Here is a 112,249-nt window from a genome sequence, read left to right as displayed (position 1 = left end):
CGGTGCCGGTGTCGGGTTCGTACAGGCCGGACAGGATCTTGGCCAGGGTGGTCTTGCCCGAGCCGTTCTCCCCGACGAACGCGATCACCTCACCCTGCTTGATCTCCACCGACACCCCGCGCAGCGCCGGCGACTCGGCGCCCGGATAGGTGAAGGTGACGTCGTCAGCGGTGATGCGCTCGAAGGTGTCGGGGGCAGGTAGCGGCCTGGGGCCGGTCAGGCGTCGCTCCGCGTCGGCGCAGAAGTCGAGGAAGTCGGTGAAGTAGAGGCCCTGCTCGTAGAGGCGGTTGGTGGCGTACATGAGGCTGAGCAGCGACGACTGACCCGAGCGGATGGCGAGGACCGCGGTGCCGGCCACCGCGAGCGGGATGGCGGCGACGGTCAGCAGCACACCGAGCGCCACGTAGACCAGGCCCGTGCCGAGGCCGCCGAGCGCCTCGCCGACGAGCCTGGCCGTCATCTGCCGCCGGGCCAGGCGCAGCATGACCTCCTGCTCGGCGCGGGCGACGGTGTCGTAGACCCGGAGCAGGAAGCCGCGCATGGTGAACGAGCGCACCTCGGCCGCGTTGTCGCGCTCGGCGAGCAGGCCCGCGAGGATCCACTTGCGGCGGCGGGCGGGGATCAGGGAGTACATCGTCGAGTAGCGCATCCGCGCGCTGCGCACCGCGGCCCAGGCGTCGGGCAGCACGGCCAGCAGCAGGAGCGGGAGCAGCACCGGATGCAGCACGCCCAGCACGCCGGCCGCCGCGGCGATGCCGACGGCCGCGGTCACCACGCCGACGGCCGAGCCCACCACCGGGTCTGCCACGGACACGCCGCGGCTGCCCGCGCGTTCGAGCGCGTCGTGGAAGTCGGGGTCGTCGTAGGCGACCAGCTCCACCCGGCTGGTCAGGCTGTAGAGGCGTTCCTCGGTGTGGCGGGTGATCTGCGGGGTGAGGCGGGACTGCGCCCAGCCCGCGCCCGCCTGCGTCGCCGTGCGCAGCACCGCCGCGCCCGCGACCAGCGCCAGGCTGGGCAGCGCGGCCACGACGCGGTCGGGGGTCGGGCCCTCGCTGAACAGCGCGGTCAGCACTCCCGTGGTGGCCAGCAGGCCGAACGCGGTGAACACCCCGCCGAGCAGGTTGAGCGCGACCGTGGCCAGGGTGTCGCGCGGGCTCGCGGCCCAGGCCATCCGCAGCGCCTGGCCGACGAGCGAAGGGAGCCTGCCCGCGATGGTCAGGAAGCCGACCTCGGCCATCTTGTCGGTGTGGGCGTTCCAGCCGGTGAGAGCGATCTCGCCGAACTCGAGCGGCTCCTCGTTCTGCATGCATCGAGTCTGCACGCGGCCACCGACAGTTCCGCAAGACACGGTGCCCACCCGCTGCGGCCATATCACCGTGATAGGGGCAAGCTGACAGCTCTTCGGGAGGACGGAGCGCGCATACCGTTCACAGCACCCCCCACTCCCCCAGGAGGATCCGTGTCACGACCTCTCCGCCTCATGCTGAGCGCCCTGCTGACGCTGGCGTTCCTGCTGGTCACCGCGCCCGCGCAGGCCAGTGCGCTGGTGACGGTGCTCAGGTACGACGCCGGCCGGGCCGCCGAGTTCAGCGCCACCGTGGACCAGGCCGCGCAGGTGTGGAACGCCAGTGTCGCCAACGTCCGGCTGGTCAGGGGCACGCCCGCGCACTTCGTCGTGCTCGCCGACAACGGCTGGCCCAGGGCCCTGCCCACCAGCCTGGGGCGCGGCACGATCTGGATGGGCCGGCAGGCCGTCGACCAGGGCTACAACCGGGTGCGGATCGCCACCCACGAGATCGGCCACATCCTGGGCCTGCCCGACCGGCGCACCGGGCGCTGCACCGACCTGATGTCCGGCTCCAGCGCGCCCGTGAGCTGTACCAACGCCAACCCCAGCGCCGCCGAGCGGGCCGAGGTCGATCGCAACTTCGCCGGTGGGACGCCGCTGGTCGAGTTCGGCCGGGTGCACACGGACCGGTGACCTACGTGAGTCCGTACCCCTGCGCGAACAGCGGTGTCTGGCCGTCCCCCGCGTTGATCGGCTGCTGGGAGAAGGACCTCATCCAGGTCATGGGCAGCCGGCCGGTCGGCGGGACGACCCCGAAGAGCACGTCGGCGACGCCCTGTCCCTCGGTGCCGGGCAGCCAGGCGGCCACGGCGGCGTTCCAGCCGGGCAGCTCGGCGGCGATGTCGAGGGGGCGGCCGGAGACGAGCACCACGACGACGGGCACGCCCGAGGCACGCAGGGTGGCGATGGTGCTCAGGTCCGCGGCGTCCAGGGCGAGCCCGCCGGGCCGGTCGCCCCGGGTCTCGGCGTACGGGGTCTCGCCGACGACGGCGACGGCCACCCGGTAGGAGCCGTCGATGCCGCTGCCGTCACTGCTGTAGGTGACGGTGGCGGCGGACCCGACGGTGTTCCTGATGCCCTGCAGGATCGTGGTGCCGGGGGTGACGGCGCCGGACAAGCCCTGCCAGGTGATCGTCCAGCCGCCGCTCTGGTTGCCGATGTCGTCCGCGTTCTTCCCCGCCACGAAGATCCTGCCGCCGGTCCTGGCGAGGGGCAGCACGCCGCCGGCGTTCTTCAGCACGACCTGCGATTTGGCCACCGCCTCGCGGGCCAGGGCCCGGTGCGCGGCGCTGCCCACGCTCGCCGTGTACGAGCGGTCGGTCAGGGGCCGCTCGAACAGGCCGAGCTCGAACTTCTTGGTCAGCACGCGCCGCACCGCGTCGTCCACCCGCGCCGTGCTCACCCGCCCGGCCCGCACTTCCGCGCGGAGCAGGTCGATGAACCTGCGCCATTCGACCGGCACCATCACCATGTCGACGCCGGCGTTGACGGCGGTGCGCACGTCGAGCGCGGAGGTGCCACGGAGGCCGTCGATCTGGTCGATGCCGTTCCAGTCGGAGACGACGAACCCGCCGAAGCCCAGCTCCTCCTTGAGCACCGTGGTGATCAGGTAGCGGTGTCCGTGCAGCTTGACGCCGTTCCATCGGCTGAACGAGATCATCACCGAGCCGACCCCGCGCCGTACGGCGGCCTCGAACGGCGGCAGGTGGACGGCCCGCAGGTCGGCCTCGGACAGCCGGGTGTCGCCCTGGTCGGCGCCGCCCGCGGTGCCGCCGTCGCCGACGTAGTGCTTGGCGGTGGCCAGCACGGAGGCGGGGCCGTCCAGCGTCTCGCCCTGCAGCCCGGTCACGATGGAGGCCATCGACGCGGGCAGGTCGGGGGTCTCGCCGAACGACTCGTACGTACGCCCCCACCGGTCGTCGCGCGCCACGCACAGACAGGGCGCGAAGTTCCAGTCGATCCCGGTGCCGGACACCTCCTCGGCCACGGCCCGCCCGATCCGCTCGGCCAGGCCGGGGTCACGGGTGGCGCCGAGGCCGATGTTGTGCGGGAAGATCGTGGCCCCGGCCACGTTGTTGTGGCCGTGCACGGCGTCCACGCCGTACACGAGCGGGATGCCGAGCGGCGTCGCCAGGGCGGCCTTCTGGTAGCCGTCGTACATGTCCGCCCAGCCGGCCGCCGTATTGACCTGCGGCGCGGAGCCGCCGCCCGACAGGACCGAGCCGAGCCGGTACGCGGTGACGTCGGCGGCGCTGACCGAGGCGCGCTCGCCCTGGGTCATCTGGCCCAGTTTCTCCTCCAGCGACATCCGGGACACGAGGTCGGCGACCCGGACGGGCACCGGAAGGGCGGGGTCCTGGTAGGGGAAGGCCGCCGTGGCGGTCGCCGGCGGCATGACCAGGCCGGCCGCGACGAGCACGAGCACCGCGGCCCCGCTCCTCCATCTGCTGCTTCGGTTGCTCATTGCAGGCTGCTCCGGCCGGCTCGAAGGGTTGTCGGAAGCGTCCCCACAGGCACTGTAGGCTCCAGGGCCCGAGTCTCCCGGCCCGGCCCGCCGCACCGGCCGGAGCGGTGACGGCACCAGCGGAAACGGGCCGGGAGGCGGTGAAAGTTTCACCGCCGCTTGACCGGCCCGCGCGTCCCTTCCGCGGCCCGCTGTTGCACGGGCCTTTAAGCGGCCAAGGGGTTAGGTGAACCCGCCTCCGGCTAGGTCGCCAGCGTCACCTCGATCCCGCGTGGAGAAGGAGTGCCGCATGGCGTACGGATCCCTGGCCGGTTTCGGCGGCGGTGTGGCCGTGGCCGCGCTCGCGGGCGGGCACCCCTGGCTGGTCGCCGGCTGTCTGTCACTCGTGCTGGCCGGGGCCTTCGCGGTGCGCGCCGGGTTCCGGCGCGGCCGGGGCCCGATGTGCCGCTGACCCCGCGCTTCCCGGCCGCGACAAACGGACAGCACACCGAAACCGGCAGGACGACGGAACGGACTGGACATGGCCGCACCACGAAAGCTCACCGCCCGGTACGCCGGATCGGGAAAGCTCCTCGTCCTCGGCGCGCTCGCGGTCGCGGCGCTCGCCGGCTGGGGCGTCACCCGTCTGGCCATCCTGACGGGGACGGTCGGCGACCGCCCGTACGAGCTGCCGCTGGTCTGGCTGACCGCCTCGCTGCTGCTGTGGTGGCTGCCGCTGGCCTGGCTGGAGCGGCCGGTCACGGTCCCGCCGGGCGCGCGGAAGCGGATCGACGCCCTGCGGGTGACCGTGCAGGTCCCCGTCTACAACGAGGACCCGGAGGCGCTGCGCGCGTGCCTGCGCTCGGTGCTGACGCAGAGCCGGCCGGTGAACCGGGTGCGGGTGGTGGACGACGGCTCGGCTCTGGCGGGCGAACCCGTCTCCTACGACGACGTACGCCGCGACTTCGAGTGCGAGGCCATGCTCCGCGGCATCGAGACGACCTGGGACCGTACCGCCAACCGGGGCAAGCGCTTCGCCCAGATGCACGTGCTGGCCGAGGACGACGGCGACGTCTTCGTCACCCTCGACAGTGACTCCGTGCTCGACCGGCACGCCGTCAGGGAGGGTCTGGCCCCGTTCGCCGATCCTCGGGTGCGCTCGGTGGCCGGGCAGGTGCTGGTGCTGAACCGCGCCGCCGGCCTGCTCGCCCGGCTGACCGGGGTGCTGTACCTGCCCTTCACCCGTGGCCTGCGCAGCGCCCAGTCGGTGCTGCGCCGGGTGACGATGAACTCGGGCGCGCTGGCCTTCTACCGGGCGGACGTCGTCCGCGCCTGCGCCGGCGCGTACGAGAACGAGTGTTTCCGCGGGCGTCCGATGCAGATGAACGACGACTCCATGCTCACCTTCTACGCCTCGTTGTCCGGGCGCACGGTGCACCAGCCGTCGTCGATGGTGTTCACGCTGGCCCCCGAGCGTTTCGGCCACTACGCCAAGCAGCAGCTGCGCTGGATGCGCGGCACCGCCGTGCGGCACCTGTGGTGGCTGCGTTACCAGCCGCTGACCGGGCCGGTCTTCTGGACCACGGTCGCGGAGTACCTGCATCTGCTGCTCGCCCTGGCCGTCCCGGTCGTGCTGGTCGCCGACCCGGCGTACCGGGGGCGGCTGGGAGAGCTGGCCCTGGCGGCGGCGCAGGTCGGGGTGGCGATGAACTACCTGATGGCGCTGCGGCTGTTCACCGTGCACCGCTCCGACGAGAGCGCGGGCGCGCGGCTGCTCGCTTTCGCGCTGGCCCCGCTGGCCGCCGTCTGGCGGTCGCTGGTGCTGCGCCCGATGTACGTCTACGCGCTGCTGACCTGCCGGCGGGTCAACCGCTGGGGCACCCGCGGCTCGGTCGAGGTGTCGCTCAGCACGGCGGCGTAAGTCAACCCCTTTCCTGACAAGATCGCGCGTTGTATGTTCGAGCCGAAAGAAAGTTTCGGCCATGGAGGCACTGTGGGCAAGAAGTTTCAGATTCTGGCGTTACCGCTGGCTGTCGCGGCCCTGACGGCCGTGGCCGGGCCGGCCCAGGCCGCCGACGGGTACGACCGCTGCCAGGAGGGCTACTACTGCATGTTCTCCGGGCTCGACGGCACCGGGGACATCATCCAGATCCAGGGGAACACGCCCGACCTTGCCGCGCTCGGCATGGCCGACCGGGGCAAGTCCGACTGGAACCGTACGGGCTCCTGGATCCACCTCTACTCCGAGGCCGCCTACGGCGGCTGCACGGCGGTGACCAGCCCGCGCGGCAAGGGCAACTTCTACGTCGACTTCCGCGACTTCTGGAACTCCGTCCGCTTCGACGGCCAGAACGGCCCGTCCTGCGGGATCACCCTCAAGGGCTCGGTGCCCGACTCCCACGGCTGACCCGGCTCTCCCCGGCTGACCGTCTGCTCCGCCTGACCGGGGTCACCCGGCGGCCGGCCTCCACGGAGGCCCGGCCGCCGGTTCGGGTTTTCGCTCACTGATTCGGATTCTCATTGACTCGATGGGAAATTGTCGAACATAGTGACGTGAAACCGAGGAGTTGTAGCCATGTCATCACCGCACATCGCCGTCTACGGCGCCACCGGCCACACCGGGCGCCTGGTGGCGGCCGACCTGCGCGCCCGGGGCCGGGACGTCATCCTGGCCGGCCGCGACGCCGGCGCTCTCAAGGCCCTGTCCGACGAGCTCGGCGGGGCGCCCGTCCACCAGGCCGCGCTCGACGACCCCGCCGCCTTACGTGAGCTGGCCGGCCGGGCGGCGGTGCTGATCCACTGCGCGGGCCCGTTCACGCACACCGGCAAACCGGTCGCCACGGCCGCCGCCGAGGCCGGCTGCCACTACGTGGATCACGCCCTGGAACAGCACCACACGAAGTGGATGTTCGACACCATGACGGAGCCGGCGCGGGCGGCGGGCGTCACCATGGTCACGGCGATGAGCTTCTACGGCGGGCTGGGCGACCTGCTGGCCGGGGCCGTGGCCGCCGGGATGGCCGGGATCGAGCGGGTGGTGACCGCGTACGCGGTGAGCGGCTGGCGGCTGACCACGGGCGCCAGGGCGACGGCCGAGCTGCTGTTCGCCGACACCCAGCGGATCACCTTCGCCGACGGGGTCCAGCGGGTCGGCTACGTCGAGCCGCGCAACGCCGTCTTCCCGTTCCCGCCGCCGCTGGGGCCGCGCACGATGATCGCCCCCGTGCCGTTCTCCGAGGTCGTCACCGTGCCGAGGCACGTGCGGACGGCGCGGGTGGAGGCGCAGCTGACGGCGGCCACGTTCGAGGAGGAGCAGGCGTTCACCAGCGAACACGTGGACGCGGCCACCCGGGCGGGCTCCGATTTCACGGTCGCCGTGCAGGTGATCACCGAGGGCGGCGGCCGGGCGGGGCAGGCGCGCGGGCGGGACCTGTGGCGCATGAGCGCCCTGACCTCGGTCGAGGCCGCCGTCCGGCTGGCCGACGGCCTGGGCCCGGATCAGCCGGGCGTGTACTCCCCGGCCGAGGCGTTCCCCGCCGAGCCGTTCCTGCGCGACCTGGAGCGCCTCGGCCTGTTCACGTTGAGCCTTGAGGAGCGCCGATGAACCCGGTCCTGCCGAGCCTCCCCCGGCCGGCCACCCCGAGCCTTGGGGAGCGGCGATGATCCTGGTCACGGGAGCGGCCGGCGGGCCGCAGGGCTCGACCGGGCGGCACGTCGTGGACCTGCTGCTGCGCCGCGGCGAGGCCGTGCGCGCCTTCGTCCACACCGACGACCACCGGGCGCGGGAGCTGCGCGAGCTCGGCGCCGAGGTGGTGACAGGCGACCTGTGCGAGATCGCGTCGGTGCGCCCGGCCATGCGCGGGGTCAGGCGGGCGTTCTTCACCTACCCGGTGACGGCGGGCCTGCTGGAGGCCACCGGCGCGTTCGCGGCGGCGGCCAGGGAGGAGGGGGTCGAGCGGGTCGTCGAGGTCTCCCAGCTCGACGCCTCCCCCGAGGCGGGCACGCCCAGGATGCGCCGCCACTGGGTGTCGGAGCAGGTCTTCGACTGGGCCGGGGTGGGCGCGGTGCACCTCCGGGCCGCGGTGTTCTTCGAGAACCTCGCCGTCGTGGCCGCCGCGGCGGGCCGGCTGGCGCTCCCCCTCGGCCCTCCCGAGACGCTGATCCCGCTGGTCGCGGGCGAGGACGTGGCCAGGGTCGGCGCGGGGCTGCTGCTCGATCCCGCCCCCGCCGATCCGGTGTGCCTGGTGACGGGGCAGATGGCCACGGCCGGCGAGGCTGCGGACGCGCTCGGGGTGACGTACGAGGACGTGCCGCCCGAGGAGTGGGAGGCGTGGGCGGCGGACGTGTACCGCGACGAGGTCACCGTCGAGCACCTGACCCACCTGTGGGCGCTCTTCCGCTTCATCGGCGCCGCCGACCACCCGCTCTACCGCGTCACCGCGAGCATCGAACGGCACGGCGGCCGGCCCCCGACGACGATCCAGGAGTTCGCGAAATAGACGAAAGACCCCCGGCCGGAGCGGCCGGGGGTCCTCTGTGTCACTGCTGGGCAGAACGTCAGCCGGTGAAGCCGACGGCCGTCCAGTCGTAGTACTTGTAACCGCGGGCGCCCCAGTTCGCCAGCGTCTTCTTCGTCGCGAAGATCTCAGGCCGCTGGTACAGCGGGATGGTGTGCACCCGGTCCCAGATCAGCTTGTCGGCCTCGTTGGCCTTCTGGATCGCCGCGGCCGGGTCCATCTCGTCCACGGCCGCCTGGATGGCGGCGTCGACCTCGGGGTCGCTCATCTTCGGGAAGTTGCTCTCCGAGCCGGTCTTGTAGATCTGCGGCAGCGAGCCCAGCGGCAGCGGCGTGCCGATCCAGGAGAACGGCACCAGGTCGAAGTCGCCCTTGATGATGAAGTCGTTGAAGAACTTGTCCACGGGGACCGGGCGGATCGTGACCTTGATCCCGGCCTCCTTGAGCATGGCCTGGGTGAGCTCACCCTCCGTCTGCGAGACGGGCGTCGCCGTCGGGATGACGAAGGTCAGCGCGAGCTCCTTGCCGTCCTTCTTGCGGTACTCGCCCTCCTGCTTCCAGCCGGCCGCGTCGAGCAGCTGCTTGGCCTTGTCCAGGTTGTACTTGCCCAGGTCGCCGGAGTTGTCGACGTAACCCTTGTGGTTGTTCATGAAGACGTGGTTGCCGAGCGTCTGCAGCGGCCACTCCATGTCCTTCAGGTCCGACTGCGTGATCACGTCACGGTTGATCGCGTACTGGACGGCCTGGCGGACTTCCTTCGTCTTCAGGAACTCGCTCTGGTTGTTGACCGTGATGTGGCGCCAGTTCGGGCTGAGCGACTTGCGGATCTCGGCGCCCGGCACCTCCTTGGCCCGCTTCAGGTCGGCCGGGGCGCCGGACTGGATCTCCGCGGCGTCCAGCTCGCCGTTGGCGAACGCGTTCACCTCGGCGGCCGGGTCGGGGATGGCCCGGTAGATCAGCTTGTCGAGCTTGGCCTTCTGACCCCACCAGTTGTCGTCGCGCACCAGGGTGAGCGTCTTGGTGCCCTCGTCGAGGGACTCCACCTTGAAGGGACCGGCCGTGACCGGGATCTTCTGCAGGTAGTCCTTCTCGTACTTCTCCGGCGTGTCGATGTGCTCGGCCGGGAAGAGGTGCGAGGTGCCGCGGTTGAACAGGCCCTGCCACTCCGAGTACGGCTTCTTGAAGGTGATGACGGCGATGTTGTCCGAGTCACCCTTGGCGACGGACTCGATCTTGTCCCAGCCGTCCGTGGAGGCCGGCTTGAACTTCTTGTTCTCGCCGCTGTTGGCCTTCCACGCCGCCTCGAGGTCCTTCCAGGTGATCGGCGTGCCGTCCGACCACTTGGCCTTCTCGTTGAGCGTGTACGTGACGACCTGCTTGCCCGAGGACATGTCGTTCTTGACGTCGCTGACGTAGTCCTTGTTGGGGGTGAACGTGGCGTTCTCGTCCGCCATCATCAGCTGCGGCATGATCGGGTCCAGCATCGTCGCCGTGTCGGCCTGGTTGCCGTCGACGTGGTTGCCGTTCCACTGCGTGGGCCACTGCCCGATCGCCAGGGTGAGCGTGCCGCCGTCCTTGACCTGCTCGTACGGGACGGAGTTGATGCTGATGATCGGGGTCTCCGTCATCTGCTGCTGAGCCTGCTGGGACTGCTCGGCGTTCGGCTGCTTGTTCTCGGTGCCGCCGCCACCGCCACAGGCCGCGACGGCCATGGCCAGGACCGCCAGCCCAGCGGCCGCACGGTAATGAACCTTCACTCTTCCTCCTGATTTTCCGAGGCCGTGATGACCTCGATCTCCTCCGCGTAATGGCAGGCGGCGCCGTGGTCCACGGCACGCGTCAGCCGGGCAACCGAGGGCTCTTCGTCCACACACCGCCGCCGCTCGGCCTCGCTCAGCCGGGCGAACTTGGGGCAGCGGGTGCGGAACCTGCAGCCCGACGGCGGGTCCGCCGGGCTGGGCAGGTCGCCTTCGAGCAGGATCCGCTTGCGGGTGCGTTCCATCTCGGGGTCGGGCAGCGGGATCGCCGACAGCAGCGCCTGCGTGTACGGGTGCGCCGGACGGTCGTAGACGTTCTCGACCGCCCCGATCTCGGCGATCCGGCCCAGGTACATGACCGCCACCCGGTCGGCGAGATGCCGGACCACCGCCAGGTCGTGCGCCACGAACAGGTAGGACAGGCCCAGCCTGTTCTTCAGCTCCTCCAGCAGGTTGATCACGCCCGCCTGGATGGATACGTCGAGTGCCGAGACCGGCTCGTCCAGCACCAGCAGCTTCGGCTCCAGCGCGAGCGCGCGGGCGATGCCGATGCGCTGGCGCTGGCCGCCGGAGAACTGCTGCGGGTAGCGTTCCGCGTGCTCGGGCGCCAGCCCGACGAGCCGCAGCAGCTCGGCGACCTTGCCCCGCACGTCGTCCTTGACGCCGTGCGCGCGCAGCGGCTCGGCGATGATGTCGCCGATCGGCATGCGCGGGTCGAGCGCGGCCATCGGGTCCTGGAAGACGATCTGCAGGTCGCCGCGGAGCGCCTTGCGCGCCGCCTTGTCCAGCTCGGCGCTGTTCCTGCCGAGCACGACCACCCGGCCGCCCTGCGGCGGCTGGAGCTGCATGATCTGCTGCAGCGTGGTGGTCTTGCCGCAGCCGGACTCGCCGACCAGGGCCAGCGTCTCGCCCTCGGCGATGTCGAGGCTGATGCCGTCGACGGCGTACACCGTGCCGACGCGGCGCTTGAAGACCGCACCCTTCATCAGCGGGTAGTGCCTGATCAGCTCGTCGAGCTCCAGCACGGTCGGCCGCTCGGCGCGCGGCACGCGGACCACCTCGTTCGGCGGGATGACCGGCACCGGGAACACGTCGGTTCCGGTCAGGTTCTTGTGCTCGATCTCGTGCGCGCGGATGCAGGCCACGTGCCGCCCGCCGCCGAAGGGCGTCAGCGGCGGCTCCTCGTCGTCGCACATGTCCACCTTCATCGGGCAGCGCGGCGCGAACGGGCAGCCGGGCGGCAGCGCCGCCGGCGACGGCGGGTTGCCGTCGATGGGCACCAGCGGCCCCTCCTCGCCGTCGACCCTGGGGATCGAGGCGAGCAGTCCCATCGTGTACGGCATCCGCGGCCGGTAGTAGATGTCCTCGACGGGGCCCTGCTCGACCGGCCGCCCCGCGTACATGACGAGCACCCGGTCGGCCATGCCGGCGATGACGCCCAGGTCGTGGGTGATCATCACGATGCCCGCGCCGGTCTCCTGCTGCGCGGTCTTGAGCACCTCCAGCACCTGGGCCTGGATGGTGACGTCGAGCGCGGTGGTCGGCTCGTCGCAGATCAGCAGGTCGGGGTCGTTGGCGATGGCCATGGCGATCATCGCGCGCTGCCGCATGCCGCCGGAGAACTCGTGCGGGAACGCCTTGGCCCGCAGGTTCGGGTTGGGGATGCCGACCAGGTCGAGAAGTTCGACGGCCCGCTTGGCGGCCTTGTCCTTGCCCACCTTCTGGTGCACGCGGACGGCCTCGGCGATCTGGTCGCCGATGGTGAACACGGGCGTGAAGGCCGACAGCGGATCCTGGAAGATCATGCTGATCGACTTGCCGCGTACCTTGACCAGGTCGTCTTCCTTCATGCCGAGCAGCTCTTGCCCGTGCAGCTGGACCGAGCCGTCCACCACGGCGTTCTTCGGCAGCAGGCCCATCACGGCCAGCGAGGTCACCGACTTGCCCGAGCCGGACTCGCCCACGATGCCGAGCACTTCGCCGCGCTCGACCTCGTAGCTGACGCCGCGCACGGCTTCGATGCCGCCGGGGAAGGTGACGGTGAGGTCCTTGACCTGCAGAATGCTCACGTGTTGCTCCCCGGGTCGAGTGCGTCGCGCAGGCCGTCGCCGATCAGGTTGACGCTGAGCACCAGGGCGACCAGCAGACCGGCCGGGAAGGCGAACAGCCACGGATAGCCGGTGGCGTTGCCGGAGCCGGTCGCGATCAGCGTGCCCAGCGAGACGTCGGGCGGCTGGATGCCGAACCCGAAGAAGGACAGCGCGGCCTCACCGATGATCGCGCCACTGACGTTGAGCGTCGCGTCGATGATGAGCAGAGAGGACAGGTTGGGCACGATGTGCCGGAAGATGATCTTCCAGCGGGGGATGCCCATGTAGACGGCGGCCAGGACGTACTCCCGCTCGCGGAGCGAGAGCGTCATGCTGCGCACGACCCTGGAGGTGATCATCCAGGAGAACGCGGCGAGCAGCGCCACGAACCAGAGCCAGGTGCCCTCCCGCAGCCGCGGCGAGATGATCGCGATGACCAGGAAGCTCGGCAGGACCAGCAGCAGGTCCACGCCCCACATGAGCACCCTGTCCACCCAGCCGCCGAAATATCCGGCGAACGCGCCCACGACGGCCGCCAGGCCGGTCGAGATCAGCGCGACCAGCAGGCCGATGATGATGGACTTCTGCATGCCGCGCAGCGTGACCGCGTACATGTCCTGGCCGATCGAGGTGGTGCCCCACCAGTGGTCGCCGCCCGGGGGCGACAGGAAGGACAGGAAGTCCTTGTCGGTCCAGTCGTACGCGCCGAAGAACGGCCCGACGTAGGCCAGCCCCACGAGCAGGACCAGGGCGACGAACCCGTAACGGGCCTGGTTGTTGCGCAGCAGGCGCCTGAAGACGACTTTCGAACGCATGTCAGCTCACCCGGACCCGAGGATCGAGCGCCGCGACCAGCAGGTCCGACAGGAAGGAGGCGAACAGGATGCAGACGGCGGCGAAGAACGTGACCGCGGCGACGGAGTTGACGTCGTTCTGGTTGATCGAGTCGACCAGCCAGGCGCCCATGCCGTGCCAGGCGAAGATCTTCTCCGTGAACGTGGCTCCGGTGAACATCGTCCCGAACGCGAACGCGAAGTAGGTGGCCGAGGGGATCAGCGCGGTGCGCAGCGCGTGCTTCGTCAGCGCCGTCCTGCGCCGCAGGCCCTTGGCCATGGCCGTGCGGACGAAGTCCTGGCCCAGCACGTCGAGCATCATGTTGCGCTGGATCCGGCTGTAGAAGGCGATCGAGCCGAGGCTGAGGGAGATCGTCGGCAGGATCAGGTGGTTGAGCCGGTTGACGAACTGGTCCCAGCCGGACAGCCGCGGGTTGTACTCGCCGGTGTACTCGATCAGCGTGAACCCCAGCCCTCTGTTCAGGTTGTACGTGGCGATGGCCAGCAGGGTCGCCAGCACGAACACCGGGATGGCCATGATCACGAAGGAGCTGACCCCGATTAACCGGTCGCTGAACTTGTACTGCTTGACCGCGGAGACCGCCCCCAGCACCACCCCCAGGGCGAACCCCAGCAGCGTGCCGATCAGCAGGAGGCGCAGGCTGACCATGATGCGCCGGCCCATCTCGCCGTTGACCGAGCCGCCGTTCCAGGTCTTGCCGAAGTCTCCGGTGACGACCCCCTTGGCCCAGGTCGCGTAACGCACGAGCACCGGGGTCTTGTCGTTCAGGTTGTAGGCGTCAAGTGTGGCGTCGATGACAGCCTCGGGCACCGGCGGCTGCCGGCCCTCGTACGCGGCTCGCGGGTTCATGGTCGTCGCCGCGAGCATGTACGCGAGGCTGGCCGCGATGGCTACCAAGATCACATTTATTGCCAACCTGCGGAGCAGGTACTTGCCCATTACTCTCCGTTCGCGCTGATCGAGGGCGCGAACTCACGGGCGGAGCGGCGCCCCCTCAACGTAAACCCATCCCACGTCGTGAAATTCACATGTCTGCGGGATGGCGATCAACGCGAAGAATATAAGCAAAGCGATAACAGGCAGAAACGGAGCCATATAACGGTCAGGTCACTCACAAAAGATCGACGAGCCCTGTCAGACGACTTCGCTCCCACCCCTCGACCTGCGGAAATATCGCCTACCAGATGCCCTTTCGGACGTCTCGCAGAAGCCGTGTGTCACAGGATCCGTACACGGATGACGACGAACCGGCGTGATCCACACCATATTCGCTGAGGGGTGAGGCTACGCGTCAAACGACCCGGCTGAGCGGGCCGGTGAGCGCGGCGGCGAGCACGGCGGCGACGCCGGCGTAGGAGTCGCGTACCGCCGCGGCCTGACCGAGCCGATGCTGCTCCAGCCGGACGGCGCCGAGATGGCGCAGCTCGTAGAGGAGGGAGCGCCACCGCGCCGCCGGGTCGGCGTCCGGCTCGCCGTAGGACTCCCAGAACGCCAGCCGCTCGTCCTGCTTCCTCGACGCCATCCGGATGGTCCAGTCCGCGGCCGGATCGCCCCACCAGGTGCGGTCCAGGTCCAGCACACCCGTGACCGTGGGCACGGGGGCCTCGGCGGCGAGCATGGTGTTGACCGTCCACAGGTCGCCGGTGAGCAGGCGGGGCTCGGTGATCTCGTCCAGTACGTCGTGCCGCTCCGCGGCCAGCGCGGCGGCCCGGCGCAGGTCGGCGGCCTCCAGGCCGGCGCCTTCCAGGTCGGCCGCGATCTGCCGCAGCGACTCCGTGACCGCCTGGCTCCAGGTGTCGTAGACGGGGGCGGCCACCGGACCGAACCCCGGCCCGCGCACGTCGTGCACGCCGCGGGTGATCTCCCCCAGCTGCCGGAAGTAGCTCGTCCAGGTGGGCCGCGGGTAGCCGGGCAGGCGATCGGGGCCGGGCACGCCGTCCAGCCACGTCTGGACCAGGTAGTCCCGGCCGATCAGGTCGTGGGACCAGTCGGCCGCGACGACTCTCGGCATCAGCGGGGCGATCACCGAGAGGTACGGCAGGGTCGCGTACTCGTTGCGCATCAGCTCCCGCTCGGAGGCGAACTGACGGGCCGGTTCCGGCGCGAACCGCATCACCACCGGACGGTCCAGGCCCTCGACGGTGACCTTGTAGGTGGTGTTGTACATGCCGAGACCGAGCTCGACGGCCGCGACGGCGTCCCGTCCGAGGACGCGCCGGCTGATCCGGCTGATGTGGCCGGCGGTCACGGGCTGCTGGAACGCCTGCGCCGGGCGTTCGATCCGGTGAAACTCCATCGCGCCATCATGCCCGCGCTCCTCCCGGTCTCCTCCGGCGACCGGTCCCGCGGGCCGTCACGGCATCCACTTGCCGCCGGCCACGTCGATGGTCAGCCCGGTCAGCCAGGAGGAGGCGTCGGAGGCGAGGAAGGCCGTGACGTTGGCCACGTCCAGCGGCCGGCCTAGCCGTCCGAGCGGGTGCTCGGCCAGCATGCGCTCGGCGAACTCCGGCGGCATCCGCCGCTCCAGGCGCTCCGTCATGATCGTCGAGGGCGCGACGTTGTTGACCCGGACGCCGGCCGGGCCCAGCTCGTACGCCAGCTGCCTGGTCAGCGCGATCACCCCGGCCTTGGCCGCCGTGTAGGCCACGGAGGCGGGGGTGGGGGTGCGGGCGGCCAGGGAGGACATGGTGATGATCGAACCCTGCCCGCGCTCTCTCATGCTTGGCAGGAACGTCCTGATGACGAGGAAGGTCGAGGTGAGGTTGGCGTCCACGGTGGCGTGCCAGTCCTCCGCGCTCGTCTGGTCGATCGGCTGCGGCCGGCCCGTGCCGCCGCCGGCGAAGACCGCCAGCACGTCCACCGGGCCCAGGCGGCGCTCGACCTGCTCGCGCATCGACTCGACGGCGGCCTGGTCCGTGGTGTCGGCGGCCGCCCCGATGGCGCGGCCCTCCGGGGCCTCGTTCACTGTGGCCTCGATGGCGGCGGGGTCGCGGCCGTTGACGGCGACGCGCATGCCCTGGGCGGCCAGCACCCGTACGGTCTCGCGCCCGATCCCGCCCGAACCACCGGTGACCAGCGCTACCTTGCCCTGCAAATCCGGAAACATCATGCCTTCTACGGTGTCGGTCGGGGCCGCCCCAGACATCCCACCCGAGGCACGTCCCTGCCTGCGCCTCCCGTGGTGCACGCCCCTCCCCGGCCATACCGCCCCGGGCGTACGGTCCCCGCCCCGGCTACAAGCGCGCGGCCAGGCAGATGCTCGGCAGGAGCGGCTGCGAGGGCGGCGGGGCGATCGTCAACGTCGCCTCGATCACCATGCACGGCGGCTGGCCCGACCTGGCCGCGTACGTCTCCACCAAGGGCGCGGCGGCCGCCTTCACCAGGGCGCCGGCCCGCGAGCTCGGGCCGAGGGAGATCCCGGAGCGCAGGCGGCCGGCTGAGCTGACGGGCGACCTGAGCGCGGCCAGCGGGGTCCGGCTGGTGACGCTGGCCGACGGCGTGGAGCGCGGGGTCAGGGCGCTGGAGTTCCGCACCGGGTCGGCGGCGACGTGCCGACCGACGGCTACCGGTATCCGCCGCGCGAGTCCGTACGGCACGGGCTGCACGGCCGGGCCGGGAACCTGCCCGCCCGCCTGAGCGGCCACAGCGAGCGGTGGGACGGCGAGCGGTGCGTGCTGTGGACCGAGGGCGAGGCGCGCCAGGCGGCGGTCTTCGCGGAGAACCTGCGCCTGGTCCGCCGGATCGAGGCGGACCTGGGCGGGAACGAGATCCGGCTGACCGACACGGTGACCAACGCCGGGTTCGAGCCGGCGCCACACATGTACCTGTACCACATCAATCTGGGCTGGCCGCTGCTCGACGAGGGCGCCAGGCTGGAGGCCGACCTCCGCGAGACGCTCTGGCGCGGCGACAGCGTGGCCGAGCAGCAGGCCGATCACCTCACCTTCCCCGGGCCCGTGCCGGGGTTCGTGGAGCAGGTGTACGAGCACGCGCTCGTGCCGCGCCCCGACGGCCTGCACCGCGTGGCCGTGGTCAACGAGCGGCTGGGCATGCGGGTGGCGGTGGAGTGGCGGGCGGAGGAGTTCCCGTACTTCTTCGAGTGGCTGAACCTGCGCTCGGGCAACTACGCGGTCGGGCTGGAGCCGTCCACGCACCACGTGTCGGGTGACGCGGCGGCCAGGCGGGACGGCAGCATGATCTGGCTCGGCGCGCAGGAGTCGCGGACGTACCACACGACGTTCCGGGTGGAGGCCGCACGAGATGACGGCCCCCGCCGGGGCCCTACCCTTCCAGCCGGTACGCCCTGCGCGCCGTGCCGGCGAACACCTCGGCCCGCTCCGCTTCCGACAGGCCGGCGCACAGCTCGTCCGCGGCCCGGCTCACCTGGCCGTACTCGGCCGCGAGCAGGCAGACCGGCCAGTCGGAGCCGAACATCACCCGTTCCGGCCCGAACGCCTCCAGCACGACCTCCGCGTACGGCCGCAGATCGTCCACCCGCCAGCCGGTCCAGTCGGCCTCGGTGACCAGGCCGGACAGCTTGCAGAAGACGTTGGGCCGCTCGGCCAGCTGCCTGATCCGGCCGCGCCACGGCTCCAGCTCGCCTGCGGCGATCGGCGGCTTGGACAGGTGGTCGAGCACGAACGTCAGCTCGGGCAGCGCGGTCACGGTGTCGATGGCGGCGGGCAGCTGGTGCGGCAGCGTGAGCAGGTCGTAGGCGAGCCCGGCCGCGGCCACGGCGGCCAGCCCGCGGCGCACGTCGGGCCGGTTGAGCCAGGCCGGGTCCGGCTCGGACTGCACGCCGTGGCGCACGCCGACCAGCCCGCCGGGCAGCGCGGTCAGCTCGGCGAGCGCGTCGGCGGCGTCCGGCGCGGTGAGGTCGATCCAGCCGACGACCCCGGCGACCAGCGGGGACCCGGCGGCCAGGGCCAGGAACTCCCTGGTCTCCGCGGGGTCTGCCACCACCTGCACCAGCACGGTGCGGCTCACGCCGGCCGCCGCCGCGGGCCCGGCGAGGTCGTCGAGGGTGAACGTGCGCCGCACGGGCTCCATCGCACGCCGCTCCAGCCAGGCGTGCGGGCGGGCGGACAGGTCCCAGACGTGGTGGTGGGCGTCGATACGGCTCATCCCAAGACCTCCAATGTTTCCCGGCGAGTTTCACCGACCCCGGAACAGAAAACCAGGACAAGCGTAGAGATACATCCCATGTATGGCGACCCCCGATCTCGGGCGAGTGCGCCGAACCCCCAACCGAACAGGAGCGACCGTGACCGACCACGGGACCATCAGGACCAACGGGACCGGCGAGACCGACGACGGCTACACCAGGAGAGGCGTGCTCGCCCCCGGATTGGGCGCCGCGGCCGGATCCCTGCTCGTGAACGGCGCCGCCGCCGGGCCCGCGCGGGCGGCCACGCGGGGCAACCCGCTCACCCTCTGGTACACCCGCCCGGCCGCCCAGTGCCTGGAGGCGCTGCCGGTCGGCTGCGGCCGGCTCGGCGCCATGGTCTTCGGCGGCGTGGAGACCGAGCGGCTGCAGCTCAACGAGGACGGCATCTGGGCCGGCGGGCCGCACGACTACGACAACCCCGAGGCGCTGGCCGCCCTCCCGCAGATCAGGCAGTGGGTCTGGGAGGACAAGTGGCAGGCCGCGCAGAACCTGGCCGACCAGAAGTTCCTCGGCCGGCCCAGCGAGCAGGCGCCGTACCAGGTGCTGGGCGCGTACGTGACCGTCGTGACGGCCCTGGTGAGGTCAGCGACTCGACACCGACCCGCAGCTGGCCGCCCTGTACTTCCAGTACGGCCGAGCTCGCGCCGGTAGTCCGTGAACTCGGCCGGTCCCGGGAAGGTCAGCGTGAGGTTGGCGGGCGATGCGCTCGTCGGTCGGCAGTGCGTCGTACGGCCGCCCGCTCGCCTGCTCCAGGTGCCGCCCGGCGACCTCGGCGGAATCGCCGCCCACGTCCTTGAAGCTGCGGTAGCCGGAGCCCATGGAGATGAGCAGGGTGACCTCGTCCGCGCCCTCGACGGACACGCCGTTCCAGATCGACGGCAACTTCGGCGGCACCTCCGGGATCACGGAGATGCTGCGCCCCGCCCACTCCCGCAGCGTCGCCAGCGGCGCGGACGTCACGACGGCTGGGCCAGCGCCCTCATGGTGGCGCCCGCCACCGTCCTCTACGTCGTGATGCTGATCATCCCGGCCGGCCTTGCCCTCTACCTGAGCCTGACCGACTGGGACGGCTTCAGCGCCGACCCCGCCTTCGTCGGCGCCGCGAACTACGTCAAGCTCCTCGACGACCCCGAACTCCAGCGCGCCGCCCTGGTGACGCTGCTGGTCGCGGCGGCCGGCACGGCCGGGCTCGGCCTGCTCGGCCTCGGCTTCGCCCTCCTGGTCAACGGCGCCTCGAAGGCCAACACGTTCTTCCGGATCGTGCTGTTCCACCCGCACGTGCTCAGCGCCCTGGTGGTCGGCTTCCTCTGGTCGGCCATCCTGGGCACCACCGGCGCGGTCGACAACCTGGTGACGACCTGGGGCGGGCAGGTCATCCCGTTCCTGTCCGACCGGTCCGGGCCACGGTTACCATGATCGCGGTGCTGGCCTGGGCCGGGTTCGGCGTCAACGTGGTGCTCTACCTGTCCGGGCTGCAGGCGGTGCCGCACTCGCTGATCGAGGCGGCCAGGATCGACGGCGCCACCCGCGCGCAGGTGTTCAGGAACGTGACGCTGCCCGCGCTGGGGCCGTCGGTGACGGTGAACATCGTGCTGTCGCTGGTGACGCTGCTGAAGACGTACGACCTGGTGGTCTCGCTCACGGCGGGCGGCCCGGCCGGTCAGACGCAGAGCGTCGCCTACCTCATTCATGCTCATCCCCCTGTACGCGCTCACCGCCAACGCGTTCGAGGGCCGGCAGGACATCCTGGCCGACCCGTTCGGCCTCGGCGGCCTGACCCTCGAACCGCTCGGCAGGGCGCTGACCAACCCGCAGTTCAACTCGTGACCGGATAAGCGGGCCGCGTGACGTTTCCCGGTTCGGCCGGGCGGGCACGTTGACGTTTCGCGGCCGGACGCGCGCATTCGGTAACCCACGGAGCGTGCTTTCTTCCCTGAACAGGCGATATCGAGCCTTCCGCGTGGAATCACACTGAAAGACGGAATGGCTGTCCGAAAAACCGGCCATTGTCGTCTCCATACGGGTTGCGGGCGGTCTGCTCACCCCCTAATGTTTCTGACACATCTTCACGTGCTCGGAAAATCCGGTGGTTAAGAGCCGGCATCGGTACAGGGCCCGGCGCAGAGTCCGCATCATGGGGGCATGAATGGCACTCGGACCAGACGCGGTCGCCACCGCGACGGCGAGGTCATGACCGTACGGGCCTGGCCCGGAACCCGCGTACGCCTCAAGGGGGAGGCTTCCGCCGCGGAGGGTACCCAGGCACCCGACTGAGGAGAGTCCAGTCGGAAGGGATTCGGCGACGCCACTAAACCAGCACATTAACCACGCGTTGATACGCAGGAAAATGTCGTTCCATTCAGGAGGTTTGCAGTTCCCATGGCTTCGTACTACGAGCAGGTCGGCGCTTCGACCATTCGCGACGTGGTCGACCGCTTCTATGTGGTCGTGCTGGATGACGCCGAGCTCAAGCCGTATTTCGACGGGGTCGACATGGTCCGGCTCAAGCGGCACATGGTCATGCTGCTCTGTTCCGTCCTCGGTGGCCCGGAGGTTTACGAAGGTCACGACCTGGGCGACGCCCACCGGGGCATGGGTATCACCGGCGACCACTACGAGCGGGTCGGCCGGATCCTGGTCACCGTGCTGCGCGAGGACTTCGGCGCCGACGACGGCCTCGTCGGGCATGTCGCCACCGTGCTGGGCCAGGTGCGCGGCTCCATCGTGGAAAAGCCCGTAGGGGCAGCGGGATAAGTGGACACGCAAGCCCTGAAGGGCAGCTGGCAGCTGGTCGCCCAGTCGGGTGACCAGGTGCCGCTGTTCTTCTACTCCGCCTTATTCCTCATGTACCCGGAGACCCGCGCCCTGTTCCCGGTGTCCATGGCCACCCAGCGCGACCGGCTCGTCAACGCGCTGGGGCACGTCGTCAGCAACGTCGACCGGGTGAACGAGGTGGTGCCGTTCCTCCAGCAGCTCGGCCGCGACCATCGCAAGTTCGCCGTGCTCGCCCAGCACTACCCGGCCGTCGGGCAGGCGCTGCTCGCGACCCTGGAGCACTTCCTCGGCGACCGCTGGACGCCCGCCCTGGCGCGTGACTGGACGGCGGCGTACGGGCTGGTGGCGAAGGTGATGACCGAGGCGGCCGAGGAGTCCTCAGCCGTCACGCCTCCCTGGTGGGAGGGCGAGATCATCCTGCACGAGGTGCGCGCGCCGGGCATCGCGGTCATCAGGGCCCGCCTGAACTACCAGTACGCCTTCCGCGCCGGGCAGTCCGCCTCCGTCTCGGTCCCGCTGCGGCCGAAGCTGTGGCGCTTCTACTCCTTCGCCAACGCGCCGCGCCGCGACAACTCTATTGACCTGCACGTACGCGTGGTCGACGGCGGCACGGTCAGCACCGCCCTCGTTCACGGGGCGCAGCGCGGCGACATCCTCAAGGTCGGCGCCCCGGTGGGCGACCGGCTGACGCTCAGCCAGAACCAGTCCAAGGAGCTCCTCCTCATCGCGGGCGGCACCGGCCTGGCGCCGCTCAAGGCGCTCGTCGAGCAGGTGGCGTACGAGGGTCCGCCCAGGGGCGTCCGCCTCTTCGTCGGCGCCAGGACCTCCCGCGAGCTGTACGACCTCGAGGCCCTGTCCAAGATGGAGGCCGAGAACCCCTGGCTGAGCGTGGTCCCCGTCGTGTCCCGCGACGCCTTCTTCAGCGGTGAGCACGGCCACGCCGTGGACGTCGCGCTGAAGGCCTGGCGCGGCCAGGACGTCTTCGTCTGCGGCTCCGAGGAGATGGTGCAGAACTCCGTCTCCCGGCTCCTCGACGCCGGCGTGCCGCCCGAGCTCATCCGCTTCGACGAGTTCACCACTGCTGGAGGTAGGGAGCCGTGACGGTAGAGACGCCGTGGGGAGAGCGCCCGTCGAACGACCATCGGCGCCTCACCCCTGATCGCGTGCGGAACAAGGACTTCTCCCGCACCAAGCTCGGGCACCGCGGATACAGCGAGGAGGAGGTACGGGCCTTCCTGTACCGCGTGGCCGACGACATCGCCACCGGCGACATGGAGAAGGCCGACCTGCGCGCCGAGGTCGAACGGCTGAAGAACTGGTACAAGGAGCGCGGCACCGACGTCGACAACTCCGGCGCCAAGAAGCTGAGCGTCGACGCGGTCAACCTGCTGTCCCGTGCCCAGCAGACGGCCGACGCGCAGATCGCCGAGGCCGAGGACTACGCCCGGCGGCTGGTGGGCCAGGCGCGCCAGCAGTACGAGCAGATGCTGAACGAGGCGCAGCAGCAGGCGGAGGAGGCCGGCAACCAGGCGGTCGACGTCTACCGGTCGAGCGGCGGGCAGCAGTCGGCCGACGCCGAGGAACTCGAACGGCGGATCGCCTACCTGCGCACCTTCGCCGAGGTCACGCAGGTCCAGTTGCGGGCGGTGCTGGAAGGGCTGACGAACGAGGTGAACAAACTCGGCAAACTGCCCGACACGGGCCGGCCCGCCGCGTACTCCTCCCTGGGCCACGACTGAGCCGGCACAGCCTCACGCGGCCGCGGCGGTGCCGGAGGGGCCGCCCGCCTGCCGCGGCCGGACCGTAAGCTGTGCTCGTGAGAGCCGGGGTGGGACGAGCATGGTGACGCGCAACGACGTGGCGCGTCTGGCGGGCACCTCCCCCGCCGTGGTCAGCTACGTGATCAACAACGGGCCCAAGCCCGTCTCCGAGGCGGCCAGGCGGCGGGTGCTGGCGGCGGTGGCGGAGCTCGGCTACCGGCCGAACGCGGTGGCCAGGTCGCTGCGCGCCCGCCGTACGTGGACCATCGGCGTGATCGCCTCCGGCAACACCGGCGGCACCAGCCCGTTCTTCGGCCAGTTCACCCGGGCCTGCGAGGAGGTGGCCTGGCAGCGGGGCTACTCGGTGCTGCTGGGCAACTCCGCCGAGGACCCGATGCGGGCGGAGGGCTACGTCAGGCGCTTCATGGAGCACCAGGTGGACGGGCTGGTGCTGATGCGCGTGCCCATCGCGCCTGAGCGGGCCGAGGAGATGCGGGGCCGCGTCCCGGTCGTCACCATCGACCATACGGCGCCGCCCCACTTCTCCCGGCTGGCGGTGGACGACGAGGAGGGCGGCTACCAGGCCACCCGCCACCTCGTCCAGCACGGCCACCGGCGGATCGGCTACGTCGGCGGCCCTCTCGACATCACCCCCGTCCGCCTCAGGGCCATCGGCTGGCGACGGGCCCTGCGCGAGTCCGCCCTCCTCCCGCCCGGACCGGCGACGAGCCCGCTCACCCCGGCCGAACCGACGGCGGCCGACCTGAGGGCGGACGACCTGATCGCGGAGGGCGAGTTCAGCCTGGAGGGCGGCTACACCGCGGCGCTGCGCCTGCTCTCCTCGGCCGAGCGCCCCACGGCACTGTTCGCCTCCATAGACACCCAGGCCATCGGTGCCATGCGCGCCGCCGCCGACCTCGGCCTCCGGGTCCCGCAGGACGTGGCGGTGGTCGGCTTCGACGGGGCGAGAGAGGCGGCGTACACGGTGCCCGGCCTGACCACGATCAGCCAGCCCATAGACGAAATGGCCCGCCGCGCCACGGAAACCCTGGTGGCGGCGATCGAGAAGGAGAACGAGGAACCCCTGACGGAGATCTTCTCCGCCACCCTGATCACCCGCGGCTCCTGCGGCTGCCCAGAACCCCACCTCCGCCGCTGACCTCCACATCTATACCGCCACGGTCCCGGCTCGACGGCAGGCGATCCGGCCCCGTGGAGCGACGGGCCGCCTTCGCCGGAAAACGTCGGTTGATCGAGGTAATCTGCCTGTCGTAGTGATGCGGCCCGACGGGCTTCCGCAGATCGGCTGATCTCCGGACACGCCCCCATACCGCACGAGTCTCTCGTGCTGCCTGGGGGTAGGTCCGTGACGGCGTTTCGGCGCTCCGCCGAAAGCCTGGTCAAGCTTGTGACCAGTGCTTCGATCCCCGAGCGGCGGCTCAGCGAGGCCATCACGGAGCACCTCGGGAGGACCGCGCACATCAGTCCGTCCCCCGCGGAGTCGCGATCATGGGACCGCAGCCTTCCCGTGCTCGCGCGTGACCTGCTCGACGCCGGGCTGGGCGCGGTCGAGATGCTGATCGAATACCAGCTTCCGCTGACCAGCAAGCGCGCCGACGTCGTGCTCGCGGGTGTGAACCCGCGCACTGGGCGCGACGCCTACATGGTGGTGGAGCTCAAGCAGTGGAGCCAGGCCGAGCTGTACGAGGACGATCCCGAGCTCGTGCTGGTGGAGGGCTGGCCGGGCGCTCCCCGGCTGCATCCGGCACTGCAGGTGCAGGGCTACTGCGACTACCTCGCCGACTTCACCGAGGTGCTCGACGGGCGCGACGATGCCCTCATCGGTGTGGCGTACCTGCACAACGCGGCCGACCCCGACGTACGGGATCTGTACCCGGCGGCGGGTGATGGGCGGGCCCGAATGTTCTCCCGCAGCCGGCGCGCGGACTTTCTCCGATTCCTGCGTGACCAGTTCGCGCCCCGGCCCGGCGCCGACGCCGCCGACCGCTTACTCGAGAGCACGATCCGTCCGTCGAAGCGGTTGCTCGCGCTCGCGGCCCAGGAGATCAAGGAACGGGAGCAGTTCGTCCTCCTCGCCGAGCAGCGCCTGGCCTACGAACTCGTCATGCACGCCGTCGAGCGTGCGCGGCGGGCGGGTTCCAAAGAGGTCGTCATCGTCACCGGCGGGCCGGGCAGCGGCAAGAGCGTCATCGCCCTGTCTCTGCTGGGCGAGTTGTCGCGGCAGGAGCGAGCCGTCCTGCACGCCACCGGGTCCCGTTCGTTCACCGAGACACTGCGACGGGTGCCGGGCCGGGGATCGTCGAAGGTGAAGAGTCTGTTCAAATACTTCAACGGCTTCACGAAGGCCCGTCCTGACGACCTCGACGTGCTGATCTGCGATGAGGCCCATCGGATCCGGGAGACCTCGCAGACCCGCTACACCGCCGCCCACTTGCGCAGCGACCGGCGGCAGGTCGACGAACTCATCGACGCGGCGCGGGTGCCGGTCTTCCTGCTCGACGAGCATCAGGTCGTACGGCCTGGGGAGATGGGCACCGTCTCCGAGATCAGGGCACACGCGCGGGCTCGCGGGGTGCGCGTGCAGGAGATCTCCCTCGACGAGCAGTTCCGCTGCGGAGGCAGTCGCGCCTACGAGACTTGGGTGCTGAGCCTGCTCGGGCTGAGACCCGGGCTCCCTGAAGCGTGGACGGGGGACGATCACTTCACGGTCGCCGCGACCGACTCTCCCCGGCGGCTCGAAGACCTGCTCCGCTCGAAGCTGGACGCGGGCTACTCCGCCCGGATGACGGCCGGTTTCTGCTGGCCGTGGAGTGAGCCGCGCAAGGACGACACTCTTGTCCACGACGTCAGGATCGGCGACTGGACCCGCCCCTGGAACGTCAAGGGCGACCGAGCCGTGGGCCAGGCGCCCGCGAGCGCGCTGTGGGCGACCATGGACGGCGGTTTCGAGCAGGTCGGCTGCGTCTACACGGCTCAGGGCTTCGAGTACGACTACAACGGCGTGATCATCGGGCCCGACCTGGTCGCCCGCAACGGGCGGCTGATCACGGTCAGAGCGGCGAGCAGGGACCCGGCTCTCACCCGCGGCACCGATGATGAGGAGGCCGACCGCTTGATCAGGAACACCTACAAGGTCCTGCTGACCCGCGGGATGCTCGGCACCCTCCTCTACTCGGCCGACGCCGAGACCCAGACGTTCCTGAGGCGGCTGCTGCCCGCCGCATAGTTCAGCACCACCGTCATACGCGGCCCGACGGGCTTCCGGTGATCCGGACACGCCCCCACACCGCACGAATCACTCGTGCCCTGGGGGTAACGCATGGCCAAGCCACCCGGACCTGCCTACCGAGGGTCCGTGGACATGCTCTTCGCATCGTTGTCCACGCCCGCGTCGGAGATGGAGAAGGCGTTCACCGCCGCTCTTTCTGAGGCGACGAAGCTTCAGACGGGGCGACCGGCGACCAAGAGCCAGCTACGGGCGTGGACCAACAGCGTGTCCGCGCTTGTCCGGGATCTGCACGACGCCGGGCTCGGCCAGGTCGAGGTGATGCTCGAATACCCGATGCCCCACAACAGGCGCAGCTCGGCGGACGCCGTACTCGCCGGCACCGATCGACACACCGGCAAGGATCTGTTCGTGGTCGTCGAGCTCAAGCAGTGGAGCGAGGCCGAACTGTACGAAGAGAACGAAAAGCTGGTGGTCGTGCCGGGAAGCCGGAACGAGTACGACACCCATCCGGTGATCCAGGTGTCCGGCTATCGCCGGCGGCTCGTGGAGAACTGCAGCGCGGTGGACGGAGATCCGCAAGCCGTGGAAGGCGTCGTCTATCTGCACAACGCGACCCGGCACAGCGTGCGCGACCTGTTCAAGCTGGCCCTGGACGAGAACGTGCGGCTGTACACGAAGACGGAGCGCAGCGCGTTCATCGACTACCTCAAAAGCCGATTCGGCGATGGCGAAGGACGGCAGGCGGCCGAGCGACTGCTCAACGGGCGGGTCCAGCCGAATCAGCCGCTGCTCAAGAAGGCCGCAGAGGTGCTCAAGGGCCGGGACACCTTCATCCTCCTCGACCAGCAGCAGACGGCGTTCGAGACCGTACGCCATGCGGTCGAAAGCGCCTTCGCCGCGAACACCAAACGCGTCGTGACCATCACCGGCGGTCCCGGCAGCGGCAAAACCGCGGTGGCCATGGAACTTCTGCGCTACATGACCCAGGACAAGCGCAAGACGTGGTATGCCACCGGGTCCAGGGCCTTCACCGAGACGATGCGCCGCTTCGTCACGGGCAGCGACAAAGAGCTGCGGAACCTTTTCAGGTACTTCAACGACTTCGCACAGGCGCGCCCCAACGAGGCCGAGATCCTGATCGCCGACGAAGCGCATCGCGCCCGGCTGAAGTCCTTCGACCGTTTCCGCAGAGAGAAGTGCAGTGACAACCCGCAGATCGAGGACCTGATCAACGCCGCCCGGGTGCCTGTCTTCTTCCTCGACGAACATCAGGTGGTCAAGCCCGGCGAGGTGGGCACCCTTGCCGCCATCAAGGCTCACGCCCAGCGGCTGAACGTCCGTCACCACCACATCTCGCTCGAAGGTCAGTGGCGGTGCGGAGGCAGTGTCGCCTACGACCTCTGGGTCCGACGGCTGCTCGGTCTCGGCGGCGAGGACGCGGAGTGGGACGGCGATGCCCTGCCTGAGCCGTGGGAAGGGGATGAGAATTTCGAGGTGATCGTCGCCGAGTCGCCGGCCCACATGGAGGCCGTGCTCGGGGACAAGCTCGCCGACGGCTGGACCGCGCGGATGACCGCCGGCTACTGCTGGCCGTGGAGCAAGCCGAACGCGGACAGGACCCTGGTCCCCGACGTGAAGATCGATGGCTGGGAACGCCCCTGGAACGCCAACAGCACCTCCAAGGTCGGACAGGCCCCGCCGAGTCACATCTGGGCGACCTCCCCGGGGGGCTTCGGCCAGCTCGGCTGCGTCTACACCGCCCAAGGGCTGGAGTTCGACTGGGCCGGCGTGATCATCGGGCCTGATCTCCTCGCCCGCGGCGGGCGGATGGTCTCCGACCGCGCGGGCAGCCAGGACAGGGATCTGACGAAGTCGACCGTGACACACGAGCAGTTCGACCGGCTCGTCCGCAACACCTACAAGGTGCTTCTGACCCGAGGGCTCGCTGGAGTGGTGCTCTACGCGGTCGATTCCGAGACCCAGGATTTCCTGCGCAAGCTCGTGGACAGGCCAACGGTCTGACCGGCCGGCCCTGGAGGGCCGGAAAGGGTGGGCGGCGGCGGTCAGGTGGAGGAGGCCGCGGCGATGATGCGGTGGACGATTTCCTGGGCCACTCGTTTCGCCGGGGCGGCGGTGGTGATGCGGGTGCGGCCCTCTCCGGGCTCGAATCTGCTGGTCCCCTCGGGGTCCACTGTCACCCGGCCCTCCGGGCTGAACGTGAACAGGTCCGGTGCGAGCAGGGTCAGCACCGTGATCGGGTCGTGCGGGCAGTTCCACTCCTCGTTCCAGAAGCGCCACCACTGCTCGATCTCCGCCTTCAGTGCCTCCCCCAGCGGTCCGGCGGCGGCGATGGCGGCGACGTCGGTGGCGTCCAGCCGCACGGTGGTGGTGATCTCCAGGCCGGTGACCGTGATCGGCGCGCCGGAGCCGAAGACGACGGCGGCCGCCTCCGGGTCGCACTTGAGGTTGTGCTCGGGTTCGGCGGTGTCGAAGCGGCCGCCCATGATCCACAGGTGCCGTACGTCGCGGGCGAAGGCGGGTGACGAGGTAATCGCCGTGGCGATGTTGGTGAGGGGGCCGACGGCGACCACGTCCACCTCGCCGGGTGCGGCGGTGACCCGGTCGACGAGGTACGCCACCGCGTCCCCCGGGTCGGCGCTCTCCGTGTCCAGGTCGGTGAACAGCCTGCCCTCGTGCCCCGCCCACCAGACGGGCCTGCCGGTCAGGGTCTCGGCGGCGCCGGGGACGACGGTCAGGGCGCGGCCGGCCAGGCGGGCCAGGCGCTTGGTCAGGCGGGCCCTGAGCCGGGTGTCCCCGTACACCGTGGTGGCGCCGAGCAGGTCCGCCTCCGGCGAGCCGAGCAGGACGGCGAGCGCCAGCGCGTCGTCCACGTCGGAGCCGATGTCGGTGTCGAAGACGAGGTGGATGGGGGCAGAGGAGGCCATGGAGGTTTCTCCGAGGGGTCGGTGATGGGTGACGAAAGGTGGCCGGTCAGTACGGAGGTGGTGCGGCTACTTGAGGCCGGTGGTGGCGATGGACTGGGTGAAGTGCCGTTGGAAGCGCAGGATGATCAGCAGCGGGATCACCGTCAGCACGATCGAGCCGGCGAAGAGCTGACCGTAGTCGATGGTGAACTGGCCGCGCATGTTCGCCAGCGCGATCGGCCCGAGCTGGTGGTCGGTGCCGGTGCCGATGAGCAGCGGCCAGACGTACGACTGCCACTGGAAGATGAACAGCGTCAGGCCGGCGCTCACCAGGGCGGGCCGGGAGAGCGGCAGGTAGATCCGGCCGAACACCCCGAACCACCCCAGGCCGTCGATGCGGGCGGCCTCCACCAGGTCGCCGGGGATGGCCAGGAAGAACTGGCGCAGCAGGAAGATGGCCAGGCCGTGGCCGAGGCCGGGCAGGATCAGGCCGGCGTAGGTGTTGGTGAGGTCCCAGTCGCGGAAGAGGGTGGCCAGCGGGATCGCGATCGCGTCGAACGGGATGAGGAAGCTGAGCACGACGATCGCGAACAGCGCCCCCTGTCCTCTGAAGCGCAGCGCCGACAGCCCGAACGCCGCCGCGGCGGAGATGAGCAGGCCGGCCACCACGGTGACCAGGGCGACGAGCAGGGAGTTGAGGATGGCGCGGCCGAAGGCGCCGGTGGCCAGGGCGCCGTAGTTGGCGAGCGTGGGCGAGGCCGGTACGAGCGTCTCCCACGACAGCCGCGAGATGTGCTGGAAGATCTCCGACCCGCCGCGCAGCGAGCTGGACAGCGCCCACAGCAGCGGCAGCGCGAAGGCGAGCCCGATGACCGTGGCGAGCAGGGTGTAGAGGCGTCTGGACACGGGCGCTCAGTCCTTCCCGCGCAGGAGCCGGAACTGGACGACGACCACGGCGAGGACGAGCAGCACCAGCAGCATCACCTCGGCCTGCGCCAGGCTCAGGTCTCCCACGGTGTAGGCGCGGGTGAAGATGTCGTACATGGTCACGTTCGTGGAGCCCTCCGGGCCGCCGTTGGTCAGCATCTGTACGGGGGCGAAGACGAGGAAGTTCGCGACCGTGTCGGCCACCAGCACGAACGCCAGCGGCCGGCGCAGCAGGGGCAGCGTGACGTGCCAGAAGCGGCGCCAGGCGGAGGCCCCGTCGATGGCGGCGGCCTCGTACAGGGAGAGCGGGATGTCCTGGAGGCCGGCGATCAGGAACATCATCCAGTAGCCGACGCCGATCCACGACAGCAGCACGATCAGCGACCACAGGGCCTGGCCGGGCGAGGTGAGGAAGGGCTGCGGCGGGAGGCCGAGCACGGTGAGCAGGGAGTTGAGCAGGCCGTCGGGGCGGTAGGCGACGCTCCAGACGGCCGCGGAGACCGCGGGCGGGACGGCGATCGGCAGGATGACCAGCACGCGCAGGAACCGCACGCCCGCGAAGCGTCTGGTGAACAGGACGGCGAGGGCGAGGGCGGCGGCGATCTGCAAGGGGTTGACGATCACGCTGAACAGCAGGGTGACGCGGACGCTCTGCAGGAACGTGGGGTCGGTGAAGAGCGTGGCGTAGTTGCGCAGGCCGACGAAGTAGGTCTCGCCGGTGAGCAGGCTGGTGTGGTTGAGGCTGCTGACGAACGCGATCCCGGCCGGGAGCAGGCGCAGGACGAGCAGGGCGACGAGGGCGGGGGCGAGGAAGGCCAGCGCGATCGCCGCCGGACGGTCGGCGAGCCGGGCCCGCCTCGGGGTGGTGGGTCGCGTCGGCGTGGGGAGCCGCGTCGAGGTGGGTGGCGGGGTGGTCATCGGAGCTGGGCCCAGGCGGTGGTGACCTCCCGCGCGGCCTGCTCCAGCCGCGTCTTGGGGTCGGCGCCGTTGCGGATGTCGGCGAACGTCTTGGTCATGATGTCCTCGAACTGGATGTAGCCGACCGAACGGGGCCGCGCCACGGCCGTGTGATCGGCGTCGTAGGTCAGGATCTCGCCCGCGCCCCTGCTCTTCTCGCCGGCGAGGGCGTCGAGGGTGGGGACGTACTTCTCGAAGGCGGCCCGGTTCGCCGGGATGATGGGGCTGGCCTTGGTGGTCAGCAGGTTGCCCTCGGGGTTGAGGGCGGCGTACTCCAGGAACTCGCGGGCCAGCCGCTGCCTCTTGGACGCCGGGTTGATGCCCCAGGACCACGAGCCGGTCGGCGTGACCTGCTTGCCGCCCTCGAAGTACGGGTACGGCGCCACGCCCCAGTCCAGGTCCTTGGCCGCCCCGAACGTGCCCACGTCCCACGGCCCGCCGGCGAAGAAGGCGACCTTGCCCTCGGTGAACAGCGGCGAGGTCTGGAACGAGCCCACCCCGCGCGGCGCGAGGCCGCCGGCGAACAGGTCCCGGTACCAGGTCATCGCCTTGATCCAGCCCTCGGTGGTCAGGGCGGGGGTGAGCATGTCCGTACCGGTGATGCCGGATCCGCCGCCGAGCGACTCGGGCAGACTCTGCAGCTGGTAGTACTGCTCGATCTGCTCGGGGATGAGCGCCCACTGGGCTCCGCCCCTGGCCTGCGCCTGCCTGCCCGCCTCGACGGTCCGCTCCCACGTCCAGCGCTCGGCGGGATCGCTGGACGGCGGAGTGACACCGGCCTGCTTCAGCAGGGTCTTGTTGTAGAAGAGGAACTGGTCGGAGGTCCAGATGGGCACGGACCAGAGCTTGCCCCTGAACTCGTTGACGTCGTACTGGGCGGGCAGCGCCGCCTGCTTGACGCGGTCCTTCCAGTCGCTGAGGTCCGCCAGGAAGCCGCGGGCGGCGAGGGCGGAGACGCGCGGCTGGTCGACGGTGTAGACGTCGATGGTCTCGTCCTCGGCGGCCAGCCGCTGCTGGAGTGTGCTGTTGAGCTGGTCGAACGGGATCTGCGTGTACGCGATCCGGACCCCGGGGTGCTCGGCCTCGAAACCGTCGATGACCGGCTGGAAGGTCTTGGGGTCTTCCGGACCGAGGAAGCTGAGCGTGTTCGCACCGGCGTCCCCTGATCCGCATCCGGCCGCCGCGAGCACGGCCAGGAGGCTCATGAGGGCCAGGCTCTTCTTCATGGCTGCTCCTTCTGGCCGGTTGACCAGGTCGTTCCCGGAGTCTACACGTGTCACTTCAGACGTGGCCGACAGCATGCCACGTCAGGGCAGGCGCGGACAAGGCTCCTCGCGACGAGGCGGCCTGTACTGGGCGGCTGGGATCCGGACGTGAGAAGGCCGCCGCGCGATGCGCGCGACGGCCTTGGCCCGGGCATGACGGCGTCGCCGTCATGACGGGACGGGGGTCAGTTGCGGTACTTGCACAGGATGGGCGCCCTGCCGCTGAACAGGACGAACTTGCAGGTGCTGTACGCCGGGCTGAGCCGCGGGTGCGTCATCGTGGTGTGCCCGGAGGCCCCCTTCGAGCTGTACGTCGTGTTCGAGACGTTCGAGTCGGTCCAGAGGTACACGTCCGCCCCCCTGGCCGCCTCGACGGAGCCTCCGGTGATCGACAAGGAGGAGGCGCTGCCGCATTCCACGTTGTTGCCGATCTCGCGGTTGCAGTACGTGATGAGCGCGGCCTGCGCGGTCCCGGTCGTGACGGCGAACATCGGCACCACCAGCATGAGCGCCAGCGCGAGGGATCTCTTCCTCAGTGACATGGCCTGGCTCCCCGCGCTCATCGCGCCACGGTAGGTGACAGGTCGGAGAGGGTGAGGGTCCCGCCCGTACCGGCGACGCTGCGCGGGGCGGCCTCCGGCGCGGCCGGGTCGGACAGCACCAGGTTCGGCGCCACCACGGTGTACGCGCCGCCCAGCTGCGCGGCGGGCACGCCGTCCGGCAGGAGATAGGCCTCGCTCGCGCCGGGCGGGCCGGCCACCTGGAGGCCGACGCCCTGACCGGCGAAGTCGGACGGCTCCGCGCACGAAGCGCCGGCGACGAAGTCGGCCTTCTGGTCGCCGATGACGGTGATCAGGCAGAGCCGGCCCTTGGCGTCGACCCCCGACCAGTACGTGCCGGCGCCGGAGGAGCCGAGCCGCCGGGTCGTGTCCGCGCCGACCAGGTCGCCGACCTCGGTCCCCGCGGCGACGAACGCGGGCAGCCGATCGGCCGGAGCCTGCGCCCGGGACATGAGGGACAGCTGCTCGATCGGGGCCTTGGAGGTCGCGGTGCCGGTCTGTGCCGTGCCGACGAGGAAAAGGCCGATCGCGGCGGCCCCCGCGGCCGTCATGATGAAAGATTTTCTCATGTCATGCTGCCCTTCCTAAGAGGCGATGCGCGATTCGCATTTCAGGTTCACGCGGGTGTTCGAACCGCCCAGCGTCCATTTGCAGCCGCTGCGGCCGAGGTTGTACCGCAGATGAGTGAGGACGACGATCGTGCTGACCGAATTCGAGGTGGCGTACAGGCCGCCGTCCGCGCCGTTGTAGGTGTTCGCGTAGACACGGAAAAGGCTGCCGCCGATGCTGGTGCGGCCTCCCTTCCTGGGGCCGCTCGACGCGTGGAGGTAGAGGGTGCCGCCGACGGCGGCATTGTTCTTGTACGTGGTGTAGTGGTCGGCGTACGCGGCGGCGGGCGTGACGGAAATCGCCGCACCGGCGAGCGCGATCACCATGAAACCGGATCTGAGTTTCATGAGTGCCCTTCCGGACAGAGGCCTTGGATAAACTCTGTGGTGCTCCGAGAGTGGTGCACTGCTCAGCCGGCTTCGGCCAGGGCCGGAGCGCTTTCTCAGCCGATTCTGGCGCGAATCGCCGCCGCCTCGCGGCCGGCGCGCGCCGCGGCGTCGTGGTCGCCGGCGGCGGCACGCAGGCGGGCCAGCCGGTCGAGCGCGCGAGCCGTGTTCACCGCGTCGTTCATGTCCCGGGCCAAGCCGAGCGCCTGCTCGGCATGCCGGATCCCCTCGACCTGGCCGGCGTGCAGGTCCGACAGGGCGAGCAGGATCCGTACCTGCATGAGCACGTCGTCGTGCCCACGCGCGGCCTCCAGCCCGGCGGACAGTTGCCACCCTGCCTCGGAGTGGTCGCCGCGGGCCAGCAGCAGCCGGCCCCGGGCGTGGGCCGCGTAGAGGGAGCCGGTGGCCCCCAGCACCTCGGCGCGGGCGGACAGCGTGGCGATGGCCGCCTCCGCCTCGGCGGTCCGGCCCAGGTCGAGCCGGGCCAGGGCCAGCCAGTAGGAGTCCCGTACGATCAGCACCCGGTTCCCGCTGGCCTCCGCCTCGGCGACCACCTCGGTGAGCACGCCGGCCGCCTCTCCGGTCCGGCCGTCTTCCAGCAGCGCCCGCCCCACCTGCGCGTACACGTCGAGGGCCGAGCTGGTCTGGCCGAGCTCGGTGAGCAGACCGCGGATCTCCAGGCCCAGCGCGATCGCCTCACTCAGCCGGCCGGCGGCCACCAGCACGTACGGGAGGTACTGCAGCGCCTGGGCCTCCCCCATCCGGTCGCCGATCTCCTGGAACAGCCGCACGGCCCTGGTGCAGCAGTCCTCGGCCAGGTCGAAGCGGCGCCGCATGAAGTGCACCCCGGCCAGCGAGGCCAGCAGCGCGGCCTGGCCCCGCTTGTTGCCCGCCGTCTCGGTCAGGGCGAGCGCGGGACCGTACGCGTTCTCCCAGCGGTCGAGCGAACGCCGGGCCTGGAACAGGGTCTCGGTGCCGAGGGCCAGCTCCCAGCAGATCTCGTCCAGGCCGAGGTCCGCGGCCTGCCCGATGGCGGCCAGCAGCGCCGGGCCCTCCGCCGCCAGCAGCGACAGCGGGTCGGCCGCCGGCGGGAAGGCGCCGGTCACCTCGCCGGGGCGCCAGCGCGGCGCGTCGCCCCTGGTCAGCTCGTCGTAGCCGGTCTGCGCCCGGAAGACGAAGCCCGTCAGCGCGAGCAACGCGCCGAACGCCCGGATCAGCGCCTCTTCGCGCTGTTCCGGGGTCTCCTCCGCCTCCGCCCGTTCTCTCGCGTACGCCCTGATCAGGTCGTGGAAGCGGTAGCGCGCCCGCGCTTCGAACGTCGTGACCACGTCCAGCAGGTTCACGTCGACCAGCTCGTCCAGGAGCCCCTGTGCCCGGGCCGTCTCCGCGTCAAGCACCGCGGCGGCCGTCCAGGCCGGGAAGTCGGGCGCCTCCAGCAGCCCGAGCAGCCGGAACAGGCGCCGGGCCGCGGGCGACAGCCGCCGGTAGCTCAGCTCGAAGCTGGCCCGGACCGCGAGGTCGCGGTAACGCAGGCCGTCCAGCCGGTGCCGGGCGTCGCCCAGCTGCGCGACCAGGTCGGCCACCCGCCAGTGCGGCCGGGAGACCAGCAGCGACCCGGCGATCCGTAAGGCCAGCGGCAGCCCGGCGCACGCGCGTACCAGGCTGCGCACGTCCTGCGGATCGGCCTGGCCCAGCTTGGCGCCCGCGATGCGGTGCAGCAGGCGCTCGCCGTCGGAGTCGGCCAGCTCGCCCAGCTCGACCAGCCGCGCGCCGGCCAGGCCGCCGAGCCGGGCCCGGCCCGTGACGATCACCCCGCAGCCGCCGCTGCCCGGCAGCAGCGAGGCGATCTGGCCCTCGTCCCAGGCGTCGTCCAGCACCACCAGCATCCTGCGGTCCGCCAGCAGGCTCCGGTAGAGGCCGCACCGCTCGTCCGCGTCGTCCGGCAGCGCGGCGGCCGGCACGCCGAGCGCCCGCAGGAATCGGCCCAGCACGGCGTACGGGTCGTGCGGGCGGGCGCCGCCGAGCACGGCGTAGAGCTGCCCGTCGGCGTAGTCAGGGCGCAGGCGGTGCGCGGCGGTGATCGCGAGCGTGCTCTTGCCGACCCCGCCACGCCCGGAGACGGCCACCACGGGGGTCGCCTCGTCGGGTGAGCGCTCCTTGGAGAGCCACGCCGTGATCTCCGCCAGCTCCATGTCCTGACCGGTGAAGTCGCCGAGCGCCGGAGGGAGCATGCGGGGGACGGGCGGGCGCCGCTCCGGCGGCGGGGCCGCCGTTTCGTCCGGAGATGACGGCTCTTCGCCGTCCTGAGGCGAGAGCGGTGTGCTGTCCGCTTCCTCCGGAGGCGAGGGCACCGCGCCGGACGGGCCCGAGGGCGCAGCGCCGGACCGGGACGAGGCCGCCTCACCGGACGGACCCGCGAGCGCCGCACCAGACCGGGACGAGGCCGCCTCACCGGACGGACCCGCGAGTGCGGTTCCGTGCTGGGGTGACGCCGGGTTCAGGGTGTCCTCCTGGGCGAGGATCGCCTGGTGGAGGTGGCGTAGTTCGGCGCCGGGGTCCAGGCCGGCCTGCTCGACCAGCGTGTGCCGGGCCCTCCGGTACGCCTCCAGCGCGTCGGCCCGGCGGCCGGACCGGTACAACGCCAGCATGAGCTGGGCCCAGAGCCGTTCCCGCAGCGGGTGTTCACCGGTCAGGGCCGTCAGCTCGCCCAGCAGCGCGGCATGGCGGCCGAGGCGCAGGTCGACGTCGATTCGCAGCTCCAGCGCCCCGAGTCGCACCTCGGTCAGCCGCGCGGCCTCCGCCGTCAGGACCGGGACGCCGGACATGCCGGAGAACGCCGGTCCGCGCCAGAGGCCCAGCGCCTCGCTCAGCAGCCGGCCGGCCCCGGGCAGGTCTCCAGCGGTCTCCGCCGTACGCCCCGCGGCGGCGAGGTCCCTGAACCGGGCGGCGTCCAGCTCGGCGCGGTCCACCCGCAGCAGGTACGCCCGGCCACGGGAGGCGATCCGCTCCGGGTCGCCGAGGCGCCGCCGCAGCCGGTGCACGTACGTCTGCACGTTCTTGACCGCGCTCTTGGGCGGTTCGTCGCCCCACAACGCCTCCGCCAGGAAGGGCGCGGAGACCGGCCGGCCCGGATAACAGAGCAGCACCGCCAGCAGCGTCCGCGCCTTGGGCGTGCCGAGATCCAGGTCTGCACCGGCCCGCCGGACCGCGAGCGGACCCAACACTGCGAACTGCACTGCGCCCCTTCCACCGCCGCGAGGAAGCCGGCTCGACGCACCGGCCGGCTGGTGGTGCGTCGTCGCGGTAATCGGCAGCTTACGTGCCGACGGCGCCGACCGTCTCCGATCACGCGGCGGTCAGTTCCCTGGACGGGGTGCTCGTGCTCGTCTCGGAATCGGAGGTTCCGCGGCCGAGCAGCAGCGCGCCGAGCCACAGCACCGCCATGCCCACGGCGACCAGGTTCGAGCCCCTGCCGTCCATGAACGTGGCCGCCGCCAGCAGCACCACGCCGCCGGCCGTGACCGCCGCGCTGACCGGCGTCACCCGGCGCAGCACGCCGAGCAGGACCGCCTGGACGAGCAGCGCGGCGTAGAACAGTTGCGCCCCCGGGCCGTACACCAGCGGGTCCACCCCCGGGTAGCCCTGCACCTGCTCCAGCAGCGCCCGCAGCGCCGCCCCGTCCGCCGCGGCGAATCCGGCGTACAGGTCGATGCCGAGCTGGGCGAGGTTGGCGGCCACGCTGAACAGGGCGAGCCCCGTCAGCGCCGTCACCGCCACCCGCCGCCCGCCCGTCACCGGCCCCGCCAGGCCGCGCATCGCCGCCGTCATCACGCCGAACATCAGGAAGGCGGCCAGCCACAGCGCGTGCGCGGCGGTCCACCAGGGCCCCGGTTCCAGGCCCCCGTGAATGGGACGCATGAGGAACCAACCGGCCAGCAGGGCAGCGGGTCCGGCGGTGAAGGAGATCTGGGCCAGGCGGTTCGCGGGGTTCATACCTGTCACGATGCCGCGTGTCTCCCGCCCGGATCATCGGTGATCGTCCCTGATTTACCCCTGGCCCGCCCTCAGGGACGGGCTCAGGTGCGGGCTCAGGTGCGGGCTCAGGCACGGGCTCAGGCACGGGCTCAGGCACGGGCTCAGGCACGGGCTCAGGCACGGGCTCAGGCACGGGGACACGGCGTCAGGTGAAGTACCGCATCCAGACGTACAGCCAGGCCATCAGCGTGCTCAGGATCGTGACCACGATGCCGTACCTGGTGAACTGCCAGAAGGAGATCTTGTGCCCGTTGCGCGCGGCGATCCCGATGGCCACCACGTTGGCGCTGGCCGCGACCGCGGTGCCGTTCCCGCCGAAGTCGGCGCCCAGGGCGAAGGCCCACCACAGCGCCTGGCCGATCTGCGGGTCGGGGGCCGCGGCGACCACGCCCTCGACGATGGGGGCGGTCGTGGCGACGTACGGGATGTTGTCGAAGAAGGCGCCCAGCGCGCTGGAGCCGAACAGCAGCGCCGTCGCGGCGACGAAGTAGTTGTCGCCCAGCGTCTCCACCGCCCACGTGCCGATCGAGGCGATCAGGCCGGTGTGCACGAGGCCCCCGACCATGACGAACAGCCCCATGAAGAAGACCAGCGTGGGCCACTCGACCTCGTCCAGCACGTCGGACACGCTGGCGCGGGAGACCAGCAGCATCACCCCGGCGCCCACCAGCGCCACGATCGACGGCTCGATGTGCACCACCGCGTGCAGCCCGAACCCGACCACGACCGCGCCCAGCACCACCAGGCAGCGCACCAGCAGCCGCGGGTCGGTGATCGCCCGCCGCTCCTGCAGCGCCATCACCTCGGCCACGTGCTCGGCGTTGTACTGGAACGAGTTGCGGAACAGCCAGCGCGAAAGCAGCACGAACACGGCGAAGATGACCACCACGATCGGGGCCATGTGCACGAGGAAGTCGTTGAAGGTCAGCCCGGCGCGGCTGCCGATGATGATGTTCGGCGGGTCACCGATGAGCGTGGCCGCGCCGCCGATGTTGGAGGCCAGCACCTCCGCGATCAGGTACGGCTGCGCCGCGATCCGCAGCCGGTTGCACACCACGATGGTGACCGGCGCGACCAGCATGATGGTGGTGACGTTGTCGAGGAAGGGCGAGGCGACGGCGGTGATCGCCATCAGCATGACCATCAGCCGGTACGGCCGTCCTTTCGACCGCTTGGCCGCCCAGATGGCGAGATAGTCGAAGATCCCCGTCTGCTTGATGATGCCGACGATGACCATCATGCCGAAGAGCAGGAAGATGACGTTCCAGTCGATGCCCTCGTGCTCGGAGAAGAACACCTCGGCGCCGGGGATGAGGCCCGTGACGGCCATCAGCCCGGCGGCGATGAGCACGACTTTGACCTTGTTGGCCTTCTCGGTGGCGATGAAGAAGAAGGCCACCAGGAAGATCGCCAGTGCGACGAAGGCGCTCATCCGTCCTGTCCCGGCGGTCCGGCCTGCACGGTGCGCCCGGCGGGACAGAGGTGACGGTCAGGACATGACGGAAGGGCACGGGACAGACGGTACGGCGAGTACGGCGAGCGCATGGCAAGGGCCTCCGAACGGTGAACATGCGGCGACCCGGGCGCGGCCGAAGGCGCGCGCCCGGTCAGGGAAAAGGGGTCAGTCGTCCGAGCCGGACAGGACCAGGGTGGTCAGCAGCCGCTCCAGGGTGATCGCCCCGGCGAGGACGCCGTCGGGGCCGACGACCGCGACGATCGGGCTGCGCAGGCGGGCCATCAGGGCCGCCACCTCCAGCAGGGTCGCGTCGAGCCGGACCGTCGCGGGCGTGGCGGGCCGCTGCGGCAGGCAGTCGCCCACCGTCAGGTCGCCCAGCTCACCCCAGAACAGGTCGGCGTGCGCCTCGTCGATCGTCCGGCAGAGCGCCGGGTCCTCCTGGTAAGCCCCCGGCACGGCCAGGCGCAGCACCTGCGTCCCCGGGAGCACGCAGGACGGGCGCCCCCGGCCGTCCACGACGATCAGGCCGGGCATCCGGCCCAGGGCCATGATCCGCACGGCTTTGGTGACGGGGTCGTGGACGGTCACCGTGGGCAGGTTCACGGCGATATTGCTGGCATGCATGACATCATCCCGTTCGACGAGTCGACCGGGTGTCCCCGGCGACGTCATGGCGCCGCTCCGGCCAACCGGGCGACGCGGCGTTCCAGGTCGGCCAGCCGGTCGGGTACGGGCCTGCTGTGCAACAGGTCGGCGACCTGATCGGCTTCGTCCTGGTCGAGGACGATGGTCTGCGCCGGCACGTCGGCGTCGGCGGAGTCGTAGACGAGGAACCGCCGCCGCCCGCCGCTCTCCACGAGCAGACCGAAGCGCTGGCCCGCGCGGGTGACGAGGTGATGCACGATGTCTCTCCCCGGGCCGCTGCCCGGCACGGTCGTGCGAGTGACGTCCATGTCGCTTTCCTCCCATCCGGCTCTCCCCCAGTCTTCCGGCGAACGCACTTCCGCACTATTGGGCATGACACCCATCTGGGCAGGGATACAACATGTAGGACGATTCGCCGGATGAGGGCCAGACCGGATGGACAACCAGGTCCGGCAACGAAGAGGCTGGTGGTATGAACGACCGCGCAGGGGGGCGGCCGGGTGACGCGAGCGGCCAGGGAGCGCCGCGGCCACCGGCTCAGGCGTTGTTCCGCCGGCTGGTGCTGATCAACGGGCTGGTCTTCGCCGCCGGCACGCTCGTGCTCGCGCTCTCTCCCGCCACCGTATCCTCCCCGGTGCTGCTGGCCGAGGTGCCGGTGCTGCTGGTGGGGCTGGCGGTGATGCTCTTCGCCAACGCGCTGCTGCTGCGCCGCAGCCTGGCCCCGCTGGACGCGCTGACCACGCTCATGCAGCGGGTGGACCTGCTGCGGACCGGCGACCGGCTGGCCGACAGCGGCAACAGCGACCTCACCCATCTCATCGACACGTTCAACGCGATGCTGGACCGGCTGGAGGCCGAGCGCAGCGCGAGCAGCGCGCACGCGCTGGCCGCGCAGGAGGGCGAACGCCAGCGCATCGCCCGCGAGCTGCACGACGAGATCGGCCAGAGCCTGACCGTGGTGCTCCTCGCCCTGAAGCGGGTGGTCGACCGGGCGCCCGCCGACCTGTGCGAGGAGCTGCACGGGGTGCAGGAGACCGTACGCGCCAGCCTCGACGAGGTCCGCCAGGTCGCCCGCCGCCTGCGCCCCGGCGTACTGGAGGACCTCGGGCTGCACGCCGCGCTCAGCGCGCTGGCCACCGACCTCTCCCGGATGGGCGGCATCCCGGTCACCCGCGCCGTCGAACCGGACCATCCGGCGCTGGGCGCGGACGTCGAGCTGGTCCTCTACCGGATCGCGCAGGAGAGCCTGACCAACATCGCCAGGCACGCCCGCGCCACCCGCGCCGAGCTGTCGCTCACGACCGAGGACGGCCGCCTGGTCCTGCGCATCTCCGACAACGGCCGAGGCGGCGCGGGCGAGGACGGCGCCGGGATCCGGGGCATGCGCGAACGCGCCCTGCTCATCGGCGCCCGGCTGAGCGTCGACTCCCCGCCAGGCGAGGGCACCCATGTGCGCCTGGTCATCCCGGACCCCTCGGATCGGAGCACACTCTCGTGAACAAGACCCGGATCCTGCTGGCCGACGACCACGCGCTCGTCCGCCAGGGGCTGCGGCTCATCCTCGACGCCGAGCCCGACCTGGAGGTGGTCGCCGAGGCCGCCGACGGCGCCGAGGCCGTCGCCGCGGCCTCCGAGGAGACGGTGGACCTGGCCATCCTCGACATCGCGATGCCGCGCATGACGGGTCTCCAGGCCGCCAGGGAGATCTCCCGCCGGGCGCCCGGCGTGCGCATCCTGATCCTGTCCATGTACGACAACGAGCAGTACTTCTTCGAGTCGCTCAAGGTCGGCGCCTCCGGCTACGTGCTCAAGTCGGTCGCCGACCAGGACCTGCTGGAGGCGTGCCGGGCCGCGATGCGCGGGGAGCCGTTCCTCTACCCGGGCGCGGTGACCGCGCTGATCCGCGACTACCTGCAGCGCAACCGGGAGGGCGACCGCATGCCGGAGAGCATCCTGACGCCGCGCGAGGAGGAGATCGTCAAGCTGATCGCGGAGGGCAACTCGGCCAAGGAGATCGCCGAGACGCTGGTGATCAGCGTGAAGACGGTCGACCGGCACCGGGCCAACATCCTCGCGAAGCTCGGCATGCGCGACCGCCTGGACCTGACCCGCTACGCCATCCGCGCCGGCCTCGTCGAACCCTGACGCTTCCCCGCCGCACGGACGCCGGGACCTCGATCCGGCGATCCGGCGATCCGGCGGCGTCGAGGCCGGTCGAGGGGCCTTGATCCGGCGTCGGACGGCGGTGTTACGTTGAACAAGGCGTGCACGAACCCTCGCGAAGGATGTGGTCTCCCGTGCTCTACCTCTTCGGCTTCGATCGGATCGGCGTGGCCGTGAGCGACATCTACTTCGTCGACCCCGACCCGCTGGCCGGGCAGGAGGGGGCCGAACGCGGGGTGCGGCTGGAGCTGCGCCGGCTCGACCAGGGCGAGCTGAAGGGCTCCATCTACTCGGCCAGGCCGATCACCGTGGACCGCCCGATCTGGCGGGTCGACCTGCTGGAGTCGGTCTCGGGGACGCCGGGAAGCTTCGACCGCACCCACCACCACCCGGGGGTGGACGGCTGGGAGCCGGGGCGGCGGGTGTTCGACCGGCAGTTGTCGCAGGAGCCGCTCAAGTGGCTCGGCGAGCGGCTGGCCGACCTGGAGGCGGTGCTGGATCAGGCCGGGGTCGGGGCGGACGAGGTGAGCCCCGCCGACGTGACGGGCCTGCGCGAGCGGACGCCGGAGATCGTCGAGACGGTCGCCCGCCTGCTCGACGCCGTCCGCGCCGGGCAGGCGGGGCTCCCCGAGGGCGACGGCTCGGGCATCAGCGTGCGGGCCAGCTGGCTGTGACACGGTAGGTCGGCGGGCCGCCGGAGAGGCGCCGGCGGCCCGCCGGTCAACGCGGCGTCAGGCCGAAGCCTCAGGTCGTGAACTGGAACGATCCGCGCAGGATGGTGCCCCGGCCGCTCCAGAAGCTTTCGTAGTCGGCCCGGTAGGTGACGTTGTCGAAGGCGGAGACCTGCTTGCAGGTGGCGTCCGGGTGCTTGACGTTGTCGTCCCTGATGACGATGGGCGTGCCGATCACCCCCGGGCGGGTGAGGGTGACCTCCACCCAGGCCGTCCCGGTGGTGTTGTCGGCGCGGACGCACATCTCGTTGGTGGTGTCGTCGTAACGGACGATTCCGTCGCCGACGTCGCGCTGGAAGCTCGCCGCCAGGGCCGGTTGGGCCAGAATGACGCTCGCCGCCGCGACAGCGGCGCCGACGATGGCTGTCCTGAGGTGGTTCATCGTGCCTCCTTCTCCCGGACGGAGATCGCTCCTCCGCAACGCCGGAGACAGGTACTCCGGCAGCAGCGATCCCCTGGTCCAGGTCACTGGCGTGATCGTCGCACGCGCCGGAAGCAGCCTGGAATACGGCGGGAATACGCCCGAGGCGGGGCCGATGACGCCACGCGGCTCGGCGGGCAGGCGCCCGCCGGCCGGCCGAAAGGTCGCACGGGGTCGTCCGGGTGGGTCAGGAGGGGTCGCCGGCGGTGGGGCGGCGGTGGAGCAGGCCGAACTTGGCCCACATCGCCTCCGCCGCCTCGATCGAGGCTCCCGTACGCGCCGGATCCACCGCGGCCAGCTGGGTGACCAGGGCCTGCGCCACGGCGATGCCGGCCGTGAGCGAGGGGAAGAACGCCTCGCCCTCCGCCGGCACGATCACCACCTGCTCCGCCGCGCTGGCCAGGGCCGGGCTGGCCGCGTCGGTCAGCGCGAACACCCGCACCCCGCGCGAACGGGCCTCGTTGGCGGCCAGCACCGTGCTCTGGTACAGGCGCCAGAAGCTGATCGCGATCAGGACGTCGCCCTCACCGATCGCTGCCATGGCGTTGGCCAGCTCCGCGTCCCCCGCCGTCACCGCGCGTACCGGATAGCCGGCCAGCCGGGCGTTGTGCGCGAGCGCCAGCCCGACGGCGGCGTAGCTGCCGTCGGCGACGATCACGGTGTGCCGCGCCGCCGCCATCGCCTCGGCGATCGTGAGCAGCACGCTCTCGTCCAGGCGCCGGTTGAGCACCGCCAGGCTGTCGAGGTCGCGGCGCAGCGAGCGGGAGCTGGGCGAGCCGGTGCCCCGGTGCTCGGCGGCCACCTGGCCGGCGCTGAGCGAGGACAGGTAGCGGGCGCGCAGCTCCTGCTGGAGCGCCGGCCAGCCGGCGAAGCCGAGCGCCTGCGCGGTGCGGGTGACGGTGGCGACGTTGACGCCGGCGAGCTGGGCCAGCTCCTGCGCCGAGCCGAACGAGGCGCGGCGCGGTTGCGACAGCAGGACTTCGAGCACGGCGGCCGCCTTGCCGCGCAGCCCGCGCACCGGCAACCGCTCACGCAGCCAGTCCTCGTAACTGTCCGCGCTCCCCAGCTCTTCCGGCACGACCGCGCCCTCTGTCACCTGTCCCCTTCCGCCCTTCCCCCCGGGCCCGGGATCCGAGCGTGAGCGCGTCCCGCGGCCCGGAACATGCTACGCGGTCGGCACCACTCTAACTTGCAAAGAACATTGCAATTTTAGCCATCCGCACTATATGTTGCTTCGAATTCGACCTACAGGGCCAGGACCTGGGGAAAGGTGTGTCAGATGACCTTGTTGGCCCGGCTGGACCGGCTCCCCCTGAGCCGTCCGCACTATCTCCTCCTCCTGATCGGCGGCCTCGGCTACACCTTCGACGGCATGGACTCCGCCGTCGTCGCGTTCCTGCTGCCGAGCGCCCAGGAGGCCTGGGACCTCTCCAACGGCCAGCTCGGCATCATCGGCTCGGCGACGCCGTTCGGGTTCCTGTTCGGCGCGACCGTGGCGGGCCTGCTCGGCGACCGCATCGGCCGCAAGAAGGTGATGATGTACGCGCTCGCCTTCTACGCCGTCTTCTCCGTCGTGGCCGCGTTCGCCCCGAACTACGAGATCTTCCTCGGCGCCCGCGTGCTGGCCGGAGCGGGCGCGGGGGCGGAGAGCGCGATCATCGCGCCGTTCCTGTCCGAGTTCGTGCCCGCCAACCGGCGCGGCTGGTTCATCGGCGCGCTGGCCGGCTTCTTCTCGTTCGGGTTCGTGATGGCGGCGCTGATCGGGCGGTTCGTGGTGCCGACGTTCGACGACGGCTGGCGGATCGCGCAGGTGGTCACCGCGCTGCCGATCGTCATGCTGCTGTGGTGGCGCCGCTCGCTGCCGGAGTCACCGCGCTTCCTGCTCCAGCAGGGCCGTACGGACGAGGCCGAGGCGGTGGTGGCCGACCTGGAGCGCCGCGTCGAACGAGCCACCGGCGCGCCGCTGCCACCGGTGCCCGACGCCGCCGTCGCGCCCGTGACGCACACGCCGAAGGTGAACCTGCTCAACGCGCTGAAGTTCCTGTGGAGCCCCGCCATGGCCAGGCGCACGGCGGTGATCTGGCTGGTGTGGTTCGTGATCACGTTCTCGTACTACGGGTTCTTCTCCTGGATCCCCACCCTGCTCGTGCAGCGCGGCATCACCGTGACCAAGAGCTTCGAGTTCTCGATCATCATCTATCTGGCCCAGATCCCCGGCTACTTCTCCGCCGCGTGGCTGTCCGAGCGGCTGGACCGCAAGAACACGATCGCGATCTACCTCGGCGGTTCGGCGGTCAGCGCCTTCTGGCTGTCGCAGATGGACTCGCCCGTCACCATCACGATCGCGGGCGCGGTGCTGTCGTTCTTCCTGAACGGCACGTACGCCGGCGTCTACTCCTACACCCCCGAGGTCTTCCCGACCTGGATCCGGGCGACCGGCTCCGGCCTGTCCAGCGCGTTCGGGCGGGTCGGCAGCATCCTGGCGCCGACGATCATCGGACTGTCGGCCGCCAGCCTCGGCTTCGCCGGCGTGTTCGGGCTGACCACGGCCGTGCTGGTGGCCGGGGTGGTGTGTGTGGTCGTGTTCGGTCTGGCCACGGCCGGGCGTTCACTGGAAGAGCTGACCGAATCCACCGCCGAGGAGGCGACCAAGTGATCGACGACCTGAACGAGCTGGAAGAGACGGTGCGCAGGGAGGTGGGCGTGCGGCTGTTCACCGTGCTGGCCTGGGTGCCGGAACGGCGGGCGCTGCGCCGCGTGCACAGCAGCCACCCCGTGGAGTACCCGGTGGGCGGCGAGAAGACCGTCGAGGTCGCCCAGGGCTGGCTGGCCACCTGCATCGAGCGGGGCGAGCCGTACTTCGGCCGCGACCGCGCGGCCGTACGGGAGATCTTCGCCGACCACGAGCTGATCGAGAGCCTCGGCTGCGGTTCGATCGTCAACGTGCCCGTGATCGGGACGGACGGCGGCGTGCTCGGCGTGCTCAACATCCTCGACGCCGAGGGCCGCTACGACGACGACTCCGTCGCCGCCGCCCGGGCCATCGCCGCGAAGGCCGCTCCCGCGCTGTCCGGAGGTGCCGCATGAGCCTGCTGCTGCGTAACGCCCTGCTGCTCGACGTGACGACCGGCGAGTACGCCGAAGGCGACCTGCGCTGCGCCGACGGCCGCGTCGCCGAGACGGGACGAGGGCTGCGCGCCCCCGACGGCACGCGGGTGATCGACCTGGCCGGCGCTCACGTCGTGCCCGGCCTGATCGACGCGCACGTGCACGTCACCGCCTCGACCGCGGACCTGGGCAGGCTCGGCTCCATGTCGCCCGCGTACGTCGCCGCGCACAGCGCCCGCATCATGGGCGGCATGCTCGATCGCGGCTTCACCACGGTCCGCGACTGCTCGGGCGCCGACTTCGGGCTCGCCGACGCCCAGGCGGAGGGCCTGATCCGGGGCCCGCGGCTGCTGTTCTGCGGCAAGGGGCTGAGCCAGACCGGCGGCCACGCCGACCTCCGCGGCCGGGGCGAGCACCTGAACGACGACCACCCGTGCTGCGCGGGTGTCGGGCGGGTGGTCGACGGGGCCGACGCGGTGCGCGCCGCCGCCCGCGACGAGCTGCGCAAGGGCGCGGACCACATCAAGGTGATGGCCTCAGGCGGCGTCGCCTCGCCGACCGACCGGATCGACTCGACCCAGTTCTCGGTGGACGAGCTGCGCGCCGCCGTCGAGGAGGCCGAGGCCGCCAACCGGTACGTCGCCGCCCACGCCTACACCGCCCGCGCCGTCAACCGGGCCCTCGACGCCGGGGTGCGCTCGATCGAGCACGGCAACCTGATCGACGACGCCAGCGTCGAGCTGTTCCTGCGGCACGACGCCTACCTGGTGCCGACGCTGGTGACGTACTGGGCGCTCAAGCAGGAGGGCCGCGAGTTCGGGCTGTCCGAGAGCAGCTGGCGCAAGGTGGACGACGTGCTGGACGCGGGCATCGTCGCGCTGGAACGGGCGGCGCGCGGGGGCGTGCGGCTGGCGTACGGGACGGACCTGCTCGGCGGCATGCACCGGCACCAGAACCACGAGTTCCGGCTGCGGGCCGAGGTGCAGCGGCCGATCGACGTGCTGCGGTCGGCCACCATCGGCGCGGCGGAGCTGGCCGGGCGGGCGGGCGAGCTCGGCACGCTGGCCGTGGGAGCGCACGCCGACCTGCTCGTGCTGGACGGGGACCCGCTGGCGGACATCGGCGTCCTCGCCGACCCGGCCAAGCACCTGCGCCACGTCGTCCAGGCAGGCGCGGTCGTCTCCTCGGCGAACTCGTGACCGCCGCCGCTCCTTCCCGGCTGTGACTCCCCGCCGCCGCACCACCTCGGACATGATCACCGCCGGCCGCGTGCTTCCGTAGGTGACCATCGCGGCCGGGTTGCGGGCGGTGTGCGTACCGTGGTTGTCGTGACTACGCTGACGCGCACCGCCCTGGTGGTCGTGGTCGTGCTGCTCCTGCTGCTCGGCCTGCTGTGGGTGTTCCAGCGGCGGCTCATCTACCTGCCCGACCGGGGCCCGGTGCCGCCGGCCGCCGAGGTGATCCCTGGGGCGCGCGACGTCTCGTTCACCACCCGCGACGGGCTCAGGCTCGCCGCCTGGCACGTGCCCGGCGACCGCGACGTGACCGTGCTGGTCACCGGCGGCAACGCGGGCAACCGGCTGCACCGCGCGCCCCTGGCCAGGGCGCTGGCCGCGTACGGGCTGCCGGTCCTGCTGATGGACTATCGCGGCTACGGCGGCAACCCGGGCAGCCCGACCGAGGAGGGCCTGTTCCTCGACGCGCTGGCCGCGCGCGACCTCGTCCGCACCTCGCGGGTGATCTACTTCGGCGAGAGCCTGGGCGCGGCGGTCGCGACCAGGCTCGCGCTGGAGCGGCGGCCGGACGGGCTGGTGCTGCGCTCGCCGTTCACCGACCTGGCCGCCGCCGGCCAGGTCAACTACCCGTTCCTCCCGGTACGCGCCCTGCTGCGCGACCACTTCCCCGTAGCGCGGGACATCGCCCGGGTCCGCGCCCCGGTCGTCGTCGTGTACGGCACCCGCGACACGATCGTCCCCCCGCGCCTGAGCCGGGCGGTGGCCGAGGCGGCGGACGCGACGACCGTGGAGGTGGCGGGGGCCGGGCACAACGACCTGGTCATGCTGAACGGCCCCGGCCTCGTGAACGCGGTGACCGACCTCGCGGAGCGCGTCCGGTGAGCGCCTGCCGGGTCAGGCGGAGCAGGCGGTGCCGCCGCCCGCGTGGTAGATCATGTCCTGGTAGGTGACGCCGGCCCTGATGGGCGTCGAGCTGCGCAGCGTCTGGACGGTGTCGCCGCCCCGGCGCAGCTCGAAGACCGGCGTCGTCCCCGGCACCATCGGCACCTTGAACGACACGACCCCGGCCGCGCGCACCCGCTTGCTCCGCACGTCCGAGCCCTGCGTGATCACCAGCTTGCCCGGCCCCTTCACGAACGCCAGCAGCTCCACCTGGTCCACCGGCCCCGGACCGGCCGCGATGGTGAACCCGCCGGCGGTCTGCCTGCTCCTGTCGTAGGGCGCGCCGGCCTTGTGGCCGCGGTGGAAGTAGTAGAGCGCGTCCCGGACGATCCGCGGCGCCGCGCCGGTCTTGAACCAGGTCGTGTAGTAGGCGTTGACGTCGGCGAGCGCGTGGCCGCGCGCCTTCGAGGGCGCCTGGTGCGACGCGCCGTAGTCGTTCCAGGTGACGAGCTGCACCCAGTCGGCGTCCCCCTTGATCGCCGCCCGCCACGAGCCGCGCAGCGTGCTGCTGTTGCGCGCCTCCCAGTAGCGCAGGTCCTTGACCCTGGTGTCCTCGAATCCGATCGGCGCCATGTACGTCAGCCCGCGCTTGTGCGCGGCCCTGGCCGCCTTGACGAAACCGCCGGTCACCCCCGGACGGTTGGCGCCCCAGGAGGAGTGGCCGTAGACGTACTCGTCCCACTCGGTCCTGCCGCGGCCGTCCCAGTAGCTGAAGATCGACATCAGCGACGTCCGCATGCCTCTGGCGGCCAGCGCCGCCTGGGCGGCCCGCCACCAGGAGGGCGGCTGGCGCTCGATCGTGTACGGCGCGAGCAGCACGCTCCCGTCGGGCAGCGTGAACAGCGATGGATGACCCTTGACCAGCAGGAGGTCCGAGATCATCTTGGTGTACGAGGCTCCGGCCGCGGCCGGGAAGCCGGGGCTGAGCACGATCCTGAACTGCGGGTCCACGGCCTCGGCGGCGTCGAGGAGCTGGGGCAGCTGGTTCCAGCGCTGGTCGCTGGAGGTGTGGTGCTGGTAGATGAACCCGTCGAGCCCCTGCGCGATGGCCTGGCGCACCTCGCGCTCGAAGTCGAGCCGCCGCCAGTGGGCCTCGGGCCGTACGGACCTGGTCAGCGGCCGATCCCGCAGGTAGCCGCCTCTGCTGCGGTAGAGGCCGCTGGAGCCGGCCGGGTCGAGCCAGGAGGCGTACTGGTCGTCCGCCGGGTCCTTGTTGTCGACCGAGACGGGGAAGGGCGGGAAGTAGAACGCGAACGCCTTCTTGGCCGAGGCGCGCAACGCGGCGGCCGAGGGCTTGTCGAAGGGCAGCGTGGCACAGGGGGTGGCGCCGGTGGTGTAGGTGATCGTGAGCTTGGGGCCGCGGTCGCCGCGCTGACGGGAGGAGTACAGCACCGTGGGCGTGCCGTCCGGCTGCGTGAGGGCGAAGGAGTAGGCGCCGTCACGGGAGATCGCCGGGGAGACGTCGAGGCGGACCGGCCGGCCGGCGGTGAAGCCGGTGTGCTTCGCGAGCACCTTCCCGAGCTCGGGGCGGGTCCGCCACGTGGTCGCGGTCTCGGTCCAGGCGCCGGACACCTCGCGCGCCGACAGCGTGGTCGCGGCGGTCCTGGTGGGGGTCAGCTCAAGGGTGGCGGTGACGTTCCCGGCGCCGGCCGGGATGCCGGAGACCCTGAACCTGGCGAGCGCGACCCGCCGGCCGGCGGCGGAGGATCCGCAGGTGGCGCCGCAGACGGACATCCACGTGGCGGCGCCGAAGCTCTTGGCCGGCTCCTCCTGGCTGACGAACACGTCGTCCAGGGCGGGCACGACCACCTTCGTGGGCGTCCCCGAAGAAGCGGGGGACGTTCCCGAGAGAGCGGGGGACGTTCCTGAGAAGGCCGGGGAAGCCGTGGCCTGTCCCGCGACGGACGCGGAAGGAGGGGACGCGGCCTCGCGCGCGGCCGCGGATAACGGCGCCGTCGCGCCGGTCGTGCCGACGGACACGACCAGCGTGAGCAGCGTGAAGATGCCCACCCGTCGTGGCTGGGGGAACATTGCCCTCCTCGTAGGGGTCCATTTTGAAGATCATCACAAGCTACTGCGGCGCGGCCGACAAAACGAGTGACTTTTCGAAATGAGATGAGTCAGACACCCGGGGGTGACGCAGCCCGCGTCACAGACCCCTCACGGCAGCGGCGGAGTGCCGGCGGCGAGCTCGGACGTTCAGGCGTTCAGGTACGGCTCCAGCTCGGCCACCGCGTGGTCGCGGTGCACGTTGAGCGTGGTCACGGCCTCGTCGGCGGACCCGCGGCGCAGGGCGTCGAGGGTGGCGCGGTGCTCCTTGACCACCCGCTCCCTGTTGCCGGCGTCGCCGTAGTACATCGACCGGTAGGCGTCGGTCGTGTCCCAGAGCGTGCGGATCATCCGGACCAGCCGCGGCATCCCCGCGCAGTCGAACAGGGTCATGTGGAAGACCCGGTTGGCGGTGGCCATGGACAGCACGTCACCCGCCGTCGCGGCCCGCTCGACCTCGTCCTGCGCCTCCGCCAGCCGGCGCAGGTCGGCGTCGGTGAGGCGGGCCACGGCCCGGCGCACGGCCTCCTCCTCCAGCAGTTGCCTGATGCGGTAGACCTCGCGCAGGTCGTCGAGGGAGAGCGTCTCGACGGAGTAGCCGCGGTGCGCCTCGTAGGTGACCAGCCCCTCGCCCTGCAGCGTCTTGAGCGCCTCACGCAGCGGGACGCGGCTGACCTGGAACTCCTCGGCCAGCGCGTCCTGCCTGATCGGGGCGCCGGGCCGCAGGCGGCCGGTGGTGATGGCGCGGCGCAGCTCGGCCAGCACGAACTGCTGGGCCGTGGGCGGCCTGCGTCGTGCCTCGTCCGGACTCACGGCCCCAATATCTCACGAACCCACGCGTCGTCCTGCCCGAGCGCGGGCGGCGGGCGGCGGTAGGAGGGCGGGGTGGCGCTCATGCGCACCGGGTTGGCGACCTGGCCGACGCCGTCGAGGTCGACGGCGGGCTCCAGGCCGAGGTCTTCGGCGAGGGCGAAGGCGGCGGCCAGGTCGTTGATCGGGCCGCACGGCACTCCGGCGGCGGTCAGCCGCTCGAACCACTCGTCGGCGCTCCGCCCGGCCAGGGCCTTGTCGAGGGCGGGCACGAGCGTCTCCCTGGCGGCCACCCGGGCGGCGTTGGTGGCGTAGCGGGGGTCGCCGGCCAGGTCGTCCCGGTCCAGGACGGCGCACAGAGCGCGGTACTGGCGGTCGTTCCCCGCCGCGATCACGATCGGCCGGTCGGCGGCCTGGAACACCTCGTACGGGACGATGCTCGGATGCCGGTTCCCCATCGCGCGCGGCACGACGCCGGCGGCGGCGTAGGCGGAGGAGTGGTTGGTGAGCGCCGACAACAACGACGACAACAACGACACCTCGACCCGCTGCCCGACCCCGCCGACGCGGCCGCCCTGGCCGGTGGTGTCGCGGTGGCGGAGGGCGGCCAGGATGCCGAGGGCCGCGTGCAGCCCCGTGATCACGTCCACCAGCGCCACCCCAGCCTTGGTGCCGGGCCCGCCGGGCTCGCCCGTGACGCTCATCAGCCCGCCGACGGCCTGCGCGATCAGGTCGTACCCGGGCAGACCAGCCCCGGCCCCCGACCCGAACCCGGTGATCGAGCAGTAGACCAGGCCCGGGTTGAGCTCCCGCAGCCTCTCGTAGCCGAGCCCGAGCCGTTCCATCGTGCCGGGCCTGAAGTTCTCCACCAGCACGTCGGCCCGCGCCGCCAGGGCCCGCGCGACCTCGGCGTCCGCGCGCAGGTCCAGCGCGATCGAGCGCTTGTTGCGGTTGACCCCGAGGAAGTACGTCGCCTCCCCCTCCGCGTACGGCGGCCCCCACGCCCGGGTGTCGTCCCCCGCCCCGGGCCGCTCGACCTTGACCACCTCGGCCCCCAGGTCGGCCAGGAGCATGGTCGCGTAAGGACCGGCCAGCACCCGGCTGAAGTCGGCCACGAGCAGCCCGGACAGCGCCCCGCTCACGCCGGCGCCCCGAGGTAGACGGTGACCGTCCTGGTGTAGAAGTCCCTGGCCGCCCGCCCCTGCTCCTTGGGCCCGAACCCGCTCTGCCTGGCCCCGCCGAACGGCACGTGCGGAAACGTCCCCGCCGACTCGGAGTTGACGTGCAGCACGCCCACCTCCAGCCCGTCGACCGCGCGCAGCGCCGCCCCGAGGTCCCGGGTGAAGATCGCCGCCGACAGCCCGTGGTCGCTGAGGTTCGCCAGCCCGAGCGCCTCCTCCGCGCTGCCCGCCCGTACGGCGCCCACCACGGGCCCGAACAGTTCGGTCCGCCAGAAGTCCACCCCGGTCCCCGGCAGGTCCAGCAGGGTAGGCGGCGTGAACCAGCCGTCGCGCTCCAGCGGCGCGCCGCCCGCCAGCGGCTTGGCCCCCTCCCCCACGGCCCGCGCGACCCCGGCCGTGACGCGCTCGCGGGCGGCCGCGCTGACCAGGGGGCCCATCTCGACGCCGCTGTCCAGCGGGTCGCCGACGACGAGCCGCGCGGCCCGGTCCGCGACCCGTTCGAGCAGGTCGTCCGCCACCTGGTCGGCCACGATGAGCCGGGAGGTGGCCGTGCACTTCTGCCCGGTCGAGCGGAAGGCGCCGAGGCAGACCTGCTCGGCGGCGTGGTCGAGGTCGGCGTCGGCGAGCACGATGGAGGCGTTCTTGCCGCCCATCTCGGTCTGCACCGGCTTGCCCAGTTCGCCGCAGCGGGCGATGACGGCCCGGCCGACGGCGGTGGAGCCGGTGAACGACACCGCGTCCACGCCCGGATGGCCCACGACGGCCGAGCCGGCGTCGGCCTCGCCGTAGACGAGGTTGAGCACGCCGTCGGGCAGCCCGGCGGAGGTCAGCGCCCAGGCCAGCCGGTAGGCGAGCAGCGGCACCAGCGAGGACGGCTTCCACACCACGGCGTTCCCGTACGTGAGCGCGGGCGCGATCTTCCAGGCCGGGATGGCGATCGGGAAGTTGAACGGCGTGATCAGCCCAGCCACGCCGATCGGCTTGCGGACGACGAGCACGTTCTCGCCGGGGCGCGGGGAGGCGAAGATCTCGCCGCTCTCCCGGTCGGCCTCGCCGGCGTAGTACCGCATGATCCGGGCCGCGCCCTGAACCTCCGCGACCGCCTCGGGCAGCGTCTTGCCCTCCTCGCGGGCCAGCTCGGCGCCCCACTCGCCGGCGTGGCCCGCGACGAGGTCGGCGGCGGCGGTGAGCACGGCGGCGCGGGCGTGGTGCGGGGTCGCCGCCCAGCCGGGCGCGGCCCGCCCGGCCGCCGCGACGGCCCGCTCCACCTCGGGCACGGACGCGAACCGCCCGCGCGCCACGACCTCGGAGGGCCGTGCCGGGTTGGTGTCGGTGAACTCCTCGCCCGCGCCCTCGACCCAGCGGCCACCGATGAGATTCAGAACGTCCATGGTCAACGCACCCTAACTGTGCCATATTGGATTTTCAATATTGGATCCAAAATACGGAGCGGGAATGATCGCACCCACCACCCTCTTCGCCCTCGACACCCTGTTGACCGACGAGGAACGCGAGATCAGGAACACGGTCAGGCTCGTGTGCGACCGGGAGATCCGCCCGCAGGTCGCCGGCTGGTTCGAGGCCGGGGAACTGCCCGCGCGGGAGCTGGCCCGCACGCTCGGCTCCCTCGGCGTGCTCGGCATGCACCTCGACGGCTACGGCTGCGCGGGGATGGGCGCGGTCTCGTACGGGCTGGCCTGCCTGGAGCTGGAGGCGGCCGACTCCGGCCTGCGCAGCCTGGTCTCGGTGCAGGGCTCGCTGGCCATGTACGCCATCTGGAAGTACGGCAGCGAGGAGCAGAAGCAGGAGTGGCTGCCCGCGATGGCGGCCGGCGAGCGCATCGGCTGCTTCGGCCTGACCGAGCCCGACTTCGGCTCCGACCCCGGCGGCATGCGGACCACGGCCAAGCGCGAGGGCGGCGACTGGGTGCTGAACGGCACCAAGCTGTGGATCACCAACGGCTCGGTGTCGGACGTGGCGGTGGTCTGGGCCCGCACCGACGAGGGCGTCAGGGGCTTCCTGGTCCCCGCGGGAACCCCCGGCTTCACCGTCAACGACGTCAAGCACAAGATCTCGCTGCGCGCGAGCGTGACCAGCGAACTGGTGCTCGACGGGGTACGCCTGCCGGCCGCGGCGATGCTGCCCGGCGCCAGGGGCCTGTCCGGGCCGCTCGGCTGCCTGAACGAGGCCAGGTTCGGGATCGTGTTCGGGGCGATGGGGGCGGCGCTGGACTGCCTGGAGGCCACCCTCGCCTACACCGCCCAGCGGGAGGTGTTCGCCCGGCCGCTGTCGTCGTACCAGCTGACCCAGGAGAAGCTCGCGGACATGGCGCTGGAGCTGGGCAAGGGCCTGCTGCTCGCGGTGCACCTCGGCCGGCTGAAGGAGGCCGGCACGCTCACCCCCGAGCAGGTGAGCCTGGGCAAGCTGAACAACGTGCGCGAGGCCCTGGAGATCGCCAGGAAGTGCCGCACGCTGCTCGGAGCGAGCGGCATCACCCTCGAATACCCCGTGATCAGGCATTCGGTGAACCTGGAGTCCGTGCTGACCTACGAGGGGACCTCGGAGATCCACTCGCTGGTCATCGGCAAGGCGCTCACCGGCATCCCGGCGTTCAAATAGAGCCTTCAAGCAGAGCGCTCAGAAGGTCTGCCAGGTCGCCTCGGTGACCTGGCACGGCCCGCCCTGGTGCACCCGCAGCCGCCCGGCGGGCAGGTCGAGGCCGATCGTGGCGAGCGTCTCCCAGCGCTGGTTGAGCGGCTGGGTCAGGTCGGGGTGGGCGCAGACGGGCGCGGCGCCGGGAGCGTGCGCGAGCATGGCCAGCGCCCGCGCGTTGAGGTCGGGGTCGCTGAGCTCCTCGACGTGCTCGTGCAGGTGCCGCAGCCGGTCGTAGGTGCCGGGCCGCTCGGTGGCGTGCCGCTCCCCCGCCGCCAGGTCCGCGTCCAGGAAGTGATTGCAGTGCTGCAGGACCCCGCCGGGGTCCGGCGGGATGACGGCCACCCCGGCCGGTGAGATCTCGATCGAGGCCGCGTCGTCGGCGGTCACGGCCGTGATGACGCTGGAGGCGGAGACCGGGGCCGAGCGGGCGATGTCCGCGGCCTGCTCGACGGTGGCCGCCTCGTCGAGGATGCGGCGGGCGATCAGGTGGACGGGCACGCCGGTCTCGGCCGTGTCGGCGTCGTGGCGCAGGATGTTGAAGTGCACGCCGAGGCCCGCCGTGTTGACGCCGATCTTGGCCAGCACTCCTGCCTCGGTGAACGTGCGCACGACGTGGCCGGGCCGCGGCTCCAGCTCCCACAACATCGGCGCGTCACGCAGGTGGTCGTGCCAGTCCCAGGTCTGCACCGTACGCGGCGGGCCGTCCTGCGGCAGCACGACGGAGGTCGAGCACTCGCCGTGGCCGACCGCGTCGATGCCGGCCAGGATCTCGGTGCGGGCGTTGACCACGGCGACCTGCCAGGGGTCCAGCCCGGCGCCGGCCGCGATCCCGGCCATCTCGTCCGCCAGCGACGGCGCCCACGCGGCGCTGCGGTCGAGCGCCCGCTCGCCCCACGCGCGCACCTGCTCGGGGGTGGCGCCGGCCACCGCGAACAGCTCGCCGTAGCCGGTGAGGTTGGCGACGATGCGCTTGCGCAGATGGGTGCCCAGTTCTTTGCCGCGGGCCCGGGGGTCGGTCTGGCTGGACGTAAAGCAGGGAAATGTCATGACCTGTCCATCAAGTCGGCGAGCCGCGGGTTCTCCGCGGCGAAGGAGTCGCGGACGCGGGCGTACCGCTCGGCGTCGATGTCCTGGCTCAGCTTGAACATGCTCTGCACGGTACGCACGTGCACCCGGAAGGCCACTACCCCCGGCAGCAACGCGCGGAACCTCTCCCGCGAGGCCGGGGTCGCCTCCCAGGACGGGCGGCGGCCCGACTCCACGGCCTCGACCGTGCGCTCCACCACCTCAAGGGCGTCGTCGAGCAGCTCCAGCCGGCCGGTCACGTGCACCGCCGCGTAGTCCCAGGTCGGGACGGCCGGGTCGGTGGCGTACACGGTGGGCGAGACGTAGCCGTGCGGCCCCTGGAAGATCACCAGCACCTCCGGCGAAGACTCCCAGGAGCGCCAGTGCGGGTTGGCGCGGGCCAGGTGCCCGAGCAGCGTGCCGCCCTCGACGTGGTCGCCCTCCAGGATCACGGGCACGTGCGTGGCCACCGGCGCGCCGTCCGTGGCGCTCACGACCAGCGCGAACGGGTTCTCCCTGACCAGCAGGTCCACCTGCGCCGGATCCGGGGCCGCGTAGCGGGGAAAGGTGTACATCCCGGCTACTCCGCCGCGCTCAGGATCGCGTCCCAGGCGACCTCGGAGGCCAGCGTGCCGAGGCCGGTCGGCTTGACGCCGGTCAGCTCGACCTCGTCGGTCGTCATCGCGAACATCGTGTCGCCGTCCGTCAGCGTGTGGAACGGCTGGATGCCCCGGTGCATCGAGCTGTGCACCTGGCGGCCCACCTGGAGCAGCTCCACGTCCGTCAGCCGGACGTTGGTGATCATCACGGTCAGCGTGGTGTTGCCCATGACGGACGGTGCGCCGTCGCCGATCGCCGCGGCGTAGTCGGCGCTCGGGTGGCGGCGCTCCCCGAGGTCGGCGTGGTAGTTGCCGCGCACGACCCGGCCCTGCCGGTCGATCACCGCGCCCACCGAGTTGACCACCGTCGCCACCAGCACCTTGGCCTCGCCGAACGTGCCGAACGCGGCCCCCTGACCGGCGAACTCCGCCCGGCCGAAGTCCACCTTGCCGGCGCTCGCCGTCCGGCCCGCGCCGCACCGGCCCACCGGGAACGCGCCCTCGACCGCGTTGCGCAGCGCGGCCCGGCCCAGCTCGGCGTCCGGGTAGACGGCGGTGTCGCGGCAGGAGAAGTCGTAGATCACCGCCCCGGACACCAGCTGCAGCTCGTCCCACTTGGTGCGGTTGTCCCGGCGGGCCAGCAGCTCGTCGCTGACGCCCGCCGCCGCGGCCAGCCCGTACACCGAGCCGCCCGCCAGGCAGATCGCGTGGTTGAAGTCGTAGCCGCCGCTCATGCCGACCGCGCCGCCGCGCGCGTCCACCGCCGTGCGGGCGCCCGCGGGCAGGTGGACGACGGTGCAGCCGGTGGGGCCCTCGCCGTACTCGGCCGTGCCGACGAACACGCCGGGCAGGTCGAACGCGACCGAGGCGCGCCCGGGGCTGGGCTGCGGGGTCAGCGGCAGGTCCGCGTTGCGCGGCCCGCCCGGCGCGAACTCCGACGGGGTCGCCGGGCGCGGGTCCGCACTCACAGCGTCTCTCACAGCGTCGTCTCTCATAGGGCCTCCAGAAGCTGCTTCGAATACTCGTGTGAAGGGGCGGTGTAGAAGGTGGCCGTCTCGGCGGTCTCCACGATCTCGCCCGCCCGCATGACCGCGATGCGGTCGGCGACGTAACGCACCGCGCCCAGGTCGTGGGAGATGAACAGGGCGCTGAAGCCGTACTCGCCCTGCAGGTCCTTGATCAGGTTGAGGATCTGCACCTGGACGGAGACGTCCAGCGCGCTGACGGCCTCGTCGAAGACGATGAAGCCCGGCCTGGTGACCAGCGCGCGGGCGATCGAGACGCGCTGGCGCTGGCCGCCGGACAGCTCGTGCGGATAGCGGCCGGCGAAGGCCGCCTCCAGGCCGACCTGCTCCAGCACCTCGGTGACCGCGTCGCCCGCGCGGCCGTCTTCGAGGCGGCCGAGCACCGCCAGCGGCTCGGCGACGCTCTGGCCGACGCGCATGCGCGGGTTGAGCGACCAGTGCGGGTGCTGGAGCACGGCCTGCATGCGGCCGGCCAGCTCGCGCCGCCGTCTGGGGAACGGGCGCCCGCCGAACCTGACGGTGCCGGCCGTGGGACGCTGCAGGCCGAGGGCGACCCGGCTGGTGGTCGTCTTACCGGAGCCCGACTCGCCGACCAGGCCCAGCGTCTCGCCCTCGGCGACCGACAGCGTGACGTGCCGCATCGCGTCGAGGTGGATGCGCCGGAACGGCGGCCCCGCGGCGAAGGTGACGGTGACGTCGTCGAGTTCGAGGATCACGCCTTCACCTCCGACACGGCGTCGCCCTGCGACAGGCGGCCCTCCAGCTCTCCCGCCCGGTGGCACAGGACGTCCTGCTCGCGGACGCGGACCGGGACCGGGCGTTCGTGCTCGCAGCGTTCCTCCGCGAACGGGCAGCGCGGCGCGAAGGCGCATCCGGCGGCCGGGCCCTCCAGCACGGGCGGGCGGCCGGGCACCGGATGGAGCCGGACGCCGTGGGGCGCGGCGGCGGGAGCCGAGCCCGCCAGCGCCGCCGTGTAGGGATGGGCCGGATCGCCCAGCACCCGGCGGGCGGGGCCGCTCTCGACGACGCGCCCGCCGTACATGACCGCGACCCGGTCGCAGCGGCGGGCCACGGCGGGCAGGTCGTGGCTGAGCCACAGGATGCCCGTGCCCGCCTCGGCGGCCAGCGAGAACACCACGTTCGACACCTCCTCGCGCACCTGGCTGTCCAGGGCGGCGGTCGGCTCGTCGGCGACGAGCAGCTCGGGCGAGGTGGCCATGGCCATCGCGATGGCCACCCGCTGCGCCATACCGCCGGAGAGCTGGTGCGGGTAGGCGCGCAGCACCCGGGGGTCGTCCAGCCTGACCCGTCCCAGGTGGAAGCGCACGTCGCCGTCGCGCCCGAGCACCAGCCGGAGCTGGGCGCCGACGCGCATGGTCGGGTCGAGCGAGGCGATCGGGTCCTGGAAGACGAACCCGAGGTGTCTCCTGCGCAGGTGGCGCAGCCGGGCGGCGGGCAGCTCGAACACCGGCTCCCCGGCGACCAGCACCTCCCCGTCCGTCCGCCGCGCCGACGTGGGCAGCAGCCGGCCGACGGCGGAGCCGAGCGTGGACTTGCCCGATCCGCTCTCGCCGACCAGCCCGAGGCTCTCCCCCTGCTCCAGGGTCAGATCGGCGCCGTCGAGGGCCCGGGTGCGCGGATAGTCGATCACCAGATTCCGTACCGAGAGCAGGCTCACGTCAAGGTCCTCGTCTCCCTGGGTTCGAGCCGGTCGCGCAGCCCGTCGCCGACCACATTGATCGCCAGGATCGCCGCCACCAGCACGACCCCCGGGCCGAGGATCAGCCAGGGCGCGGCGATCATGTACGTGCCGCCCTGCTGGATGAGCACGCCGAGCGAGGCCTGCGGCGGCTGCACCCCGAAGCCGAGGAAGCTCAGCCCGCCCTCGACCGCGATGCCGACCGACAGCGCGTACGTGCCCTGCACCGCGATCGTGCCGGCCACGTTCGGCAGCACGTGCCGGACGAGCACGCGCGGCAGCCGGGCGCCGCTGATGACGGCCGAGGTGACGTAGTCGCGCTGCGAGACGGCCACGGCGGCGGCCCGCACCAGCCGGGTCATCAGCGGGATCGTCACCAGCACGATGCTGGCCAGCGCCGCCGTCTGGCCGGGGCCGAGCACGGCGGCGACCAGGATGGCCAGCACGATGGCCGGGAAGGAGTAGAGCACTTCCACCAGGCGCATCACCAGTTCGTTCAGGTAACCGCCACGGTATCCGGCGACGATGCCGAACGTCGCGCTCAACGCCGCCGTGACCAGCACCGCGACGGACGACAGCAGCAGCGTCGTGCCCACGCCCTCCATGACGCGCGGCAGCACCGGGCGGCCCAGGTTGTCGGTGCCCAGCCACCAGCCGGAGCCAGGGGGCTGCAGCCGGGGGCCGACGATCGCGTCCGGATCCCCGCCGGCCCCGATCAGCGAGCCCAGCGCGAACACCACCAGGACCAGCAGCGTGACCAGCCCGCCGATGGACAGCCGATCCAGTCTTCTCACGAGCGCCTCCCCGCCATGACGCCGAGCCGGGGGTCGAGCATCCCGACCAGCAGGTCGATGAGCACGTTCATCACGATGAACACCCCGGCCGCCAGCAGCACCCCGGCCTGCACCACCGCGTAGTCGCGGCGGCCGACGGCCTGCACGATGTAGGAGCCGACGCCGGGCAGGTTGAAGACGTGCTCCACGATCAGCGCGCCGCCCAGCAGGTACGCGGTCGTGGTGCCGATCAGCGTGACCACGGGGGTGGCGGCGTTGCGCAGGATGTGGTGCCTGACGATGAACCAGGGCGACTCCCCGCGCCCGACGGCGGCCGTGACGTACGGCTCGACCAGCACGCCCATGACGGCGTCGCGGGTGGTCCTGGCGGTCACCGAGATGGAGAAGACCGACAGGACGGCCGCGGGCAGGATCATCGTGGCCAGGTTCGCCGCCGGGTCCTGGGTGAGCGGCACCCAGGAGCCGACCTTGAGGCCGAGAGCGTACCGGGAGAAGACGAACACCACCAGGCTGCCCAGCACGAACTCGGGCACGCTGACGCCCAGCCCGCTGAGCAGCCGCCCGGCCGCGCCGCCGCCCTCGGGGCGGGCGCGCACGGCGGTCAGCACGCCCAGCGGCACCCCGGCCAGCACGCTCGCCAGCACGGCCAGCACCGTCAGCTCGGCCGTGACCGGCAGCCGGGCCAGCAGCTCCGCGCCCACCGGCTGGCGGCTGATCATGGAGACGCCGAAGTCGCCGCCCGCCACGGCCGAGAGCCAGTGCCCGTACTGCAGGAAGACCGCCTGGTCCAGCCCGTAGCGGGCGGCCAGCTCGGCCTTCTGCTCGGCGGTGGCGAACGGCCCGAGCACGGTCTCCGCGAAGCCGCCCGGCATCAGCCGTACGGCGGCGAAGATGAGGACCGAGACGCCCAGCAGCGTGGCGGCCGAGCTGAGCGCCCGGCCGGACCACCACATCAGCAGCCGCATAATTATTGGGTCTTCTTCACGCGGGCGTCGGCGACCAGGCGCAGCACGTTGCCGTAGCCCTCGGTGGCGTACAGGCTCGGGCTGAGCGCGTCGGTCCTGAACGCGACCGTGGCCGGGCGGGTGACCAGCGGGATCATCTGCGCGTCCGCGTCCGCCTTGGCGCACACGGCGGTCAGCGCCTGATCCCTGGACGGCCCGGCCGGCTCCTTGCCCGCCGCGTCGATGAGCGTGTTCAGCTCCTTGTCCGGCTTCATGAAGCCGACGTTGAAGCCGGCCGTCTCCGGGTTCCACCACTTGGTGACCATGCCGGGGTCGGCGTAGCCGGCGAACCAGGACAGGGCGGCGTCGAAGTCGGCCGGCGCCTTGCCGTACACCTTGCCCGACCAGCTCGCCTCGTCCATCTGCTCGATCTTGACGGTGATGCCGGCCTGCTGCAGGTTCTGCTGGATCACCTGCGCGACCGCCGGGGCCGGCTCGGTGGAGAAGATGGTGAGCGTGAACGACAGATCCTGCGCGCCGGCCTCGGCGAGCAGCGCCTTGGCGTCGTCCACGCTCTTGGCCGCCGACGGCAGCGCGGCCGGGTCGCAGGCGCCGGGCAGGCCCGCCGGGGTGATCGCGGTCGGCTTGCCCTGGCCGCCCAGCGCGACGTCCGCGATCTGCTGGTTGTCCAGCGCGATGGCGATGGCCTGGCGCACCTTCGGGTCGGCCAGCTTCGAGCCCGGCTTCAGGCTGTTCAGCATCAGGTAGTAGAAGTCCGTCGTGGCCTGCGTACCGACCTGGACGTTCCCGGCTCCGGCCAGCATCGTGGCCGAGTCCACGTTGCCCAGGGTCGCCAGGGCGGCGCTGCCGTTCTGCAGCGCGGCGATGCGCGCGGCCTCCTCGGGGGCGATCGTGATGTTCAGCGCGTCGGCCGCGGGCTTGCCCTTGTTCCAGTACTGGTCGTTGCGCTTGAACGCCCACGACACGTCCTGGCGGTGGTTCTCGACCACGTACGGGCCGGTGCCGAGCAGCGTGGTGGCCGGATCGACCGACTTGTCGTCGATCTCCTTCATCGGCAGCACCGCCGCGGGCACGTTGGCCAGCGCCGTCAGGAACGGCGTGTACGGCTCGCTCAGCGTCACCTTCACCTCGCCGTCGCCGTCCGCGGTCACCGACTTGACCGGGCCGAGCTGCCCGCGCCACACCGACTTGGAGGCCAGCAGCCGCTTGAGGCTGCCCACCACGTCGTCGGCCGTCATCTCCCTGCCGTTGGCGAACCGGACGCCCTTACGCAGGTGGAAGACGTACTCGGTGGGGCTCGGCGTGTCCCACTTCTCGGCCAGCAGCGGCTGCACGGAGAAGTCGGGGCCCACCGTGACCAGCGTCTCGTAGGACAGCGACAGCAGCTGCCAGGTGGTGGCGACGTCGGCGAGCTGCGGGTCGTACCCGGTGGCGGCGCCGCTGTCGATGTGGACCTGGAGGTTGAGCGTGCCTCCCGAAGGGAGGGACTGGTCGGCGAGCGCGAGGTAGCCGGGGGCGGCGCTCTGCTGCGCCGCGGCCGTCGGGCTGGTGGTCGTTCCGGTGGCGGCGCAGGCCGAAGCCAGCAGGGCGGCCGCGACACCGCAGGCCAGGCGTAGGTTACGCATGGGCCTCTTCTCCTCTAGTGACAGGAACGTTCGGCGGCGCTCGGCGGTACGTCGAGCGTGGGGTTGCGGTCGAAGAACCCGACCGGCTTGAGGACGAACCCGCAGGTGTCGACCGGCATGATCGGCCAGTCCTCGGTGCGGGGAAAATGCGTCAGGCCGAACGTGTGCCACAGCACGATGTCCTGCCCGTCGATGTCGCGGTCGGCCCTGGTGTAGGCGGGCAGGCCCGCGCCGCCGGGATGCTGGTTCACCAGGTCTCCGGCGGGATAGCGCTCTGCGGGGTGGTAGCGGGTGACCCACAGATGTCTGGTGGCGAACTCGGCCCTTTCGTGGATGCTCGACCCCGGCGTGGCCAGCAGCGTCGGCCTGCCCTCGGCGTGCAGCGCGTAGCCGACGGGGCGGCCCAGCCGGTTGCGCACGTCCGGGTTGACGACGTGCCAGGTGCGCTCCGCCTTCAGGTCGGCGTCCCGGACGGCCTCGCGTTCGGTGCGCAGGCGGGTGACGGCGCGGCGGATGACGCTCCCGTACGGGTTGTCCTGGCCGGCCGGCGGGATGTCCACCTCGACCTCGTCCACGGCGTTGGCCACGCCGTCCACCGTCATGTCCAGCCGGGCCCCGAACAGGTGCTGGTGGTACGGGGCCGCCAGCCCCGGCGCCACCTCCGACGCGTACGGCGCGGCCCGCTCGTCGTAGGCGCCGGTGAAGACGATGCCGGTGGCCTTGACCTCCAGCTCGATGGTGCCGTCCAGGTAGAGGTACCAGTAGAAGCCGTAGTCGTAGTTGCCCACCGTCACGAAGAACGAGATCACCAGGCGGCGCTGCCTGCGCGTCTCCCTGGAGCCGTTGGCCGGGTCGGTGTGCTTCCACAGCACGCCGTAGTCCTCCTCGTGCATGCAGATCGCGTTCGTGATCACCTTGGGCAGGCCGGCGCCGTCCGTGACGACGGCGTCGAAGTAGGTGATCTCGCCGAGGCAGTCGCAACCGAGTTCGAGGGAGTTGGCCAGCTTGCCGAGCTGGTACTCACCGGTGTCGAAGTAGTTCTGCCAGAAGCGGATCGGGCTCGGGTCGCCGTACGGGACGACCATCTCGGCCACCGAGGCCCGGTACACGATCGGGCGGACCCGGCCGCCGTCCTCGAACCCGATCCGGTGCAGTGTCAGGCCCTCGCGCATGTCGTAGCCGAGGCGCAGGCTCCACTTCTCCCACCGCACCAGCGGGCCGTCCACGGTGAAGCTGGGGCCGTCCGGCTGGGTGATGTGGATGGGTTTCTGCGTGGTGCGGAAGGGGCCGTGGCCGTAGTCGCCGGACTCCTGGGGGATCGGCTGGGGGCCGGTGTCCACGATCTCCAGGACCTCGCCCTTGACCAGGTCCACGTACGCGACCAGGCCGTCCACCGGGTGGGCCCAGGGCAGGCTCTCCGGCGTGGGCATGACGTGCGCCAGCACCCTGGCCACCCGCCGTCCCTCCTCCTCGGCCAGCCCGAAGTGGCCGGCGCTGAGCGCGGCCAGGTAGACGCCCTGCGGGTCGTCGATGCCGCGCCTGGCCAGCGCCTCGGCCCAGGCGGCGTCCGCGCGCAGCACCCGCCGGACCAGCGCGTGCTCCTCGTCCAGCATCGGCACCTGGCCGTCGATCGCGGGGTCGATCGGCTCGCGCGACTCCACCCGGCCCGCGCCGATGGAGACGACCACGTCCAGCGCCGCCTCGGTGGCCAGGTCGAGCAGGAACGCACGGGCCCGGCGAGTGACGGGGTCGCCCGGCCGGTACGCCAGCACCTCGCCCTTCGGCGGCTCCTCCAGACCGAGATAGGCCACCCGGGCCGTCTCCGTCAGCAGCCCTTCGGCCACCAGAATCCGTCTGACCTCGTCGATCTCCCGCGCGGCGAGCGGGTCGAGAGGGTGGGGGTGCTTCCCGGTGGACAGGTGCAACGTTCCGCCCCTTTCTGCTGCCGGAACGTTCCGGCAAGTTTCGCGCTAACTTAATTGCGACGGCCGCGAGGCACAAGACCTGAGGCCCAGGCGAAACAGATCCTTAACGGAAGCAGGACGGGGACGCCGCGCTCCGGCTGGGCGCGCAGGCCGGGGACCGAGGGGCCGGGAGCCCGGCACAGCCAGGGGACGAGGACGGAAAATGCACCAGTACCATCAGGGCGTGCAAGCAGACGAGCCGGTCACGATCCTCACCGTCGCCAGGGAAGCCGGCGTCTCCAAGACGACCGCCTCCGACGCCCTGCGCGGCTCGGGCCGGGTCTCGGAGCGCACCCGCGAGACGGTCGCGCGGGTCGCCGAACGGCTCGGCTACGTACCCAACGGCTCGGCCCGCCACCTGCGTAAGGCCAGCACGGGGACGATCGGCCTGCACGTGCCCGAGGTGCTGACCCGCTCCTCCTACTACATGTCGTTCGTCTTCGGCGTGGTCGAACAGGCGGCGCGGCACGACTACGACGTCACCCTGATCACCTCGGGCCAGCGCCGCTCCCGCCCGCCACGCGTCGACGGCCTGGTGCTCGGCGACCCGCTCGGGGGCGACCCGGTGGTGGAGAGCCTGATGGCCACCGGCCTGCCGACCGTCTCCTGCGAACGCTTCCCGGGGGCGCGGCAGGCGGACGGGGTGGTGTGGTCGAAACACGCGCCGATGCTCCACCGCCTGCTCGACCACCTCAGCACGGCCGGCTCCGTCCGCCCCGGCCTCATCGTGGCCGGCGACGAAAGCGACTGGGCCGCCAGCCTGCACCGGGGCTACCTGGAGTGGTGCGCCACGAAGGACATCGTCCCCCGGGTCCGCCGCGTCTCCTTCGACGCCACCGGCGAGGAGATCCGCGCCGCCGCCCGCACCCTGCTCGCGCCCGAGTCCAGCGACGGCGAGGCGGTGGACGCGCTGGTGTGCGCTCCCGCCGGGGCGGCGACCGAGGTGGCGCCCATGGTGCGGGAGACGGGCTCCGGCGTGCTCCTCGCCTCCTGCGTCGACAGCGCCGCCACCCGGATGGCCGACCCCCCGATCACCTCGATCGACCTGCGCCCCCGGGAGGCCGGGGCCGGCTGCGCCGAGCTGCTGTTCGAACTCCTGTCAGGCACCGCCGAGCCCGGGACGGAACGCGTTCACCCGATCGACCTCGAACTACGCCCCTCCACCCACCCGCACCCCTAGGGAGCGCTCGCCCTAGACCCGGGAGGCAGGCCGCGGCAACGGTTCCGCGCCATCGTCGAACCGGGCTCGGTACAGGCTTCCCTCGCTCGGGTGACAGACGGAGCGCATCGGTCCGGCTACAGTCCGGCCATGGCGAAGAAAGGCGAGGACGAAGAGGCGCCACCGGTCTGCGGGATCTGTCTGGGCGCTCAAGGGGAGTGGATGGAGCTGAACGGCAAGAAGGACGAGCAGCGCACGTGGGTGCCGTGCACGACGTGCCGTGGGACCGGCCGGGCGTGACCGACCCCATCACCTGCCCGGAATGCGAAGGCGGCCGCGGGGAGCGGATAGGGCCGCTCTTCCTCACCTGCCGGTTCTGCGCCGGCCAGGGCGTCGTCGGCGGCGACAACGAGCCCGCGGAGCGAGGTGCGAAGCCGCCACCACCTCCGCCGACCGCCGCCGGCCACCGGGTGTGGGCGGACCCCTACGTCGCGGCCGCGCTGGGCTGCCGCGTCTGCATGGGAGCGGGCACGGTCCTGCACATCGACGAAGAGGCGGGCACGCTGCTCGCAGTGCCCTGCGTATGCGCCGGCCCACCGCCCTCCGCACCGGGTGGCTTGTAACACCGACACCGAAACGGGCCGATGTGCGGCTACGTCCCCCGTACGTGCGTCTGATGAGGCCGGACGCGGACGGGCCGCGTCCGGCTGGGGGCTGCTTCAGTTGAATGTGACGTCGCTGCAGAAGTAGTACGTCTGGTCCATGTGGGAGGCCTTCCAGATCGTGTAGACGATGTGGCGGCCGGTGCGGGAGCCCTTGCTGAGGTTGTCGATCTGGTAGACGTTGGCGGGTGCGTACCTGGAGGTCTCCCTGATCAGTTCGAGGTGGTTCCAGCCGAGCCGGGTGGTCGTGGCGTCGTAGCCCTGGCGGGTGATGTAGACCTTGATGTAGTCGGCGCCGTGGTACGCCTGGTCGGTCAGGCGGACGCTGAACGTGCTGCCGAGCGGCGTCGTCTTCCACGCGCCGGGCGTGTCCATGGAGCGGTACCGGCCGCCCTGGGTCTCGCCGGCGCTGCACAGCTGGCCGTTGGGGACGGCGGCCTCATGGTTGCCGCCGACGTTGTCGCGGTAGAGCCCGTTCCAGTTCCACATGGCGTTCGTGTTGTCCTGCCAGGCCTGCCAGCACATGGGGTCCTGCTGCTGCATGGCGGGGTTCTGGAAGTCGCTGCCCCAGCGCAGCCAGCAGCCGTAGTTGCGGGAGGCCGGGTCGGTGGTCGAGCCGTGCGCCGAGGCGGTGCCGCTCAGGGGCACGACGCAGAGCATGGTGAGGGACGTGAGCAGGATCAGGGCGCGCTTCGCCCAGCGTCGTGGTGCTCGTCGGGGCATTGTGCGGTCTCCGTGTTCCGGTCGGGGTCCGGGGGTGGGGAGCGCTCCGGTGCGCGACGGTATCTGACGGCTGGAGTACGGCCAAGTGATGGGGTTTCGTCAAATGGGTTCGGTGCCGAGCGCTGGAGCGGGTGAGCAGCGGAAAGGGCTTTCCAGACATGCATCAGAGAGTTGAAACTTTCAACCCATCCTTAATCTCCCCTTCGATGAGTAATTGCGGAGAAACTTAAAGTGATGAATCTGGGGAAGTAGCATGTGAGCGAGTGCGACGTTCCCGACACTGAGTGGGTGACCGTAATGGCAACGATTGAGCCGGCCGGGCGACGCACGACTTCCTTCGGGCACGCACCGTTCACGGTTGACGACCTACTCGAGTTTCCAGACGACGGAAACCGCTACGAGCTCTTCGACGGGAGCCTCCTGGTGAGCCCTTCGCCCACCCCACCACACCAGCGCATCATCCGTCGGCTGGAGCAAATCCTCGATGATGCCCTGCCATACGAGATGGAGCCGTTGTCGACGGTGAACCTACGGGTATCCGTCAAGGATTTCTACATTCCCGATCTCGTCGTCGTTCACGAGAAGTCGGTGGAGAGAGTCGGGCTCATGTTCTCGCCTCGGGACTTGCTGCTCGTCGTAGAAGTCTGCAGCCCGAGCACCATGAAACAGGACGAAGGCCTCAAAGCGGTCGCATACGCCCAGGCTGGTATCCCCTCCTACTGGCGGATCGAACCGGATGAGGGACCGGCTCTCTACGTCTACGAGCTGGAGGGTGACCGTTACGAGCCCCCGGTCGTGCACAAGGCCGGTGCCGTGGCGAGGATGGCGTTGCCTGTCGCGGTCGAGTTCGATCCCGCCGTGCTCTGCGTGAGGCGCTGACCCTGGACCCCGGTACTGCCGGCCCCCTCCTGCCGGGAGTGCCCGGGGTCCAGGAGTTTCACTGGTCGCCGGGCGGGCCCTTGGCGGCCAGGGAGGTGTAGACGGTCACCTCGTCGGGGCTCACCAGGCCGTCCTGGATGGCGCAGATGAGCAGTTTCTCCTTGGTGGGCGCGGGCCTTCCGGCCGCCGCGTATTTGACCCGCGCCCGGTCGATGTACTGCCGCACCGTCCGTTCCTTGATCCCCATGCGCGCCGCCACCGACGCCTTGGACATGGACTGGAACCAGTACAGCAGCGCCGCCCGTTCCTTGTCGGACAGCTGTGGCCGGTGCGGGCCCTCGTCGGTCGCGATGGCCTGGGCCATCGGCGGGGTGACGGAGGGCCGGTCGGCGGCCACTTCCAGGATGGTCTCCAGGCAGGACTCCTTGGTCGCGCGGCCCTTGCCGATGAAGGCCGAGGCGCCGGCGTCCAGCACCTTGCGGACGATCTCCGGCTCCTCGTGCTCCGAGAAGACGATCACCCGCTGCCCGCCCGCGCATAACTCCCCGACCCGGTCGACGACCATGGTGCCGTTGAGGTTGAGGTCGAGCAGCAGCACGTCGGCGGCGATGCCGCGGACGGACTCGATGGTGGGCCCCTGCACGACCAGCTCGATCGGGCCCGGCGGGCCGAACCACGACCGTACGCCGTCCACGACGACCTGGTGGTCCTCCACCAGGGCGACCGTCACGGGCCCTCCCAGATGCTGTTGACCCATATCTCACCTCCCTGCCGCTGGTAGCTCACGACGACGCCGCTGGCCTCACGTACGGGGGTCGAGCTGATGGGCAGATCCTCGTTGTCGGCCACGACCGCCACGCTCACCATCGTGGACATCGCGGAAACCGTTACCCTCGCCCGCGAGATCGCCCCGTCGAGCGCCCGGACGGGAGCTCTGAGGAGGTCCTCGCGCACACCGTTCGGCAGGGCGGGCAGGTGCTCCCCGAACGGCGGCGCCGTGACGAGGACCTGCCGCCGCTCGGCCGCGTCGATGCGTTCGCGCAGCACGGCGACGAGCTCGTCCGGTACGTCCTCCCGCTCGGTGATGAGCCGGCGCAGCCGCATGGCGCCCGCGGTGCAGTCCTCGCGCACCCGGGGATCGCCCGGGTCGGCGCCGTCGGTGAGCTGGGTGAGCAGGGACTCGGCCACGTCGCGGATGGCCTCGTAGCGGCGCAGCCGGTCGGTGTGGATGCGCTGGGCGGACTCGCGCCAGGCGTCGTCGGCGGCCAGCTTGCGGGCCAGCAGCACGGTGTCCTCGGCGCGGGCGCGCAGCATGTGGCAGCCCGCCATGTAGCCGAGCTGCATGGTGACGCCCCCGGCGATGACGACGAGGTACTTGGCGATGGAGACGCGGTCGAGTGAGCCGGAGACGGCCATCGCGGCCAGCATGATGCCGGCGTTGGCGGCCAGGAAGGCAACGATCTCGCTGCGCCAGCGCGGCCGGTTCCAGGTGAGCATGACGCCGATCCAGCCGATGGAGCCGAACCCCCAGTCGCTGATGCCGAGCAGCTCGTCCGGGCGGGAGGCGACGATGACCGCGATCTCCACGGCCAGGGTGGCGAGCGCGAGTTCGAGGATCCGGTCCGGGCCCCGGGAGGTGCGGGACAGGGCCAGCGCGCCGACGGCGAAGACGACGGAGTAGACGATCCAGGCGGCGAGCGCCAGCAGCGGCCAGCGGAAGGAGCTCCAGCCGGTGAGGGTGACGGTGAGGTCGTAGCCGAGGTGCCAGACCCCGGCGATGACGACGGCGCCGAGCGCGGTGTAGCGGGCGTAGCGCTGGGCGATCTGCTCGATCTCCTCGGTCATGGCCGCCACCAGAGGCTCACCCGGGTGCCCCGGTCGCCGGAGGAGATCTGCGCGCCGCCGTTCGGCAGGGAGCGCATGGTGTCGAGGATGGAGCCGCGCACGCCGAACCGGTCGGGTGGCAGGCGGTGCTGGTCGAAGCCCCGGCCGGCGTCGGCGATCTCGACGTGGATCTCTCCGTCGCGCCGTTCCGAGCTCAGGTCGGCCTCCTGGACGCCGGCGTGCAGGGCGACGTTGGCCAGCGCCTCGGTGACGGCGCGGGCGAAGCGTTCCGCGACGTCGCCGGGCACGGTCTCGGGGGTCAGGCTGCGGTGCACGTCCAGGCCGGTGGCGCGGCCGGCCACCTCGTCGAGCAGCGCGTCCAGGGCGATCGGGGCGGGGGCGGCGCCCGGCTGGTCGCGCAGCTTGTCGAGGGCGGCCAGGTCGGTGGCCACCTGGGCGCGCAGGGTCGGTGAGGGCTCGTCGTAGGTGCCCAGGCCGACCATGGTCAGCGTGTGCAGGGAGGTCTCGTGGACGCTGCCGACCTGGCGCAGTTCGTCCTCGCGGCGCAGTCGTTCCACCATGAGGGAGATCTCGGCGCGGGCGCTCTCACGCAGGAACGTGTCGGCCGAGGCGGCCGAGCGGCGCAGCAGCGTCATGAGCAGCACGATGGCCAGCAGCTGGACGAGGTGGATGCCGAGGGTGGTGTGCACGTCGCCGGAGGGGGTGGCCAGGCGCACGCCGACGGCGAACGCCGCGGCCACGGCGAACCCGACGGGGACGGCCGTGCGCGGCCTCCAGGTGACTCCGGCCATGACGACGGTCATCGTGACCAGCCCCGCGACCCAGCTGGACCCCGTGAAGAGCGCCTCGGGCGCCACGAGGTGGATCTGCGCCAGGCACAGCGCGACGGTGATGGCCACATCACCGGCCACCAGCAGGTGAGGCAGTGGCCGCTTGCGCCGGAACACGCGGGCGTACAGCGCCGTCCAGGTGAAGTGGAGCACGAGCATGGGCGCGAGCCAGCGGAAGTCGACCGGCGGGACGGCACCGAACAGCGCCGCCACGACGGCCACCGAGCCCACCGCGCTCCGTGCGCCGGCCGCCGTCCTCGCGACGGCCTGGTCCAATTGCCTGCTGGCCGAGTCGTATCTCGTGGAGCCGGAATGAACCATGAGCCGTCCGCACGCGATATGGGCATAAGACGGGTCTCACGATAACGCAGGGAAGCATGGGTAAAAAGCTACGGAAAAGGGTTTCTCCGCGTTTTACCGAAATTCCGGTAATTGGCGTCATGGGTCGCATGGCTGTTTGTCCTCGGGCCGGCTCTGTTGCGGTCTTCACCGCCCTCCCCGAACCCTGTCCCGGGCCGCCCCCACCGGCATGACGGCTGATCGGCCGTCATGGTGCTACGACGGCCGATCGGCCGTCAGTCGCGTCCCTTCTCACAGGCGTGTACTGGGACGCGTGTGGCCGCGAAAGATCGCGGCGGGGAGGGGACCTCATGACGGTGTTCGTGATCACGTTCCTGCTGGGCTGCCTGTCCGTGATGACGGTCAGGGGCCGGAAGGGGAACTGGCCGGCGGGGATGCCGGTGGCACGGCCGCGCCTGGTGGCGGTGGGGGGCACGTACGAGGGGACGCGCGGCCGGCCGTCCGACGCGTACGTCGTCCAGGAGCGGTTGATCGCGGCGGCCAGCGGGGCCGTCGGGGCGGAGCCGGCGCACCCGGCCGCCGCGCTGGCCCTGGGGGCGGTCGTCACCGAACGGCCGCAGCACGCCGGCACGATGGAGCGGGACCTGCGCGGCTGCGCGCAGGCGGCGCACCGGGCGGTGCGGGCCGCGGCGCTGCGCGACCCCGCCTGTCCCGAGCTGGCCAGCACGCTCGACCTGGTCGTGCTCGACCGGACCGAGATCCCCCGGCTGCGGTACGCGCACATCGGCGACGGGGGGATCTGGCACTGCCCGAAGGGCGGGGAGCCGCGCCTGGTCACGACGGCGTGGCAGGGCTCGGGGCCGCGCGGGGTCGGCCTGCCGGCCGCCGAGCCGGAGATCGGCACGCTGATGCTGCGTCCAGGGGACCGGATCGCGCTCGTCAGCGACGGGGCGATCAGGACGCTCGGGGAGGTGCGGACGAAGCAGCTGCTGGGGGGCGGCGCGTCGCCGAGTGCCTGTCTCGACCGTCTGTACGACGAGATGGCCGCCGCGGAGCCCAAGGACGACGCCACGGTGGTCATCGCCGAGTTCGTGACGGCGTGACGAGTGTGACCGCGCGAACCAGGTGAAACGGGGTGAACCGGGTGATTGCGCGAACCGCGGGAACCAGGTGAACGGGGCGTGAACAATACGACCAAATGGGGGCGGCGATCGTGCCGAAGATCCGGTTGACCTAGGATCGCTCATGTGAGCGCACCACACGGCATCAACCCGAACATTCCTCACTCCGCCCGGGTCTACGACTACTGGCTGGGCGGGAAGGACAATTTCGAGGCCGATCGCCGGGTGGCGGAGCAGACCATGGCCGCGGTGCCGGGCATCCGCGAGAGCGCCCGCAACAACCGGGCCTTCCTCGGCCGCGCGGTGCGCCACCTCGCCCGGCTGGGCGTGCGCCAGTTCCTCGATCTCGGGACCGGCATTCCCAGCCAGGGCAACACCCACGAGGTGGCGCAGGCCGAGGCGCCGGACTCCCGGGTGGTCTACGTCGACAACGACCCGATCGTGATGGCGCACGCGCGGGCGCTGCTCACCAGCACGCCCGAGGGCAGGACGGCCTACATCGAGGCCGACGTCCGCGAGCCGCGCACCATCCTGGAACACCCCGACGTGCTCGGCACCCTCGACTTCGACCAGCCGATCGCGCTCGTCATGGTGGCGATCCTCATGCACATCTCCGACGACGACGATCCGGGCGGGCTGGTCAAGGCCTACGCGCAGGCCCTGCCGCCGGGCAGCTTCCTGGTGCTCAGCCACCTGACGCTCGACCTGGTGTCCAAGGAGACCGCGGAGGACTACCTGGAGGCCACCCGGCCGCAGGCGATGCACAGGACGCCGCGGACCGGCGAGCAGATCGCCCGCTACTTCGACGGGTTCGAGCTGGTCGAGCCGGGCCTGGTCGCGGTCTCCGAGTGGCACGACACGCCGCTCTTCCCCGACCCGGCGGCCTGGATGTACGCCGGGGTCGGCCGCAAGCCGTGACGGCGGGCCGCGCGCCGTCACGTGCCAAAGCGGTTTAAGGTTCAAGCTGTGGATCAGTTCGGGGACAGGACAGCGCGGTGAGCGCTGCGGTCGGGGTCGAGCAGCCCGTGGCCGGTGAGCGGCCGAGATCGAAGCGGCGCCGCCGGAGGTGGCTGAGCTGGACGGTCGTCACACTGCTCGCGTCGTGGGCCGTGATCAGGGCAGGCGGCTGGGAGCAGGGCTCGTTCCTGACGCAGCTCATGACCGTGACCCCGTACGGCGCGGGGCTGGCCGCCCTGACCGCGCTGCTGTCGCTGCTGCGGCGCAACCGCCGGGCCGCGCTGGCCGCCGCGCTCGTGTGCGTGGCCATGGTGGCGCTGGTGGTGCCGCGCACGGTGAGCGCCGAGCAGCCGGCGACGCGGGGCGCGTCGCTGCGGGTGCTGACGGTGAACCTGTTCGGGCGCGGTGACGCGGCGACGGTGGTCGATCTGGTCCGCCGGTACGACGTCGAGGTGTTCAGCGCCCTGGAGCTGACCTACGCCGAGGCCGAACGGCTGGACGCGGCCGGGCTGAAGCAGCTGCTCCCGTACCGGGTGCTGCAGGCCGAGTGGGGGGCGACCGGCAGCGGCATCTATTCCAAGCATCCGGTGACGAAGCTGACCGGGCTGTTCACGCCGATCGGGCACAACATGCCGGCCGCCACCGTGGCGCTGCCCGGGGGCGGCGAGGTGCAGTTCGTGGCCGTGCATCCGAACCCGCCGCTCGGGCGCATGGAGCGGGAGTGGAACGCCGCCCTGCGCGGCCTGCCGCCCGCCTCGCCCACGGCGATCAGGGTGCTGGCCGGCGACTTCAACGCCAGCCTCGACCACCGCGCCTTCCGCGACCTGCTCGATCGGGGCTACGTGGACGCGGCCGACCAGCTGGGCAAGGGGCTCACCCCGACGTGGCCGAACTTCCGGCCGATGCCGCCGATCATCTCCATCGACCACGTGCTGGCGGATCGGAGGGTGGCGGTGCGCCGGGTGGAGGTCCTGGACGTGCCGAGGACCGACCATCGCGGCGTCTTCGCCGAGCTCCGCCTCCCCTGACGCGCGCCTGCCCCCAGGCGTTCGCCGGGTGGAAGTAAGGGCGGTGTCACCTGCCGGTAAGTTAGAAAGCGTGTTCGAGCATGGCATCGTCTCCTGGTGCCCGGGGCCCGTCCCATTTCCAGGAGGAGATCGCTCATGCCCGCACGCACGTCCTTACGCACGCTGGCGCTCGCGCTGGTGAGCGCCACCGCGCTCGCCGTCCCCGCCCTGCCCGCCACCGCCACCGAAGCCGCCACCGAAGCCGCGTCCACCGGCGGCCCCAGTGTGGTGGTCCGGTGGAACCAGGCGCTGCTGACGGCCATCCGCACCGGAACGCTCGGCCCGCCGATGGTGGCCAGGGCGCTCGCCGTCACGCACACCTGCGCCTACGACGCCTGGGCCGCCTACGACGCGGTCGCGATCGGCACCCGGCTCGGCGGCTCGCTCCGGCGGCCCCCGGCGGAGCGCACCGAGGCGAACAAGGCGGAGGCGATCAGCTTCGCCGCCCATCTCGCGGCGGTGGACCTCTATCCGGCGCAGCGGGCGGGCTTCGACGCCCTGATGAACGAGCTGGGCTACGATCCGGCGAATCCGTCGAGCCAGGCGGCCCGCACCGGCGTGGCCGCGTGTCAGGCGGTGCTCGACCACCGGCACGCCGACGGCTCCAACCAGGGCAACGGCTACGCCGACACCTCCGGCTACGCGCCGGTCAACGCGCCCGTCGTCGTGGCCGAGCCGCTGACCACGCTGAACGCTCCCGGCCGGTGGGCGCCGCTGACGTACGTCAACCGGGCCGGCGCGGTCGTGACGCCGCCGTTCCTGGCGCCGCACTGGGGCGGGGTGGCCTCCTTCAGCGGCGCGGCGAAGTCGCTCGCCGACCGGGTGCCGGCGCCGCACGCGTACGGCTCGGCGGGGTTCCGGGCGCAGGCCGCCGAGATCGTCTCCGGCACGGCCGCGCTGGACGACAGGAAGAAGGCGATTTCCGAGTACTGGTCCGACGGGCCCAGCAGCGAGACGCCGCCCGGCCACTGGTGCCTGTTCGCCCAGCAGGTCTCGGCGCGCGACCGGCACGGCGTCGACCAGGACGCCAAGCTGTTCTTCGCGCTGGCCAACTCGGTCATGGACGCCGGCATCGCCTCGTGGGAGGTCAAGCGCGACCACGATTCGGCGCGGCCGATCACCGCGATCCGCTATCTGTACCAGGGGCAGAGCATCCCGACGTGGGGCGGACGGACGGTCGAGGGGGCGCTGTGGACGCCGTACCAGCCGGCGACGTTCCCGACGCCGCCGTTCGGCGAGTACGTGTCGGGGCACAGCACGTTCAGCGCGGCGGCGGCCGAGGTGCTCAGGCGCTTCACCGGGAGCGACGCGTTCGGCGGGCAGGCGGTGGTCGCCCAGGGGTCGTCGCTGATCGAGCCGGGGGTGACGCCCGCGCGGGACGTGACGTTGCGCTGGCGTACGTTCACGGACGCCGCCACGGAGGCCGGGCTGTCGCGCCGGTACGGCGGCATCCACTTCCGCCTCGGTGACGAACAGGGCCGCGCCCTGGGCAGCGCGGTCGGCACGGCGGCGTGGGAGCGCGCTAAGAGCTACTGGTCCGGGCGCCGCTGAGCCCCGCGAACTGAGCGGTGCGGGACCGCACCAAGAGCTGAGCGGCGTGGACCACGCCAAGAGCCGCTGCTGAGCGGCGGGCGCCCGCTTCCCGGGTCAGGGGAGCGGGCGCCTTCGTGCTGCGGAAGGTCAGGCCGCGCTCTCCTCGGCCTGCCTGTTGAGCGTTTCGAGGTCGAACGCGCCCGACTTGACGGCCGCGGTGAACGCCTCCCAGTCACGGCGAGGAACTTCCAGCACCGTGTCCGGGTTGTCCGCGTGGATGATCTCCACGTGGTCGTTGATCCGCTTCGCCGCGACGCGGCTGGCGTCTTGTGTCATCTGCAGCACTCCTTTCGGTGCATTGCGGGCTCCACCCCGGTCCTCCATTCGCAGGAGAACCGGGGCGGTTGCGGGCAGCCTTCCATCTCCGCAAGGCCACCTGCCACCGCTCCACCCAACCCGGCGGGGAGAAAACCCCACTCCCAGGTGACGATCTATTGACCTCGGTACCAGAAATGCCCCCCTGGCCAGGGGGAAGCGGCCTGGGAAGCGCGCCGGCGAGGCGGGCGGGGCAACGGAGCTTGTAAGGGACTTTCAAGTCAGAAGTTAGTGAAGAGGCGTAGCTTCCCCGTTCCACAGAGGGACACAGCTTTACAGAAGAGGACAAGGCATGAACTTGACCGCAGAGGCGACACGCCCCCTCGAAAGCCGCACCGTCCGCATCACATAGGGGCCGTTTTTGGATGTTTCTAGCATTGTTGAAGCATTCATCCGGCGATGTCTTACCTGTCTACTGTCCTACCTGTGGGGGCCCAAGTACCAAGGACCAGCGGGTGGAGTGAGCTGCGCCTGAGCTCCACGCCGAAGCTGAACATCTCGATCTCGCCGAGTCTCACCGCCCTTGCCATGCTGATCGACGCCGTCGCCGGCCGCCGCCGCGGCCTGCCCGAGCTGTGGCGGCGGGCGATCGGCTCCCGGGTCGGCCCGCTCGGCCACGAGGCCGTACGCCCGCTGGCCGCTCCCGGTTGCTCGCTGGGGCCGGACAGCCTGGTGCCGCACTCCCCCATCGGGGGTGACGTCTCCGTGCCGGCCCAGGTCGCCGCCCTGCGCGACCTGTCGCCCGACGCCTTCCTCGCGGACCTGGAGCGTACGTACAGGACGGACGCGCCGCCCGTGCAGTGGCGGGCGGCGGCCGAGCGGCCCGCCCGCTGGCTGCACGGCTACGCCGGTGCCCTGGCCGACGTCTGGAACACCGTCGAACCGCTGTGGAAGCGCGCCCGGCCGCTGCTCGACAGGGAGGTCGAGCGGGTCGGCGTGACGACCGTGCGCGGCGGGCCGGAACTGCTGCTCGGGGCGCTCGGCGAACGCATCGTGCACGGCGAGGGCGGCCTGCGCTTCCCCGGTTCGCCCGCCGGCACGTACGAGCTGGGCGAGCGCACGCTGGTCCTGACGCCGATGCTGGCCGGCCGGGACGCGCTCGTGCTCGGCCTGGACGACCCCGGCGCGGTGTGGATCGCCTACCCCGTGCCCGGCGCGGACTCCCTGTGGCGCAAGCCCGTCGCCCCGGCGGTGGACGAGCTGTCGGCGCTGGTAGGGCCGGTCCGCGCGGACCTGCTCTGCGCGCTGGACCAGCCGATGACGATGTCCATGCTGGCGACGGACATGAAGATCGCGCCCAGCGGGCTCACCTACCACTGCGACCGGCTGCGCGCCGGGCGGCTGATCACCCGGGAGCGGCGCGGCCGTGAGGTGTGGATCGCCCGCACCAACCGGGCGGACGAGCTGCTGGAGCTGTTCCGGTGCTGAGGCGCCCGGAAACCGGTGCGGGCTGTCGCGGCTGCTGATCGCCGCCGAGCACGAGGTACGGGCTACCGCGGCTGCTGATCGTCGCCGATCGCGGGCCTGGCGGCCCGTGCCGGGTCCAGCACCGGGCCCTCGGGGATGAGCTGGAGCACGTTCAGCGGCACGGGGGCCGCCTGGGCGGCGGTGTAGCCCAGCCTGGTCAGCACGTCGGCGCCGGGCACGGCGTAGCGGCGGCCCTCCGGGGTGACCAGGTAGAAGGACCGCACGGCCTTGAGCTGGCCGTCGCCGGGCAGCACGCCGGCCAGGACGGCGCGTCCTGCGGGAAGGCGGACCAGGTCGGTGGCGTCACCGTGCGCGGCGGGCAGCGTGGCGCCGGTGGTGACGCGGACGCGGGTGGAGCCGGCGCCGGTCTCCGCGTAGACCACGCAGATCGGGCGCGCCGGGTCGTAGGCGGTCATCCGCGGCAGCACGGCGGGCAGCCCGTCGGCGGGCAGCGCGGTACGGGAGCGGGGGGCGGCGTTGGCGGTGGCGGCGTCCACCCGGATCTCCTCGACCGCGCCGCCGCCATAAGCGGACCTGCTGTCGGGGTCGCTCAGCAGCAGCGCGGCCTGCCCCTGAGTGATGCGGGCCAGGCCGTCGGCGAGCAGCACGTACCAGCGGTCCTCTCCGCCCGCCACGGCGCCGGCCAGGAACACCTGCCCCACCGCCGCGGCCTTGCCGCCCGGTCCGGTCACCGGGCGGCCCCGTCCGGGGATGGCGGGGGCGGCCAGGTCGGGCCCTTCCGGCAGCGCGTTCAGCCAGGCCACCGGCACGGCGGCCGGGCCGGCGGCGGTGAGGCCGCCGGCGATGCCGGCCGGCACGCGCATGCGGGTGCCGCGCCAGATCGCCCACGTCTGGCCGCCCACGCCGACCAGCGTCGCCTCCCCCTCGGCGACCGGCTTTCCGCCGAGGTCACGTCCCGCGGCCAGCATCACGTACGGCTTTCGCCCGGTCGGCTCGGCCCGCTCCCGCACGCACGCCGACCAGGGGCCCTTGGCCAGGTTCGCCGGGTCGGGCAACGAGTCGGGCGCGCCGGGGATGCCGATGGCCGCCCCGCGCTCGTACGAGGCCAGCGCCTGCCTGGCCACGACCCGCTCCTTGATCTGCCCGGCGTTGAGGACGAGGCGGGCGGAGGCGTAGTTGGCGACGGGGATGAGCCGGCGCTGGTCCTGGCTGTAGACGAAGCGCGCCCCCGTCTCGCGCTCGATGATCAGCGTGCCGGGGTCCTCCAGAGCCCTGGTGCCGCCGGGGCGCAGCAGGCCGTAGACCGCGAAGCCGACGCAGAGCAGGACCGCGACCATGACGCCGGCCAGGAACCCGATGTTCTGCCGGCGCAGCGGCCACTCCGGCAGGTTGGGCTGTGCGCGCAGCAGGGCCAGCCCGACGCGCTGCACGGTGAGGCGGTAGGCCTGGTAAAGGTCGCGCTGGTTGTGCACTCCGCCCCTCCCGGCGCGGCCGGGTCAGCCGACCAGGCCGCGGATGGTCTCGTACAGGTTCATCACGGCCAGGGCGAGCGGCACCAGCGCGATCATGAGCAGGATGTCGGCGATGTCGCCCGCGCGGCCCCAGAACGGCGACGGCCGCCCGGTCGTGAGCCACAGCGCCGTCCCCGCCACGGCCAGGGCCAGCGCCACGAGCCCCGGCACGATCACGTAGAGGACGGTCCCGTCCGCGGCGGCGAGCGTCGCGGCCCCGGCCGGCAGGAGCACACCGAGCAGGGTCGCGGCCGTCAGCCAGGCCCGCTGGCCGCGGCCCTCAAAGACGCGGGCCCGCAGGAGCAGCGACAGCGACAGCGCCGCGCTCATCGCGAGCGAGACCCAGGTGCCCTCCAGCACGAGCAGCACCTGCGCGCCCAGCACCACCAGCGCCACCGCGCCGAGCAGCCCCGAGCAGAAGCGGTCGGCGAGCACGGTCTTGTCGATCACCAGGGCGCCGTCCAGGTCGCCGCTCTCTTGGCGCAGTTCCTCCGCCGTGGCCGGCAGCGCGGGCAGCGGCATCCCGGCCAGCCGGAACGCCAGTGAGGGGATGGTCGTGCTCAGCCCGACTGCGAGCGCGGCCAGCACCGCCGCCACCCCGGCCGGGGGCAGGTCGAAGGCCATGACGACGCCGGCGCCCAGCAGCCCGCAGAGCGCGGCGGCGGCCACGCCGAGGAACGCGGGCAGCCCCCGCGCCACCGCGAACCCGGTCGCCGTGGCCAGCATCAGCGTCACGCCGCAGGCGGAGAGCAGGGTGTCCGGCTGGAAGAGCGCCTGCGCCGAGGCCGGTCCGACGAGGCCGGCGACGAAGCCGTAGGGCAGGGCCGCGTACCCGATGGCCGTTCCCGCTCCGGCGTCGTCCATGGCCCGGGACAGCGCCGCGGCCACCAGCAGCAGGACCAGCGCCACGACCCCGGCGACCAGCGCGGCGGGCGGCCACGGCGGGCCGGCCGTCAGCAGCGCGGCCGCGCCGAGCCCGAGCAGGGCGACGGCTCCGCGCAGGCCGTAACTCCTGGTCGCGGCCGGCTGCCAGCGTCCCGTGCGCTCCAGGACGCCGGTCGCGACCGCGTCGGCGACGTCGTCGAAGACGGCCTCGGGCAGTTCGTGGCCGCGCGGGCGCAGGTGCAGCAGCTCGCCGTCGTGCACGGTCAGCTCGGCCAGGGTGGCGTCCGGGTCGAACGGCGGCGCGCCGAGCCGCTGGAGCACCCAGCCGCCGTGGGCCAGGCCCGCCTCGGCCAGCCCCTCGCCCGCGATGCGCAGGAGGGTCGGCAGCAGGTTGCCCAGCGGGATGTCCGGTGGCAGGCCCAGGTCCAGGAAGCCGCGCGGGGTCACGACGGTGACCCGGCACAGGTCGGTTCCGGTGGCGCTCACCCGGATGAGTGTAGGGAGCGGGTTCGCGCCGTGACGGGCGAAAAACGTTCAGGAATTTTGAAATGTCGCCTATATCCCTACGTCAGGGGCTTTCATGAGGCTGGTGAGCGGCAGCCTGATCGTGGTCCGCCGGCCGGAGCGGCGCGAGCCGCCGGAGTCTCCGGCGGGAGAGGTCCTCCTCGAACCCCCGCCCGAGATCCCGGAGACCGTGACGGGCGGCGGGCTGACGCAGCTGCTCACGTACCTGCCGATGATCGCGGGGGCGGGGGCGATGGCGCTCATGTTCACCGGCGGCTCCACCGGCAACCCGATCATGCTGGTCTCCAGCGGCCTGTTCGCGATCTCGATGGCCGGCATGAGCGTCGGCCAGCTGATGCGCACCGCCGGGGAGCGCAGGAACCAGCTCAACGGCCGGCGCCGCGACTACTACCGCTACCTGGAGCAGGTCAGGAAGCGGGTCCGGGCGGCCGCAGGGCAGCAGCGCCGCGCCATGACCTGGAACCATCCCGACCCCTCCACCCTGTGGTCGCTGGTGATGACCACCCGGCTGTGGGAGCGCAGGCCGCGCGACGACGACTTCGTCCAGGTCAGGATCGCCACCTCGGCGCAGCGCCTGGCGCTGCCGCTGATCCCGCCCGAGACCGGGCCGGTCGAGGACCTGGACCCGATGACGGCGGGCGCGCTGCGCCGGTTCGTGCGCACGCACGCCACCGTTCCCGGGCTGCCGGTGGCGCTGGCGCTGCACTCGTTCGCGCGGATCGTGCTGAGCGGGGATCCCGTGGTGGCGCGCGACCTGGTCCGGGCCGCGCTGGCCCAGGCGGCGGCGCTGCACTCCCCCGACGACCTGCGGATCTCCGTGTGCGCGGGGTCCGGCGCCGCGCGGGACTGGGAGCCGGTGAAGTGGCTGCCGCACGCGCTGCACCCCTCGGAGGAGGACGGCGCCGGGCCTGTCCGGCTGGTCGTGGGCGATCTGGGCGAGCTGGACCGGCTGCTGGGATTCGAGCTGAAGGACCGGCCCCGGTTCAGCAAGGGGCTCGCGGCGGACGCGGTGCCGTACCACGTCGTGGTCGTGGACGGCGGCACGGTGCCGGCGGGCAGCCGGCTCGCGCAGGACGTCATCGAGGGCGTGACCGTGATCGACCTCAGCGGCGCCACCCCGCCCGCGCCAGCGCCGCTCACCCTGCGCCTGGAGGCGGGACCGGCGGAGCTGGTCAGGATCGGCGCGGACGAGCTGGGCAATGAGGTCGGAACCGGGCTGGGCCGCCCCGACCGGATGGCCGCGCCCGCGTTCGCCGCGCTGGCCAGGCAGCTCGCGCCGATGCGGACCGGCACGGGCGGCGGTGAGGAGCGGCAGGACGTCCTCGCCACCGGCACCACGCTCACCGACCTGCTCAGGATCGGCGACGCGCGCCGGATGTCCACGGCGGTGACCTGGCAGCCCCGCCCGGCGCGCCACCGGCTGCGGGTGCCGATCGGGCTGGGCGCGGACGGCCGGCCCGTGGAGCTGGACATCAAGGAGGCGGCCCAGGGCGGCATGGGGCCGCACGGGCTCATGGTGGGGGCGACCGGCTCGGGCAAGTCGGAGCTGCTGCGCACGCTCGTGCTCGCGCTGGCGATCACGCACTCCTCCGAGACGCTGAACTTCGTGCTCGTCGACTTCAAGGGCGGCGCCACGTTCCTCGGGCTGGACGCGCTGCCGCACGTGTCCGCGGTGATCACCAACCTGGAGGACGAGCTGCCGCTGGTCGACCGCATGCACGACGCGCTGCACGGCGAGCTGGTGCGCCGGCAGGAGCTGCTGCGCTCGGCCGGGAACCACGCCTCCGTCCGCGACTACGAGCAGGCCCGCGAGCAGGGGGCCGAGCTACGGCCGCTGCCGACGCTGTTCATCGTGCTGGACGAGTTCAGCGAGCTGCTGGCGGCCAAGCCCGAGTTCGCCGAGCTGTTCGTGATGATCGGGCGGCTCGGGCGCTCGCTCGGGGTGCACCTGCTGCTGGCCTCGCAGCGGCTGGAGGCGGGGCGGCTGCGCGGGCTGGACACCCACCTGTCGTACCGGATCGGGCTGCGCACCTTCTCGGCCGCCGAGAGCCGGGCGGTGCTGGGGGTGGCGGACGCGTACTCGCTGCCGCCCGAGCCGGGCAACGCGTACCTGATGTTCGAGACGACCGGGATGACGCGGTTCAAGGCCGCGTACGTGTCGGGGCCGTACCGGCCGGCCGAGGCGCGCCGCCCGGCCGGGCCGGCCCGCACGGGACACCGCGGCAAGATCGTCTGGTACGGCGCCGAACGCGTCCCGCTGCCGCCCGTCGCCGCCGCGCCCCCGGTCGTGGCCGACCCCAAGGGCAGGCAGGACAGCCTGCTGGACATCGTGGTGAAACGGCTGGAGGACCAGGGGGCGCCGGCGCACCGGATCTGGCTGCCGCCGCTGAGGGAGCCCGCCTCGCTCGACCGGCTCCTGCCGCCCGTCGAGGCCACGCCTACGCACGGGCTCACCGCGGCGGGGACGTCGGGCGAGCGCCCCGGGCGGCTGCACGCCGTGGCCGGGATCGTGGACAGCCCGTTCGACCAGCGGCGGGATCCGTACTGGCTGGATCTGTCGGGCGCGGCGGGCAACGTCGCGATCGTGGGCGCGCCGCAGACCGGCAAGAGCACGCTGCTGCGCACGCTGATCGCCTCGCTCGCGCTCACCCACACCCCGGAGGAGGTCCAGTTCTACTGCCTGGACTTCGGCGGCGGCACCCTGTCGGCGCTGTCCGGGCTGCCGCACGTCGGCGGCGTGGCGGCCCGCCTCGACGCCGACGCGGTGCGCAGGACCGTGGCCGAGATGAAGACGCTGCTGGAACGGCGCGAGCGGCTGTTCGTGGAGCGCGGGATCGACTCCATGGCCGCCTACCGCAGGATGGTCGCCTCCGGCGCCTACGAGGGCGACGGCTGGGGCGACGTGTTCCTCGTGGTGGACGGCTGGGCCACCCTGCGCCAGGAGTACGAGCTGCTCGAGGCCGACGTCGGCGACCTGGTCACGCGGGGCCTCGGCTTCGGCATCCACGTCGTCGGCACCGCCAACCGGTGGCTGGAGTTCCGCGCCGGGGTGCGCGAACTGCTCGCCACCCGGCTGGAGCTGCGGCTCGGCGACGCGTTCGACTCGGAGATCGACCGCAAGGCCGCCGCGAACGTGCCCGAGCGCATGCCAGGACGCGGTCTCACCCGCGAGTCGCTGCACTTCCTGGCCGCGCTGCCGCGCATCGACGGCCGCCGCACGCTCGACGACCTGGCCGACGGGGTCTCCGCGCTGGTGCAGGCCGCGGCGTCGGCGTGGCCCGGCCGTCCCGCGCCGCCCGTCCGGCTGCTGCCGGCCCTGCTGCCCGCGCACACGCTGCCCGCTCCCCCGGCCGAGGGCCCCATGCGGATCCCGGTCGGCATCGACGAGGCCGCGCTCGCGCCCGTGCTGCTGGACTTCGACGCCGACCCGCACTTCGTGGTGTTCGGCGACACCGAGAGCGGCAAGAGCAACCTGCTGAAGGTGATCGCGCGCGGCATCGCGGCCGCGCGCACGCCGCTGCGGGCGCGCTTCGTCGTGATCGACTACCGGCGCTCGCTGCTGGACGCCACCGACACCGAGCACCGCGTCGGCTACGCCGCGTCGAGCGCGGCCGCGACGACGCTGCTCAAGGGGGTGCAGGAGGTGCTGACCGAACGGCTGCCGCCGCCCGACCTCACCTCCGAGCAGCTGCGCACCCGAAGCTGGTGGACCGGGCAGGACCTGTACGTCATCGTGGACGACTACGACCTGGTGGCCACCTCCGCCAACCCCCTGGCCGTGCTCGGCGACCTGCTGCCGCAGGCCAGGGACATCGGGCTGCACCTCGTGCTGGCCCGGGCCATGGGCGGGGCGGGGCGGAGCATGCTGGACCCGGTGGTGCGGCGGCTGAAGGAGATGAACTCGCCCGCCGTGCTGCTGTCGGGGCCGAGGGAGGAGGGGCAGCTCTTCGGCAACGTACGCCCGCGGCAGTTGCCCGCGGGGCGGGGGCTGCACGTGAACCGGCGTTCCGGCGAGAAGCTGATCCAGACCGCCTACCTGGCGCCATGAACGGTCGCGCGGCTCAGGTGCCCCAGCGGCGGACGTTGGCGTTCTCCGCGTCCCGCATGATCGCGGTCGCGTCGTGCAGCGACGGCCCGAGGCGCTGCATGGTGTCGCCCATGGCCTCCACCGCCTGGTTCCACTGGACCTTGGCGTCGAGGTAGACGGCCTTGGCCGGGCCGTCCCAGGTCTCCAGGACCTTGAGGTCGTCCTCCAGGTCGGCCAGTTCGCCGACGAGATTGGCGTAGGCGCGGCCGAGCTCGGCCGCGATCTCCTCCATCTCGTCGAAATTGGCGAGGATGATGTCGGGACCGGTCATGGTGAGCTCTCCTTCGCCCTAGATGGCGCCGCCGTTGAGGGACGACCTCAGTCTCGCGGCGACCTCGCTCGCGCTGGTGCTCGCCTCGGTGTACTGGACGTCGGTCGCCTTGAGGTTCTCGCCGATCCTGGCGAGGGCCTCGATGACCTTGGTGAACTGCGGGGTCCACTCGTTGAGCACCTGCGTGTAGACCGTGGCGGCCTCGCCCATCCAGGCGCCGCCGAGCGTCTCGGGGATCAGGGCGAGCCGGTTGCGGATCTGTTCCACGTTCCCGACGGCGATCTGTACGCGTTCCGCGGCACTGTGCTGGCTGCCCTCGGCATAAGTGGTCCTGTCTGCCACGGTTCACCTCTCGGCTCTCGTGAACCCGCTGTCGACCGGGTTCCGAATTTCTGGATCAACGTAGGCGGCGCTCGATGCCAGGGCTGTGGTTTCAACTTTCCTGTAAATGTTCTCCGGCCCCCGGCCCGCCGGCCCCCTGTTCATCGGCCCGCCGGGCCCGCCGCCTGGCTCTGGGCAGCGTCAACGCCAGGAAGACCGTCAGCGCCGTCACCCCGCCCGCGCCGGCCGTGATGCCGATCGCCAGGCCGCGCGTCCGCTCGTCGGGCACCGGCGCCGTGGCCAGGACGACGGGCGGCGCGGCGTCCCGGCTCTCCTCCGCCTCCGGCAGCACGGAGGTGACCGCCTGCAGCGGGTTGACCAGCCCGGCCCCGGTGCCCGCCGCTCCCCCGCCCTCGGCCGTCCGTTCCAGCCGGCGCTTGACCTGCCAGTGGTCGAGGCCGGGGTGCCGGGCCCTGACCAGGGCGGCGACGCCCGACACGAAGGGGGCGGCGAAGCTGGTGCCGTCCAGTCCCGTGCGGTAGCCGCCGCCCGTCCACGCGCTCGTCACCCCGGCGCCCGGCGCGGTCACCGAGACGCGGGTGACGTCGTTGGAGAAGCCCGGCTTCCCGCCGTCGGGCGAGGCCGCGCCCACCGCGATCACGCCGGGGTACTCGGCCGGGTAGGCGGGCGTGACCGCGCCGTCGTCCTGCTTGACGTTGCCGGCCGCGGCCACGATCACCGCGTCCTTGGCCTGCGCGTACGTCACCGCCGCCTTCAGCTCGGGGGCGTCGTGGGCCTGCACGGACACGTTGATGACGTCCGCGCCCAGGTCGGCGGCCCGCCGGATGCCTCGCGCCAGCCGGGACACGTCCCCCGAGCGCCCTTCCGTCTGCTTGATCGACACGATCGCGGCGGCCGGCGCGACGCCCAGCACCGGGACGCCGCGCGAGGTGAGGTCGCGCCCTGCGATGATCCCGGCCACCGCCGTGCCGTGGCCGACGCAGTCGCGCGGGTCCGTGGCGGTCAGGTCCACCTGGCGGGTGACGGCGCCGGCGAGCTGGGGATGCGCGGCGTCCACGCCGCTGTCCACGACGGCGACGGTGACGCCCTCGCCCCTGGTGAGCCGCCACACCCGCTCGAAACGCAGCCGCTCCTGCGGCCACGGCGTGCCGGTGACCTCCGCGACGCCCGGCTCCGGGTCGCAGCTGACCGGCCTGCCCGAGGCCGGGGCAGGGGTCAGGGCGAGCAGCAGAGCCGCGACGCCGTGGAGGAGAGGCACGGTAGGGGAGTCTGCCGACACTCGCCCGCTGTCGTGGCTCTCTTCCAAAAACCTTGAAATGACGCGTCATCCCGCGGTACGCCCGGTACGCAGGTGTCGGCATGTCCGGCGACGTGTGGACGCGGAGAGATCATGACGACACCTGAGGACGGCGGGGACAGCCAGCGGCCGACCGTCGGCAGGTCGTACCTGGAGCGGGAGAAGCTCACCAGGACCTACGAGGGCGGAGGCTCGGGCGAGGAGTTCGACCACGAGGCGCACACCGTCGAGGACGCCTACGCCGACCACCTCGTCGACCACGGGAAGGGCGCCTACCCCGGCCGGAGCACGCTCACGCCGCCCGACCCCGACGGCGGGCGGTTGCTCGCCGCGCACCCGATCGACCCCGGCGCGCCGAAGAAGGAGCTGTTCGTCGACCTCGACGCCTACGAGGACCCGGCCACCGGCACGCCGCGGCCGTCGTCGCCGGTGGAACGGCTGCGTCAGGACCTCGACCGGCTCAAGGGCGCCGGCCAGGACACGGGCCTGAAGCTCCTGCTCGACCGGGCCCGGCTCGACCAGCGCGAACTGGGCGCCTGGCAGGCCGCCGACGACCTGCGCGCGACCACGGACAAGGCGCACGCCGCGCTGGGCGGCGCGATCGACCGGCTGTACACCGTGTATGAGTCCGTCATCCAGGCGCTCGACGCGACCGTGCAGACGGCCAAGGGGGCGGACCGGTCCCTCGCGAGCGACCGGCGGGCGCGTACATGAGCGGCTTCTGGGAGGAGGCGCTCAGGGACGAGAACCGGGCGCCGCATCCCGACGGCACCCGGTCGCTCAACGGCGCGGACTCCGAGGACGCCGACGGCGTCGCCGCCCTCCTCCAGTCGACCGAGCCCGAGCAGATCGCCCGGGCCGGGCGCGACTACCTGGAGATCGCCCGCATGTGCGGGGAGTCGGTGGCGGAGCTGAGCGCGCAGGCCCGCGCCGTCTCCGAGACGCTCGGCGGGGAGTCGCTGGAGGGCGTCTTCAGGACCCTGGGCGAGCTGCAGCGGGACCTGGCCAGGATCAGCGTCGCGGCCACCTCGGTCGGGACGCCGCTCGAATGGTACGGGGACAAGGTGCTGCGCTGGTTCAAGGACAACGTTCCCGGGACCGGCTCGGTCGGCCTCGACGACGACGTCTTCGACGCCTTCGGCAGCGTCGAGGACAACGGCCACGTCCTCGCGCGGCATCACCTCCGTCTGCTCAACGGGTACATGGGGGACGTGTACGGCGCCATCGCGCCCACCGTCGAGCAGCGGACGTCCGCGCCGGGGGCCGATCTGGGCTTGCCGTCGTCAGGGCGGGGTCTTGGCCTGCCCGGCGGCCCTTACTCGGGCAGCGGCCTGACCTCCCCTTACGGTGATATATCCGGTTTTGGCTCCCCTTACGGCCCGGGGACCGGCGGCCCGGACCTCCCCGGCCTCCGCCAACCGCAGGACCCGTCCCTTACGGACCCGTCCCTCACGGATCCCTCCCTGCGCGACCCCTCCCTGCGCGACCCGTCGCTCCGTGACCCGTCGCTCCAGGACCCGTCGCTCTCCGGCGGCCAGAACCCAGGTGTCCAGAGTCCGGGCGTCCAGCACCCGTCGCTGCCGAACCCGGACATGCCTGGCATGTCCCCTCCCTCGCTCGACCCGCCCGGGGGGCTGTCGCAGCCGCCGTCCACGACGAACCTGTCCAGCCTGCCACCGTCCGGCCTGCCGACGTCGAACCTGCCGCCGGCCGTCCCCGGCACCACGCTCACCCCCACCGGCAACGGGCCCGGCGTCACCTCGGGCGTCACCCCCGTGACCCCGTTCGGCGGCACCGTGCCCAAGCCATTGGCCGCCGGAGCGGGGCTCGGGCTGAACGGGATGCCCATGGGCATGCTGCCGCCGTTCGGCGCGACCGGGGCCGGGGCCGGGCAGGAGCGCGAACGGGAGCGGACCAGGACGGCGCTGGTGGAGGACGAGGCGTTCGAGTCCGACGACCTGGGCGGCCCGCCCGTGATCGCATGAGCGCGGCGGCATGAGGCGAGGGATCGCACGAGCGGGGCGACATGGGCGACGGTCGTCTGAGCGTGGTGCGGCGATGAGCGTGGTGTGCCGGTGGGTGTGATCGCCGAGCGGGTGCGCGGTTACCGGCTGCTGGAGCGGGCCGGGCAGGACGGGCCCTGGACCACGTACCTGGCGCGGACCGCGGCTTCCGGCGAGGGAGGCCGGCCGGGCGGCGAGGTGCTGGTCAAGACGCTCGCGTGTCACCGGGTGGACAAGCGGGCGCTGAAGCGGATCGTGCGCGGCTTCGGCTTCCCCGAGGCGCTGGCGGTGCTCGGCTCGGTGGTCCCGGTGCTGGAGGTGGGGGCGACGGGGGACGGGCGGCCGTACCTGGTGACGCCGCCGCACGAAGGTCTCACGCTCGCCGAACGGCCGGGACGCGGCCTGCCCCTGCCGCTGGAGCAGGCCACGGGGCTGCTGCGGTCGGTGGCGCACGCGGTCGCGGCCACGCACGCGGCCAGCGGGGTGCACGGGCGCGTCAAGCCGGAGAACGTCGTCATGACCGGCGGCGGGGTGGTGCTGACGGGGTACGCCATGTCGGCGCTGATGTCGATCGTGGAGCTGCCGGACGGGACGCCGCCCTCGGTGCACGCCGCGCCGGAGGAGCTCGAAGGGCGTCCGCCGGTGCCGGCCTCCGACGTCTACGCGCTGGCGTCGATGACGTACGAACTGCTGGCGGGCCGGCCCGCGTTCGCACTGGACGGACCGGGAAGCACGGCCAGGTTCGCCCTCGGCGTCCTGACCGAGGACCCACCCCCACTGCCCGCCTCGGTGCCGTCATCCCTGGCTGCCCTCCTGCTCGCGGCAATGTCCAAAGACCCGGCAAACCGCCCCCCGGCCACCGCCCTAGCCACCGCCGCCACCCCACCCGGCAGGACCGGGCAGCAGGCCGGCACGGCTGGCGGGGACGGCGAGGTGGATCACGACCCCACCGTCCGGGTCCCCAAAGCGCGCCTGGGTCAGGCACCCACGGCGCGGCTCGCCATGTCGTCGGCCGAGGGCGCGGCGGTCGGCACGACCGGTCCGGTCTCCAGCGGTCAGGAGTGGTCGGGGCCGCCGGAGCTTGTGTGGACGGTGGATCCGGATCGCTCGCAGGTCAGGCCGCCGGCCGGGCCGCAGCCGTTCCTGCCGCCGGCTCCTGAGGTCACCGCGCCGCCGCTCGCGCCCGCGGCCCCGGATCCGGGTGGTCGGGGCGGGAAGGCGCCGTTGCTCGTGGCGGGCGGGGCGGCGCTGGCGGTGCTGGTGGGGGCGGGCAGTGTCGCCCTGGCGATGAGCGGCGGCGCCGGGACCACGACCGCGCAGCAGCAGGCCGGGGCCACGGAGCCCGCCGGCGATGCCACCCCACCGGACGGCTCCGTCAACGACGCGCCACCCGACGCCTCCACGGTCGCGCCGCCGGACGCCTCCACGAGCGTCGCGCCGCCGCCGGCCGACCGGCAGCCGCCGAAGACACTGCGGGACCAGGAGTGGGGCGACCCGGGGACGCCGTCACCATCCCCGCCCGCCGTACGACGAAGCGCCGACCCGGCCACCGTCGCCACGTACCGCCCCAAAAGCCTCAAGCTGGTCACCGACAGCGGCACCACGGTGACGCTGGCCTGGAAGGCCGTCCGGAAGAACGGCTACCCCATGATCATCCAGCAGTCCCCCGGCGACCGCCTGATGTCGGCGACCACCGGCGGCAGCACCTACACCGTCGGCGGCCTGGACCCGGCCCTCGGCTACTGCTTCAAGGTCGGCAGCGTGGTCACCCTGGGCCGGCCGTCGTCGGTGGCCTGGTCGTCCGCGTTGTGCATCAGGGGCGCGGCGGAGACAGGCACTCAGAACGACGACCAGGCCCAGCCCCCGATCGTGCTCCCCCTGGCCACCCCGCCGACGACCTCCGCCGAGTAGCCACCTCGCTCGCAACCCCAGCCTCACAGCGACACCACCCGCCCCGCCCGCGCCCCCAACCGAACAGCCGCTCCGGCCGCGTCGTCAGCCGAGCAGCGACAGTGGCGACAGCCGGGTGACGAGCCTCCGCGCCACCCCTGACCGCCGCCTGACCAGCCCGTCCACCGTGGCGTGGTGCCGCCAGGCCAGTTCGGCGTCGGCGTCGTCCACGGGTGCTCCGCCGAAGGTGGCCAGGTTGGCCAGGTCGGCGAGTGTGGTCAGCGGTTCCTGCGCGCCGGGTCCCAGAGCCTCCTCGGCCAGGTGCGCCACCTCACCGGCGGTCAGCGCGCCCGAGGCGACGGGGATCCCGGCCGCCCGCAGGCGGCTCACCGTCTCCCGCCACGCCCCCATCACGCGGGCGGCGGCCGAGGCGCCCCGGCGTCGGCGCGTTCTGCGGACGAACGGCACGATGCCCGCCGCGAGCAGGTAAGAAGCCAGGAGGACGGCGGGAATCACGGCCCACATGAGAGTCCACGACGTCCCGTCCGGGACGGGTCGCGGCTGCCGGCTAGCCTGACCGGTGGGTGTCTTGTCGGGTTCGGGCTGGGAGGAGTCGTCGTTGATCGCCTGCTCGATCTCCTTGGCCTGCTTGGGAGCGCCCTCGGCCACGTCACCTCCCTCGCCGGCCCGCGTACGCGAGGGCGTCGGATAGAACGGCACCCACCCGATCCCCTTGAACTCCACCTCCGCCCAGGCCAGCACATCCCCGGCGCGCACCTGCCGCACACCACCGCTCCCCCGCTCCCCGGCCCCGCTCTCCCGCTGACCGGCCACGGTCTCGGCCCCGGCCCTCGTCTCGGTCCCGGTCAACTGCTCCCCGGTGCCGGCCCGGCCCGCGCCCGCCCCCTGCGCCCGTCCGGTGTCCCGGCCCGCTCCCGAGGACTCATGCGCCGTACCGGGCCGGAACCCGACGGCGATCCTGCTGGGCAGCCCGATCGAGCGGGCCAGCAGCGCGAACGACGCGGCGAACTGCTCGGTCGTCCCCCGCTTCGACTCCGTCAGGAAGAACTCGATGCTGCGGTACCCGTGCCCCGGCGGCGCGTTGACGTCGTTCACGGCGAGCTTGCGCAGGTAGGCCGCCAGCTTGGCGGCCTGCTGCGCCGGGCTGCGCGCCCCCTCGGTGGCGCGGCGGGCGATCCGCCCGAGCCGGGCCCGTTGCGGCGGCGTACGGCCGTCGGGCCCGTCCGGCAGGGCGCGGGCGGCCGGGTCGTCGGCCGCGGTCGCCCCGCGCAGCTCCTCCGTCGTGAACCGGCGGATCCCCGAGGTCACCTGGTACGTCATCCCCTCGCGCGCCTGCGTGCCGGCCAGCATCCCGGTGGCGGGATCGACCACGATGCCGGGCCCTGTGACCAGCAGCGGCCGGTCGGCGGCGGGCAGCCACGGCCCCGGCAGCCTCTGCACGGTGAACCGCTGCACGACGCTGTCACGCGCACCCGGCTGACCCGGCACCCGGCCGCCGGTGGGGACGAAGCCGGCGTTCGACGTCCAGCTCACCCCGTCGAAGGTGTCCAGGACGGCCAGCCGGAGGTTCGCCTCGGAGCTCGTGCTGACCGTGAACAGCTCGCGCTGAGGGTTCTGCAGCCACGCCGACACCTGGTCGAGCGCGCTGACCCCGTTGATCGGGCGCGGCGGCGGCTGGTCGACCAGCTCGCGCACGTCGTACGGCCGCCCGGCCATGGGCAGCACGGGACCGGCGACGGCGGCCACCAGCACCAGGCCGACCAGCAGCGGCACGCCCGCCGCGATCGTCCCCGCCGGCCTGCCGGACCTGACCAGCGCGAGCAGCAGCGCCAGCCCCGCGAACCCGGCCGCGTACGGCACCGTGGAGCCCGCCCCCGCGACCCCGAGCACGACCGCGACGGCCAGCACGGGCAGCGCGGCCACGGCGGGCAGCAGCACGGCCCGCGACCGCAGCGCCAGCTCGGCCCCGGCTGCGGCGGCGGCCCAGACCAGGAAGCTGACCAGCACGATCGCGGTGCTGTCCGGGGCGGCGGGCAGGATGGTGGTCAGCAGCCGGCCGCCCGCCTCACGCACTCCGGTCAGCGCGGCGCGGACGGCGGCCGGTCCGGGCAGGAACCCGAGCCACGCCTCCTCCCTGAACACCGTGGCCGACACCGCCGTCAGCCAGGCCAGCGCCTGTACGGGGACGACGCCCCAGAGCGGCAACCGCCCGGAGACCAGCAGCGACAGCACAGACGGCACCCCGGCCGCCACCGCCACCACCGGCAGCAGCGCGTCCATCGGGAACACCCCGTCGAACGCCAGCCCGGCCCCCGCCACCAGCAACGCGACCGCCACGACGGACGCCACCCGCCGCCCCGGCCCCTCGCCATCGCGAGGCCCGGCCGCACCGGCGTGCGGGCCAGGGGCGGCAGACGGCTGCGGCCCAGGGGCCGGCCGGTCGGCGGGGGCGCTCGGTGGGGTGGCTAGCGTGGCCATAGCGCGGCCAGCTCCCCGAGATCCCCCACCTCGATCACCGTCACCCCTTCCGCCCGCGGCAGCCCGCCCGGCGACGCGGGCCCCACCCGGACGAACAGCACCTGGTCGAAGCGCCGCCGCACCGCCGCCGCACCCGCCAGTGCCGCGTACGTGCCGCTGACCAGCACCAGCGAACCGCCGGCCCCCGCCAGCCTGAGCGCGTGGGCGGGCGGCTCGGCGGCGTCGGACCGCCGCACCAGCGCCAGCCGGTCCAGCACCTCCTCGTCCTCCCCGCCCTTGGCGTGCACCAGCTCCCCGGCCCCGGTGAACACCCGCACGGGGAACCGGTCCCGCGTCACCGCGCAGGCCGCCGACGCGGCCACGTCCACGGCCAGCTCGAACTCGTCGTCGCCCTCGTACGACGAGGTCCTGGTGTCGAGGACGGTGACGGTGCTGGGCAGGTTGACGTCGGTCAGCTCCTTGACCATGAGGATCCCGGTCCTGGCGGTGGATCGCCAGTGGACGTGGCGCAGGTCGTCGCCGACGACGTACTCGCGCAGCCCGTTGAAGCCGCTCGTCCCGGCCGGCGCCGAGCGCGCCGCCAGCCCGTCGAGGTGCCGCTGTCTCCCCGCGTGCGGCGGCGGCAGCGGGACGGTGCGGGGCCGGACGAGAAGCAGGTCGGCCCGCCCGTACGCGACCGAGCGGCGGGCCAGCCCGAACGGGTCACCCCGGTCCAGCAGCAGCGGCCCCACCGGCGTCTCCCCCCGGCGGCGCGTGGGCAGCCGGTACGACACCGTCCGCGTCGTGTTCCCGGCCAGCGCGGGCACCTCGACGGACACGGTCGTGTCCCGGCAGGTGTCCCTGGCGACCAACCCCGAGTGCCGCCACCGGCCGGCGTTGCGTACGTGGAGAACGGCGATGGCCGGCTCCCCTCGCGTCACCTTCACGGGCGTCACCTCGCGCCGCACCTCCAGCGACACCCCCCTGAGCGTCCACAGCGCGCCGGCCCCCACGGCGGCGAGCCCGGCCACGGCCAGCACCGCCGCCTGGGCGTACCCGAGCGGCGCCCCCACGGCGTACACGAGCACCGAAGAAGCCGCCAGGCCCCACCCCGCCCTGGTGATCATTCACACTCCCAGAGCGGGGCCGCGGGGAAGCCCCCCTTCGGGGTGTCCATGAGCACGTCGTTGAGCCAGCCGTTGCCGTGGGAGGATTCGACCTTGTTCCAGACGTCGCTGCTCATGCCCGTGTCGGTGTCGGTGAAGCCGGCGCCCTTCTGCTGGCAGAGCACGGTCATGGTGACGTACGTGCCCTTCGGGATCCGGCCCGCCTCCGCGCCCGCGCTCGGCCCCGAGCGGATGAGCGTGTCGCGGTGGTCGTTGTGGGCGTTGCTGAACTGGGCCGACGGCGGGCGCAGCTCGGCGGTGGCCTCCGCGCGGTCCTGGCTTTCGCCGGCCTCGTTCTTGGCGCGCAGGGTCCAGGTGTAGGACTGGCCGTTCTTCAGCCCGGTCACCTCCGCGCTCGTCCCGTCGGGGGTGGCCGGGTGGGTGCCGGGGCCGTCGAGGAGGTACGTGACGCCGTCCTTGGCGTTCTCGGGCGGCGACCAGGTGAGGTCGGCGCCGTGGTTCTTGCCCTTGGCGGTGAATCCGGACGGGCGGCCGGGGGCGACGCAGGGACGTACCGGGATGGACGGGGCCGATTCCACCTCGCCGCCGGCGTACTGGGCGGCGACGCGGAACGTGTACTCCTGGCCGCAACTGCCGCCCGTCACCCGGAACTGGAACGGGCCGTCGGCTCGGACCCGGCCCGGGCTGACGTCGGCGCCGCCGGGCGCGCCCTTCAGCGTGTAACCGGTGACGTCGCCCTTGCCGGACGGCGTGAAGACGATCTCCATCCAGCCGGGCCCGGAGTTCGCGGTGACCGTGCCCGGCGGGTCGGGGGTGACCGTCGGCGTCGGCGTCGGGGTCTGCGTGGGCGTCGGCGTGGCGGTGGGGGTCTGGGCGGCGGTCCTGGTCGGGGTGGCGGTGACGGTCACGGTCGGCGCGGCGGTCCTCGTCCGCGTGGGTACGGACGTCGGCACGCTCGTCGGCTGCCTGGTCGGCTGCTTGGTCGTCCGGGTCGGCACGGTCGTCGGCGGCACCACCGTGGGCACGCTGCTGGGCACGGGCAGCGGCGTCGGGGTGTCCTTCTGGCCGAGCGCCTCGTCGTACTTGCCGACCCGGTGCCCCCTGCCGTCCTGCTCGATGACCAGGGCGGTCTCGCTGAACTGGTCGTTCACCCAGAGCAGCCCGTCCTTGACGAACACCTCCAGCGGCCCCGCCTTGCCGGTGACGACCTTGTCCGGCTCGAACCGTTTGGCCACGGTGTCGTACACGATGAGCTTGCCCGTGCTCTCGTCGGCGATGTAGACGCGCCGCCCGAGCGCCTGCGGCGCGCCGAGCTTGCCGCCCTTCACCGAGACCGTCGTCAGCGCGCCGCTGCCGGTGTCGACGAGGACGAGCGCGCCCTGCTCGGGCGCCAGGATCGGCACCACCTGGCTCTCGGCCACGGCGGGGACCCGCAGGCCCGCGCGGCCGGCCTCGGTGACCGTGCTGGGCAGGCTCACCTGCAGCCGGGTCCCGGTCGCGCCGATCACCATAGCGGTGGCGGCGGCGGAGTTGGTGACGAGGGGGACGCCGTTCGCGATCGTCAGCGTGAGCGGATCGCCGGGCTCGCCGACCGTGACCGCCTTGCCCTTCTGCGCGCCGGCCACCTGCACGAGCGTGCCCTCCTCCGGCACGGGCACCCAGAGCGTGCCGCTCCTGTCGATGCCCGCCTGCCCGAGCGGCGGCTTGAGCGTGATCGGGGCGCCGACCGTGTCCACGGTCAGCGGATCGAGCTGCTGTACGGTGCCGCCGCGCGGGTCGATCCCGTACGCCTTGCCCGCGCCCATCACGATCTGCATGCCGCCCGCGCCGATCGTGCCGGTCTGCGCCACCTCCAGCTGGGTGGGGTCAATGCGGCTGACCTTGCCGGTGGACTCGTCGACGACGAGCACGTTGGCGCCGTCCTGCACCACCGTCAGCGCCTGACCGCCGGCCGAGGCCAGGTCCACCCGGCCGTCCACCTGCCCGGACAGGCCGTTGGCGTGCACCACCTCACCGTTGAGCGCACTGGCCAGCCACGCGCCGACGTCGGCGAGCTTGGGGCGCGCACTGGAGACGCCTGTGTCCAGGAACAGGCCGACTCCGACCAGCGCGGCCGTCAGCACGCCCGCGACGATCCCCGCCGCCCGCCGCCCCACCGCGCTCCGCCACCGAAAGACCACCGATTCACATCCCGCGAGATCCCATGCGTACACGCGTCCGCGGACACACTAGGGCGGGCCACCCGGCTCCCGACGACCCTTCAAATAATCTAGAAATATCCAGCTGAGCGACCGTCCCGGCACTCGCCGACGCCCGGCTCAGCAACCGTCCCCACGCTGGTCACCGCCCGGCTCAGCGGTCGTCCCGGCGCTGATCGTCGGCGGCGCGGAACCGCTCGGCCATCGACGCCTCGAAGGACTCCAGCATGGCGGCGAAGCGCCTCTCGTCGTCCACCGCATCCCCGGCGTCCCCGGCGTCCGGGGACCCGGCCATGATCTCGTCCACCTTCCCGGCCGCCTCGTCCTGCGCCTCCTGCGCCGCCCGCAACACCGCCTCGGCCAGCTTCCGGCTGTCCATGCCCATGACCCGCGGGGCGAGCACGACGTCGATGAGACGCCCGGAGGCCCCGGCCGTCACCCGCACCTGCCCGTCCGCCGCCTCACCCCGTCCGACGACCACGTCCAGCTCGTCCTTGAGCCGCTCGACGTGCGCCAGCATCTCCTCGGCCCGCGCGGTGATCCGCTCCAGATCGTCCGGCTGAAATCCGCTCAACATACCTCCCGGCTCTCCTCCGGGAGGGTAAGGGGAGAGACCCTCACTTCGGAAAAACCCGAATCGTGCGCCGGGCCTACTGACCGCGTACGTCGGCGATCAGGGGCGGCGACTTCAGGCGCTGCTCGACGTGCACCGGGGAGAATCGCACCTTCGCCGCGGATTCCGCTGTGTCTCCCGTGGCCGCGCCGTCGGCGCGTGCGGTGTCGATCTTACGAGCACGGCAGCCGTCAGCGAGTGGCCAGCAGGGCGAAGCGGTGGGCTGTGGTGTGGAGGGGGTGGCCGCGTTTCATCGCGTCGTGCAGGGCGCGGAGACGGGGCTCGCATGTGTGAACGTCGAAGTTCGGCACCTGCCAGGGGATGACGCGGAGGAACAGGACGAGTGCGCCGATGTCGTGGAACGTCGTGGTGAAGGAGCCCTCCTGGCTCCATGTGACGTTCAGGCCGGTGGTGGCCGTGTCGAGGTTCCAGGAGTGGTCCTCGTGCGGTGGGCCGCCCAAGGCCGCGTTGATCTCCTCCAGGTCGCGGCCTCCGACCTGCTGGGTGAGGAACGTGCCGCCCGGGGTCAGGAGGCGGTTCAGCTCGTGCGGGTCGTACGAGTCGTGGCGGTTGATGATCAGGTCGAAGGAGGCGTCGGGGAACGGGCGGGTGTCTTCGGTGACCGCTACTCCCAGGGGTTCCAGGCGCGCGCGGGCCAGTGGGAGGTTGGGTGGGTGGGCCTCCGTCGCCGCGGTGCGGGGCGGGAGCGGGGCTAGCGAGGACAGGAACTCGCCGCCTCCCGTCCCGAGGTCGAGAAGGGCCTTGGCGTGGGCGAGGTGGTCGCGGACCAGGCGCTCGTAGTCCCACGGCAGGGTGCCGTGGTAGGTGACGCGGTCGCCGAAGACGGAGAAGTCCCAGCCCTCGAACGGCGTGGTCAGCGCCTCGTGGATCAGTGCCTCGTAGTCCATGAGCGCGATCATGCCCGGTGGGCCGGTGCCCCGCATCCGGTTATGTCGTGGGTGCGGTGCCTCCCCGCCTCCGGTTATGTCGGGTTCGAGGGTGTGATGTGCCGGCGTTAGGGCGTGGGTCTGTGGGGTGTGCTGCTGCGGAGGGTGACCTGGGCCGGGAGGGGGTGGTGGGCGGTCGGGTCGTCCGTCGACAGGGCCAGGCGCATCGCGGTCAGGCCGGCCTCGCGCAAGGGTACGGCCACCGAGGTGAGGGCCGGCAGGACGTCCACCGCCGGGGCGATGTCGTCGAAGCCGGCCACCCCGATGTCCCGTCCCGGGATCAGGCCGGCCTCGCGGAAGGCGGTCATCGCGCCGATCGCCATCACGTCGTTGACCGCGAACACCGCCTCCACGTCCCCCATCCCCCGCCCCACCAGCCGCCGCGCCGCCTCGTGGCCGCCGTCGCGGGTGAAGCCGGTCTCGAACGCGAGCGGAGCGGGCGCGCCGGAACCGTCCAGGCCGGACAGGAAGCCCTCGTGCCGGTCACGGGACGTGCGCAGCGACGGGGCGGCGTGGAAGACGGCGAAGCGGCGGTAACCACGCGCGAGCAGCGCGCGGGCGAGCGCGGCCGAGCCGCCGCGGTCGTCGATGGTGACGGTGCCGAACGGCAGGTCCCGCTGGCTGATCAGCACCACCCGCCCGCCGGCCGTACGGTACTGCGTCAGCTCCTCGATGAGCGCGTCCCTGGTGGTGGTCCCCTCGATGCGGCTGCCGGTCACGATGATGATGCGCGGGCGCTGACCCCGCAGGGTTCTGACGATCTCCAGCTCGCGTTCGGGCGAGCCGTCGGCCACCGCCATGGTGACGATGAGGCCGGCCTCCGTCGCGGCCTGGGTGACGCCGGCCGCGATGGTGGAGAAGTAGGGGTCGGCGACGTCGCGGACCACCAGCGCGACGGTCCTGGTCGAGCCCTTGGCGATGGCTTGAGCCGACAGGTGCGGCTCGTAGTCGAGCTTGGCGGCGGCGGCGCGTACCCGGGCGACGTTCTCCGCTCTGACGTTGCGCGCGCTGCCGTTGAGGGCCCGCGAGGCGGTGGCGATGGAGACGCCCGCCTCTCTGGCGACATCGTGGAGAGTCGCGGCCGACCCTGTGGGAGCAGCCGGAGCCGTGAGACCAGCCGGAGCTGCGGGACCGGCTGGAGCTGCGGGCGGCGCCGACGTTCCGGGGAATGCCGGGGTTGCGGGAGTCGCCGGGGTTGCGGGGGTCGGCGGCGGATCTTCCATGGCGGTCATCCTGTCACCGTCGTCAGCGGTTCGCTTCCGGTTGCGGGGGCGACGGTGGGTCGAGGGTGTGTACGACGGGGTGGGCGACGTCGTGGGCGCGCAGGTTGCCGCACATCCCCCACCGCTCCTGCGGCGGGCTCTCCATCAGCGCCGACTCCACGAGGTGCGCGCCGTCGCCGCGCTCCAGGGCGTCGAGGACTGCGGCCGTGCGCCGGGTCTCCCTGGCGACCGTGCTCTCCCAGATCTCCCGCCAGGCCGCCGCCTTGGGCCTGACCAGGGCGATCGCGCTGTCGTAGAAGGTACGCAGCGCCTCGGGGCCGCCCTCGGTGAGGCGGTGGAAGCCCTCGACCGCCAGGTCCCTGCGCCGGCGTACCGCATCCTCGACGCCGTCGGCGGGCAGGGTCGCGGCCGCGCGGTAGCGTTCGCGGTCCGCGACGATCTCGGGCGGGAACGTCATGACCGCGTCGCCGGCCTCGGGCAGGCCGGCGTTCGACATGACGACCACCACCTCGAGGCCGCCGTGGTTGACGGCCCGGTGGATGGTGCCGGGGGTGAACCACACGGTCGAGCCCGCGCTCAGCGCGGTCTCCCTGAGGCCGTGCGCGTCCAGGCTCTGCAGCGCGCCGTGGCCGGCGATCACCACGTACGCCTCCGTCGAGGCCGTGTGCATGTGCGGCGTGCCGCCCTCCAGCCCGTCGGCGCACGCGCTGCCCGAGTAGACCGTCAGCCGGCTGATCGACGTGCCGCCGGGAAAGGCCTCGTGGGAGGGGGAGGTCCCGTGGGAGGTCATCGCAGCGCGTTTCTGCCGTGGTCGGCCAGCGACGCCGTGCCGTCCTCGCCCCGGTCCCCGTCGGCGACGACGACCGCGTACCGGAAACCGAGCGTCTCCCCGCCCGGCAGCGGCACCTCCTCGCTGAAGAACGGCGCGGGGTTGAGGCAGGCGAAGTTCTCGGTGCGGGCGAACCACTGCGGCGGGTGCTGCGGGTTGGCCGCGTCGTCCACGATGACGACGGTGGAGCGGTCGCCGCTCTCGTCGTGCCGGCCGCGGAAGCCGAACCACTCGGCGCGCCGGCCGCGCAGCTCGTCGCCGCCCGCCCCGTCGGGCGACTGGATGACGCCGTCGGTGAACGAGCGGGGGCCGCGCCAGAACAGGCCGCCGTAGCCGGCGTTCTCCCTGCCCTTGGTGGTCGGCGAGCCGAAGTCGATCGTGGCGCCGGACACGTTCGTCATGGCCGTCTCGAAGACCAGCGCCCAGGTCGCGTCGTCGACCAGGGTGGCCGTGAGCGAGCGCCGCTCCTCGATGACCGGATCGCCGCTCTGCGCGCTCCAGTCGAGCGTGTGACCGATCTCCACCCGGTCGCCGGTGGCCGCCAGCGTGGTCAGCTCGCGGTGGACGGCGCTGCCGTTGTTGTCGCGCTGGACGTAACGGCCGTCGGTGTACGTGGGCCCGCCCCAGAAGTTGTGCTCGCCCACGTGCGGCAGCGACCAGGCGATGCCCTTGTGCCAGACGTGGTCGTGCGGCCGGTACAGCGACACGAGCGCGCCGCCGCGGGTGCGGATCGGGTGCAGGTACGGCTTGGGCGACTCCAGCACCGGCGTGTCCGGGCGGTAGACGTAGGTGAACAGCTCGGCGGCGCCGGCGCTGACGGCGACCGACCGGCCGAGTTCGTGGGTGGCCCGCAACGTCACGTGGTCCTCCAGGGGGCGCCCGTGCCGTCCATGCGGCGGGCGAACGGGCTGTCGGCGGTGATCTGACCGGCTCGTACGCGTTCGCCGGTGAAGGCGGAGGCGTACAGGGCGGCGATGAACTCCATGGTCCTGCGGGCGTCGGCGGCGGTGACCGGCGGGGCCTGGCCCTGGTCGAGCGCGTCGAGCACGGCCTTGAACCAGTCGCCGTGGCCGCTGGATCCGCTGCCGGGGTCGGGCTGCCACCGGGATTTCACGTCGTCGTGGCCGGGGGCGGGGGTGACGGTCCAGTCGTCGTCGGTGTAGCCGTACAGGTGCTCGACCTCGACCGTGGCGCGTTCGAAGTCGAAGCGCAGCTCGGAGGTCTGCCTCGGGGACAGGACGGAGTTCACCACCGTCGCCGCCGCGCCGCTCTCGAACGTCACCAGCGCCATCGACACGTCCTCGGTGTCCACCGGGCGGGACTGACGGGCGGCCACGGCGGTCACCTCGCGCCAGGGGCCGAGCACCGACAGCAGCAGGTCGAACTGGTGGATCCCGTGGCCCATCGTGGGCCCGCCGCCCTCCGACTCCCACGTGCCGCGCCACGGGACCGCGTAGTAGTCGTCGCCGCGGTACCACTGGGTCAGGCACGTGGCCAGCAGCGGGCGCCCCAGCTCGCCGGCCTGCGCCAGCCGCCGCAGCCGTACGGCGCCGGCGCCGAAGCGGTGCTGCAGCACGGTCGCCACGTGCCCGGCCGAGCGCCGCTCCGCCTCGATCAGGGTGTCGAACTCGGCGAGGGAGAGCGTGGGCGGCTTCTCCACCAGCGCCGTCACGCCGGCCTCCAGGCAGGCCAGGGCCAGCGGGGCGTGCTGCTGGGGCGGGGTGCACAGGTGCGCGATGTCCAGCCGCTCCTCGCGCAGCAGCTCCTCGGCGTCGGCGTAGGCGTGCGGGATGCCGTACGTGGCGGCGAACTCGCGCGCCCGCCCGGCGTCCACGTCGGCCACGGCGACCAGCTCGGCCCGGCCACCCGAAGCCCCGGCGCCCGAGGCCCCGCCGCCCGAGGCCGGGCCGCCGGAAGCCCCCGAGGTCCGGCCGCCCGAGTCCAGCACGGCCTTGGCGTGCGCGTGGGCGATCCCGCCGGTGCCGATGATGGCGGCCCGGTACGTGCGTTCAGACATGTGTTCCTTCGCGATTCGGTGGGGGGCCGGGCGCCGTCGATCCCGGCTCGGCGCTCGGTGCTGGTCAACCCGCCGGTCGGACAGCACCTCTTCCGTACGCCATGGGAAAACGTATTCCGCAGTTTGCCCGCCCATTACCCGGAGCGTCAAGACACGCGGGTCACGGACGAGGCCGGAGGCTGTCCCTGACGATCAGCCGTCCCGCAAGGACAAGCCGCCTGGCCGGCCCCCGCTCCCCCACCGCGAACCGGATCGCCTCGGCCCCGGCCCGCGCGAGCGGCAGCGCCACGGTCGTCAGCCGCGGCGTCACGTCGGAGGCGAGCGGGAGGTCGTCGATCCCCGTCACGGAGACGTCGTCAGGGACGTTCAGGCAAGCCGCGCGGAACGCCGACATCGCGCCGATCGCGATGGCGTCGTTGCTCGCGAGAACCGCCTGCCTGCCGTCCATCCCCGCCTCGGCCAGCTCGCGCGCGGCGGCGAACCCGCCGTCCCTGTCGGCCCGGCAGGACACGAGCTCGATGTCGCTCGCACGGACGCCCTCCGCGCGCAGCCCCGCCACGAACCCGGCCGTGCGGTCGCTCATGTTCCGCCGGTCCCCCGCGCCGACGAAGATCGCCACCCGCCGGTGCCCGGCGCGCCCGACGAACCCGCCCATCGCACGGGCCGCGCCGACGTTGTCGAAGGCGATCGTGTCGAACGTCAGGTCCGTCTCGCCGACCACGGCGACCCGGCCGCCCTCCCGTTCGTACGCCAGCAGCTCCTTCACCAGCCGGTCCTCGGCGGCGGCGGCCAGCAGCCGGTTGGAGGTGAGCACGAGGGCGCGCGGGCGCAACGACCTGAGCACGCGGACGGTCTCCGCCTGGCGCTCCGGATCGCCCATCGTGGACGACACAGTGACGAACGCCCCCGCGGTGCGCGCCTCGCGTTCCATCGCCGCCACCACCAGGCCCATGCTCGGCGTCGTGAGATCGTCGGCGACGAGCGCGATCGAGTCGCTGGCCCGGCGCATCGCCCTGGCCGAGGCGTCCACCGTGTAGCGCAGGGCCGCCGCCGCGGCCAGCACGCGGGCCTGGAACTCGGGGGCGACCTTCCTGGCGCTGCCGCCGAGCACCCGGGACGCGGTGGCGACCGAGACGCCCGCCGCCGCGGCCACGTCGTGCAGCGTGACCGTGGGCCTGGCCGCGTGGGGCATACGCTGCGTCCTCTCCTTCGGGAACGACCGCGCAAACGACCGACACTGCAGGGTAGCGCCTGCCAACCGCCTGAACCGTCCCGTAGGCCTAGCGTCGGCCGGCCCTGTCTGCCGCCCGCACGAACCGTCCCGTATGACTCCTGTCATGGACGACCGGTGACACAGTGGACTGACCCGGACACCCCCGCTTCGATCATGCTTCACTCATGGTCATTCGTCAGCTGGGAAAGAACACCGCCGTCCGCCGGACGGCCGCCGCCACCGCCGCCGGCCTGCTGCTCGCCGCACTTCCCGCCCAGCCGGCCACGGCCGGGACCGGGCTCGACCGGCAGGCGCTGCGCGAGTCGCTGAACGCGGTGCACGAGGCGGGCATGTACGGCGTCTACACCGAGACCCGTGACGGCGGCCAGAGCTGGCGGGGCGCCTCCGGCGTGGCCGACGTGCGCACCCGCCGCCCCGTGCGGCCGGACATGGTGCACCGGGTCGGCAGCATCACCAAGACGTTCACCGCGGTGGCCGTGCTCCAGCAGGTCGCCCGGGGCAAGATCGAGCTGGACGCCCCCGTCGGCCGTTACCTGCCCGACGTCGTGCCGGGCGAGCGCGGCACGAAGATCACCGTACGGATGCTGCTCAACCACACGAGCCACATCGCCGACCTGGTGGGTCCGGCGTTCCCGTCGCTGCTGGAGGGCTCGACGAAGAGCCTCGACGACAACCGGCTGCGTACGTTCACCCCTCTGGAGCTCGTGCGCCTGGGCCTCGGCGCCGCGCCGACCGGCGAGCCCGGGACGACGCCCGGCGTGTACTCCAACACCAACTACGTGCTGGCCGGCCTGCTGCTGGAGAAGGTGACGGGCATGGACGCGGAGCGGTACATCACCCAGCACGTCATCCGCCCGGCCGGGCTGCGGCACACGTCGTTCCCGCGCACGCCGCTCATCCCGGGGCCGCACTCGAAGGCGTACGAGTCGATGTTCGGCCTCATCGACCCGCCGCGCGACTACAGCGTCTACAACATGTCGTGGATCTCGACGGCGGGCGCGCTCACCTCCACGATGGACGACCTCAACCGCTTCTACCGGGCCCTGCTGCGCGGCGAGGTGATCGGCCAGGAGCAGCTCGCCGAGATGCGGAAGACGGTGCCGGTGAACGTCGGCGGCGGCCTGCTGAACTACGGCCTCGGCCTCTACTCCACCGACCTGCCGTGCGGCCGGTTCTGGGGGCACAGCGGCAGCGTCTTCGGCATGGCCACCGACTCGCTGACCAGCGAGGACGGTCAGCGCCAGCTGTCCATCGGGCAGAACCTGACCAAGTACCAGACGGTCGACGAGAACGGCGTCCCGCAGGTGAGCCCCATAGACGTGGCCATCGTCCAGTACTACCTGCTGGCCGCGTGCGGGCAGGCCGCGCCGCAGGCCAGGGCGGCGCAGCCGGCGTTCGTCCCGTTCGCCGCGGACCGGACGTTCTCCGTCAAGCGCTGACCGGCCGAGCCCTGATCGATCAAGCGGTGAGGTGTGTCGGCGGTCACTCTTGATGTGTGGATTCCTCCGCAGATGGGCGGCGCAGATCTCCGTACTGTCCTGTTTGCCGGACCACCCGGCAGCACCGACAGGGGAGGACACCCACATGCGTAAGATCCTGGCGATCGCCGCCATAGCGGGCTCGACGGCCATGACCGGCCTCGCCCTCGTCCCGGCCACCGCCCAGGCGAGCACCAGCGCCGCCACCGGCACCGTGGCCACCGCCGAGAGCGGCACCGCGAGCTTCGGCAACTGGGGCAGGTACTTCTCCAGCGACCGCAAGGCCTACACCTTCGGCAAGACCTGGAAGTCCCACGGCAAGGTCTACACGAAGTGGTACGGCGTCGAGAAGCGCGGCGGCAAGAAGGGCTGGATCTGGTTCGAGTTCTACCAGAACGGCGGCTGGCACAAGTTCAACCGGTCCTGGGACGGCAAGACCGTCGGCAGCTGGAACGGCAAGGGGATCAAGAAGGTCTACACGTTCACCTGCTGGGGCGGCAAGTTCGACCACTGCGGCAGCAAGCACCGCATCTACTAGGACGTGACCTCAGGTCACGCGCGCCCCGGGGCCCGGCGATCGTCCGCCGGGCCCCGGCCCTGTTCCAGCGTCTCCAGCACGGCGGCCAGGTGGGCGGGCGCCGGCATGATGCGCAGCGCCTCGTCGATCTCGCGCTCCGCCCACGCGCGGTGCCGCGGCTCGGCGCCCGGGTCGAGTGCGATGCGCGTCTGGAGCAGCAGGAAGTTCAGCCGGGAGGCGACGAGCATGGAGAAGGCGTCCGGCCCGTCGATCCGGCCGGGCCCGCCCTCCCGCAGGTAGGCCCGGTACATGCGGCGCATGGCGGGCAGGTCGGGCGCCGGGTCGCAGAACCAGTCGAACAGGGCCATGGCCAGCTCCCGTCCCGGCTCAGCGGGGCCGAGGCGGTCCCAGTCCACCACCACGAGCTCGCCCTCCGGGCCGGTCAGGACGTTGTCCGGGTGCAGGTCACGATGGCAGAGGATCAGGGCGGCCGGCTCGGGCGGGACGACCACGGCACTCAGCTCGGGCACCGTGACCAACCGTTCCCGCAGCCGATCCCCCCACACCACATCCACCGCACCTGCCACCCGCTCCCCCGCGCCGGCCGCGCCTTGCCTCTGCTCCCCCGCACCCACCGCGCCTACTACCCGATCCCACGCGCTGAGGTCGGGCGGCCGGTGATACCAGGGGTCGGGGTCCTGCCCGTCGGGTTCGGCGGTCACGGCGGGAGCGCAGCGGTGCAGCCGGGCGAACAGCGCCCCCAGGGCCTCCGGCGTGGCCGGGCCCGCCGGGTCGACCGGGCTCAGGTCGATCCAGTCGTACAGGCGCAGCCACGTCCCCCCGGGTGTCTCGACCAGATGGCGGCCGTCGCGGCTCGGGTGGCTCGCCGGAAGCCGGACCCCGTGCGCGGCGGCCCGCCGGGTGAAGGCGAGCTCGGCCGCGACCAGCGCCTCCGCCGGCGGTTCGCCGAAGATCTCCTTCAGCGCGTACGACGCCGTCCCCGTCTCCACCCGCCAGATCTGGCCCAGCGCGCCCCGCCGCCCCTCCGAGACCACGACGCCGTCATCCCATCCGAACGCCGCCCGCGCGCACGCCACCAGGTCCATGCCTCCAGACTGCCGCACAAGCCCCCGCCACCGCCGGTCACCGCCGCTCCTGGCGGTGCAGACCGGCCCCGTGCACGGGCCCGGACGGCGCACGAACGCCTTGGTCTGGTCGGCGTCGGCGACCGTGTCGAGACCGGTGTCACTGGCGAAGGCGCGCAGCACGTCCGCGGTCATGATCTGGGTGGGGTGCCCGCCGGGCGCGGTGGCGACCATGCCGGAGCTGCGCAGGTCGGCCACGTCGTCGCGCTCGGCGGCCAGGCGGCGCTGGACGGCCAGGGTGGGCGGCAGGTTGTTCATGTCCAGCTCGGTCGTGACGCCGAACGTCAGCGCCTCGGCCAGGTCGCCGTCGAAGGCGTGCGCATGGGCGTCGATCAGGCCGGGCAGCAGCGGCCCGTGCCCCAGGCCGGGACGTGGGCCGCTGCCGGATAGGGAAGGGATCAGTGCGAGAAGGCCTGGAACTCGGCCGCCCTGACCTGATCCCGCTGCGGGCTGGCCGTGGCGCAGTCCGTCGCGGAGTTCGGGTCGGCGTCCTGCTCACCGGCGTACAGCGGGTTGCCGGTGCACTGCGTGCTGAGCGCGCGCAGCATCAGGTGCGTGGCGTTCGTGTCCCTGATGTCGAACGACTTGATCAGCATGTCGGCGCCTCGCGGCCGCGGCAGGCCGGCGTCGAACGCGTTCGCGCGGCTGGTGTAGACCTTGCGGAAACTGGCCGGGTCGGCGCAGTTCGCGCTGCACGCCAGCACCTCGAACGAGCGCAGGCTGGAGAAGCGGTTCTGCGCGCCGGGGTCGGCCGGGTCGCCGACGTTCGGCCGCAGCAGGGCGCTGACCTGCACCCGGCGGATCTTGACCGGCTTGTCGCCCGCCAGGTCCACCACGACCGACTTGCCCGCGGGCGCGCCGGTGAGCGAGGCCCAGTTCGTCGCCTCGGTGTCGTCGATCAGCCTGAGCTGGTTGACGCCGTCGCCCGTCGCCGCCGCCCCGTTCGCCGCCGAGGCGTGGTTGCGGGTCAGCGCCAGCGGCAGCGGCAGCTTGACACCCGGCAGGACCGCGTACTTCAGCCGCTTGTGGCCGAAGCCCGCGCCCACGACGACGAAGTCGTACTGGCCGGGGGTCATCTCGACCGTGTCACCGAGCGGGGTGGCCGGGTCGGTGTCGGCGACGGGGACGACGCGGCCCTCGTAGTCGCCCACGTACAGCCGCAGCGCCGCGCCCTTCGCCTCGCCCAGGGGCTTGAGCTGCAGCGAGCCGTTCCGGCCCGCCGGGTTGACGAAGCTCGGCGTCGCGTCGGCGTCGTTCGCGCCGTTGCTGGCCGCGCCGTCGCCCAGGCCGTGCTCGGCGAACGCGCGCCACATGATGTCCTGGTTCGCCCCGCCGAAGCGGATCGCGTCGGCCGCCAGCAGCGCGTCACGGTGGTCGACGTAGCTGACCGCGCCGGTGGCCATCAGCAGCAGCGCGTCGAACGAGAGCTGCGCCCAGCGCCGGTTGCCCGGGCACTTCCCGACCGGCGTCCGGCCCTCCGCGCACGCCTGCTGCTGCTTGGCCGAGCCCTGGCCGTACCGCTTGACGAAGGCCGCGCGCACGTCGAACTGCGTGGCCGACCAGATCTCGCCGTCCGCGTGCGGCTGAGTGCCGACGATGTCGTAGGCCAGGTCGCTGTAGTTGAGCGGCGACTTCGACATGTCGTAGTTCCTGATGCCGCGCCCCTTGTCGCCGGTGACGTAGCCGCCGGTGACGTACGGGGTCTGGCCCGAGGGGCGGAAGCCGTACTCGTAGAGGTACTCCATGGCGAACAGGTCGGAGGTGCTCTCGTTCATGGCCCCGGGCTGGGTGCCGCTCCAGCCGGCGTTGGGCCCGCCGATCATGCGGCCGGAGATGGCGTGCGTGTACTCGTGGCCGATGACCGACATGTCGTAGTCGCCGTCCACGCACGGCGAGTAGAAGGAGCCGGCGATCGGCTGCCACAGGTACATGTTCGTGATCGGCGCGACCCCGTCGGGGCCGGTGATCTGGTTGGCGTTGTCGCGGACGGACAGGACCCGCGCGCCGGCCTGGGCGTTGCCCTGCTCGGGGTCGTTGCCGAGTCCGCCGCGCGTGCCGTTGTCCGCCTGCATGTTCCACGCGGTCTCGGTGAAGCCGAGCCGGTAGGACCAGTCGTGCATGCGGTTGTGCATGGCGTGCAGGTTGGCGATGGCGGCCTCGAGGTCGGCCTCGCCGGGCTGGTCGAGCGCCGCGGGGTCGCACTTGGCCTGGTACCAGGCGTTCTTCCACGGGTAGACGTAGTTACGGCTCGGGGTGGGCACGTTGGAGCGGGTGCCGACCGAGAACGGGTCGCCGTTCGCCCGGTTCTCGAAGGTCCTGGCCGCGTTGCCGAGGCTGGTGTTCGCAGGCTCGTTCGTGGCGTGGTCCACGTCCCACGCCTTGCCCGTCCCCGGGTCGCCGCCGGTGACGTAGTCGCAGCGGGGGCCGGGCGCGTAGCACCAGGTCTGGCGGGAGTCCTTGGAGCTGTAGTCGTCGCGCGGGTTCGACGGGAAGGCCGCCCAGCGCGGGTTCTCCGGGTCGACATGGTCGACCAGGTTCTCCCTGGTCAGGATCGCGCCGCTGACCGCGTCCACGTGCGTCGTGTACCCCGCCTCGGCGCCCTGAGCCCCGCCGATGAGGACGACTTGGAACGCGTTGTGCACGCCGTCGGGCGCCGGCACCGCGACCGGGGTGGCCTGCTTGGTGATCGCCGTGGCCAGGTCGATGCCGCCGTCGGCGGCCGCGATCTCCATGGCCCGCTCCGCGGTGATGGCCGCGGCCGGAGGCGCTTCGGTGCTGCGGGACAGCGTCGACGTCACGTGCCTGATCTGGCCGCCGGACACGCCGACGGCGACGAGACCGTCCACGCCGGCCGGCAGGTCGCCGAAGCGCTGGCGCAGCAGTACGGCCGCGCCCTCCCCGATCGGGTTGACCGCGACCGTCTCCAGCGCGTCCACGGACTCGGCCGTCAGCCCGAAGACGTTCTGGTTGTTCTTGAGGTAGGTCTTGGCGGCCTGGACCGGGTCGGAGCCCAGGCCCTCGGCCAGCGGCTTCGCGCTGACGACGGCGGCCGGGGTGCCGAGAGCGTTCCAGGTGATCCGCGCGTCCGTCGCGGCGGCGCGCCGGTCGGCCTCCGCCGGGGGCGGCACCCGGCCCTGGCGGTTGTCCACGTCGGGTTCGCCGTGGTTCTCCGCCTGGAAGTCATGGACGACGGCGGCCTGCCCGCCGGGTTCTCCCCGGGCCGCCCCCGCTACGGGTAGAGCCGACGCTGTGAGCGCGGCGACGATGAGTGTGCTGCGTAACCAGGGCTTGGTCGACACGTTTTCCCTCCTGCGTGTCAGGGATGCGCAGCTTTCGCGCATCTCCCCGAAAGAGGTAACATCGCCGACCCTGGCTGACAAGATCTTGTCAAATGAGAAATATCAGCGTATAAGCAGTTGAAAAGTGCGGGACAGGCGTCCGGCGCCTCGGCGACACGAAGAGTCGTCGTAGCGACCATCCCTTACATGGAATGAGGGTTTTTGCCGCCGCGCCCGGAACAGTTCCCGCACTGATCATTCAACGCCGCCCCCGCGGGCGTCGCAACCGGTTTTATCCGGCTTCATCCGGCTTCATCTGGTGGTGAAGACCGAGGCGTACACCGGCCGCCCGTGCTCGGTGACCACCTGCCCGGCCAGCCCGCCGGCGGTGAGCGTGGACAGCCGCAGGTCGAGGTAGCGCTCCTCCTCGACCATCCGCACGTCGCGGGCGGGCGCCGGCATCCAGGACGCCACCTCGGCCAGCCGCACCGCCCGGTCGCGCGCCAGTTCGGCGCGCAGCTCGGCCAGGCTCTCCGCCTCGTACGGCCGCGCCTCCTCCGGCTCCGGCTCCGCCCGCCAGGCCGCCACACCGTACGCGAAGCAGACGAGAGCCGTCCACACCTCGGCGAAGTAGACGGGGTCGGGCGCCAGCTCCAGTCCCGCGAACCGGTCGCCCAGGAAGAACAGCGCGCCGAGCTGCCCCGGCATCAGCTCCAGCCGGCTCTGGAACTGCGTCAGCGTGGCCCGCCTGCGCGACAGGATCTGCTCCAGGTGGCCCCTGGAGGGCAGCCCGCACGCGCGGTTGAGCTCACTGATCTCGTCCCACAGCTTGCTGTAGTTGTGCTGCCCGCGCAGCGCCAGCGCACTGGCGCGCAGCTCGGCGGGCAGCACGAAGAACCACTGGTCGCGGCCCTCCAGGTAACCGCCCTGGGCGGCCTGGACGCAGCAGGCGTCGTCGAAGCGCCTGGTCTGCCCGGCGCCCAGCAGCGCCGAGGCGCACAGGGCGTGGTTCTGGGCGGCGTCCTGGATGTAGCCGATGTGCAGCGGCACGATCGCCACCCCCTCGCGGGCGCCGTTCGACAGCTCCACCTGGCCGTAGCCGACGACCCGCTTGAGCTTCAGCCCGGAGCGGGGCGGCACGATGCCGGGGCGCGCGGGCCCGTAGACCGGTACCATCGTCAGCGCCCCCGCGCGCTGCGGGGTGCCCGCCCGGTAGCCGCCCAGGTCGAGCGGCTCGGGCAGCAGTGTGGCAAGGCTCGTCATGTCCGTCCTCCTTCCAGTCGGCCGAGCATCGTCGCGCGGATCCAGTTCACGCCGGGCGCGCAGTGGGCGAACATCCACGCCAGCAGCCCGGCGAAGTCGTCCTGGTGCCAGAACGCCTGTCCGGGCAGGCCGGGCGCCGGGTCGCGCAGGGTCAGGTCGTCGCCCTTGGTGAACGCCGCCAGGCAGCGCACCACGGGCGTGGTGACGCCGGCTCCGGGCAGCGTGGCCGCCACCCGCGCCAGATCGCCAGGCAGGTGGTTCTCGTAGCCGTCGGTGACGACCACCACCAGGTCGGGGCCGGTGCCGAGCGCGTCGAGCAGGCCGCCGGCCAGGTCGGCCGAGCCCGCCGGGGCCTGCTCGGTGCCGCCGGTCTCGACGACCGTGAACCGGTCGCAGACCTCGGCCAACACCAGCCGCAGCGCGACGGCCTGCGACATGAGGGCCCACTCGCGCTCGCCGTACCCGCGCATGGAGCCGGACGTGTCCAGCACCATGGCCACGCTCGCGTCCAGCCGGGGCAGCCCGCGCGTCGCCCGCGCCACGTATCCCGCGAGGGCCGGGCGCAGCTCGGCGACCGGGCCGCCCTGGTAGAGGTGGACCAGCGTGGCGGCGATGTCGCCCCGGTTGGTGGGGGTGACGATCGGCGGGTACTCCCTGACCGGGTCGAGCGGCGCGGGCGGCTCCTGCGGGGCCGGCACGCCGTACGTGCCGGGGGCGTAGAGCGCGCGCACCCGCTTCGCCGCGAGCACGGGGTCGGCGGTGAAGCGCAGCAGACTCCTGCGCAGGTACCGGCCGGTGTCGCCACCATCGCTTCCGGCTGTTCCGGCGGCTTCGGTGATCAGGCGGGCGCAGGCGCGGGCGGTCGTCTTGCCGAGCGCGTGCTCGAAGCAGTCGACCAGAGCGGGCCGGCGCGCCTCGATCAGCGCGTCCGCCTCCGGGTGCTCCAGGACGAACGCGACGACGGCCCGGGTGACGTGCTTGTGGTTGGCCCGCAGCCGGCGCAGCGCCAGCAGGACGGTGAGCGCGTACGCGGGCGGCAGGCCGAACATGAGCGCCCTGGTCGCCTTGGCCAGCGTGGCGCGGGTCCGCTCGGCCAGGCCGTCCTGGGTGGCGGCCAGCGTCCGCAGCAGGACGCGGGCGCGCTGCCAGGGGAGCACACCGGGCACCAGCGCGAGCAGCGCGTACCCTTCCGGGTCGCTCAGCTGGGCGGTCCGGTGGAGCTCCGCGTCGTCCCAGACCGGCTCGCCGCTCCTGGACAGAACCAGCGGAACGTCATGAGTCCGGAAATGCTGGAGAAGAGTTGGTGTGTCCACAAAATGCGATTTTAGAAATGAAGATCGGCGAAAGAAACTGATTTTCCGCCTGCGTCAATTCCGGCCGCATCCCGAATAACGCGGGAAGGACACCCTTTCTGCTGCCTTGACCCATCTGTTTCCCCGGGGTTCCTATGCCGGGC

Annotated in this window: 101 protein-coding genes and 2 pseudogenes (1 of these 103 running past the window's edge); 42 read left to right on the top strand and 61 right to left on the bottom strand. The window is 72.2% G+C overall.

All coding sequences use genetic code 11. The annotated features are described in order from the left end of the window. Window positions 1-1,306 (bottom strand): ATP-binding cassette domain-containing protein (locus B0I32_RS07060; RefSeq protein ID WP_106235994.1); only part of this gene is annotated, 1,306 nt, incomplete at its 3' end. 153 nt (window positions 1,307-1,459) lie between these two features. On the opposite strand from B0I32_RS07060, the gene B0I32_RS07055 reads away from it, so the two are divergent. Continuing rightward, window positions 1,460-1,981 carry a snapalysin family zinc-dependent metalloprotease gene (locus B0I32_RS07055; protein ID WP_219911673.1) on the top strand — a complete coding sequence of 174 codons (522 nt, stop codon included), beginning with the start codon at window positions 1,460-1,462 and terminating at the stop codon, window positions 1,979-1,981. A 1-nt stretch (window position 1,982) separates the two neighbouring features. Here B0I32_RS07055 and B0I32_RS07050 read toward each other — a convergent pair whose 3' ends face one another. Next, the gene (locus tag B0I32_RS07050) at window positions 1,983-3,812 is read right to left on the bottom strand and encodes a glycoside hydrolase family 3 protein (RefSeq protein ID WP_106235991.1); all 1,830 of its coding nucleotides are present in this window, start codon (window positions 3,810-3,812) and stop codon (window positions 1,983-1,985) included. 289 nt (window positions 3,813-4,101) lie between these two features. On the opposite strand from B0I32_RS07050, the gene B0I32_RS57490 reads away from it, so the two are divergent. The 5 genes from B0I32_RS57490 (at window position 4,102) to B0I32_RS07030 (ending at window position 8,290) form a co-directional block, all read left to right on the top strand. Next, on the top strand, window positions 4,102-4,263 hold the full coding sequence (locus tag B0I32_RS57490; RefSeq protein ID WP_181307105.1) for a hypothetical protein: 162 nt from the start codon (window positions 4,102-4,104) through the stop codon (window positions 4,261-4,263). A 69-nt stretch (window positions 4,264-4,332) separates the two neighbouring features. Next, on the top strand, window positions 4,333-5,712 hold the full coding sequence (locus tag B0I32_RS07045) for a glycosyltransferase (protein ID WP_106235989.1): 1,380 nt from the start codon (window positions 4,333-4,335) through the stop codon (window positions 5,710-5,712). 72 nt (window positions 5,713-5,784) lie between these two features. After that, window positions 5,785-6,198 carry a peptidase inhibitor family I36 protein gene (locus B0I32_RS07040; protein WP_219911672.1) on the top strand — a complete coding sequence of 138 codons (414 nt, stop codon included), beginning with the start codon at window positions 5,785-5,787 and terminating at the stop codon, window positions 6,196-6,198. A gap of 168 nt (window positions 6,199-6,366) precedes the next feature. Next, window positions 6,367-7,395, top strand: coding sequence for a saccharopine dehydrogenase NADP-binding domain-containing protein (locus B0I32_RS07035; RefSeq protein ID WP_106235987.1), 1,029 nt, complete (start codon window positions 6,367-6,369; stop codon window positions 7,393-7,395). 55 nt (window positions 7,396-7,450) lie between these two features. Further along, entirely contained in the window at window positions 7,451-8,290 is an 840-nt protein-coding gene (locus tag B0I32_RS07030) for an NAD(P)H-binding protein (protein ID WP_106235985.1), read from the top strand. Between the two features lie 58 nt (window positions 8,291-8,348). On the opposite strand, the gene B0I32_RS07025 is transcribed toward B0I32_RS07030, so the two are convergent. From B0I32_RS07025 to B0I32_RS07000, 6 genes are all read right to left on the bottom strand, one after another. Further along, window positions 8,349-10,064, bottom strand: coding sequence for an ABC transporter family substrate-binding protein (locus B0I32_RS07025; protein ID WP_106235983.1), 1,716 nt, complete (start codon window positions 10,062-10,064; stop codon window positions 8,349-8,351). Next, the gene (locus tag B0I32_RS07020) at window positions 10,061-12,133 is read right to left on the bottom strand and encodes an ABC transporter ATP-binding protein (RefSeq protein ID WP_106235981.1); all 2,073 of its coding nucleotides are present in this window, start codon (window positions 12,131-12,133) and stop codon (window positions 10,061-10,063) included. Before B0I32_RS07020 ends, B0I32_RS07025 begins: the two co-directional genes overlap by 4 nt. Then, complete coding sequence (locus tag B0I32_RS07015; RefSeq protein ID WP_106235979.1) at window positions 12,130-12,969, bottom strand: ABC transporter permease; 840 nt, start codon at window positions 12,967-12,969, stop codon at window positions 12,130-12,132. Before B0I32_RS07015 ends, B0I32_RS07020 begins: the two co-directional genes overlap by 4 nt. A 1-nt stretch (window position 12,970) precedes the next feature. Continuing rightward, window positions 12,971-13,948, bottom strand: coding sequence for an ABC transporter permease (locus B0I32_RS07010; protein ID WP_106235977.1), 978 nt, complete (start codon window positions 13,946-13,948; stop codon window positions 12,971-12,973). A gap of 352 nt (window positions 13,949-14,300) precedes the next feature. Beyond that, the gene (locus B0I32_RS07005) at window positions 14,301-15,305 is read right to left on the bottom strand and encodes a phosphotransferase family protein (protein ID WP_106235975.1); all 1,005 of its coding nucleotides are present in this window, start codon (window positions 15,303-15,305) and stop codon (window positions 14,301-14,303) included. Window positions 15,306-15,362: 57 nt separating this feature from the next. Continuing rightward, on the bottom strand, window positions 15,363-16,118 hold the full coding sequence (locus B0I32_RS07000) for an SDR family NAD(P)-dependent oxidoreductase (RefSeq protein ID WP_106235973.1): 756 nt from the start codon (window positions 16,116-16,118) through the stop codon (window positions 15,363-15,365). A 146-nt stretch (window positions 16,119-16,264) separates the two neighbouring features. Here B0I32_RS07000 and B0I32_RS58765 point away from each other — a divergent pair, with 146 nt between their 5' ends. Both B0I32_RS58765 and B0I32_RS61600 read left to right on the top strand, forming a co-directional pair. Beyond that, window positions 16,265-16,645: an SDR family NAD(P)-dependent oxidoreductase gene (locus B0I32_RS58765; RefSeq protein ID WP_219911671.1), complete on the top strand. Its 381-nt coding sequence runs from the start codon at window positions 16,265-16,267 to the stop codon at window positions 16,643-16,645. Then, window positions 16,558-17,196: pseudogene (locus B0I32_RS61600) on the top strand (aldose 1-epimerase family protein); the annotation flags it as partial. The gene B0I32_RS58765 and the pseudogene B0I32_RS61600, both read left to right, overlap by 88 nt. Window positions 17,197-17,290: 94 nt before the next feature. Here the strand turns inward: B0I32_RS61600 and B0I32_RS06990 are convergent. Further along, a complete protein-coding gene (locus B0I32_RS06990; RefSeq protein ID WP_106235972.1) occupies window positions 17,291-18,133 on the bottom strand; it encodes an amidohydrolase family protein in 843 nt (280 codons plus the stop codon). Window positions 18,134-18,272: 139 nt separating this feature from the next. Here B0I32_RS06990 and B0I32_RS06985 point away from each other — a divergent pair, with 139 nt between their 5' ends. The 11 genes and pseudogenes from B0I32_RS06985 (at window position 18,273) to B0I32_RS06940 (ending at window position 27,983) form a co-directional block, all read left to right on the top strand. Further along, on the top strand, window positions 18,273-18,827 hold the full coding sequence (locus B0I32_RS06985; RefSeq protein ID WP_245955646.1) for a glycoside hydrolase N-terminal domain-containing protein: 555 nt from the start codon (window positions 18,273-18,275) through the stop codon (window positions 18,825-18,827). A gap of 166 nt (window positions 18,828-18,993) precedes the next feature. After that, window positions 18,994-19,191 (top strand): glycosyl hydrolase family 95 catalytic domain-containing protein, encoded by a 198-nt coding sequence (locus tag B0I32_RS61595; RefSeq protein WP_425438083.1) that lies wholly within the window; start codon window positions 18,994-18,996, stop codon window positions 19,189-19,191. Next, complete coding sequence (locus B0I32_RS06975; protein WP_106235969.1) at window positions 19,158-19,592, top strand: carbohydrate ABC transporter permease; 435 nt, start codon at window positions 19,158-19,160, stop codon at window positions 19,590-19,592. Before B0I32_RS61595 ends, B0I32_RS06975 begins: the two co-directional genes overlap by 34 nt. Beyond that, window positions 19,589-19,801 (top strand): annotated as a pseudogene (locus B0I32_RS61590) (carbohydrate ABC transporter permease); the annotation flags it as partial. The gene B0I32_RS06975 and the pseudogene B0I32_RS61590, both read left to right, overlap by 4 nt. Window positions 19,802-19,865: 64 nt before the next feature. Beyond that, window positions 19,866-20,003, top strand: a complete 138-nt coding sequence (locus tag B0I32_RS59665) for a hypothetical protein (protein WP_245955644.1) — start codon at window positions 19,866-19,868, stop codon at window positions 20,001-20,003. A 552-nt stretch (window positions 20,004-20,555) separates the two neighbouring features. Next, window positions 20,556-20,930: a group I truncated hemoglobin gene (locus B0I32_RS06965; protein WP_106235966.1), complete on the top strand. Its 375-nt coding sequence runs from the start codon at window positions 20,556-20,558 to the stop codon at window positions 20,928-20,930. Then, window positions 20,931-22,052, top strand: a complete 1,122-nt coding sequence (locus B0I32_RS06960) for a globin domain-containing protein (protein ID WP_106235965.1) — start codon at window positions 20,931-20,933, stop codon at window positions 22,050-22,052. After that, window positions 22,049-22,690, top strand: coding sequence for a DivIVA domain-containing protein (locus B0I32_RS06955; protein WP_106235964.1), 642 nt, complete (start codon window positions 22,049-22,051; stop codon window positions 22,688-22,690). Before B0I32_RS06960 ends, B0I32_RS06955 begins: the two co-directional genes overlap by 4 nt. Window positions 22,691-22,790: 100 nt before the next feature. Further along, entirely contained in the window at window positions 22,791-23,870 is a 1,080-nt protein-coding gene (locus B0I32_RS06950; protein WP_106235962.1) for a LacI family DNA-binding transcriptional regulator, read from the top strand. A gap of 207 nt (window positions 23,871-24,077) precedes the next feature. After that, window positions 24,078-25,958, top strand: coding sequence for a DUF2075 domain-containing protein (locus tag B0I32_RS06945; protein WP_181307101.1), 1,881 nt, complete (start codon window positions 24,078-24,080; stop codon window positions 25,956-25,958). Window positions 25,959-26,093: 135 nt separating this feature from the next. Further along, the gene (locus B0I32_RS06940; RefSeq protein ID WP_245955643.1) at window positions 26,094-27,983 is read left to right on the top strand and encodes a DUF2075 domain-containing protein; all 1,890 of its coding nucleotides are present in this window, start codon (window positions 26,094-26,096) and stop codon (window positions 27,981-27,983) included. A 41-nt stretch (window positions 27,984-28,024) separates the two neighbouring features. On the opposite strand, the gene B0I32_RS06935 is transcribed toward B0I32_RS06940, so the two are convergent. The 12 genes from B0I32_RS06935 to B0I32_RS06880 all read right to left on the bottom strand — a co-directional run bounded on the left by B0I32_RS06935 (window position 28,025) and on the right by B0I32_RS06880 (window position 40,033). Further along, on the bottom strand, window positions 28,025-28,906 hold the full coding sequence (locus B0I32_RS06935) for a nucleoside hydrolase (RefSeq protein ID WP_106235961.1): 882 nt from the start codon (window positions 28,904-28,906) through the stop codon (window positions 28,025-28,027). Window positions 28,907-28,972: 66 nt separating this feature from the next. Next, window positions 28,973-29,791, bottom strand: a complete 819-nt coding sequence (locus B0I32_RS06930; RefSeq protein ID WP_106235959.1) for a carbohydrate ABC transporter permease — start codon at window positions 29,789-29,791, stop codon at window positions 28,973-28,975. A gap of 6 nt (window positions 29,792-29,797) precedes the next feature. Then, window positions 29,798-30,730 carry a carbohydrate ABC transporter permease gene (locus B0I32_RS06925; protein ID WP_106235957.1) on the bottom strand — a complete coding sequence of 311 codons (933 nt, stop codon included), beginning with the start codon at window positions 30,728-30,730 and terminating at the stop codon, window positions 29,798-29,800. Then, on the bottom strand, window positions 30,727-31,995 hold the full coding sequence (locus B0I32_RS06920; RefSeq protein WP_181307099.1) for an ABC transporter substrate-binding protein: 1,269 nt from the start codon (window positions 31,993-31,995) through the stop codon (window positions 30,727-30,729). Before B0I32_RS06920 ends, B0I32_RS06925 begins: the two co-directional genes overlap by 4 nt. 224 nt (window positions 31,996-32,219) lie before the next feature. After that, a complete protein-coding gene (locus B0I32_RS06915) occupies window positions 32,220-32,576 on the bottom strand; it encodes a hypothetical protein (protein WP_106235953.1) in 357 nt (118 codons plus the stop codon). Between the two features lie 17 nt (window positions 32,577-32,593). Next, window positions 32,594-33,163, bottom strand: coding sequence for a hypothetical protein (locus tag B0I32_RS06910; RefSeq protein ID WP_146178069.1), 570 nt, complete (start codon window positions 33,161-33,163; stop codon window positions 32,594-32,596). A gap of 15 nt (window positions 33,164-33,178) precedes the next feature. Then, entirely contained in the window at window positions 33,179-33,529 is a 351-nt protein-coding gene (locus B0I32_RS06905; protein WP_106235949.1) for a hypothetical protein, read from the bottom strand. A 116-nt stretch (window positions 33,530-33,645) separates the two neighbouring features. Then, window positions 33,646-36,825, bottom strand: a complete 3,180-nt coding sequence (locus B0I32_RS06900) for an AfsR/SARP family transcriptional regulator (RefSeq protein WP_106235947.1) — start codon at window positions 36,823-36,825, stop codon at window positions 33,646-33,648. 109 nt (window positions 36,826-36,934) lie between these two features. Further along, complete coding sequence (locus B0I32_RS06895; protein ID WP_106235946.1) at window positions 36,935-37,582, bottom strand: hypothetical protein; 648 nt, start codon at window positions 37,580-37,582, stop codon at window positions 36,935-36,937. Window positions 37,583-37,769: 187 nt separating this feature from the next. Further along, window positions 37,770-39,056 (bottom strand): ArsB/NhaD family transporter, encoded by a 1,287-nt coding sequence (locus tag B0I32_RS06890; protein ID WP_106235944.1) that lies wholly within the window; start codon window positions 39,054-39,056, stop codon window positions 37,770-37,772. Between the two features lie 189 nt (window positions 39,057-39,245). After that, window positions 39,246-39,704, bottom strand: coding sequence for a CBS domain-containing protein (locus tag B0I32_RS06885; protein WP_106235943.1), 459 nt, complete (start codon window positions 39,702-39,704; stop codon window positions 39,246-39,248). Between the two features lie 44 nt (window positions 39,705-39,748). Then, window positions 39,749-40,033 carry a cation:proton antiporter regulatory subunit gene (locus B0I32_RS06880; protein ID WP_106235941.1) on the bottom strand — a complete coding sequence of 95 codons (285 nt, stop codon included), beginning with the start codon at window positions 40,031-40,033 and terminating at the stop codon, window positions 39,749-39,751. Between the two features lie 164 nt (window positions 40,034-40,197). On the opposite strand from B0I32_RS06880, the gene B0I32_RS06875 reads away from it, so the two are divergent. The 3 genes from B0I32_RS06875 to B0I32_RS06865 all read left to right on the top strand — a co-directional run bounded on the left by B0I32_RS06875 (window position 40,198) and on the right by B0I32_RS06865 (window position 42,562). Beyond that, entirely contained in the window at window positions 40,198-41,223 is a 1,026-nt protein-coding gene (locus tag B0I32_RS06875) for a sensor histidine kinase (protein ID WP_106235940.1), read from the top strand. Then, window positions 41,220-41,870, top strand: a complete 651-nt coding sequence (locus B0I32_RS06870) for a response regulator (protein ID WP_106235938.1) — start codon at window positions 41,220-41,222, stop codon at window positions 41,868-41,870. Before B0I32_RS06875 ends, B0I32_RS06870 begins: the two co-directional genes overlap by 4 nt. 152 nt (window positions 41,871-42,022) lie before the next feature. After that, window positions 42,023-42,562, top strand: a complete 540-nt coding sequence (locus B0I32_RS06865) for a hypothetical protein (protein ID WP_106235936.1) — start codon at window positions 42,023-42,025, stop codon at window positions 42,560-42,562. Window positions 42,563-42,632: 70 nt separating this feature from the next. Here the strand turns inward: B0I32_RS06865 and B0I32_RS06860 are convergent, their stop codons facing one another. Both B0I32_RS06860 and B0I32_RS06855 read right to left on the bottom strand, forming a co-directional pair. Next, window positions 42,633-43,001, bottom strand: a complete 369-nt coding sequence (locus tag B0I32_RS06860) for a hypothetical protein (RefSeq protein ID WP_106235935.1) — start codon at window positions 42,999-43,001, stop codon at window positions 42,633-42,635. A 226-nt stretch (window positions 43,002-43,227) separates the two neighbouring features. Continuing rightward, window positions 43,228-44,136: a MurR/RpiR family transcriptional regulator gene (locus B0I32_RS06855; protein ID WP_245955642.1), complete on the bottom strand. Its 909-nt coding sequence runs from the start codon at window positions 44,134-44,136 to the stop codon at window positions 43,228-43,230. Window positions 44,137-44,319: 183 nt separating this feature from the next. Between B0I32_RS06855 and B0I32_RS06850 the strand changes: the two genes are divergently transcribed. The 4 genes from B0I32_RS06850 (at window position 44,320) to B0I32_RS06835 (ending at window position 48,265) form a co-directional block, all read left to right on the top strand. Then, window positions 44,320-45,696, top strand: coding sequence for an MFS transporter (locus B0I32_RS06850; RefSeq protein WP_106235933.1), 1,377 nt, complete (start codon window positions 44,320-44,322; stop codon window positions 45,694-45,696). Next, complete coding sequence (locus B0I32_RS06845) at window positions 45,693-46,127, top strand: GAF domain-containing protein (protein WP_106235932.1); 435 nt, start codon at window positions 45,693-45,695, stop codon at window positions 46,125-46,127. The genes B0I32_RS06850 and B0I32_RS06845 overlap by 4 nt, the downstream gene beginning before the upstream one ends. Beyond that, on the top strand, window positions 46,124-47,347 hold the full coding sequence (locus B0I32_RS06840) for a metal-dependent hydrolase family protein (protein WP_106235930.1): 1,224 nt from the start codon (window positions 46,124-46,126) through the stop codon (window positions 47,345-47,347). Before B0I32_RS06845 ends, B0I32_RS06840 begins: the two co-directional genes overlap by 4 nt. Window positions 47,348-47,476: 129 nt before the next feature. Continuing rightward, window positions 47,477-48,265 carry an alpha/beta hydrolase gene (locus B0I32_RS06835; RefSeq protein ID WP_245955641.1) on the top strand — a complete coding sequence of 263 codons (789 nt, stop codon included), beginning with the start codon at window positions 47,477-47,479 and terminating at the stop codon, window positions 48,263-48,265. Window positions 48,266-48,277: 12 nt separating this feature from the next. Here the strand turns inward: B0I32_RS06835 and B0I32_RS06830 are convergent, their stop codons facing one another. From B0I32_RS06830 to B0I32_RS06815, 4 genes are all read right to left on the bottom strand, one after another. Next, a complete protein-coding gene (locus tag B0I32_RS06830) occupies window positions 48,278-50,356 on the bottom strand; it encodes an endo-1,3-alpha-glucanase family glycosylhydrolase (protein WP_106235928.1) in 2,079 nt (692 codons plus the stop codon). 168 nt (window positions 50,357-50,524) lie between these two features. Then, window positions 50,525-51,187, bottom strand: coding sequence for a GntR family transcriptional regulator (locus B0I32_RS06825; RefSeq protein WP_106235927.1), 663 nt, complete (start codon window positions 51,185-51,187; stop codon window positions 50,525-50,527). Continuing rightward, window positions 51,184-52,326: a CaiB/BaiF CoA transferase family protein gene (locus B0I32_RS06820; protein ID WP_106235925.1), complete on the bottom strand. Its 1,143-nt coding sequence runs from the start codon at window positions 52,324-52,326 to the stop codon at window positions 51,184-51,186. The genes B0I32_RS06825 and B0I32_RS06820 overlap by 4 nt, the downstream gene beginning before the upstream one ends. Then, window positions 52,323-53,756: an aldehyde dehydrogenase family protein gene (locus B0I32_RS06815; protein ID WP_219911669.1), complete on the bottom strand. Its 1,434-nt coding sequence runs from the start codon at window positions 53,754-53,756 to the stop codon at window positions 52,323-52,325. The genes B0I32_RS06820 and B0I32_RS06815 overlap by 4 nt, the downstream gene beginning before the upstream one ends. Before the next feature lie 64 nt (window positions 53,757-53,820). Here B0I32_RS06815 and B0I32_RS06810 point away from each other — a divergent pair, with 64 nt between their 5' ends. Beyond that, window positions 53,821-54,984, top strand: coding sequence for an acyl-CoA dehydrogenase family protein (locus tag B0I32_RS06810; protein WP_106235921.1), 1,164 nt, complete (start codon window positions 53,821-53,823; stop codon window positions 54,982-54,984). 18 nt (window positions 54,985-55,002) lie between these two features. Here the strand turns inward: B0I32_RS06810 and B0I32_RS06805 are convergent, their stop codons facing one another. The 9 genes from B0I32_RS06805 to B0I32_RS06765 are packed head-to-tail and all read right to left on the bottom strand — an operon-like array spanning window position 55,003 to window position 64,717. Continuing rightward, entirely contained in the window at window positions 55,003-56,067 is a 1,065-nt protein-coding gene (locus B0I32_RS06805; RefSeq protein WP_106235920.1) for a C45 family autoproteolytic acyltransferase/hydrolase, read from the bottom strand. Next, the gene (locus tag B0I32_RS06800) at window positions 56,064-56,660 is read right to left on the bottom strand and encodes an FMN-binding negative transcriptional regulator (protein WP_106235918.1); all 597 of its coding nucleotides are present in this window, start codon (window positions 56,658-56,660) and stop codon (window positions 56,064-56,066) included. The genes B0I32_RS06805 and B0I32_RS06800 overlap by 4 nt, the downstream gene beginning before the upstream one ends. Before the next feature lie 5 nt (window positions 56,661-56,665). Beyond that, entirely contained in the window at window positions 56,666-57,652 is a 987-nt protein-coding gene (locus B0I32_RS06795) for a P1 family peptidase (protein WP_245955640.1), read from the bottom strand. 23 nt (window positions 57,653-57,675) lie between these two features. Further along, window positions 57,676-58,425, bottom strand: coding sequence for an ABC transporter ATP-binding protein (locus B0I32_RS06790; RefSeq protein WP_181307119.1), 750 nt, complete (start codon window positions 58,423-58,425; stop codon window positions 57,676-57,678). Continuing rightward, window positions 58,422-59,387: an ABC transporter ATP-binding protein gene (locus B0I32_RS06785; RefSeq protein WP_106235914.1), complete on the bottom strand. Its 966-nt coding sequence runs from the start codon at window positions 59,385-59,387 to the stop codon at window positions 58,422-58,424. Before B0I32_RS06785 ends, B0I32_RS06790 begins: the two co-directional genes overlap by 4 nt. Next, window positions 59,384-60,202 (bottom strand): ABC transporter permease, encoded by an 819-nt coding sequence (locus tag B0I32_RS06780; RefSeq protein ID WP_106235912.1) that lies wholly within the window; start codon window positions 60,200-60,202, stop codon window positions 59,384-59,386. Before B0I32_RS06780 ends, B0I32_RS06785 begins: the two co-directional genes overlap by 4 nt. After that, window positions 60,199-61,167: an ABC transporter permease gene (locus B0I32_RS06775; protein ID WP_106235910.1), complete on the bottom strand. Its 969-nt coding sequence runs from the start codon at window positions 61,165-61,167 to the stop codon at window positions 60,199-60,201. Before B0I32_RS06775 ends, B0I32_RS06780 begins: the two co-directional genes overlap by 4 nt. A 2-nt stretch (window positions 61,168-61,169) precedes the next feature. After that, a complete protein-coding gene (locus tag B0I32_RS06770) occupies window positions 61,170-62,792 on the bottom strand; it encodes an ABC transporter substrate-binding protein (protein ID WP_106235908.1) in 1,623 nt (540 codons plus the stop codon). A gap of 14 nt (window positions 62,793-62,806) precedes the next feature. Then, window positions 62,807-64,717, bottom strand: coding sequence for a primary-amine oxidase (locus B0I32_RS06765; RefSeq protein ID WP_106235906.1), 1,911 nt, complete (start codon window positions 64,715-64,717; stop codon window positions 62,807-62,809). Between the two features lie 223 nt (window positions 64,718-64,940). On the opposite strand from B0I32_RS06765, the gene B0I32_RS06760 reads away from it, so the two are divergent. The 3 genes from B0I32_RS06760 to B0I32_RS06755 all read left to right on the top strand — a co-directional run bounded on the left by B0I32_RS06760 (window position 64,941) and on the right by B0I32_RS06755 (window position 66,538). Beyond that, entirely contained in the window at window positions 64,941-65,936 is a 996-nt protein-coding gene (locus B0I32_RS06760) for a LacI family DNA-binding transcriptional regulator (protein ID WP_219911668.1), read from the top strand. A gap of 129 nt (window positions 65,937-66,065) precedes the next feature. Beyond that, on the top strand, window positions 66,066-66,215 hold the full coding sequence (locus B0I32_RS57485; RefSeq protein WP_181307097.1) for a hypothetical protein: 150 nt from the start codon (window positions 66,066-66,068) through the stop codon (window positions 66,213-66,215). Continuing rightward, window positions 66,173-66,538: a hypothetical protein gene (locus tag B0I32_RS06755; protein ID WP_106235903.1), complete on the top strand. Its 366-nt coding sequence runs from the start codon at window positions 66,173-66,175 to the stop codon at window positions 66,536-66,538. Before B0I32_RS57485 ends, B0I32_RS06755 begins: the two co-directional genes overlap by 43 nt. A 96-nt stretch (window positions 66,539-66,634) precedes the next feature. Here B0I32_RS06755 and B0I32_RS06750 read toward each other — a convergent pair whose 3' ends face one another. After that, window positions 66,635-67,300: a lytic polysaccharide monooxygenase auxiliary activity family 9 protein gene (locus B0I32_RS06750; protein WP_106235902.1), complete on the bottom strand. Its 666-nt coding sequence runs from the start codon at window positions 67,298-67,300 to the stop codon at window positions 66,635-66,637. Window positions 67,301-67,555: 255 nt separating this feature from the next. Here B0I32_RS06750 and B0I32_RS06745 point away from each other — a divergent pair, with 255 nt between their 5' ends. Continuing rightward, a complete protein-coding gene (locus B0I32_RS06745; protein ID WP_106235901.1) occupies window positions 67,556-68,179 on the top strand; it encodes a Uma2 family endonuclease in 624 nt (207 codons plus the stop codon). A gap of 58 nt (window positions 68,180-68,237) precedes the next feature. Here the strand turns inward: B0I32_RS06745 and B0I32_RS06740 are convergent, their stop codons facing one another. The 3 genes from B0I32_RS06740 to B0I32_RS06730 are packed head-to-tail and all read right to left on the bottom strand — an operon-like array spanning window position 68,238 to window position 71,175. Next, the gene (locus tag B0I32_RS06740) at window positions 68,238-68,909 is read right to left on the bottom strand and encodes a sigma factor-like helix-turn-helix DNA-binding protein (protein ID WP_219911667.1); all 672 of its coding nucleotides are present in this window, start codon (window positions 68,907-68,909) and stop codon (window positions 68,238-68,240) included. Beyond that, window positions 68,906-70,024 (bottom strand): hypothetical protein, encoded by a 1,119-nt coding sequence (locus B0I32_RS06735; RefSeq protein ID WP_146178067.1) that lies wholly within the window; start codon window positions 70,022-70,024, stop codon window positions 68,906-68,908. The genes B0I32_RS06740 and B0I32_RS06735 overlap by 4 nt, the downstream gene beginning before the upstream one ends. After that, the gene (locus tag B0I32_RS06730; RefSeq protein WP_146178066.1) at window positions 70,021-71,175 is read right to left on the bottom strand and encodes a sensor histidine kinase; all 1,155 of its coding nucleotides are present in this window, start codon (window positions 71,173-71,175) and stop codon (window positions 70,021-70,023) included. Before B0I32_RS06730 ends, B0I32_RS06735 begins: the two co-directional genes overlap by 4 nt. Before the next feature lie 329 nt (window positions 71,176-71,504). On the opposite strand from B0I32_RS06730, the gene B0I32_RS06725 reads away from it, so the two are divergent. The 4 genes from B0I32_RS06725 (at window position 71,505) to B0I32_RS06710 (ending at window position 75,850) form a co-directional block, all read left to right on the top strand. Continuing rightward, the gene (locus tag B0I32_RS06725; protein WP_106235895.1) at window positions 71,505-72,257 is read left to right on the top strand and encodes a SpoIIE family protein phosphatase; all 753 of its coding nucleotides are present in this window, start codon (window positions 71,505-71,507) and stop codon (window positions 72,255-72,257) included. A gap of 144 nt (window positions 72,258-72,401) precedes the next feature. Beyond that, the gene (locus B0I32_RS06720) at window positions 72,402-73,193 is read left to right on the top strand and encodes an SAM-dependent methyltransferase (protein ID WP_106235894.1); all 792 of its coding nucleotides are present in this window, start codon (window positions 72,402-72,404) and stop codon (window positions 73,191-73,193) included. Between the two features lie 77 nt (window positions 73,194-73,270). Then, entirely contained in the window at window positions 73,271-74,260 is a 990-nt protein-coding gene (locus B0I32_RS06715) for an endonuclease/exonuclease/phosphatase family protein (protein ID WP_245955639.1), read from the top strand. A 135-nt stretch (window positions 74,261-74,395) separates the two neighbouring features. Next, the gene (locus B0I32_RS06710) at window positions 74,396-75,850 is read left to right on the top strand and encodes a vanadium-dependent haloperoxidase (protein WP_106235892.1); all 1,455 of its coding nucleotides are present in this window, start codon (window positions 74,396-74,398) and stop codon (window positions 75,848-75,850) included. A 129-nt stretch (window positions 75,851-75,979) separates the two neighbouring features. On the opposite strand, the gene B0I32_RS06705 is transcribed toward B0I32_RS06710, so the two are convergent. Next, on the bottom strand, window positions 75,980-76,168 hold the full coding sequence (locus B0I32_RS06705; RefSeq protein ID WP_146178065.1) for a hypothetical protein: 189 nt from the start codon (window positions 76,166-76,168) through the stop codon (window positions 75,980-75,982). 465 nt (window positions 76,169-76,633) lie between these two features. Here B0I32_RS06705 and B0I32_RS06700 point away from each other — a divergent pair, with 465 nt between their 5' ends. Then, entirely contained in the window at window positions 76,634-77,635 is a 1,002-nt protein-coding gene (locus B0I32_RS06700) for an ArsR/SmtB family transcription factor (protein WP_146178064.1), read from the top strand. A gap of 62 nt (window positions 77,636-77,697) precedes the next feature. Here B0I32_RS06700 and eccB read toward each other — a convergent pair whose 3' ends face one another. Together eccB and eccD are read right to left on the bottom strand one after the other, a co-directional pair. Beyond that, window positions 77,698-79,107: a type VII secretion protein EccB gene (gene eccB, locus B0I32_RS06695; RefSeq protein WP_106235887.1), complete on the bottom strand. Its 1,410-nt coding sequence runs from the start codon at window positions 79,105-79,107 to the stop codon at window positions 77,698-77,700. A gap of 24 nt (window positions 79,108-79,131) precedes the next feature. Then, a complete protein-coding gene (gene eccD, locus B0I32_RS06690; protein ID WP_181307095.1) occupies window positions 79,132-80,517 on the bottom strand; it encodes a type VII secretion integral membrane protein EccD in 1,386 nt (461 codons plus the stop codon). Between the two features lie 94 nt (window positions 80,518-80,611). On the opposite strand from eccD, the gene eccCa reads away from it, so the two are divergent. Then, window positions 80,612-84,604 carry a type VII secretion protein EccCa gene (gene eccCa / locus B0I32_RS06685; protein ID WP_106235884.1) on the top strand — a complete coding sequence of 1,331 codons (3,993 nt, stop codon included), beginning with the start codon at window positions 80,612-80,614 and terminating at the stop codon, window positions 84,602-84,604. Between the two features lie 13 nt (window positions 84,605-84,617). On the opposite strand, the gene B0I32_RS06680 is transcribed toward eccCa, so the two are convergent. From B0I32_RS06680 to mycP, 3 genes are all read right to left on the bottom strand, one after another. Beyond that, window positions 84,618-84,914: a WXG100 family type VII secretion target gene (locus B0I32_RS06680; RefSeq protein WP_106235883.1), complete on the bottom strand. Its 297-nt coding sequence runs from the start codon at window positions 84,912-84,914 to the stop codon at window positions 84,618-84,620. A gap of 18 nt (window positions 84,915-84,932) precedes the next feature. Next, a complete protein-coding gene (locus B0I32_RS06675) occupies window positions 84,933-85,256 on the bottom strand; it encodes a WXG100 family type VII secretion target (RefSeq protein WP_106235882.1) in 324 nt (107 codons plus the stop codon). Window positions 85,257-85,347: 91 nt separating this feature from the next. Continuing rightward, the gene (gene mycP, locus B0I32_RS06670; protein WP_181307093.1) at window positions 85,348-86,514 is read right to left on the bottom strand and encodes a type VII secretion-associated serine protease mycosin; all 1,167 of its coding nucleotides are present in this window, start codon (window positions 86,512-86,514) and stop codon (window positions 85,348-85,350) included. Between the two features lie 132 nt (window positions 86,515-86,646). On the opposite strand from mycP, the gene B0I32_RS06665 reads away from it, so the two are divergent. The 3 genes from B0I32_RS06665 to B0I32_RS06655 all read left to right on the top strand — a co-directional run bounded on the left by B0I32_RS06665 (window position 86,647) and on the right by B0I32_RS06655 (window position 90,467). Then, entirely contained in the window at window positions 86,647-87,267 is a 621-nt protein-coding gene (locus B0I32_RS06665; protein WP_106235879.1) for a hypothetical protein, read from the top strand. Then, window positions 87,264-88,538: a hypothetical protein gene (locus B0I32_RS06660; RefSeq protein ID WP_106235877.1), complete on the top strand. Its 1,275-nt coding sequence runs from the start codon at window positions 87,264-87,266 to the stop codon at window positions 88,536-88,538. Before B0I32_RS06665 ends, B0I32_RS06660 begins: the two co-directional genes overlap by 4 nt. A gap of 84 nt (window positions 88,539-88,622) precedes the next feature. Next, window positions 88,623-90,467 (top strand): serine/threonine protein kinase, encoded by a 1,845-nt coding sequence (locus tag B0I32_RS06655; RefSeq protein WP_106235875.1) that lies wholly within the window; start codon window positions 88,623-88,625, stop codon window positions 90,465-90,467. An 84-nt stretch (window positions 90,468-90,551) separates the two neighbouring features. Here B0I32_RS06655 and B0I32_RS06650 read toward each other — a convergent pair whose 3' ends face one another. The 10 genes from B0I32_RS06650 to B0I32_RS06605 all read right to left on the bottom strand — a co-directional run bounded on the left by B0I32_RS06650 (window position 90,552) and on the right by B0I32_RS06605 (window position 103,070). Next, on the bottom strand, window positions 90,552-92,804 hold the full coding sequence (locus tag B0I32_RS06650; RefSeq protein ID WP_181307090.1) for a transglutaminase TgpA family protein: 2,253 nt from the start codon (window positions 92,802-92,804) through the stop codon (window positions 90,552-90,554). A gap of 128 nt (window positions 92,805-92,932) precedes the next feature. Beyond that, window positions 92,933-94,051, bottom strand: a complete 1,119-nt coding sequence (locus B0I32_RS06645; RefSeq protein ID WP_106235872.1) for a DUF58 domain-containing protein — start codon at window positions 94,049-94,051, stop codon at window positions 92,933-92,935. Further along, window positions 94,048-96,231: an NHL repeat-containing protein gene (locus B0I32_RS06640; protein WP_146178063.1), complete on the bottom strand. Its 2,184-nt coding sequence runs from the start codon at window positions 96,229-96,231 to the stop codon at window positions 94,048-94,050. Before B0I32_RS06640 ends, B0I32_RS06645 begins: the two co-directional genes overlap by 4 nt. Window positions 96,232-96,403: 172 nt before the next feature. After that, window positions 96,404-96,826, bottom strand: coding sequence for a YbaB/EbfC family nucleoid-associated protein (locus tag B0I32_RS06635; protein WP_106235869.1), 423 nt, complete (start codon window positions 96,824-96,826; stop codon window positions 96,404-96,406). A 227-nt stretch (window positions 96,827-97,053) separates the two neighbouring features. Continuing rightward, complete coding sequence (locus B0I32_RS06630) at window positions 97,054-97,770, bottom strand: class I SAM-dependent methyltransferase (RefSeq protein WP_181307089.1); 717 nt, start codon at window positions 97,768-97,770, stop codon at window positions 97,054-97,056. A 107-nt stretch (window positions 97,771-97,877) separates the two neighbouring features. After that, window positions 97,878-99,041 carry a LacI family DNA-binding transcriptional regulator gene (locus B0I32_RS06625; protein WP_219911666.1) on the bottom strand — a complete coding sequence of 388 codons (1,164 nt, stop codon included), beginning with the start codon at window positions 99,039-99,041 and terminating at the stop codon, window positions 97,878-97,880. A gap of 13 nt (window positions 99,042-99,054) precedes the next feature. Continuing rightward, window positions 99,055-99,822: a cupin domain-containing protein gene (locus B0I32_RS06620; protein ID WP_106235865.1), complete on the bottom strand. Its 768-nt coding sequence runs from the start codon at window positions 99,820-99,822 to the stop codon at window positions 99,055-99,057. Next, entirely contained in the window at window positions 99,819-100,721 is a 903-nt protein-coding gene (locus B0I32_RS06615; protein WP_106235864.1) for a DUF6807 domain-containing protein, read from the bottom strand. Before B0I32_RS06615 ends, B0I32_RS06620 begins: the two co-directional genes overlap by 4 nt. After that, window positions 100,718-101,878 carry a Gfo/Idh/MocA family protein gene (locus B0I32_RS06610; RefSeq protein WP_106235862.1) on the bottom strand — a complete coding sequence of 387 codons (1,161 nt, stop codon included), beginning with the start codon at window positions 101,876-101,878 and terminating at the stop codon, window positions 100,718-100,720. Before B0I32_RS06610 ends, B0I32_RS06615 begins: the two co-directional genes overlap by 4 nt. Before the next feature lie 160 nt (window positions 101,879-102,038). After that, entirely contained in the window at window positions 102,039-103,070 is a 1,032-nt protein-coding gene (locus B0I32_RS06605; RefSeq protein ID WP_181307087.1) for a LacI family DNA-binding transcriptional regulator, read from the bottom strand. A gap of 206 nt (window positions 103,071-103,276) precedes the next feature. On the opposite strand from B0I32_RS06605, the gene B0I32_RS06600 reads away from it, so the two are divergent. Together B0I32_RS06600 and B0I32_RS06595 are read left to right on the top strand one after the other, a co-directional pair. Then, entirely contained in the window at window positions 103,277-104,551 is a 1,275-nt protein-coding gene (locus B0I32_RS06600; RefSeq protein WP_106235859.1) for a serine hydrolase domain-containing protein, read from the top strand. A 145-nt stretch (window positions 104,552-104,696) separates the two neighbouring features. Continuing rightward, window positions 104,697-105,128, top strand: coding sequence for a hypothetical protein (locus B0I32_RS06595; protein ID WP_106235858.1), 432 nt, complete (start codon window positions 104,697-104,699; stop codon window positions 105,126-105,128). Between the two features lie 14 nt (window positions 105,129-105,142). Here B0I32_RS06595 and B0I32_RS57480 read toward each other — a convergent pair whose 3' ends face one another. From B0I32_RS57480 to B0I32_RS06570, 5 genes are all read right to left on the bottom strand, one after another. Next, window positions 105,143-106,510: a phosphotransferase enzyme family protein gene (locus B0I32_RS57480; protein WP_106235856.1), complete on the bottom strand. Its 1,368-nt coding sequence runs from the start codon at window positions 106,508-106,510 to the stop codon at window positions 105,143-105,145. Between the two features lie 140 nt (window positions 106,511-106,650). Then, window positions 106,651-109,551: a M36 family metallopeptidase gene (locus B0I32_RS06585; protein WP_245955638.1), complete on the bottom strand. Its 2,901-nt coding sequence runs from the start codon at window positions 109,549-109,551 to the stop codon at window positions 106,651-106,653. Window positions 109,552-109,842: 291 nt separating this feature from the next. Continuing rightward, window positions 109,843-110,793 carry an ARPP-1 family domain-containing protein gene (locus tag B0I32_RS06580; RefSeq protein ID WP_106235853.1) on the bottom strand — a complete coding sequence of 317 codons (951 nt, stop codon included), beginning with the start codon at window positions 110,791-110,793 and terminating at the stop codon, window positions 109,843-109,845. Continuing rightward, on the bottom strand, window positions 110,790-112,106 hold the full coding sequence (locus B0I32_RS06575) for a vWA domain-containing protein (protein WP_106235851.1): 1,317 nt from the start codon (window positions 112,104-112,106) through the stop codon (window positions 110,790-110,792). Before B0I32_RS06575 ends, B0I32_RS06580 begins: the two co-directional genes overlap by 4 nt. A 132-nt stretch (window positions 112,107-112,238) precedes the next feature. Beyond that, window positions 112,239-112,249: the final stretch of an NADPH-dependent FMN reductase gene (locus B0I32_RS06570; protein ID WP_106235850.1), read on the bottom strand. Its footprint extends 571 nt past the window's final position; 11 of the gene's 582 nt are visible here — the last part of the coding sequence; its start codon lies off the right edge, out of view; its stop codon occupies window positions 112,239-112,241.

The sequence above is a fragment of the Nonomuraea fuscirosea genome (assembly GCF_003001935.1).
GTDB classification, from domain to species: Bacteria; Actinomycetota; Actinomycetes; order Streptosporangiales; family Streptosporangiaceae; genus Nonomuraea; species Nonomuraea fuscirosea.
The sequence above is the reverse complement of the archived record's forward strand: the minus strand, read 5'-3'. Positions and strand labels throughout refer to the sequence as shown.

What these genes read in the sequence shown, in the direction of transcription:
- B0I32_RS06630 (WP_181307089.1), bottom strand. Translation starts at nt 97,770, where the DNA reads ATGGACTACGAGGCACTGATCCACGAGGCGCTGACCACGCCGTTCGAG.
- eccCa (WP_106235884.1), top strand. Translation starts at nt 80,612, where the DNA reads ATGAGGCTGGTGAGCGGCAGCCTGATCGTGGTCCGCCGGCCGGAGCGG.
- B0I32_RS06910 (WP_146178069.1), bottom strand. Translation starts at nt 33,163, where the DNA reads ATGAGAAAATCTTTCATCATGACGGCCGCGGGGGCCGCCGCGATCGGC.
- B0I32_RS07000 (WP_106235973.1), bottom strand. Translation starts at nt 16,118, where the DNA reads ATGATGTTTCCGGATTTGCAGGGCAAGGTAGCGCTGGTCACCGGTGGT.
- B0I32_RS06800 (WP_106235918.1), bottom strand. Translation starts at nt 56,660, where the DNA reads ATGTACACCTTTCCCCGCTACGCGGCCCCGGATCCGGCGCAGGTGGAC.
- B0I32_RS06975 (WP_106235969.1), top strand. Translation starts at nt 19,158, where the DNA reads ATGGTGGCGCCCGCCACCGTCCTCTACGTCGTGATGCTGATCATCCCG.
- B0I32_RS57480 (WP_106235856.1), bottom strand. Translation starts at nt 106,510, where the DNA reads ATGAACAACCTGCCGCCCACCCTGGCCGTCCAGCGCCGCCTGGCCGCC.
- B0I32_RS06885 (WP_106235943.1), bottom strand. Translation starts at nt 39,704, where the DNA reads ATGCATGCCAGCAATATCGCCGTGAACCTGCCCACGGTGACCGTCCAC.
- B0I32_RS06665 (WP_106235879.1), top strand. Translation starts at nt 86,647, where the DNA reads ATGACGACACCTGAGGACGGCGGGGACAGCCAGCGGCCGACCGTCGGC.
- B0I32_RS06850 (WP_106235933.1), top strand. Translation starts at nt 44,320, where the DNA reads ATGACCTTGTTGGCCCGGCTGGACCGGCTCCCCCTGAGCCGTCCGCAC.
- B0I32_RS06890 (WP_106235944.1), bottom strand. Translation starts at nt 39,056, where the DNA reads ATGAGCGCCTTCGTCGCACTGGCGATCTTCCTGGTGGCCTTCTTCTTC.
- B0I32_RS06710 (WP_106235892.1), top strand. Translation starts at nt 74,396, where the DNA reads ATGCCCGCACGCACGTCCTTACGCACGCTGGCGCTCGCGCTGGTGAGC.
- B0I32_RS07015 (WP_106235979.1), bottom strand. Translation starts at nt 12,969, where the DNA reads ATGCGTTCGAAAGTCGTCTTCAGGCGCCTGCTGCGCAACAACCAGGCC.
- B0I32_RS06580 (WP_106235853.1), bottom strand. Translation starts at nt 110,793, where the DNA reads ATGACGAGCCTTGCCACACTGCTGCCCGAGCCGCTCGACCTGGGCGGC.
- B0I32_RS06680 (WP_106235883.1), bottom strand. Translation starts at nt 84,914, where the DNA reads ATGACCGGTCCCGACATCATCCTCGCCAATTTCGACGAGATGGAGGAG.
- B0I32_RS07010 (WP_106235977.1), bottom strand. Translation starts at nt 13,948, where the DNA reads ATGGGCAAGTACCTGCTCCGCAGGTTGGCAATAAATGTGATCTTGGTA.
- B0I32_RS06595 (WP_106235858.1), top strand. Translation starts at nt 104,697, where the DNA reads ATGCGTAAGATCCTGGCGATCGCCGCCATAGCGGGCTCGACGGCCATG.
- B0I32_RS06830 (WP_106235928.1), bottom strand. Translation starts at nt 50,356, where the DNA reads ATGTTCCCCCAGCCACGACGGGTGGGCATCTTCACGCTGCTCACGCTG.
- B0I32_RS06875 (WP_106235940.1), top strand. Translation starts at nt 40,198, where the DNA reads ATGAACGACCGCGCAGGGGGGCGGCCGGGTGACGCGAGCGGCCAGGGA.
- B0I32_RS06705 (WP_146178065.1), bottom strand. Translation starts at nt 76,168, where the DNA reads ATGACACAAGACGCCAGCCGCGTCGCGGCGAAGCGGATCAACGACCAC.
- B0I32_RS06620 (WP_106235865.1), bottom strand. Translation starts at nt 99,822, where the DNA reads ATGACCTCCCACGGGACCTCCCCCTCCCACGAGGCCTTTCCCGGCGGC.
- B0I32_RS07045 (WP_106235989.1), top strand. Translation starts at nt 4,333, where the DNA reads ATGGCCGCACCACGAAAGCTCACCGCCCGGTACGCCGGATCGGGAAAG.
- B0I32_RS07005 (WP_106235975.1), bottom strand. Translation starts at nt 15,305, where the DNA reads ATGGAGTTTCACCGGATCGAACGCCCGGCGCAGGCGTTCCAGCAGCCC.
- B0I32_RS06925 (WP_106235957.1), bottom strand. Translation starts at nt 30,730, where the DNA reads ATGACCACCCCGCCACCCACCTCGACGCGGCTCCCCACGCCGACGCGA.
- B0I32_RS06775 (WP_106235910.1), bottom strand. Translation starts at nt 61,167, where the DNA reads ATGCGGCTGCTGATGTGGTGGTCCGGCCGGGCGCTCAGCTCGGCCGCC.
- B0I32_RS07030 (WP_106235985.1), top strand. Translation starts at nt 7,451, where the DNA reads ATGATCCTGGTCACGGGAGCGGCCGGCGGGCCGCAGGGCTCGACCGGG.
- B0I32_RS06860 (WP_106235935.1), bottom strand. Translation starts at nt 43,001, where the DNA reads ATGAACCACCTCAGGACAGCCATCGTCGGCGCCGCTGTCGCGGCGGCG.
- B0I32_RS06660 (WP_106235877.1), top strand. Translation starts at nt 87,264, where the DNA reads ATGAGCGGCTTCTGGGAGGAGGCGCTCAGGGACGAGAACCGGGCGCCG.
- B0I32_RS58765 (WP_219911671.1), top strand. Translation starts at nt 16,265, where the DNA reads ATGCTCGGCAGGAGCGGCTGCGAGGGCGGCGGGGCGATCGTCAACGTC.
- B0I32_RS59665 (WP_245955644.1), top strand. Translation starts at nt 19,866, where the DNA reads ATGCTCATCCCCCTGTACGCGCTCACCGCCAACGCGTTCGAGGGCCGG.
- B0I32_RS06805 (WP_106235920.1), bottom strand. Translation starts at nt 56,067, where the DNA reads ATGACATTTCCCTGCTTTACGTCCAGCCAGACCGACCCCCGGGCCCGC.
- B0I32_RS57490 (WP_181307105.1), top strand. Translation starts at nt 4,102, where the DNA reads ATGGCGTACGGATCCCTGGCCGGTTTCGGCGGCGGTGTGGCCGTGGCC.
- B0I32_RS06880 (WP_106235941.1), bottom strand. Translation starts at nt 40,033, where the DNA reads ATGGACGTCACTCGCACGACCGTGCCGGGCAGCGGCCCGGGGAGAGAC.
- B0I32_RS06605 (WP_181307087.1), bottom strand. Translation starts at nt 103,070, where the DNA reads ATGCCCCACGCGGCCAGGCCCACGGTCACGCTGCACGACGTGGCCGCG.
- B0I32_RS07035 (WP_106235987.1), top strand. Translation starts at nt 6,367, where the DNA reads ATGTCATCACCGCACATCGCCGTCTACGGCGCCACCGGCCACACCGGG.
- B0I32_RS07050 (WP_106235991.1), bottom strand. Translation starts at nt 3,812, where the DNA reads ATGAGCAACCGAAGCAGCAGATGGAGGAGCGGGGCCGCGGTGCTCGTG.
- B0I32_RS06610 (WP_106235862.1), bottom strand. Translation starts at nt 101,878, where the DNA reads ATGTCTGAACGCACGTACCGGGCCGCCATCATCGGCACCGGCGGGATC.
- B0I32_RS06905 (WP_106235949.1), bottom strand. Translation starts at nt 33,529, where the DNA reads ATGGTGATCGCGCTCGCCGGTGCGGCGATTTCCGTCACGCCCGCCGCC.
- B0I32_RS06625 (WP_219911666.1), bottom strand. Translation starts at nt 99,041, where the DNA reads ATGACCGCCATGGAAGATCCGCCGCCGACCCCCGCAACCCCGGCGACT.
- B0I32_RS06730 (WP_146178066.1), bottom strand. Translation starts at nt 71,175, where the DNA reads ATGGTTCATTCCGGCTCCACGAGATACGACTCGGCCAGCAGGCAATTG.
- B0I32_RS06935 (WP_106235961.1), bottom strand. Translation starts at nt 28,906, where the DNA reads ATGGCCTCCTCTGCCCCCATCCACCTCGTCTTCGACACCGACATCGGC.
- B0I32_RS06635 (WP_106235869.1), bottom strand. Translation starts at nt 96,826, where the DNA reads ATGTTGAGCGGATTTCAGCCGGACGATCTGGAGCGGATCACCGCGCGG.
- B0I32_RS06990 (WP_106235972.1), bottom strand. Translation starts at nt 18,133, where the DNA reads ATGAGCCGTATCGACGCCCACCACCACGTCTGGGACCTGTCCGCCCGC.
- B0I32_RS06735 (WP_146178067.1), bottom strand. Translation starts at nt 70,024, where the DNA reads ATGACCGAGGAGATCGAGCAGATCGCCCAGCGCTACGCCCGCTACACC.
- B0I32_RS57485 (WP_181307097.1), top strand. Translation starts at nt 66,066, where the DNA reads ATGGCGAAGAAAGGCGAGGACGAAGAGGCGCCACCGGTCTGCGGGATC.
- B0I32_RS06600 (WP_106235859.1), top strand. Translation starts at nt 103,277, where the DNA reads ATGGTCATTCGTCAGCTGGGAAAGAACACCGCCGTCCGCCGGACGGCC.
- B0I32_RS06815 (WP_219911669.1), bottom strand. Translation starts at nt 53,756, where the DNA reads ATGGACGTTCTGAATCTCATCGGTGGCCGCTGGGTCGAGGGCGCGGGC.
- B0I32_RS06940 (WP_245955643.1), top strand. Translation starts at nt 26,094, where the DNA reads ATGCTCTTCGCATCGTTGTCCACGCCCGCGTCGGAGATGGAGAAGGCG.
- B0I32_RS06840 (WP_106235930.1), top strand. Translation starts at nt 46,124, where the DNA reads ATGAGCCTGCTGCTGCGTAACGCCCTGCTGCTCGACGTGACGACCGGC.
- B0I32_RS61595 (WP_425438083.1), top strand. Translation starts at nt 18,994, where the DNA reads ATGGAGATGAGCAGGGTGACCTCGTCCGCGCCCTCGACGGACACGCCG.
- B0I32_RS06725 (WP_106235895.1), top strand. Translation starts at nt 71,505, where the DNA reads ATGACGGTGTTCGTGATCACGTTCCTGCTGGGCTGCCTGTCCGTGATG.
- B0I32_RS06920 (WP_181307099.1), bottom strand. Translation starts at nt 31,995, where the DNA reads ATGAAGAAGAGCCTGGCCCTCATGAGCCTCCTGGCCGTGCTCGCGGCG.
- B0I32_RS06750 (WP_106235902.1), bottom strand. Translation starts at nt 67,300, where the DNA reads ATGCCCCGACGAGCACCACGACGCTGGGCGAAGCGCGCCCTGATCCTG.
- B0I32_RS06965 (WP_106235966.1), top strand. Translation starts at nt 20,556, where the DNA reads ATGGCTTCGTACTACGAGCAGGTCGGCGCTTCGACCATTCGCGACGTG.
- B0I32_RS06645 (WP_106235872.1), bottom strand. Translation starts at nt 94,051, where the DNA reads ATGATCACCAGGGCGGGGTGGGGCCTGGCGGCTTCTTCGGTGCTCGTG.
- B0I32_RS06770 (WP_106235908.1), bottom strand. Translation starts at nt 62,792, where the DNA reads ATGCGTAACCTACGCCTGGCCTGCGGTGTCGCGGCCGCCCTGCTGGCT.
- B0I32_RS06810 (WP_106235921.1), top strand. Translation starts at nt 53,821, where the DNA reads ATGATCGCACCCACCACCCTCTTCGCCCTCGACACCCTGTTGACCGAC.
- B0I32_RS06895 (WP_106235946.1), bottom strand. Translation starts at nt 37,582, where the DNA reads ATGAACCCCGCGAACCGCCTGGCCCAGATCTCCTTCACCGCCGGACCC.
- B0I32_RS06950 (WP_106235962.1), top strand. Translation starts at nt 22,791, where the DNA reads ATGGTGACGCGCAACGACGTGGCGCGTCTGGCGGGCACCTCCCCCGCC.
- B0I32_RS06915 (WP_106235953.1), bottom strand. Translation starts at nt 32,576, where the DNA reads ATGTCACTGAGGAAGAGATCCCTCGCGCTGGCGCTCATGCTGGTGGTG.